83 protein-coding genes, 2 tRNA genes and 1 pseudogene (1 of these 86 running past the window's edge) are annotated in these 115,343 nt (G+C 56.4%); 49 read left to right on the top strand and 37 right to left on the bottom strand.

The features are described from left to right. A protein-coding gene (gene pdxH / locus RE6C_RS05865) for a pyridoxamine 5'-phosphate oxidase (protein WP_008654735.1) crosses the window boundary here: on the top strand, window positions 1–504 show its 3' portion. It extends 168 nt beyond the left edge of the window; only the last 504 of its 672 coding nucleotides appear in the window; its start codon lies off the left edge, out of view; it ends in the stop codon at window positions 502–504. A gap of 58 nt (window positions 505–562) precedes the next feature. On the opposite strand, the gene RE6C_RS05860 is transcribed toward pdxH, so the two are convergent. Genes RE6C_RS05860 through RE6C_RS05850 form a run of 3 tightly spaced genes read right to left on the bottom strand, consistent with a single transcriptional unit; the run spans window position 563 to window position 2,971 of the window. Next, window positions 563–796 carry a hypothetical protein gene (locus RE6C_RS05860; protein WP_007333010.1) on the bottom strand — a complete coding sequence of 78 codons (234 nt, stop codon included), beginning with the start codon at window positions 794–796 and terminating at the stop codon, window positions 563–565. Further along, complete coding sequence (locus tag RE6C_RS05855; protein ID WP_008654732.1) at window positions 793–1,872, bottom strand: D-2-hydroxyacid dehydrogenase; 1,080 nt, start codon at window positions 1,870–1,872, stop codon at window positions 793–795. Before RE6C_RS05855 ends, RE6C_RS05860 begins: the two co-directional genes overlap by 4 nt. Next, a complete protein-coding gene (locus tag RE6C_RS05850; protein WP_008654731.1) occupies window positions 1,856–2,971 on the bottom strand; it encodes a glucose 1-dehydrogenase in 1,116 nt (371 codons plus the stop codon). The genes RE6C_RS05855 and RE6C_RS05850 overlap by 17 nt, the downstream gene beginning before the upstream one ends. Window positions 2,972–3,153: 182 nt before the next feature. Here RE6C_RS05850 and RE6C_RS05845 point away from each other — a divergent pair, with 182 nt between their 5' ends. From RE6C_RS05845 to RE6C_RS05815, 7 genes are all read left to right on the top strand, one after another. Beyond that, window positions 3,154–3,999 carry a helix-turn-helix transcriptional regulator gene (locus RE6C_RS05845; RefSeq protein ID WP_008654730.1) on the top strand — a complete coding sequence of 282 codons (846 nt, stop codon included), beginning with the start codon at window positions 3,154–3,156 and terminating at the stop codon, window positions 3,997–3,999. A gap of 63 nt (window positions 4,000–4,062) precedes the next feature. Beyond that, window positions 4,063–4,878, top strand: a complete 816-nt coding sequence (gene sufC / locus RE6C_RS05840) for a Fe-S cluster assembly ATPase SufC (protein ID WP_008654728.1) — start codon at window positions 4,063–4,065, stop codon at window positions 4,876–4,878. A 58-nt stretch (window positions 4,879–4,936) separates the two neighbouring features. Then, window positions 4,937–6,343, top strand: coding sequence for a Fe-S cluster assembly protein SufB (gene sufB / locus RE6C_RS05835; RefSeq protein WP_008654727.1), 1,407 nt, complete (start codon window positions 4,937–4,939; stop codon window positions 6,341–6,343). A 280-nt stretch (window positions 6,344–6,623) separates the two neighbouring features. Next, the gene (gene sufD / locus RE6C_RS05830) at window positions 6,624–7,934 is read left to right on the top strand and encodes a Fe-S cluster assembly protein SufD (protein WP_008654725.1); all 1,311 of its coding nucleotides are present in this window, start codon (window positions 6,624–6,626) and stop codon (window positions 7,932–7,934) included. A 195-nt stretch (window positions 7,935–8,129) separates the two neighbouring features. Continuing rightward, the gene (locus tag RE6C_RS05825) at window positions 8,130–9,038 is read left to right on the top strand and encodes a hypothetical protein (RefSeq protein WP_236617973.1); all 909 of its coding nucleotides are present in this window, start codon (window positions 8,130–8,132) and stop codon (window positions 9,036–9,038) included. Window positions 9,039–9,157: 119 nt separating this feature from the next. Beyond that, window positions 9,158–9,394 carry a hypothetical protein gene (locus RE6C_RS05820; protein ID WP_008654723.1) on the top strand — a complete coding sequence of 79 codons (237 nt, stop codon included), beginning with the start codon at window positions 9,158–9,160 and terminating at the stop codon, window positions 9,392–9,394. 196 nt (window positions 9,395–9,590) lie between these two features. Continuing rightward, a complete protein-coding gene (locus RE6C_RS05815) occupies window positions 9,591–10,571 on the top strand; it encodes a type I phosphomannose isomerase catalytic subunit (protein WP_008654721.1) in 981 nt (326 codons plus the stop codon). A 127-nt stretch (window positions 10,572–10,698) separates the two neighbouring features. Here the strand turns inward: RE6C_RS05815 and RE6C_RS05810 are convergent, their stop codons facing one another. The 3 genes from RE6C_RS05810 to RE6C_RS05800 all read right to left on the bottom strand — a co-directional run bounded on the left by RE6C_RS05810 (window position 10,699) and on the right by RE6C_RS05800 (window position 15,581). Beyond that, window positions 10,699–11,880, bottom strand: a complete 1,182-nt coding sequence (locus tag RE6C_RS05810) for a Gfo/Idh/MocA family protein (protein ID WP_008654719.1) — start codon at window positions 11,878–11,880, stop codon at window positions 10,699–10,701. Between the two features lie 234 nt (window positions 11,881–12,114). Next, entirely contained in the window at window positions 12,115–14,022 is a 1,908-nt protein-coding gene (locus RE6C_RS05805) for a MutS family DNA mismatch repair protein (protein WP_008654718.1), read from the bottom strand. A 5-nt stretch (window positions 14,023–14,027) separates the two neighbouring features. After that, window positions 14,028–15,581: a hypothetical protein gene (locus tag RE6C_RS05800; RefSeq protein ID WP_052034922.1), complete on the bottom strand. Its 1,554-nt coding sequence runs from the start codon at window positions 15,579–15,581 to the stop codon at window positions 14,028–14,030. A gap of 269 nt (window positions 15,582–15,850) precedes the next feature. Between RE6C_RS05800 and RE6C_RS05795 the strand changes: the two genes are divergently transcribed. Next, window positions 15,851–17,386 (top strand): polysaccharide lyase family protein 10, encoded by a 1,536-nt coding sequence (locus tag RE6C_RS05795; protein WP_008654713.1) that lies wholly within the window; start codon window positions 15,851–15,853, stop codon window positions 17,384–17,386. Here the strand turns inward: RE6C_RS05795 and RE6C_RS05790 are convergent. Continuing rightward, window positions 17,383–18,753, bottom strand: coding sequence for a Gfo/Idh/MocA family protein (locus RE6C_RS05790; protein ID WP_008654712.1), 1,371 nt, complete (start codon window positions 18,751–18,753; stop codon window positions 17,383–17,385). The genes RE6C_RS05795 and RE6C_RS05790 overlap by 4 nt on opposite strands. 421 nt (window positions 18,754–19,174) lie before the next feature. On the opposite strand from RE6C_RS05790, the gene RE6C_RS05785 reads away from it, so the two are divergent. After that, complete coding sequence (locus tag RE6C_RS05785; protein WP_008654710.1) at window positions 19,175–20,449, top strand: radical SAM/SPASM domain-containing protein; 1,275 nt, start codon at window positions 19,175–19,177, stop codon at window positions 20,447–20,449. A gap of 3 nt (window positions 20,450–20,452) precedes the next feature. After that, complete coding sequence (locus RE6C_RS05780; RefSeq protein ID WP_008654709.1) at window positions 20,453–21,430, top strand: hypothetical protein; 978 nt, start codon at window positions 20,453–20,455, stop codon at window positions 21,428–21,430. A 61-nt stretch (window positions 21,431–21,491) separates the two neighbouring features. Here the strand turns inward: RE6C_RS05780 and RE6C_RS05775 are convergent, their stop codons facing one another. After that, a complete protein-coding gene (locus RE6C_RS05775) occupies window positions 21,492–22,472 on the bottom strand; it encodes a TIGR03009 domain-containing protein (RefSeq protein ID WP_008654708.1) in 981 nt (326 codons plus the stop codon). A gap of 339 nt (window positions 22,473–22,811) precedes the next feature. Between RE6C_RS05775 and RE6C_RS05770 the strand changes: the two genes are divergently transcribed. From RE6C_RS05770 to RE6C_RS05745, 6 genes are all read left to right on the top strand, one after another. Beyond that, window positions 22,812–25,301: a PA14 domain-containing protein gene (locus RE6C_RS05770; protein ID WP_236617972.1), complete on the top strand. Its 2,490-nt coding sequence runs from the start codon at window positions 22,812–22,814 to the stop codon at window positions 25,299–25,301. A gap of 7 nt (window positions 25,302–25,308) precedes the next feature. Then, window positions 25,309–26,661: a DUF1552 domain-containing protein gene (locus RE6C_RS05765; protein ID WP_008654706.1), complete on the top strand. Its 1,353-nt coding sequence runs from the start codon at window positions 25,309–25,311 to the stop codon at window positions 26,659–26,661. A 133-nt stretch (window positions 26,662–26,794) separates the two neighbouring features. Beyond that, window positions 26,795–28,423: a protein adenylyltransferase SelO gene (locus RE6C_RS05760; protein WP_008654705.1), complete on the top strand. Its 1,629-nt coding sequence runs from the start codon at window positions 26,795–26,797 to the stop codon at window positions 28,421–28,423. A 51-nt stretch (window positions 28,424–28,474) separates the two neighbouring features. Next, on the top strand, window positions 28,475–29,236 hold the full coding sequence (gene surE, locus RE6C_RS05755) for a 5'/3'-nucleotidase SurE (RefSeq protein ID WP_008654704.1): 762 nt from the start codon (window positions 28,475–28,477) through the stop codon (window positions 29,234–29,236). A gap of 112 nt (window positions 29,237–29,348) precedes the next feature. Further along, window positions 29,349–31,550 (top strand): dockerin type I domain-containing protein, encoded by a 2,202-nt coding sequence (locus RE6C_RS05750; protein WP_008654701.1) that lies wholly within the window; start codon window positions 29,349–29,351, stop codon window positions 31,548–31,550. A gap of 125 nt (window positions 31,551–31,675) precedes the next feature. Beyond that, a complete protein-coding gene (locus RE6C_RS05745) occupies window positions 31,676–32,167 on the top strand; it encodes a DinB family protein (protein WP_236617971.1) in 492 nt (163 codons plus the stop codon). A gap of 254 nt (window positions 32,168–32,421) precedes the next feature. On the opposite strand, the gene RE6C_RS05740 is transcribed toward RE6C_RS05745, so the two are convergent. Both RE6C_RS05740 and RE6C_RS05735 read right to left on the bottom strand, forming a co-directional pair. After that, a complete protein-coding gene (locus RE6C_RS05740) occupies window positions 32,422–33,375 on the bottom strand; it encodes a ThuA domain-containing protein (RefSeq protein WP_008654698.1) in 954 nt (317 codons plus the stop codon). A gap of 87 nt (window positions 33,376–33,462) precedes the next feature. Continuing rightward, window positions 33,463–34,767, bottom strand: a complete 1,305-nt coding sequence (locus tag RE6C_RS05735; protein ID WP_008654697.1) for a NupC/NupG family nucleoside CNT transporter — start codon at window positions 34,765–34,767, stop codon at window positions 33,463–33,465. 137 nt (window positions 34,768–34,904) lie between these two features. Between RE6C_RS05735 and RE6C_RS05730 the strand changes: the two genes are divergently transcribed. Beyond that, a complete protein-coding gene (locus RE6C_RS05730; protein ID WP_236617970.1) occupies window positions 34,905–36,407 on the top strand; it encodes a methyltransferase regulatory domain-containing protein in 1,503 nt (500 codons plus the stop codon). A 55-nt stretch (window positions 36,408–36,462) separates the two neighbouring features. Here RE6C_RS05730 and RE6C_RS05725 read toward each other — a convergent pair whose 3' ends face one another. Then, on the bottom strand, window positions 36,463–37,971 hold the full coding sequence (locus tag RE6C_RS05725) for an MFS transporter (RefSeq protein ID WP_008654695.1): 1,509 nt from the start codon (window positions 37,969–37,971) through the stop codon (window positions 36,463–36,465). A 225-nt stretch (window positions 37,972–38,196) separates the two neighbouring features. On the opposite strand from RE6C_RS05725, the gene RE6C_RS05715 reads away from it, so the two are divergent. From RE6C_RS05715 to RE6C_RS05655, 11 genes are all read left to right on the top strand, one after another. Next, window positions 38,197–39,147: a sugar phosphate isomerase/epimerase family protein gene (locus tag RE6C_RS05715; RefSeq protein ID WP_039961281.1), complete on the top strand. Its 951-nt coding sequence runs from the start codon at window positions 38,197–38,199 to the stop codon at window positions 39,145–39,147. Between the two features lie 936 nt (window positions 39,148–40,083). Next, complete coding sequence (clpX, locus tag RE6C_RS05700) at window positions 40,084–41,367, top strand: ATP-dependent Clp protease ATP-binding subunit ClpX (protein WP_007324828.1); 1,284 nt, start codon at window positions 40,084–40,086, stop codon at window positions 41,365–41,367. Window positions 41,368–41,385: 18 nt separating this feature from the next. Continuing rightward, window positions 41,386–42,369 carry a hypothetical protein gene (locus RE6C_RS05695; RefSeq protein ID WP_008654683.1) on the top strand — a complete coding sequence of 328 codons (984 nt, stop codon included), beginning with the start codon at window positions 41,386–41,388 and terminating at the stop codon, window positions 42,367–42,369. Window positions 42,370–42,567: 198 nt separating this feature from the next. Continuing rightward, entirely contained in the window at window positions 42,568–43,185 is a 618-nt protein-coding gene (locus RE6C_RS05690; RefSeq protein ID WP_008654681.1) for a 50S ribosomal protein L25, read from the top strand. After that, entirely contained in the window at window positions 43,182–43,754 is a 573-nt protein-coding gene (gene pth / locus RE6C_RS05685) for an aminoacyl-tRNA hydrolase (RefSeq protein ID WP_008669448.1), read from the top strand. The genes RE6C_RS05690 and pth overlap by 4 nt, the downstream gene beginning before the upstream one ends. A gap of 41 nt (window positions 43,755–43,795) precedes the next feature. Then, a complete protein-coding gene (gene rpsF, locus RE6C_RS05680; RefSeq protein ID WP_008654678.1) occupies window positions 43,796–44,218 on the top strand; it encodes a 30S ribosomal protein S6 in 423 nt (140 codons plus the stop codon). A gap of 34 nt (window positions 44,219–44,252) precedes the next feature. Continuing rightward, window positions 44,253–44,756 carry a single-stranded DNA-binding protein gene (locus RE6C_RS05675; protein WP_008654676.1) on the top strand — a complete coding sequence of 168 codons (504 nt, stop codon included), beginning with the start codon at window positions 44,253–44,255 and terminating at the stop codon, window positions 44,754–44,756. 78 nt (window positions 44,757–44,834) lie between these two features. Further along, window positions 44,835–45,368 (top strand): 50S ribosomal protein L9, encoded by a 534-nt coding sequence (rplI, locus tag RE6C_RS05670; protein ID WP_007324822.1) that lies wholly within the window; start codon window positions 44,835–44,837, stop codon window positions 45,366–45,368. A 146-nt stretch (window positions 45,369–45,514) separates the two neighbouring features. Next, window positions 45,515–45,596 (top strand) — tRNA-Leu (locus RE6C_RS05665). A gap of 25 nt (window positions 45,597–45,621) precedes the next feature. Next, window positions 45,622–46,638, top strand: coding sequence for a DUF6268 family outer membrane beta-barrel protein (locus RE6C_RS05660; protein WP_037252794.1), 1,017 nt, complete (start codon window positions 45,622–45,624; stop codon window positions 46,636–46,638). 105 nt (window positions 46,639–46,743) lie between these two features. Further along, window positions 46,744–48,462: an endo-1,4-beta-xylanase gene (locus tag RE6C_RS05655; RefSeq protein ID WP_008654668.1), complete on the top strand. Its 1,719-nt coding sequence runs from the start codon at window positions 46,744–46,746 to the stop codon at window positions 48,460–48,462. A gap of 174 nt (window positions 48,463–48,636) precedes the next feature. Here the strand turns inward: RE6C_RS05655 and RE6C_RS05650 are convergent, their stop codons facing one another. Beyond that, window positions 48,637–49,263, bottom strand: a complete 627-nt coding sequence (locus RE6C_RS05650) for a DJ-1/PfpI family protein (RefSeq protein ID WP_008654666.1) — start codon at window positions 49,261–49,263, stop codon at window positions 48,637–48,639. A 400-nt stretch (window positions 49,264–49,663) separates the two neighbouring features. Between RE6C_RS05650 and RE6C_RS05645 the strand changes: the two genes are divergently transcribed. Further along, complete coding sequence (locus tag RE6C_RS05645) at window positions 49,664–52,318, top strand: flagellin hook IN motif-containing protein (protein ID WP_008654664.1); 2,655 nt, start codon at window positions 49,664–49,666, stop codon at window positions 52,316–52,318. A 421-nt stretch (window positions 52,319–52,739) separates the two neighbouring features. Here the strand turns inward: RE6C_RS05645 and RE6C_RS05640 are convergent, their stop codons facing one another. The 3 genes from RE6C_RS05640 to RE6C_RS05630 form a co-directional block, all read right to left on the bottom strand. Next, window positions 52,740–54,173, bottom strand: coding sequence for a DUF1501 domain-containing protein (locus RE6C_RS05640; RefSeq protein WP_008654662.1), 1,434 nt, complete (start codon window positions 54,171–54,173; stop codon window positions 52,740–52,742). Window positions 54,174–54,372: 199 nt separating this feature from the next. Next, window positions 54,373–57,597 (bottom strand): DUF1553 domain-containing protein, encoded by a 3,225-nt coding sequence (locus RE6C_RS05635; RefSeq protein ID WP_008654661.1) that lies wholly within the window; start codon window positions 57,595–57,597, stop codon window positions 54,373–54,375. A gap of 70 nt (window positions 57,598–57,667) precedes the next feature. Further along, entirely contained in the window at window positions 57,668–58,774 is a 1,107-nt protein-coding gene (locus RE6C_RS05630) for a twin-arginine translocation signal domain-containing protein (RefSeq protein ID WP_236617968.1), read from the bottom strand. Window positions 58,775–58,911: 137 nt separating this feature from the next. Here RE6C_RS05630 and RE6C_RS05625 point away from each other — a divergent pair, with 137 nt between their 5' ends. Then, complete coding sequence (locus tag RE6C_RS05625; protein WP_008654659.1) at window positions 58,912–59,649, top strand: AraC family transcriptional regulator; 738 nt, start codon at window positions 58,912–58,914, stop codon at window positions 59,647–59,649. A gap of 198 nt (window positions 59,650–59,847) precedes the next feature. Here RE6C_RS05625 and hemW read toward each other — a convergent pair whose 3' ends face one another. Genes hemW through RE6C_RS05610 form a run of 3 tightly spaced genes read right to left on the bottom strand, consistent with a single transcriptional unit; the run spans window position 59,848 to window position 62,661 of the window. Continuing rightward, complete coding sequence (hemW, locus tag RE6C_RS05620) at window positions 59,848–61,017, bottom strand: radical SAM family heme chaperone HemW (RefSeq protein ID WP_008654651.1); 1,170 nt, start codon at window positions 61,015–61,017, stop codon at window positions 59,848–59,850. 1 nt (window position 61,018) lies between these two features. Then, window positions 61,019–61,858 carry an MBL fold metallo-hydrolase gene (locus tag RE6C_RS05615; RefSeq protein ID WP_008654650.1) on the bottom strand — a complete coding sequence of 280 codons (840 nt, stop codon included), beginning with the start codon at window positions 61,856–61,858 and terminating at the stop codon, window positions 61,019–61,021. Next, window positions 61,858–62,661 carry a segregation and condensation protein A gene (locus RE6C_RS05610; RefSeq protein ID WP_008654649.1) on the bottom strand — a complete coding sequence of 268 codons (804 nt, stop codon included), beginning with the start codon at window positions 62,659–62,661 and terminating at the stop codon, window positions 61,858–61,860. The genes RE6C_RS05615 and RE6C_RS05610 overlap by 1 nt, the downstream gene beginning before the upstream one ends. Before the next feature lie 324 nt (window positions 62,662–62,985). Between RE6C_RS05610 and ilvN the strand changes: the two genes are divergently transcribed. The 3 genes from ilvN (at window position 62,986) to RE6C_RS05595 (ending at window position 65,222) form a co-directional block, all read left to right on the top strand. Beyond that, window positions 62,986–63,525 (top strand): acetolactate synthase small subunit, encoded by a 540-nt coding sequence (gene ilvN, locus RE6C_RS05605; protein ID WP_173401769.1) that lies wholly within the window; start codon window positions 62,986–62,988, stop codon window positions 63,523–63,525. A 61-nt stretch (window positions 63,526–63,586) separates the two neighbouring features. After that, a complete protein-coding gene (gene ilvC / locus RE6C_RS05600; protein WP_007339869.1) occupies window positions 63,587–64,591 on the top strand; it encodes a ketol-acid reductoisomerase in 1,005 nt (334 codons plus the stop codon). A gap of 4 nt (window positions 64,592–64,595) precedes the next feature. Continuing rightward, entirely contained in the window at window positions 64,596–65,222 is a 627-nt protein-coding gene (locus tag RE6C_RS05595; RefSeq protein ID WP_008654642.1) for a DUF4254 domain-containing protein, read from the top strand. A 290-nt stretch (window positions 65,223–65,512) separates the two neighbouring features. Here RE6C_RS05595 and RE6C_RS05590 read toward each other — a convergent pair whose 3' ends face one another. Then, complete coding sequence (locus tag RE6C_RS05590) at window positions 65,513–66,349, bottom strand: amidohydrolase family protein (RefSeq protein ID WP_008654641.1); 837 nt, start codon at window positions 66,347–66,349, stop codon at window positions 65,513–65,515. Window positions 66,350–66,704: 355 nt separating this feature from the next. Between RE6C_RS05590 and metH the strand changes: the two genes are divergently transcribed. Continuing rightward, the gene (metH, locus tag RE6C_RS05580; RefSeq protein ID WP_008654638.1) at window positions 66,705–70,409 is read left to right on the top strand and encodes a methionine synthase; all 3,705 of its coding nucleotides are present in this window, start codon (window positions 66,705–66,707) and stop codon (window positions 70,407–70,409) included. Then, on the top strand, window positions 70,396–71,724 hold the full coding sequence (locus tag RE6C_RS05575; protein ID WP_008654636.1) for an ArnT family glycosyltransferase: 1,329 nt from the start codon (window positions 70,396–70,398) through the stop codon (window positions 71,722–71,724). Before metH ends, RE6C_RS05575 begins: the two co-directional genes overlap by 14 nt. 174 nt (window positions 71,725–71,898) lie before the next feature. Here the strand turns inward: RE6C_RS05575 and RE6C_RS05570 are convergent, their stop codons facing one another. The 6 genes from RE6C_RS05570 to RE6C_RS05545 all read right to left on the bottom strand — a co-directional run bounded on the left by RE6C_RS05570 (window position 71,899) and on the right by RE6C_RS05545 (window position 80,249). Further along, entirely contained in the window at window positions 71,899–73,593 is a 1,695-nt protein-coding gene (locus RE6C_RS05570) for a serine/threonine-protein kinase (protein ID WP_008654634.1), read from the bottom strand. A gap of 7 nt (window positions 73,594–73,600) precedes the next feature. Then, entirely contained in the window at window positions 73,601–74,266 is a 666-nt protein-coding gene (locus RE6C_RS05565; protein WP_008654632.1) for a sigma-70 family RNA polymerase sigma factor, read from the bottom strand. 54 nt (window positions 74,267–74,320) lie between these two features. After that, on the bottom strand, window positions 74,321–75,046 hold the full coding sequence (locus RE6C_RS05560; RefSeq protein ID WP_039961289.1) for a 3-keto-disaccharide hydrolase: 726 nt from the start codon (window positions 75,044–75,046) through the stop codon (window positions 74,321–74,323). 220 nt (window positions 75,047–75,266) lie between these two features. Next, complete coding sequence (gene hemA, locus RE6C_RS05555; RefSeq protein WP_008654630.1) at window positions 75,267–76,547, bottom strand: glutamyl-tRNA reductase; 1,281 nt, start codon at window positions 76,545–76,547, stop codon at window positions 75,267–75,269. Further along, entirely contained in the window at window positions 76,544–77,482 is a 939-nt protein-coding gene (ccsA, locus tag RE6C_RS05550) for a cytochrome c biogenesis protein CcsA (RefSeq protein ID WP_008654629.1), read from the bottom strand. The genes hemA and ccsA overlap by 4 nt, the downstream gene beginning before the upstream one ends. Before the next feature lie 49 nt (window positions 77,483–77,531). Continuing rightward, the gene (locus RE6C_RS05545; protein ID WP_008654627.1) at window positions 77,532–80,249 is read right to left on the bottom strand and encodes a ComEC/Rec2 family competence protein; all 2,718 of its coding nucleotides are present in this window, start codon (window positions 80,247–80,249) and stop codon (window positions 77,532–77,534) included. Between the two features lie 201 nt (window positions 80,250–80,450). Here RE6C_RS05545 and RE6C_RS05535 point away from each other — a divergent pair, with 201 nt between their 5' ends. Beyond that, on the top strand, window positions 80,451–80,879 hold the full coding sequence (locus RE6C_RS05535; RefSeq protein ID WP_008654623.1) for a hypothetical protein: 429 nt from the start codon (window positions 80,451–80,453) through the stop codon (window positions 80,877–80,879). 44 nt (window positions 80,880–80,923) lie between these two features. Here the strand turns inward: RE6C_RS05535 and RE6C_RS05530 are convergent, their stop codons facing one another. From RE6C_RS05530 to RE6C_RS05520, 3 genes are read right to left on the bottom strand one after another with little or no spacing between them, the layout of a single operon-like run. Next, window positions 80,924–81,715 (bottom strand): formylmethanofuran dehydrogenase subunit C, encoded by a 792-nt coding sequence (locus RE6C_RS05530; RefSeq protein WP_008654622.1) that lies wholly within the window; start codon window positions 81,713–81,715, stop codon window positions 80,924–80,926. Then, window positions 81,712–82,716: a formylmethanofuran--tetrahydromethanopterin N-formyltransferase gene (gene fhcD, locus RE6C_RS05525; protein WP_008654621.1), complete on the bottom strand. Its 1,005-nt coding sequence runs from the start codon at window positions 82,714–82,716 to the stop codon at window positions 81,712–81,714. The genes RE6C_RS05530 and fhcD overlap by 4 nt, the downstream gene beginning before the upstream one ends. Beyond that, window positions 82,709–84,403, bottom strand: a complete 1,695-nt coding sequence (locus tag RE6C_RS05520; protein ID WP_008654619.1) for a formylmethanofuran dehydrogenase subunit A — start codon at window positions 84,401–84,403, stop codon at window positions 82,709–82,711. Before RE6C_RS05520 ends, fhcD begins: the two co-directional genes overlap by 8 nt. A gap of 222 nt (window positions 84,404–84,625) precedes the next feature. Here RE6C_RS05520 and glmM point away from each other — a divergent pair, with 222 nt between their 5' ends. Beyond that, entirely contained in the window at window positions 84,626–85,969 is a 1,344-nt protein-coding gene (gene glmM, locus RE6C_RS05515) for a phosphoglucosamine mutase (protein ID WP_008654618.1), read from the top strand. Window position 85,970: 1 nt separating this feature from the next. Here the strand turns inward: glmM and RE6C_RS33450 are convergent, their stop codons facing one another. Then, on the bottom strand, window positions 85,971–86,159 hold the full coding sequence (locus RE6C_RS33450; protein WP_144054668.1) for a DUF1589 domain-containing protein: 189 nt from the start codon (window positions 86,157–86,159) through the stop codon (window positions 85,971–85,973). 54 nt (window positions 86,160–86,213) lie between these two features. After that, window positions 86,214–87,791 carry an Nramp family divalent metal transporter gene (locus RE6C_RS05510; RefSeq protein WP_236617967.1) on the bottom strand — a complete coding sequence of 526 codons (1,578 nt, stop codon included), beginning with the start codon at window positions 87,789–87,791 and terminating at the stop codon, window positions 86,214–86,216. Window positions 87,792–87,856: 65 nt separating this feature from the next. Here RE6C_RS05510 and RE6C_RS05505 point away from each other — a divergent pair, with 65 nt between their 5' ends. The 5 genes from RE6C_RS05505 (at window position 87,857) to RE6C_RS32740 (ending at window position 94,480) form a co-directional block, all read left to right on the top strand. Continuing rightward, window positions 87,857–88,780, top strand: coding sequence for an RDD family protein (locus RE6C_RS05505; RefSeq protein WP_008654616.1), 924 nt, complete (start codon window positions 87,857–87,859; stop codon window positions 88,778–88,780). A gap of 146 nt (window positions 88,781–88,926) precedes the next feature. After that, complete coding sequence (locus RE6C_RS05500) at window positions 88,927–90,093, top strand: KpsF/GutQ family sugar-phosphate isomerase (RefSeq protein ID WP_008654612.1); 1,167 nt, start codon at window positions 88,927–88,929, stop codon at window positions 90,091–90,093. 19 nt (window positions 90,094–90,112) lie between these two features. Then, window positions 90,113–90,637 (top strand): KdsC family phosphatase, encoded by a 525-nt coding sequence (locus tag RE6C_RS05495; protein ID WP_008654610.1) that lies wholly within the window; start codon window positions 90,113–90,115, stop codon window positions 90,635–90,637. Continuing rightward, window positions 90,631–94,029, top strand: coding sequence for a hypothetical protein (locus RE6C_RS05490; RefSeq protein ID WP_008654609.1), 3,399 nt, complete (start codon window positions 90,631–90,633; stop codon window positions 94,027–94,029). Before RE6C_RS05495 ends, RE6C_RS05490 begins: the two co-directional genes overlap by 7 nt. 184 nt (window positions 94,030–94,213) lie before the next feature. Then, entirely contained in the window at window positions 94,214–94,480 is a 267-nt protein-coding gene (locus RE6C_RS32740) for a hypothetical protein (RefSeq protein ID WP_236617965.1), read from the top strand. A gap of 200 nt (window positions 94,481–94,680) precedes the next feature. Here the strand turns inward: RE6C_RS32740 and RE6C_RS05475 are convergent, their stop codons facing one another. From RE6C_RS05475 to RE6C_RS05465, 3 genes are all read right to left on the bottom strand, one after another. After that, window positions 94,681–99,495 carry a dockerin type I domain-containing protein gene (locus RE6C_RS05475; RefSeq protein WP_008654605.1) on the bottom strand — a complete coding sequence of 1,605 codons (4,815 nt, stop codon included), beginning with the start codon at window positions 99,493–99,495 and terminating at the stop codon, window positions 94,681–94,683. A gap of 237 nt (window positions 99,496–99,732) precedes the next feature. Further along, complete coding sequence (locus RE6C_RS05470) at window positions 99,733–101,274, bottom strand: YifB family Mg chelatase-like AAA ATPase (protein WP_008654604.1); 1,542 nt, start codon at window positions 101,272–101,274, stop codon at window positions 99,733–99,735. Between the two features lie 179 nt (window positions 101,275–101,453). Beyond that, window positions 101,454–105,008, bottom strand: a complete 3,555-nt coding sequence (locus tag RE6C_RS05465) for a hypothetical protein (RefSeq protein ID WP_008654603.1) — start codon at window positions 105,006–105,008, stop codon at window positions 101,454–101,456. 633 nt (window positions 105,009–105,641) lie between these two features. On the opposite strand from RE6C_RS05465, the gene RE6C_RS05455 reads away from it, so the two are divergent. The 3 genes from RE6C_RS05455 (at window position 105,642) to RE6C_RS05440 (ending at window position 108,534) form a co-directional block, all read left to right on the top strand. After that, window positions 105,642–106,784 (top strand): helix-turn-helix domain-containing protein, encoded by a 1,143-nt coding sequence (locus RE6C_RS05455; protein WP_008654601.1) that lies wholly within the window; start codon window positions 105,642–105,644, stop codon window positions 106,782–106,784. 381 nt (window positions 106,785–107,165) lie between these two features. After that, window positions 107,166–108,185, top strand: coding sequence for an aspartate-semialdehyde dehydrogenase (locus RE6C_RS05445; protein WP_008654598.1), 1,020 nt, complete (start codon window positions 107,166–107,168; stop codon window positions 108,183–108,185). Between the two features lie 31 nt (window positions 108,186–108,216). Continuing rightward, entirely contained in the window at window positions 108,217–108,534 is a 318-nt protein-coding gene (locus tag RE6C_RS05440) for a P-II family nitrogen regulator (RefSeq protein WP_008654597.1), read from the top strand. A 219-nt stretch (window positions 108,535–108,753) separates the two neighbouring features. Here the strand turns inward: RE6C_RS05440 and radC are convergent, their stop codons facing one another. Beyond that, on the bottom strand, window positions 108,754–109,698 hold the full coding sequence (gene radC, locus RE6C_RS05435; protein WP_008654596.1) for a RadC family protein: 945 nt from the start codon (window positions 109,696–109,698) through the stop codon (window positions 108,754–108,756). A 122-nt stretch (window positions 109,699–109,820) separates the two neighbouring features. Here radC and RE6C_RS05430 point away from each other — a divergent pair, with 122 nt between their 5' ends. Further along, the gene (locus RE6C_RS05430; protein WP_008654595.1) at window positions 109,821–110,159 is read left to right on the top strand and encodes a histidine triad nucleotide-binding protein; all 339 of its coding nucleotides are present in this window, start codon (window positions 109,821–109,823) and stop codon (window positions 110,157–110,159) included. 500 nt (window positions 110,160–110,659) lie between these two features. Next, entirely contained in the window at window positions 110,660–111,325 is a 666-nt protein-coding gene (locus RE6C_RS05425; RefSeq protein ID WP_039961274.1) for a hypothetical protein, read from the top strand. On the opposite strand, the gene RE6C_RS05420 is transcribed toward RE6C_RS05425, so the two are convergent. Continuing rightward, a complete protein-coding gene (locus RE6C_RS05420; RefSeq protein ID WP_236617963.1) occupies window positions 111,319–112,515 on the bottom strand; it encodes a hypothetical protein in 1,197 nt (398 codons plus the stop codon). The two genes, RE6C_RS05425 and RE6C_RS05420, sit on opposite strands and share 7 nt — an antisense overlap. A gap of 312 nt (window positions 112,516–112,827) precedes the next feature. Here RE6C_RS05420 and RE6C_RS05415 point away from each other — a divergent pair. Then, window positions 112,828–112,900 (top strand) — tRNA-Asn (locus RE6C_RS05415). 190 nt (window positions 112,901–113,090) lie between these two features. On the opposite strand, the pseudogene RE6C_RS33445 reads toward RE6C_RS05415, so the two are convergent. Together RE6C_RS33445 and RE6C_RS05400 are read right to left on the bottom strand one after the other, a co-directional pair. Beyond that, window positions 113,091–113,969, bottom strand: a pseudogene (locus RE6C_RS33445) (tyrosine-type recombinase/integrase); the annotation flags it as partial. 386 nt (window positions 113,970–114,355) lie between these two features. Next, window positions 114,356–114,634 (bottom strand): hypothetical protein, encoded by a 279-nt coding sequence (locus tag RE6C_RS05400; RefSeq protein ID WP_144054667.1) that lies wholly within the window; start codon window positions 114,632–114,634, stop codon window positions 114,356–114,358. Between the last annotated feature and the right edge of the window lie 709 nt (window positions 114,635–115,343).

Below are 115,343 nucleotides of genomic sequence, written 5' to 3'. Positions count from 1 at the left end.
TCGACGAGCGGTCCCAGCGGCGATATCACCAGCCGAATCGTTCTTTTGAAGGGAGTCGAAGAGAAAAAGTTCCTCTTCTATACGAACTACGATTCGACCAAAGGATCGCAGATGCGAGCCAACCCGCGGGTTTCGCTGTGCTTGTTTTGGCCGCATTGCCAACGCCAAGTCCGCATCCAGGGAACGGTGGACAAGGTCTCGCGTGAAATGTCGGAAACGTACTTTCATTCGCGACCTCGTGACAGCCAACTGGGAGCTCACGTCAGTCAGCAGTCTTCGGTCATCGACTCCCGCGAAGCGATGGAGTCATCGCTGGAACAATTGAAAGCTCGCTATCCCGAAGGCACCCAGATCCCATTGCCTGAGAACTGGGGCGGCTATGCGGTGACGCCGATGAGCTTTGAGTTTTGGCAAGGACGACCGAGCCGGTTGCATGATCGTTTGGTTTACAAACGTGACAACGCCGACTCAAGCGAATGGGTGATGCAGCGACTCTCGCCGTGACACAATCGAATTCTGGCGAACCCGGCTACTGGGAAGTCGAATGGCTGCTCCCGTCTGATCATTGCTGGCTCGATTGAGCCTGCTGGATTTGCAAGGTCGACTTCGCATCGGTTGAGTCATCGTTCGGGTCCGGTTTTCGAACCGTGATCGACAGATTGATGGACCGATAGGTGCGATTGAATTCTTCAACAAACGATTCCTGATGCGTCGGCGGCATCAGCAAGGGACCCTCCGCGTGGTCGCCTTGGAACAGGATCGCATCGCCAGGAAGAGTCTCTCGCCAACTGCTCATGATCTTGATTGAACCCAGGCTGCGTGCGAATCGTTCGGGTGAGGGAATCCGAGTGTCTTGTCGACTCGGTTGATGATCGTTTCACCGTGGAAGTAACGTCGAAGATTGACGCACGCCAAATCGTTTGAGTCATCGACTCGGCGAGCGGATTGTGCGCCGACGTGCGGTGTGATCAACACATTGGGATCGTCCCACAGCGGGCTGTCTTCGGGCAACGGTTCGGTGTACGTCACATCGACGCCGGCGCCCGCCAAGTGACCGCTTTGCAAAGCATCGACCAAGGCTTCTTCGTCGAGCACCTGTCCGCGAGCGACGTTGATCAAGTAGCCGCCCGGTTTCATCGCGGCGATCTGTTCGGGGCCGATCCACTTGCGAGTCGATGAGTTCAACGGCAGCGTCAGGATCACAATGTCGCTGGCCGCGAACAGATCGTTGACGCGATCGGCTGGCCAAAGCGATTCGACTTCAGGCGGGCAGTCTTCCGGATAAAAATCCGTCGCGATGAGACGAACATCCCATGGTGCCAGCTTGGCCGCGATGGCTCGCCCGTTGCCGCCCAGACCGACAATGCCGACGGTCTTTCCGCGGAGATCGTCGGTGGGAAGACGAACGAATTCACGTCTGGGACGGGCTCGTTCAAACAGCCCAATGCGTCGCAAAACGCCGAACAATAACGCGAATGTTTGCTCGGCGACTTGAGGTGCAAACAGTCCCGAGGCACTGCTGACCATGATGTCCGGATTCGCGATCACGCCGGGAACGAGGCAGTGATCCAGCCCAGCGGCGCTGGATTGGATCCAACCCAAACGTCCGGCCGCCAAGACGCGATCCCAGTCGACGGGAACCTTCGCGTGCCCGATGAAAATGTCTGCCGTGGGAAGCAATTCGTCGATGCGTTCCTGACCCGCATCCACGACTTCGACGTTGTGGTTGAGTTGGCAGTTCGGGTCCGCTTTCAATTCCGCGAGCGTTGTTTCGAGTTGTTCGATGTGTCGCGGCAGGGCGGGGTAGCACAAGACGACTCGGCGAACCGAGTCGATCTCACTGAGCGGCAATCGTTCACGCGGTTGCGACATTGACGAACACCTTCAAGGCATCTTTGTCTTCGACCAACAAACGCATCATCTCTTTGTAGTTGTCGAGGCCATCAACCGGGTTGGTCAGGATTTTTTCCAGCACACCGGGGAACATCATGTCACCGAGTGCGAGGTCACGGATTCCCATCTCGAAGTGGCCGCGGTTGGCGTTGACGCTGCCGAGCAAGAGCTTGTTGCCGAGCACCCATTCCAAGTTGATCTTGTCCGAAGGAACTTCGGTCTTGCGTTCGCCACCGGTGATGCCGGTCCAAACCACGACGCCGTTGTGACCGATGTGTTCCATCGCTTCGAATGCCAGCGGGCTGAAGCCGGTTGCATCGACAATCAAATCAGGGCGACCGGTCTTGGCGACCAATTCCGTCATCGAAGTTTGCGAGGTGCTGACGTAGGTCGATTCCATTCCTTCAACGATTTCAGCTTTCAGGTTGGGAGCTTCACCGCGTGCGAGCGTGAAGACCTCGAGTCCGCGAAGCTTCAACACCAACGTGGTCAACAAACCGATTTGTCCGGCACCCAAGACGTAAGCAACCTTAGGATTCCAAACCTTCATCCGGCGTTGAGCTTGGTAGGCTTGGTGAACCGCTTTGGCCGCGCAGCTCATTGGTTCTTGCAACACGTGCAGGTGTTGCAAACCTTGTGGCACGCGAACGATGTATTCTTCTTCGTCGACGAAGTACTCGGTCAAGAAACCGTGACGCAGGTTGATGCCGCGTTCGTAGTAGGTTTCTTCGCTGGTCATGTCGTTGGTGCCGATCAAGTCATAGATCGAGCTACCAGGACGGCGGACGGTGGCGGTCACGTAGTCGCCGGGTTTGACTCGTTTGACGTTCTCTCCGACGGCTTCGACGATGCCAAAGCATTCGTGGCCGATGACCAAATAATCGTCTCCGTCAGGAGCGTTGCCATACAATGCGTCGTTGATTTCGCGGTCGGTCGCGTCGACGCCAACCTTCAAGACTTTGACCAGCACACCCAGGCCGTCGGCGACTTGGTCAACCGACGGACGAGCGATCTCTTGCATGTGAACACTGTTGGGAGTTCCCGGCTTGACCGCGACGGCTTTCATCAAAAAATCCACTCATCTGGGGGTGTCGAAGAAAAATTGGAGGCCGCTTTCGGCCCCACCAATCGGTTCGGAAGACAGAATTGCCCACAAACCGCCCAGATCCTAGCGAGACGGCGAATTTCCCGTGAGGGGGTTCTCTATGTATTTTTGACAAGAACGGTTGTCAAAAATCAAAGGATTGGAATACTGGAGGTATGGCAACATCTCCTTCCACTTCTGAATCGACCACCAACACGTCGACCGAAGGCCCCATTTCGGTGGTTACTTCGCGATCGCAACCGGCGGTGATTGCAGCAGCGGTTCGGAGCGTGGATCGCGAGTTGTTGCTTTGTCTTCGCAGTGGAAAGCCGAAGTCGATTGGTGATTTGACGGAACAATTGGGCGTGACCGCGACGGCGGTTCGGCAGCGTGTCGAACGGTTGCTCGAGGTTGGGTTGATCGCTCGAGAGAAAGTCGTCGCTGGTCGTGGTCGGCCGACTTACCACTACGTTTTGACGCCCGCGGGGTATCGCCGCGCGGGTGCGGACGCGACCGAATTGGCTGAGGCCATGTGGGCGGAGATCGTCGCGATGGCTGACGGTGATGTTCGCGAACAATTGATTACCGCGATCGCGTCTCGACTGGGGCGTCAATTTGCCGCGGCGTTGCGAGGCGATGCTGATGGCGTTGCGGTTCACGACGAAAAGAAGCCGCCGTGTTCGTGTCAGCAGATTGGTGCGGACCAAGATTCGTTCCAAGAACGGATGCAGCGATTGACGGCAATGCTGCAAACGAAGGAGATTTCGGCCTCGCTGATCGAGCCGGCTTCTCAACAAGACGGTGTCCTGCCGGTTTTGGACATCGAGGCATGTCCTTATCCAAGTTTGACCGCCGCGGCGGGCGACCGGTCGATGTGCCGACTCGAAGAACAAATGTTGTCTGAAGCCTTGGGCGAAGACGTCCATCTGAGCAGCTGCCGGATGGACGGCGACTCGTGTTGCCAGTTTTCAACCAAATCCGACAACGAACCCAATTCACCCTCCAATTCCGAATCGGGCTGAGAGAACCAGACTCACCGATTTCGCTATACGACCAACTGTTATCTCTTGAAGGCTTGTCTTGCCATGAATCACATCCTGAAAATCGAAAATCTGCACGTTTCCGTCGGCGACAAACCGATTCTGCGTGGGGTCAACCTGACGATCAAACACGGCGAAACACACGCCCTGATGGGACCCAACGGAAGCGGCAAAAGCACGCTCGGTTTGGCGATCATGGGTCACCCCGGCTATACGGTCACCGAAGGCAGCATCACGTTGGACGGCGAAGACGTCCTTGCGATGGCACCCGATGAACGTGCTCGCACCGGAATCTTCATGGCGTTCCAACGTCCGATGGCAATTCCCGGCGTGAAGATGGCCGACTTCCTTCGTCACGCAACGACCAACGTTCGCAACCCGGATCGCAAAGAAGGCGAAGAGCTGATTCCGATGCGGGAATTCCGCAAGGAACTGAAAGAGAAGATGGCTCACCTGCGTATGGATGTTGAGTTCGCACGCCGCTACGTCAACGACGGTTTCTCCGGCGGTGAAATGAAGCGAGCTGAGATCCTTCAACTCGCCATGCTGCAACCTAAATTCGCGGTTCTCGATGAGACCGACTCTGGGTTGGACGCCGACGCTGTGCGTTTGGCCAGCGAATCGATCGCTGACATCGGCCGCGAAAAAATGGGTCTGTTGATCATCACGCACCACGACAAATTGTTGGTGCACAACCCGCCCGAGTTCACACACGTGATGCTCGGTGGCCGTTTGGTTGAAACCGGCGGCAAAGAATTGGCCGTGGAATTGCACGAGCATGGTTATGACCGAATCCGCAAGTCGTACCCCGAGGCCGAAGCTGCTAACCAAGAAATGTTGGCTGAAGAAACCGCCGTCTGATCGACAGCGACGATTCCTACCGAAACAGACTCCACACCACGCCTACTGAGCTTTACCTATGGCGACCGACGTCACTGAAAACGACCAAATCGGCGAAATCAATAAGTACAACTTCCGCACCGAAACCACCGGTGTCTTCAAAGCCCAAAAGGGCCTGACTGCGGAGGTCGTCAATCAAATTTCAGACATCAAGAACGAGCCAGACTGGATGCGGGAATTCCGCTTGAAGTCACTGGCCGAGTTTGAATCGCGACCGATGCCCAAATGGGGTGGCGCGCTGGATTTGGATTTCCAAGACATCTACTACTACCTCAAACCAACCGGCCAGTCCGAGAAGTCTTGGGACGATGTTCCTCAAGAAATCAAAGACACGTTCGACAAGCTGGGCATTCCCGAAGCCGAGAAGAAATTCTTGGCCGGCGTGAAGGCTCAATTCGAAAGCGAAGTGGTCTACGGATCGCTGCAGGAAGACCTCGCCAAGCAAGGCGTGTTGTTCACCGACACCGACACCGCGGTTCGCGAACACCCTGAATTGCTACGTGAGTACTTCGGCAAAGTCATCCCGCCGACTGACAATAAATTCGCGGCTCTCAACAGCGCGGTTTGGTCCGGCGGTTCGTTCATCTATGTGCCACCCGGCGTGCAGATCGAATTCCCATTGCAGGCGTACTTCCGTATCAACGCGGAGAGCATGGGCCAGTTCGAACGAACGTTGATTATCGTCGACGAAGGTGCCAGCATTCACTACGTCGAGGGCTGCACCGCTCCGATGTACACAACCGAATCGCTGCACAGTGCGGTCGTGGAAGTGATCGTCAAGAAGGACGCTCGTTGTCGTTACACGACGATCCAAAACTGGGCCAACAACATCTACAACCTGGTGACAAAGCGTGCCTACGCCTATCAGGATGCGACGATGGAGTGGGTCGACGGGAACCTCGGCAGCAAGCTGACGATGAAGTACCCCGCCGTTCACATGATGGAACCCGGTGCTCGTGGCGAGATCCTTTCGATCGCGTTCTCGTCCGCTGGTCAACACCAAGATGCTGGTGCGAAGCTGGTGCACGCGGCTCCGAACACAACGGGCCAAATCATCAGCAAGTCGATCAGCAAAAACGGCGGTCGCAGCAGCTACCGTGGTTTGGTTCGCGTTGAACCGGGGGCTCACAACAGCAAGAACAATGTTGTCTGTGATGCGTTGATCCTGGACCCCGAAAGCCGCAGCGACACGTACCCCTACATCGAGATCGCGGAACAAGACGTCCAGATCGGTCACGAAGCCAGCGTTTCGCGAATCGGCGAAGAGCAAATGTTCTATCTGCTCAGCCGTGGTCTGACCGAATCAGAAGCCAGCACGATGATCGTCAACGGTTTCATCGAACCGCTCGTCAAAGAGTTGCCGATGGAATACGCCGTCGAAATGAACCGATTGATCCAACTGCAAATGGAAGGCAGCGTCGGCTAATTCATCCCCGACCTGCAAACACTCGCCGCTCGCGACTCTACTTGGTCGCACTTGAAAACGGCGCATTGATAGCGGAAAGGCGCGAGCCCTCCGGTGACGCACCGGGCGACTTGCGCCGCTCCGCCAAGACGATCTGTTGCCCACCACAACATGTAGCTCGGCGGTCCCCGCCGAGTTCGCAAAGAACGAGGTTGATTGACACCAGAGTCTTTCTCAACGGCTTTTCCGAGCGACCTTCCATTCACTAAACACCGCAAAACACCCTTTTCATTTTTTCTCCATGACCACCACCTCAACCCTCACGTTCGATGCCGCTGGCTTCGAAGCCTTTCTCGCATCGCGGAAAGATGAACCACAATGGTTGACCGACCTGCGACGGGAATCCTTCTCGCATGCCGATGCGATGGACTGGCCCGCTCGTCGTAGCGAAGAATGGATTCGCACGGACATTCGAACCTTCCAAATCAAAAAGTTCGCTCCGCCCGTCGAAGCGACCGCAGGCGATGTCCCCGCCGTTCACCAACTTCGTGATGGGGTGGAACCCGGCGGAGTTTTGGAAACTTACGACAGCCAAGTGATTTCCGAATCGCTGGACGAAGAACTCGCCGCCAAAGGTGTGATCTTCGGCAGCTTGGAACGTCTGTGCCGCGAACAACCGGACAAGGTTCGCCCGTTCCTCTACACGGTCGTGGATCCTGACTACGACAAGTTCGCCGCACTGCATGCTGCGTTCTGGTCCGGTGGTCAATTTCTGTACGTGCCCCGTGGCGTCGTGATCGAAAAACCGATCTACCTCGGTTCGACGCTGAGCGACGGCGGAACCGACACGGCTCACACATTGATCGTGTTGGAAGACGGAGCGGAAGCGACCGTTCTTCACGAGTGCAACAGTGCCAATCCAGAAGCGGCCGGTTTGCACATGGGTGCGGTCGAGCTGATCCAAAAACCCGGTTCGCATCTGCGGTACGTCAACGTCCAAGAATGGGGGCACAAGACGTATCACTTCGCGCACCAACAAGCCACGATCGATCGCGATTCGCAGCTTCAGTGGACCATCGCCGCGATGGGGTCGGGCCTGTCCAAGGTCAACCAATCGGTCGACATGGTGGGCGAGGGTGCCAATTGCCAAGTCAACGGTGTGATGTTCACGGAAGGCCGTCAGCATCTGGCTTATCACACCCAGCAGTACCACCGGGCGCCGAACTGCCACAGCGACTTCTTGTACAAGTCCGCTCAACAGGACAAGAGCCGCACCGTGTGGCGTGGGATGATCAAGGTCGACAAAGTCGCTCAAAAGACCGACGGTTACCAACGCAACGACAACTTGGTGCTGTCCAATCATTCGCGAGCCGACTCGATTCCTGGACTGGAAATCGAAGCCGATGACGTGCGTTGCACCCACGGCAGCACAACGGCGAAGGTCGACGAAGAGCAAATCTTCTACGCCCGTTGCCGAGGCTTCACTCAGAAGGAAGCCACTCGCATGATCGTCAGTGGATTCTTCCAGCAGATCTTTGACCGGATCACGATCGAAAGCGTCCGCGACGCACTGGCCGCCGCGATCGCACGCCAAGTCCGCGAATACGAGTGATCTCGAGTTCCGTTTATCTTAGCGGAGTGGCGCGAGCCGCCCGGTGAGAATCCGGAGGGCCCTCATCCGCATTCCTGTAGCACGGTGGTCCCCACCGTGACTTCTGCCAGAGCGTGATTCCAAGCGGAAACGGTCAAGCAGCAGGTGAATGAACCCTGGCTTATAATGGTCAGGATCACTCACCCCGAGGACCAAATGACGCCAACCCAACGTATTACTCGATTGCAGTGGGTGTGCTGGGTTGTAATCGCGATTGGTACAGTCGTTCAATCATACAATCATAGTAGCGGGCCCGATTTGGTCTCGCTGCTGCTGATGTCCGCGGGCCTGGCTTGGTTTGTGACTTGGTCGGCGATTCAATGCGTGCTTTGCCCCGGGCAGATTTGGCGGAATGTCCTGCGGACTTTTGCTACGGCGTTTGGGTGCGCAATGGTGTTGATCATTGTGCACAATTTGTTCGAGTGGCTTGTTGACGGGACCTCACCGTTGGACGCTTGGGAGAACGATTATGCGGTCGTCTCAGGCACTTTGTTCGCGGTCTCCCTTTCCCTGATCGCCACTATGTTCTGGGTCGGCATCGCAAAATACTTTCGGGTGCGGCTTCGCGATCGTGTTTCCAACGAGCCGATTAGCCCGGCAAGAGTTTCCGTCGCGGATCTCATGCTCTTGACCGCAGCGGTGGCAATTTACATCGCGGTCGCACGCTTGCAGCAGCAGGTGATATTCGTACGAATCGTCGGACTCTTTGGGACGGGGTTTGTCTTCCTGATCATTTTGATGGGTGGGCTCGGCTCCGCGTTTCTTGGCTGGTTCGTGGTGCTGATCCCAACGTGGATGTCGATGGCTCGCCACTGGAGTCTTCTCCGCCGTCGCATCGCTTGGACGGCGTTTTATCTCGCATGGGCGGTGTTGGCAGCGATTGCTTGGATTGGGAACTGGACGGAATCTGATTTCTGGATCACGTTTTCGGTAACGGCGGGTTGGATTGCGTGCAATCTGTTTTTGGTGCGATGGTTGGTCGTCAAACATCCAACTTTCATTGGGCTCGAGTGGTATCGCTTGCCGAAGGCTCGGTCCGAAAAGGTGACTGATCCGCTCCGGTGACATCGTTCAGAACCTCGTGAAACCGGCCGGCTTTTTTTGCGAGCATTCGGGTACAATTGAGTGACGGTTTTTCGGTCACCAGTTCATCTGGTCAAAATCAGTTTTCAATAGCGAAGAGTATGAGTTCTTCCTCACCTTTCGATCCGTTGCGATCCCGCGTGGCTCAGGCGGTCAACACGTCGCGAGAGCAACGCGTGCTAGTGGGATTGGAACATTCGGAACTGGCGATCCGCGTGGTGGAAGACGGCATTCGAGAGCGTGATCCACTTGCCGATGAAGCGACGGTCAAGCGTTTGTTGTTCGAGCGGATCGAGTTGATGCGTCGCATGCAGAATAGGACCTTGTCGGAGCAGTGAATCTTCAACAATCGGTTTCGAGAATCATCGCCGCTCTCAATGAGGCTGGACTGGATTACATGCTATTGGGATCGTTCTCCAGCATGTACTAACGCATGGGCGTTGGCGATCGAGTCAGTGAAATGAACGAAGGCGTAGAAAATAGAATTAGGCTCTTGCTTACGACACACTTTGCCGGAAACAAACGGACATTTTCATGACTTCGACACCACTGCGTTTTTGCCCGCTGCTCAAACAGACGATTTGGGGCGGACGCCGATTGGGCGAAATGCTTCACAAGCCGATCGGTGACGCGGACGACTACGCCGAGAGCTGGGAGATCGTCGATCACGGCGAAGACCAAAGTGTCGTCACCAGTGGCGAACTGGCGGGGCAATCGTTGGGCGAACTGTTTGCCAACCGTCGCCAGTGGTTGATGGGCAATGACTGGGTGGCGGCCAACCCAGATGCAAAGACGTTTCCGTTGCTTCTGAAGTTTCTGGATTGCAACCGTGTGTTGTCGGTGCAAGTTCACCCGGACGATGCCTACGGTGCAACGATGCAACCGCCGGATCTGGGCAAGACCGAGGCTTGGGTGATCCTGCACAGTGAACCTGACAGCGTGATCTATTCAGGATTGAAGGAAGGCGTCGATCGCGAATCCTTGCGAGAGATGATGTTGGCCGGCGAAACCGATCGTGCGCTGCACTCCTATCATCCCGAAGTGGGAGACTGTGTCTTCATTCCCGCGGGAACCGTGCACGCATTGGGCGGTGGGTTGGTCGTCGCTGAGATTCAACAATCCAGCAACACGACGTTTCGGTTGTTTGATTGGAATCGCGTGGATGCATCGGGCAAATCCCGACCGCTGCATATTGAATCGTCACTCGAAGTGTCGGACTACGAACGAGGCCCGGTGGATCCGATTCGAAAACCGATTCACAGCGGCACGGAAACGTTGGTCGAGTGCGACAAGTTCGTTCTGCGACGGGTGCACGACACCGATCAAACGATTGGCGGTGATGACCGTTGTCACTTGTTGACGGTGATTTCCGGCGAAGCGACTCTGTCGAACCAAGATGGCCCAATGAAACTGGCGACCGGCGAGAGCGTGTTGTTGCCCGCGGCGTGTGACTCAGTGGAATTGAATGCCTGTGAATCCACCGTGCTGTGGATGTCACCCCCGACCAGCATTTGATTCGAAAACTGTACCGAAAGAGCATTCTTCTTCTAGCGGAGCGGCGCAAGCCGCCCGGTGCCTCGATACCGGAGGGCTCGCGCCCTTCCGCTACAAAGGGAACCGGGAGGTCGTCTACAACAGCTCTCTAAAAACGTGAAAGTGGGTTGTCGCGGTGCTTCAATGGAAACGGCACCACGGCTCCGTTTTGACGGTGTGATTCGAGAACGGCACAAACCATCTCGACGGTCGTACGTCCTTGGCTGGCATCGCAAAGCGGTTGGCGATCTTCGCGAATCGCGGTGACCAAATCGCGAGCGGGGAAGCCATGGTGTTCGACCATTTGTCGCAGATCCTTTCGCGGTTCGGGTTTGCCGATTCCAGCGGCGGTGATGGGGATCCAGGCAACTGGTTCGGTGGGCGTTCGAAAGGGGTTGCCGGGCAACAGGTACGCCAGCGGACTCTTGTCAATGTGAATCGCGATCGTGCCTTTGCTTCCAATCAGTCGCAACCCGAACCCTGCGTTCTCGGTGCCGTCATTGGCGATGGAATCAAACGTCGCGACGATGCCGCTCTTCATTTGATAGCGAGCATGCACGGCGTTGCCTGCCATCAGCCCTAAACCCTCGCGACCTTCTCTGATGTCAGATGGTTCGACCAAGCGACCGTCTTGCATCAAAGATGCCGAGCAGGACACGGGGTCACCGGCCAAATAATGCGTCAGGTTCAGAACGTGGGTTCCCAAGACCCAGAGGTCTTCGACTCCACCGCGAGGATCACTTTTGCCTCGACCACGAATTTCGAGAAGACGCCCGATTTCACCGCCCTCGATCAGCTCGCGTACAAACGGCAGTGTGGGATGGTATCGGTTCCGATGAGCGATCGCGATTTTCGCGTTGTGTTGTTTGCAGGCCGTGATGAGTGAGTCTGCTTCCGCGGGTGTTGGAACAAATGGTTTCTCGATGTAGATGCCGCGGGCACCGGACTGGATCGCAGCCATTGCCATGTCGTGATGTTGGTCCACGTGTCGCGGGCACACCGCTACGATGTCGGGACGAATTTCATCAAGCATCACGCGGTAGTCGTCATAGCCGCGATCCACCTTGAGCCGCTGTTGGGCTCGTTTCAGTCCTTCCGGGTTGGCATCCGCGATGGCCACCAGTTTGGTGTCGGGCAAGCGTTGCCAGATGCTATCGAGTCCATGACCAAAGTCGCCTCGTCCGGTGTGCCCGATCGCGACCGCTTTGAGTGAGTCTGAGTTCGCTTGGGCGAGAGCGGGTGTTGCGAGGCTGGCCGCTGCGGTGGCGGCGAGAAAGTGTCGTCGTTGCATGATCGATCACTCAGAAGGTGGGGAGTTTTGAGGGAGCCTGGTGGGGGCTCGATCATAACTCGAAATCGAGCTCGCTGTTTGATGGGAGTGCAATGCGCGCCGCTTCCCATGCCCGGCCCTCACCCTCGCGTACGCCTGAACGGCGTCGCTCGACCTAGTATATCGCTCTCCCCAAACTTCGTTTCAGGAGAGGTTCATGTTGCAGCAATCCAACTGAAACTCAGCCCGACAATCTTACTTCTCGCCCAAGCCGACGATCTCGAGCAGTCGCAGGGCGTTGGTGGTGGGTGACACGCCGTCTCGCATTTTGTAGTCGAACGTCATTCGTTCATCGCCGCTGGCGTCGGGCGTGATCGTTTCGCGGAAGTGAACGGTGTGCGCGAGTTTCATCAGTTCAGGATCATCGGCGAGTTCCAAGTCGTGCGTCGTGATGGCACCGATCGCACCGGCGTCGACCAAGAATCGCAGCACGCGGGCAACGGCGATCTGGCGTTCGCGACTGTTGGTTCCTTGAAGGATTTCGTCGAGTAAGAAGAACTGGATTCGGTTGGTAGAGCCGGCGGCGCGTTGTTCGGCCAACTGCCGAGCATGCGTGACAACCGCCGACAAGCGATTCAATTCCGCCATGTAGTATGAGACGCCTTGGCTGAGGTCATCACTGACTCGGATGCTGGTTCCCATTTCGACGGGCGGCAAACTCATGTGCCGGCAACACACCGGTCCGCCGGCCATAGCGAGAGCGACGTTCAGCCCAGCACTTCGCAACATCGTGCTTTTGCCGGACATGTTGCTGCCGGTGACGAGCAACAATGTTCCGGTCGGCCCGATCGTGACGTCGTTGGTGACTCGTGCGTCGTCTTTCAGCAACGGGTGCCCCAACCCTTTGAATGTGATGGTGGATTCATCTTCGAGCCACTCGGGCGACGACCACTCCGGTGAATCATGTTGCAGGGCGGCGATCGACATCAAAGCTTCGAGTTCGCCGAGAGCATCAAACCACTCGGGGATCTGGCTGGAGTAACGCGACTTCCAACCTTCCAGTCGACGCAGCACGCGAACGTCCCACAACCAGAACGCTTGCAGCGGCAGATACAGCAGGAACGTGGACGCGGTTTGTTTCAGCCCACCCATGCGAGCGACCTGGGCCAGTTCGCGCATGCCTGTGGAAGCCGATTGGGAACCCTCGTCGTCTCCGAGCAGAGTCCGGCGGATGTGAGCGGTCGGCCCAGCGGGATCGGCAGGCGATTCCGGCAACCAACTCGCCGCATCGAACAGTTCGGCGTAATCGTTGACGCTGCGTCGCGACGCCATCGCAATTTGAAAGATGGCTGCGACCGGGCCGAGCAAGAACGAACCGATGGCTAGGTTCAGCACCGCGACTCCAATCAACCCGTACATCGCCATTCGTCCCGAATCTTCTTGACCGGTAATCGAGCCAATGATCATGCCGAGAACGAGAAGGATTGCCACCACGGCGGTGAAGTTGCCCCATGGAATCAGCCATCGATGAGGTGGCAACCAGTTGGGTTCTTTGGACCACTGGACGAATGATTCCGGGTCACCGGTGCTGCCACCGATGTCACGGGCGAGGACATAAAACCGCAATCGGTTCTCAGGCTGATCGGCGAGATGTTTGACCGATGCGTGTCGATCTTTCGGGAGCGGCGGATCAACAGGGCTGCACAACCAATTCGCCAAAGTTCGAACGCCGGGCGTGGTGGCGGCCATGGAAGTCAGCTGGAACAGCGACGCATCACCGACCAGATCGAGGTCACCCGCCAATGCTTGTTGTTCAGGCGTGAGTTGGATCTCAGCCGATCGAATACCCACACTGTCGCGAGCGAGCGATTTCCAATCTCGTTGCAATCTGGCCTGCAATCGATGCAAGGTCCGCGAATGGTTGCGAAGCAACTGCATTCGTTCGCGAACGGTTTCGTTACGAACGACGGTCACCAAAAATGCGATCAAAGACCCCGCGGCCACGCAGATCCAAATCGTGTGTTGGGTCGCGAGTGAAAAACCAATTCCCAAAACCAAGCCGACGAAGAACACCATTCGCCAGACGGCAAACCGAGAGTCGGAAGATTCGAGATCCTTCAAATCGTGATCGATGGTCTCGATCTGGGAAGCGTAGTCGGACATCCGTTTCAGGCTGCATCCAATGCGGTGGAGGACCGACGGGTTGGACGCGAACGCCCATCGATGACTTTCGTCGCCACTCGGTCTTGAAGGTTGGGTCGAAAAATGGTCAGCAGCAACAACGGCAGGAACCAGGACATGTAGAGTCCACCGCCGTAGCCGTGCCAGAATTGTGCCGCGACCATCAAAGCGGCTGAGCAACTGATCAGAATGCCCAAGTTCTTTTGTCCGGGCCAAACCGCGAAGAAGAAGCTCAGGATCACGTAGCCGACGATCACTGGCAAACGCCAGATCGGATTCCAACCCAGTTCCCAAATCCCGGTCAGTTCATTGGGACCTTTGTTGGGATTGAGCACCCCGAACATCCGCTGAACATGTGTCAGGAACGGTTCACCTCCGGCGAAGGCGAGCAACGCCATCAACACTGTCAGCGAGACCAGCACGGCGCCCGCGAAACGTCCGACGCCCCGTTGCCAGTAGAAACTGCACCACAGCGGCAACAGAAACAGCGGGTAGTACAACAACCCGGCCGCAGCACCGATGAATAGTCCGGCGATCAGTGGTTTGCGATACATCAGCACCGCCCACAGGATCAGCGCAGCGGGAACCACGTGGTCAACGCGTCCGGTCATTTGAGCTGTGTAAGGCATGAGCAGATACAGCGTCGCACAACCGGCACCGGCGCGGAGGTTTCCGAAGTGTCGGTTGCCGATCAACAAAATGCCAATCAACACGGCGGACTGAGCCAAGATGGCGATGATTTTCGCGATCATCGTTCGGCGTTGTTCCGCGGCGGTCAATTCAGCCATCGTCGGTGGTTCGGCACCGGCGATCGCTTCGCTGATCGGTCGCGTTGGAATGGCTGGCAACATGTTGATCAGCGCGTAACCGGGGCCCAGCTTGGGACCTTGTTCTTGTTGAATCTCAGGCGTGCTGGCAACGACATTGGCCATCATGAAGATGAACAGTGAGATTCCCAAAAAGTTCAATCCGCCGGTCGTGAGATTGGGATCCAGCAGCGGTCGCCGAACCATCAACGGATCGAGCAACATTCGCACAAGCACCAGGAACTGGATGCCAAACAAGGTAATGAACCCGGTTCGTTGCAACCCGGCCGCTCGGCGGTAGGGTTCGGACTCTTGAAGCCGAGTCAATTCTTCCGCGGTCAGTTCACGCGGTGCCGGAGGTGATTCGGGTTCGGCGGGTGCTTCCGTCGCCATTGGCGGCTCATCGGGAATTGCTGCGGATTCGGAGGTCGCTTCATCGGTGGGAGACAACTCGGCTGGCGCAGCCTCCTCGGGGGCCACTTCCGCTTCGACGGGATTGGTATTCGCGGCGGCACTGATTTCCGCGGACGCTAATCGAGCCAGACGCGTTTGCCGACGGTATCCCTCGTTGACCATCAACAACCCGGGTGCCAGCAAGATCAACAGCACGATGTCGAGGTTGCGGATGCTCCAAAAACGACGGAAGACGAAGAACAGGCCAATCGTCAAAAACGACGACATGTAAACCCACGTCGTCGGGTCGGGGCGTCGGTAATAGAGGAGGAATTCGCTCATGGTCGTAGGATAAACGCCTGAACCTACGGGGGATATAGCGGGCGAAACAGATCGATACCCTGAAACGAAGGCATTTGGTCAATCGCGACCGCCCCGGCTCGATGCCGATCGAACCACTCAATGCGAATCCCGGTGAGGTAGAATGGCTGTTTCCCACCATCATTTGCCTCGGTCCCTGCCATGGGCCTCGGTCCCGCCGTGGCCTCGGTGCCTACCCAAGGGCGCCAGTGCCTCCGCAGGGATCTCTGTACCTACCCAAGGATTCGCCAATGCGTTGTTTCAGCAGACGAAGTTGTCTTTCAATCGCGGCGGCGATGGGTTGGCTGATTCTCCTACCGATCGGGATGCGGAAGATCGACGCCCAGGATTCGCCCTCGCAGACGGAGGTTCGGCAATCTCTCGCAAAGGCGACCAAGTACATGTCCACGACCATCGCCGATCATGGCGGCTATGCTTGGGTCAGCAGCGTTGATGGTGAACTCAGCAACGGTGAAGGTGCGTGCAACAACGACCGAGTCTGGGTTCAACCGCCCGGCACGCCATCGGTCGGGGACGCGTTTCTGAGAGCGTATTTGCTGACGGGCGATTCGGTGCATTTCCAGGCGGCAAACGATGTTGCGAAGTCGTTGATCCAAGGGCAACTCGCTTCGGGTGGATGGTATTACTCCATCGAATTTGATCCGGAACTGCGCGCCAAGATTCCCTATCGAGTCGGAGTGGGTGCCAGAGTTGGCAAAATGGCCCACACGCCCGAACCCGGAGGCTGGGAGATTTGGCGGCAGCGGAAGTTCAAAACCAACATCACGGTTTTGGACGACAACACGACGTCCGCGGCACTGTCTTTCCTGCTGAATCTTCAAGCGGCGATGAAAGCGTCCAACCAGCCCAATTCACCAACGCTGGATCAAACCATCGAAGTTGCATTGCAGTCGACTCGTTTGGCTCAGTTCCCGATTGGTGCTTGGTGTCACAACTACGATCGCATGCCTGTTCAACAGCCAAGCGTCTCGCATTATCCAATCATCGACGCCAGCTACCCGGAGGATTGGTCTCGCACTTGGACGAAGAAATACGCGGGTTGCTATCTGTTAAATGACAGCATCACCCAAGACATGATCGGCATGATGTTGTTGGCCTGGAAAACGACCGGCGACGATCGCTATCGAGATAGCGCGATTCGTGGTGGCGAGTTTTTACTGCGTGCTCAAATGCCTGAACCACAGCCGGCGTGGGCCCAGCAATACGATCGACACATGCACCCGGTTTGGGATCGAAAGTTCGAACCGCCCGCCATCGCAGGTTACGAATCGCAAACCGCGATCGAAACGTTGATGGATTTGTATGAAGCAACTCAGGACGCAAGGTTTCTGAAGCCGATTGAACCCGCGATCGCGTATTTGAAATCTTGCTTGCGACCCGACGGTGGGTTGCCGCGGTATACAGAACTAAAGACCAACAAGCCGTTGTATTTCAATTCGAAGTACGAGATGACCCATGATGATTCGGAGATGCCCGATCACTATCAGTTCGTCGGTGAATCCCGATTGGATTCAATCGAGCTTCGCTACCGCCGTCTACGTGATGGCAAAACAGAAAAAGCCGCCAAGATTTCCGCGAATCGAATCGCAGAAATTTTGGCGGCTCAGCACGTTGATGGTGGTTGGCGAGAACCAGGGTTTGTTCGTGATCCCGAGGGCCGCAAAGTGACGCCAAAGGAAGGTGTCATTCAATCCGCGACGTTTGTGAAAAACATGCGGCTGCTTTGCGACTACTTAGAATCCAAAACCGGTTCGTCTTCGCCTTAGCCCATTTCGATTTCGTAGCCTTCGCGGTACGGACGAGCCAACATCGAGTTGGCTTGGTCGTCACCCACGATTTGCTCGCTGTCGTTGTCCCACTTCAAATCGCGGCCCAATCGAGCCGAGATGCCGGCCAAGTGACAGACGTTGAGCATTTCCATGTGCGTGTGCACGTCGGAGATGGGCTCGAGTCCTTCGCGATGGCAGTGCAAAAAATTAAACCAGTGCGCGGGACGTCCGTTGTCTTCCATTGGCAAACCCTTGTAGACCTTCGAAATCGCGTCTTCGGGAAGTGGGTTGTCCGCCAAGTCTTCGACTGGTTTGCCCGAGAGGTTGCCGCGACTGACAAAGATGCGACCTTTGTCGCCTTCGATCAGCACGCCGTTGCGGGTGTCGTTGCGAATGATCATTTCAGTGCCGCCAGGATAAGCGACGTTGAATTGAAACGCGGTCGCTGTGTTGTAGCGATCGATCTGGACCGGTTTGCCATCTTTGTATTCGACGGGGTGTTGAGCTGAGCCACCGATCGAAACAGGGCCTTCGGTTTGACCGTTCAGCTTCAATGCCCAGTTACAGATGTCGACGTGGTGAGCACCCCAGTCGGTCAGCTTGCCGCCGGAGTATTCGTACCACCAACGGAATTCGTAGTGACCGTTGGACTTCTTGCCATTTTCCGAACGGCGATAGTCCACCTTCGGTGCTGGGCCAAGCCACAGGTCCCAATCCAACGCCTCGGGTGGAGACGCGACTGGCAGGGCGTCGCTGGTGGGAGCTCCACCGATGGCCGCTTGCACGCGATGAATCTTGCCGAGACGTCCTTCGTTCACGATCGCCATTGCTTTGACGAACTTGTCGAACGTGCTGCGCTGTTGCGTTCCGACTTGAACGATTCGCCCGGTCTCTTTTTGAACCTTGCGAATCAATTTGCCTTCGTCGATCGTCAATGTCAGCGGCTTTTCGCAGTAGACATCTTTGCCGGCATACAGTGCTTCGATCAAAGGCTTGGTGTGCCAGTGATCCGGTGTTGCGATGTGGACGACTTTGATGTCGTCGCGTTCCAACACCTTTCGATAATCCGAATGCATGGCGGCTTTACCACCACTGAATTGGTCGTTGGCTTGTTGAGCGCGACTGGAATCGGCATCCGCGATAGCGACCAAGTTCAGCCACTGTTTGGCGGAGTTAAGGTTTCCGCGTCCCATGCCGCCCGCACCGATCAAACCGATGTTGATCTTGTCGTCGGCGATTTCATCGGCCAGCGAACGAGGCGACCAAGCGAAGTAAGGCGTCATGGCCGCGGCACCCGCGGCCGCTTTCAAAACCGTTCGACGGTTTGTGGTAGCGGTTTCACGTTTGGAAGGATTCTGGTTCAAGGTGGGACCTCAATGGGAGGGAAAGGGCAGGGAAGAAATGCGGGGCCAATCCCGCGAGCGAACGATGAGACACGCCAGACGCGTCCTCAAATGCCGCTTCTTTGAGCAAACAATTGGTGCAGTATACTCGAACGTGTCGATCAAAATCGAGCCAACTGGATTCCGTGGCAATCGATGAAATACCGCGGAAACGGGCCGTTTTGTCGGGTCGAAATGCGGTGAACAACCGATTTCGCGTCCGTGGCGAGAACCTGGATTGCTTCGCCATTAAGATGAGACCGTGTCGGCCGATCCACCGAAATGAGCTGGTTTGCGAGTGGGACTCGGACAATGCGACTGGACTTTTAACAACGAATTTGGTCGCCTGAATGGCACTAAAGATTCAACGCCCCAATTGATTGAGATACCGATGTACCTCCGTATGGCCAAACGATTCGCGATGGAAACCGATAAACGGTTGCTCGCCAAAGCAGTCTGGGCACTCGGTGTGAAAGGATTGAGAAGCGTCCATCGTCACAAACGGCGACTCAAACGCGGCGAGTTCTTCCCGCCGTTTTTGTATTTGTCGGTGATCAACAGTTGCAACCTGCGATGCCAAGGTTGCTGGGTCGACGTCGGCGCAAAGCAACACAAGATCGAATTGGACGCGGCCAATCGAACCATTGAGCAAGCCAAAGCGATGGGCAACAGCTTCTTTGGCATCTTGGGCGGCGAACCCTTCATGCACAAAGATTTGCTGAACTTGTTCGAGGCTCATCCGGACGTTTACTTCCAAGTCTTCACCAACGGCCACTTCATCACCGACGAAGTCGCCGCGAGACTTCGCAAGTGCGGCAACGTCACGCCGCTGATCAGCGTGGAAGGATCCGAGATCATCAGCGACACGCGGCGCGGCCGTGATGGCGTTTTGAATCAAACCATCGCCGGCATCGAAGCCGCGGTTCGAAACAAATTGCTGGTCGGTGTTTGCACCAGCGTTTGCAAATCGAACATCGACGATTTGGTTCGCGACAAGTGGGTCGATCGATTGATCGAGATGGGTGTGATGTACACATGGTTCCACATCTATCGTCCGGTTGGTCCTGAACCCAATCCGCAATTGGCGTTGTCCAGCGAAGAGCAACGACGTGTGCGTCAATTCGTTGTCGACACGCGAGCGACCAAGCCAATCATTGTCATCGATGCTTATCACGATGATGCCGGCAATGCGTTGTGTCCGGCGGTCACCGGGTTCACGCATCACGTGGGACCTTGGGGTGACATTGAACCGTGTCCCGTGATTCAGTTGGCGACGGAATCGATTCATGACAGCAAACCGCTCAAAGAAACCTTCAACGAGTCAGGCTTCCTTCGTGACTTCCGCGAACTAACGGCCCAGAACACTCGCGGGTGTGTGATCATGGAACGGCCTGATCTGTTGCTCGAATTGGCTGACAAGCACGGGGCCCGTGACACGACGGCTCGCGGCAAGGTGATGGAGGAACTTCGCAACGTCGAACCGCGACGCAGTCAGTATCAACCGGGAGATGAGATTCCCGAACGCAGCTTTGTTTATCGTTGGGCAAAGAAGTACGCCTTCAACGACTTCGGCACATACGGCAAACACTATCAAGAAAGCCAGTATCAAGATCCGGATCAGCAACCGCCGAAGTCATCGGCAGGCCAGGCTGATTCGCAGTTGCCAGTGCTGAACTGATCGATGATCGTACCGGAGCACTGGGCGGAGGCGAGCGATCGCATTGATGGGGCAAAAACCAAGCGATTGGTGAAACGCTTTGGTTGGTCCGACGTCAGCGTGGAAGAGGCGCAGCAACACGCGAATCAACGCCTCGCGGAAGCCATTGCCGAAATGAAACGCGGCGAGATGCTGCCGTTCACCGAACCCAAAGTCGCCTACAACGGTGCCGACGGGTTGCCGATCCGTGAGGAGATCATCGATCGACGTGGTGACGCCGTTCTGACTCGCAATGCATACGGCGCGTTGTGCTTGAACACGCCCGAGATCTTGTTCGCGGACGTGGATGTGCCGCAATCGAGTGGCTGCATGACCTACGTGGTCGCGTATGTCGTCAGCGTGGTGGTGCTGTCCCTTGTGGCTTTTCAATTGGACATCACCAACCCCATTTTCTTGGTGCTGTTCTTGTCGATGCTGTCAGCGGCCCTGTTTGGCAGCTTGATCGAAACGGTTCGTCGCCGGGTCAGTGGCACGCCCGAAACGATTGCACACAAACGCATTGCATCCTTCGCGAAATCGCATCCCGATTGGAAGTTACGCCTCTACGAGACTCCCATGGGGTTTCGAGTGCTGGTCACTCATGCCCCGTTTGACCCACGAGGGGCGGAAGCACTGGACTTCTTTGATCGGATCAAAGCCGATCCGGTTTATGTGCGGATGTGCTTCAACCAAAATTGCTTCCGTGCTCGGGTGTCGCCGAAGCCATGGCGAGTTGGGTTGAGCGAACATATGAAACCGCGCCCAGGTGTTTGGCCGATTTCACCGGACAGACTGCCCTCACGTGAGGCGTGGGTGAAGCAATACGATCAGGCTCGCCAGCAACACGCCGCCTGTCGTTATGTGGACTCGTTTGGTAACGGAAGGCCGTGCCGGGAAGCCAACGAAGTCCAACGCTGGCACGACGACCTGTCAGCGGCCAATCAAGATTGGCCGATCGCTTAAAGACGTTGCTGAGATCGCGTCCCTATTTCGTAGCTGGGTTCGCCAGATTCGGTGATCACTACTACTGGCGACGAGCTTCGTTTTCGCCTTCGGCCAATTGTGGTGGGCCGTTGTAGTTGTCGCGGAAGACCTTCCAGTCGGAAGGTGGTTCCTGTTCGATGAAGCTCTGCATGAAGAACTTTTGCAAGCTAGCTTGGATCGAGTTGCGTTTGACGTTGGTGAACTCGTAGTGGTCCCACTTCGGTTGCGTCTTTTGGTTGAAGTTGGGAGCGTACATGATCAAAGCTTGTGGCAAAAACGTTTTTGCATCCAAAGCGATCTGCACGACTTTGTATTGAGCACGGTCGGCTTGGTGTTTCGGGTACGCCGCGATCAAGATCAATTCAGGTTTGGGTGACTGCATCGGTTGGACCCAGTACCGTTGCTTGATTTGTTTGGCATCCGCGTTGAACACAAACGGTAGCGGGCTTTCAATGATGCGTTGTCCCTGCATGTCGGGTGGCAACTGTTGGATCTTGCACTGCTTGGTTGCGTGGTCGAACTCCTTCAGTTCGGTGCCGGTGCAGACCCAATGTTCGCCGTACAGACCTTGCTTGGCCGAGTACTTGGGTTTGCCGTTGTCGTCCATGCCGTCGTAGCTGACGACCGCTTTGACTTGGAACAACCCCTTGTCTGGGTTGGCGTATTTGATGACACCTTCGGCTTTGTTGGCGTAGATGCCAGCGGGTGCGGCAAAGAGATCAAAGTGCCAGCGTTTGAAGTCACACTCAAGTGTCTTGGTGCCTTTGCTTTGCTGTTCCCAAGCTGCCAGGATTTGATCGAGACGTTGTTGCTCGGTCGCACTGAGCGGTGGGAACGGTGCTGCGTTTGGATTGGCGGGAGCGGCGGCTTGCTGTGTTTGCGCAGGTGCGGCGGCGCGGCCTTGTGCCATCACAGGTTGGATGGTGGCGACCATGAAGCCAGCGACACCAGTCAAGACAGCCAGAAACGCTGCACGTGTGGAGAACGGTCGGTGAATCACCGAAAAATTCAAACGCATCATCCTTGACGCTCGTATCAAATGGGGAGGCGGACCATCGGGTCAATCGGATTGGCCGGTCAATTGAACGGGGACCGACTGGATCGGGGGAATCCGATTCGCCGAGCCTATCTGAATGAACCGTGCGGTCGAAAGGCCGAAAAACGGTGTTTTCCACTCCCGTTCACTGCCAAAACGAGCTCTATGGAGACGAATTGGGCGGCTAGACGCTCGAAATGAAGGTTTTCGGGGTGTTTCGTTCGCCTAACTCGCCTAAAATAAAATGCCCTGCCTTGGTGAATCCAACGTCAGTTTTCTGGCACCCGCCTTCGGGTTCACGTCCTTTCCCATCCTGTTGAAAACATGCGACGCATTCCAAATTTGGTACGCGCCTCCACCTTCCTCTGCTCTGGCATTTTTGCCGGCATGGGGATGAGCTTTCGGATCGGTGCGGCCGCATCGTTCGCTTTGCTCGCTTGCATGGCTCAGCCGGTTTCGGCCGCCGAAAGCAGCACGCTCGATTCAGCCATCGCTGAAGATCCTGTTTTGTCGGCGGGACTGAAGATCTATGCCGAGCAATGCTTGCAGTGCCACGGTGAAAAGGGATCCGGAACGGAAGACTACTATCCCGATCCTTTGGTGGGTGATGGGTCGATCGGTGAGCTGACCGAAATCATTGTCGACACGATGCCCGAAGAAGATCCCGATCTTTGTGTTGGCGAAGACGCTGCTGCGGTGGCGGCTTACATCCACCATGCGTTCTACAGCGAAGCGGCACAGATTCGGAATCGTCCTCCTCGTCAATCACTGCAGCGTTTGACCGGAACCCAGTTTCGACAAAGCCTATCCGACTTGTACGCCCATTTCGCGGGACTGCAAGAGACGACGTGGGAAAGTCATCAATCGAAACACGGTCTGTCGGTCTCGATCTACTCCGGCAAAGGTCGGAAAAAAGAGGACCGAAAAATTGAACGAATTGACCCAGTTGTCGATTTCGATTTTGGCAAGGAAGGTCCCGGCGAAGGTGTTCCTTGGGACGAGTTTCGTGCCCACTGGGACGGTGGATTGCGTGTCGAGCAAACCGGCCGTTATGAGATCGTGGTCCACAGCAAAACTTCGTTCACGATGGACTTTGGTCACGATTCAAACCAGCTGATCGACAACCATGTCCAATCAGAAGGCCGCAATGAATTTCGGCGTACGTTGATGCTGACCGGTGGTCGGGTTTATCCGCTTGAGATTGACTTCAACCAACGCAAACGCAAAGGCGAGACGCCGCCGGCAAGCATCTCGCTTTCCTGGGTTCCTCCAGGTGGCATCGAAACGATCATTCCAGCTTCGGCGTTGGTGCCAGGTTGGAATCCACCCGCGTTGCAACTTTCAACGACGATGCCGCCCGACGACAGTTCCTACGGGTTCGAACGAGGAATCTCGGTCGATACGGCTTGGGATTCCGCCGTCACCGACGGTGCGATCGAGTTCGCCAATGCAATGCGAGACCATTTATGGAATGACTATGTTCGGAAGCATCGAAAAGATAAACGTTCGCGAGAGGAGAAGCTGAAAGACTTTCTGTCTGACTTCGTCACGGTTGCCCACCGCGGGAATGCGGAAGTGGTCCAGCCCGAACGAATCGTGGATCCTGCGATCGAAGCATTCGAAGACGAAACCGACATCATCAAATCGGTCGTGTTGATGACGCTGAAGTCACCACGATTCTTGTACCCCAGCCTCGATGCGGATCGAACGGTTTCGCAGCAAGTTGCCAATCGTTTGGCATTGGTGTTGCACGATTCACTGCCGTCGGAGGGTTGGCTGCAGGATCGAATCAAGAAGGATCAAATGCGAGATGAACAATCGATTCGCAGAGCAGCCGAGCGGATGCTCGATGACGCCCGGACTCGAGTGAAGCTGAAGCAAATGCTCTATCACTGGATGGAACTTGGTCCCGAGGACGACCTTCGCAAAGACGATGAGAAGTACCCCGGTTTCAGCGAAGAGTTGATCGCGGATCTGCGGACCTCGCTTGATCGGTTCTTGGACGAAACGGTGTGGAGCGAGACCAGTGATTTCCGACAATTGTTGGCGGCCGATTGGGCGTTCACGAATCAACGTTTGGCGGATTTCTATGGCGACGCTTGGAAGCCAGCCAAATCGGATGACGACAACGCGGACGAGCCGAATGAATCTGGCGAGTGGACTCAATCGGTTCGCGACCCGAACATTCATGTCGGTGTGTTGACGCATCCGTTGGTGATGGCTCGTTTGTCGTACCATTCGGCGACTTCACCTATTCACCGCGGCGTGTTTCTGATTCGCCACGTGATGGGGCGCACCCTTCGACCACCCAACGAAGCGTTCTCGCCACTCAGTCCTGATTTACACCCGGATTTGACAACTCGCGAACGTGTAGCGTTGCAAACAAGTCCTGAAAGCTGCCAAATTTGTCATTCGAGAATCAACCCGCTTGGGTTTGCACTCGAGCACTTTGATGCGGTTGGCAGGTTCCGCGAAAAAGACATGAACAAGAAGGTCGACGCGTCGGGCAGTTACCTGACTCGCGACGACGAACGAATCGAATTCGACGGGGCTCGTGGATTGGCCGAAGTGGCGATCGCGAATCCAGACACACACCGAGCCTTCGTGACTCGGATGTTTCAGTACTTTGTCAAGCAACCGGTGGCCTCCTATGGCGCCCATCGCTTGGACGAATTGACGGAATCATTTCGGCAATCCGACTTCAATATCAAGAAGTTGTTGGTCGACATTGCCGTGATCGCGGCGAGTGACGCGTTGCCTGATTCAGAGCCGAAGAAGAAACAACCTAAGAACAACCAAACGGCGGGAGCTTGAAATGAATATGGAACCCACTGCACCACGCAAACCATCGAAACGTCTTTCGCGTCGTCGGTTCTTGCAACGCACTGGCATCAGTGCCGCTGCGTTGAACTTCACGATGAACCTGCCCAGCTTGGCTTTGGCGGCCGACGCGACGCCACGCCAACGGTTGATCATCGTCTTCAGCCCCAACGGTGTGATCCCGGATCACTTCTGGCCCAAGGGTGACGAAGAGAAGTTGGAATTCAAACGAATCCTGAAGCCTCTGGAACCGTTCGCGGATCAAACGCTGACGATCAAGGGTTTGTGCAATCAAATCCAAGGTGACGGCGACGGGCACATGCGCGGCATGGGATGCTTGCTGACCGGCATCGAGTTGTTCCCCGGTGACATCCAAGGCGGCAGCGATACGCCCGCGGGATGGTCGATGGGCATCAGCATCGATCAATTCCTCAAGAACCAACTGCAAGCCGATCCATCGACGCGAACTCGATTTGGTTCGTTGGAATTTGGCGTGATGGTTCCCGATCGTGCTGACACCTGGACTCGTATGTCATATGCGGGAGCCAACCAACCGGTCGCTCCGATCGACGACCCGTACAAGATGTTTGACAAACTCTATGGCCAAGCCAAGAACCGTGAGTTGCTGGCCAGTGTCTTGGACGATTTGACCGACGACTTCAAGAAGATTGAATCGATGGTCAGCATGGAAGATCGGCACTTGTTGCAGCAGCATGTCGAGTTGGTTCGCAAGGTCGAGAAGGACCTGAAGATTGAACTGGAAGCCAGTACCAAATCGGTCGGCCACGCGGTTCCTGAATTGACGCCCAACGTCGAAGTGCAAAACGACAACATGCCCGAGATCACTCGGATGCAAATGGAGTTGTTGGTCAGTTCGATGGCGGCCGATTTCGCTCGCGTGGCAACGTTCCAAATTACCAACAGTGTTGGCCAGCCTCGCATGCGTTGGTTGGACATCGACGAAGGACACCACGGTTTGTCGCACGAGCCTGATTCGAACGAAGACGCTTACGAGAAACTGATTCGAATCAACACCTGGTACTGCGAGCAAATCGCTCACCTGGCCAAGCGTTTGCAGGACACGCCCGAGCCCGGTGGCAGCGGATCGATGTTGGACAACACCACGATCATCTGGACCAATGAGCTGGGCAAAGGCAACTCGCACACCCGAAACGACATCCCGTTTGTGTGTGTCGGTGGCGGTTTGGGCCTGCGAACCGGCCGAGCGAAGGATTACGGCAAGGTCTCTCACAACCGATTCCTGATGACCATCGCTGAGCAAATGGGCTTCGCTCAGAAGAGCTTTGGGAACCCAGATTTCTGCGGCGATGGGTCACTGACCGGGCTCGTGTGATTTCGCGAGCTGGTGATTTCGCGGTCCGTGGTGGCACGGGATTGGCAGCAGCGGTGGCGTGGGCTGGATCGATTGGTAGAGTTTCCATGATCCAGTCGCTATCCTTCGCGCCATTTGCCCTTGAGATTTTCGCGTGACATTTGATCTGACGTTCGACAATCGGTTCACGCGAGATTTGCCCGCGGATCCGGAGTCGCGAAATTTCACTCGCCAAGTCCACCAAGCAGGTTTTTCGCGAGTGAAACCGACGCCGGTTTCGGCTCCGAAATGGGTGGCTGGGTCCAAAGAGGTCGCCGAGCTGATCGGTTTGGATTCGAAGTGGTTGGGATCGGCTGAGCTGACCGAAGTGTTGGCCGGCAACGCTCTGGCCGATGGCATGGATCCCTTCGCGATGTGCTACGGCGGTCACCAGTTTGGAAACTGGGCCGGGCAACTGGGTGACGGTCGTGCGATCAATCTTGGCGAAGTGGTCACCGCGGATGAGAAGCACTGGACGTTGCAGCTCAAAGGGGCCGGACTGACGCCGTACTCTCGGACCGCGGATGGTTTGGCGGTTCTGCGATCGAGCGTTCGCGAATTTCTTTGCAGCGAAGCGATGCATCACTTGGGCGTTCCGACCACGCGCGCTCTCAGTTTGGTGCTGACCGGTGAGAAGGTGCTTCGCGACATGTTTTACGACGGGCACCCCGAACATGAACTTGGTGCTGTGGTGTGCCGAGTCGCACCGTCGTTCATCCGGTTTGGCAACTTTGAGATCTTCGCGTCGCGGGAAGACACCGAGACGTTGCAAACGTTGGTGGAACACACGATTCGATCGGAGTTCCCGCACTTGCTGTCCGGGGCTGGGCCAGATGCCGAGGTTGGCCCCGACGTGATTGCGGCGATGTTCGAGGAAGTTTGCCGGACGACCGCGGAGATGGTGGTGCACTGGATGCGAGTCGGCTTTGTCCACGGTGTGATGAACACCGACAACATGTCGATTCTTGGGCTGACGATTGACTACGGACCGTACGGTTGGCTGGAGGATTACGATCCCGATTGGACGCCGAACACCACCGACGCTCAAGGGCGAAGGTATCGTTACGCGCATCAGCCTCAGATCGCCCAGTGGAACTTGGTGGCTTTGGCCAACGCTTTGGTTCCGTTGGTCAAGGAAGCCGAACCGTTGCAGCGTGGGATCGCGGTTTATGTCGAGGAGTTTCAAAAGAGTTGGCACTCGATGATGGCTGGCAAGCTTGGGCTTTCAAAGTATGAGAGCGAGACCGATGACGAGTTGGTTGACTCGTTGTTGACGCTGTTGCAATTGGCCGAGACCGACATGACGATTTTCTATCGCCGGTTGGCGGACATTGAACTTGGGACGCAAGAGCAACCGGTCGCTTTGGAACTGGCGGCTGTGCTAAATCATCTTTCCGAGGCTCACTACGTTGCCGACGAGGTCACGGAGGAGTATCAGCAGGCTTTGATGGATTGGATGCGTTCCTATCAATCGCGCGTTTTGGCGGATGATGGTTTTCCTGCGAATGATTCGCAGCGGCGGCAGCGGATGAACGCGGTGAATCCGAAGTACGTTTTGCGGAACTACTTGGCTCAGTTGGCAATCGATGCGTGCGACAAAGGCGATGATTCGATGGTGTCTGAGTTGCTGGACGTGCTTCGACGTCCATACGAGGATCAACCGGGGAAAGAACGCTTTGCCGAAAAGCGACCCGAGTGGGCGCGACACCGTCCGGGTTGTTCGATGTTGTCATGCAGTTCATAACCTATCTTCGGATTGGTTCGAGCCGCGCACATCGATGGACATACACTTCTCATGCGAATTCTGTTAACGAATGATGATGGCGTTCATGCCCCGGGTTTGGCGGCACTTCGTCAGCAACTGCGTCACTTGGGCGAAGTCATCACCGTGGCTCCGGCGACGGAGCAGAGCGGTGTTGGCCATTCGATCACTTATTTGACGCCGTTGGTTCCAAAATCCATTCACCGTGATGGCGTTCATTGGGCGTGGGCGGTCGAAGGTTCGCCGGCAGATTGTGTGAAGCTTTCCTTGGCCGAGCTGTTCGTTGATGAACCCATCGATTTGGTCGTCAGCGGGATCAACAACGGGTTGAACGCGGGGATCAACGTGCTGTATTCCGGCACCGTTGCGGCGGCGATTGAAGGCGCGTTTTTTGGTGTCACCAGCGTCGCTGTGTCGCTGGAAAATTCGGACGACAATGACTTCGACGCGGCTGCGGTGATCGCTCGAAACGTCATCGGTGAAATCGTTCGTCATGATGAGTCTCGAGGTGGGTTGTTCAATTTGAACGTGCCCACGGCTGCGACAGAATCTGCAAGTGAAGTCAAAGTCGTGCCGATGGGATTGGCGCAGTACGGACGACGTTATGAAAAACGTCAGGATCCCGGTGGGCGTGATTACTATTGGGCGTTGTGGACACAACCCGACAAGCCGCCTGCGGAAATGACTGACGTGACCCAACTACGCGAGGGGTGTGTGACCTTAACCCCCCTGCATTTCAACTTGACGCGAGATGATCTTCTAAGCGAGATGAAGGAGTGGAACTTGCGTCCGTGATTCCGCTCAATTCGTTTTGCGCGTCTCGATTCGAGTTGGCCGGCCCGTAGAATGTTTTCGCGTGGCGGGATGAATGAGACCGACACGCTGCTTTTCTATTTGAGCCGGATGCATGCAGAACTCTTCCCGACGCCTTCGCGTTGAAAACTTAGAACATCGACGCTTGTTGGCTGCCGATTCGATGATCGGTCCGCAATACCCTGAGGGCTGGGGCGAGGTTTCGGCGCAGTCCGCTGTGGCGGCTGCGGAAGATGTGATCTCGCGTGAGAGTTCTGGACGCGAAGCAGAAGGCGAAAGTGTCCTCAAAGTCCGATTGGATTTCTCACTGGACAGCAGCAATTTTTTCACGACTCGGTACCCGCAGGCCAAAGCGGTGATGCAGGAAGTCGTGAACGAAGTGGTCGATCGATTCAACGACACGTTGGCCGCGGTCAATCCGCCGAGTCGATCGGAGATTCAGTGGCAGCCCGCGGTGCTCGATCCGCGAACGGGTGCACTGACATCGCTGCCGCAATCGTTTCGAGCGGCGGCCAATGAAATCGTCGTTTACGTTCGTGGGAACAACCTGACCGGGCTGACTCGCGGTTTGGGCGGCTACAACTCATTTGGTGTGGGATACAACTGTCCCGACCAAGCCTGCGTCAATCAGGCCAACGCGTTCATCAGCAACTTAACCACCCGGGGCGAGACTGGGGCGGCAGCATCGACTCCCAGCGACTTTGCACCGGTCGTTGGTGCAATCACGATCGATACGCGAACCGACGTGGATTGGAATTTCGGAGCTGTTGATACCGGCGAACCAGGCCAGTCGGACTTTCGTGCGGTGGTGGCCCACGAGTTTGCTCACGTTTTGGGATTTGGGACGGCTCCGTCGTTCAGCCGGTATGTTGCCGGCGGCCGATTCGCGGGCCCGAAGGCCAATGCGGTCTTTCCCGGTTCTGCGAATATTCCGATGAATGGCGGAAGCCACTTGGCCAGCTCGGTTCGCGATGTCGTGCCCACGACGATGACCGGCAACTTTGATGGCATGTTGAGCGAACTGGACTACGCGATCTTGGATGACATTGGTTGGGAAGTGACACCGGACATCAGGCCAACGGTTCAGATCACCACAATGGAACAAATTGTTCCGGAATCGGCAGGCTCGGTCACGGTCAGCGCGACTTTGTCAGCCGCACCTTCCCAGAGCATTTTGGTGCCCGTGGTGATCTCGGGAACGGCATCGGCGAATTCGGATTACACCGTCACGCCGGAAACATTCAATTTCGCGTCCGGTCAACGCACCGCGACGATGACGGTGAACGTGGTCGACAACGGTACGAACGAAGGTCTTGAGTCGTTGACAATTCGGTTGGTCGATTCGAATGTCGCCAAGTTGGGAGCGAACACGGAAGCGTTGGTCACCATCTTGGATGACGACGGTTCGCCGGTTGGACAAACGCAATTGAATTCGCCTGAGTTCAGTAGCACCGCCATCACGGTTCCGGGAAACAATCTACCAGTCGCGTACTTGTTTCGAGCTTCCGCGAATACAACTTTGAACGTGACCAAGGTCGGCGCAACTGGTCCGACGGAAGCGTTCTTCGTACTGAACGAGGATCTCGAGCCAATCGGTCAGTACAACGGTGCCGGCGAGTTGTCCGTGACGTTGTCCGCCAACCAGAACTATGTGTTGCGTTTCGAAGCTCGTGGGACCACCGAACAATTTCAAATTGCATCGACGGCTGGTTTCCAAGCCATCAACAACGACAGCCCTACCAACCTTCTGCAACCATCCGATGTGACCGGGGACGGTGAAGTGTCCGCATTGGATGCGTTGCGTGTGATCAACGTGTTGAACGCAGCGGGTGCTTCTGAAGTCAACATCGGTAACGAAGCATTGGAAGAGGGGAACTACTACGACGTCACCGGTGACGACAAAGTGACTTCACTGGACGCGTTGCGAGTCATCAACACGTTGTCCGGTCCGTCCTCTGGAAACTCGGAGGGAGCGACAGCGAGTCCTTCGGCAATCGCATTCACGCCACCGGTTGCAGATTCCAGTGAGACGCTCGCCGACGAGATGGGCCCGCACAAATCCGATGAGATACAACTCGATGGCTTTGTCCCCGCGGTGGTTTCCGTTCGTCTGGCTGACCATGATCATGCTGACCACGGCCACGAGCATGACGATGACCACGGCGATGAGCATGACGAAGAAACAGGGCACGATCACATGCACGACAAAGAATTCTCCCAATCTTCATCTGCCGCGTTTGCACCAGCCTTGGTTGATTCGGTCTTCGTAGAATTTGGTGCCAGTTGCCTCGCCTGAGCCTCGGTTTCGAGACGCGTTTGATGCGTTAGACTCACCCGGTCGGCTCGCTGGATTTCTTTTCGATTCAATCCAGCCTCGTCCAGTTCGGAGAGCCAACTCCCATTCAAACGAGGGTGTTTGCGGTGCAAGTCAAAGATGCGATTCGGTCGACAATGAACCTGAGCGACATGGTCTTTCGCGGCTATCTCGGTGACCTGGAAGATGCGGAGCTGATGCGTCGACCCGGCAAGGGTTGCAACCATCTGGCATGGCAAATCGGGCACTTGGTGGTCGCAGAAGTGATGATGCTGGGCGGGATGTTTCCGGAGTTCAAAACGGAATTGCCCGAAGGCTTTGAAGAAGCCCATCACAAAGACAACGTGGATTGCGAAGACCCATCAAAGTTCAACACGTTGGCGGAATACTTGGAACTGATGACCAAGGTTCGTGCGAACACGTTGGCGGCACTCGAAGCGATGGATGAGTCCAAACTCGATGATCCAGCTCCGGAGCAGATGCGAGCTTTCTGCCCGACCGTTGGCGACATGATGATTCTGATCGGGACTCACCCGATGATGCACGCCGGTCAAATCGTTCCCGTTCGCCGGGAATGTGGCAAACCCGTGATGTTCTGAGTGCTGGTTCGAACGCTACGACAACTCAGCAGGAAGTGCTCCAGGCACAAAAAAAGCCGGAACAGCTTGATGGCTGCTCCGGCTGAATCGTGTTGTCCATCGCTTATCGGACTGTTGATTCAATGAGCCGTACCGCGGTAGCGGCGGTTAATCAGACGCCAACCGGGGCTAATGCCCTTCGGCTAATTGATGTCATTCGATATACGATTAAATCAACAGGCTGTTATGCGAAGGACGTCGTTTGGATTGGCGTTCTATTTCTTCTTGCGAGGTTTTTTGGGGTCCAGGTTTTGGTCCAATTGTTCCTCGCTGACGGTGGATTGAATGCCGTCTTCAGGAACGTTGCCTTTGGCTGTCCAAACCAACGCGTTGAGCACGACTTTGCGATAGTCCTCGATTCCCCAGTTGTCGTGGAAGTGACCACCGGTGAATCCAAATCCGCGACCGCCATCGGGACGTTCGACCACCCACATCATTGCCTCGGCGCGACCCGCCGATGCTTGGATGTGATCGTAAGGGCCTCGTGGGTAAACGTAGGGTCCATCGCGAACATCGTCGGATGGTTTGGCCAACAGGATTGGCTGGAATTGAACGCCGTCGATTTCTTTGGCTTCGTTGCCAGCCATTCCTGACAAGAATCGCATGTTGAAGTACCACTCGTCGTTGGCTTGGAACGGTTGGACACCGCTGGTGACGGGATGATCGGGGAAGACCGCGAAAGTGGGTTCCCAAATTGGGTTGCATGAAAACTGGTGTTCATAGTGGCCACCGATCCAGCGTTTCATTTCTTCGCCGGCTTGATCGGTCAAGACTTCCACGCCGTAGTGCATGAAGCCCAGGCCGACTCCGTTTTTGGCCCACTCGTCAATCATTTTCAGGCGACGGCCTTCTTCCTGAACGATTTCGTGGCGTCCGCCACCGTCCATGTAAAACACGACCGCATCAGCGTTTTCGAAAACGGCTTCGTCTTTGGGCCATCCGTTTAGAACCACTTCGACGTCCAAATCCTCGACGTCTTTCAACGAGTTCGCCAGCAACTGCACGCCCGCGTTGAACTCGTGCATTCGAGGCGGGTGGGAAGGTTTGCCGGCGACCAAAACAAGCTTTTGAGTTTCTGCTTGGCTGGTTTGGGGAACAATCGCTGCGGCGATGAACAGCAAAAACAGGGCGGGGACGAGGTGCAAACGACGGACGTTCAAGGTGTTCACTCGGAGTGCGGGAGGGTTGGAAGGTAGGAACCCGCAGTATAGCTCACCGTCCGTTTCTGCGTCGTCGGACCTGATGCCTCGGTTGGTTCAGAGCATCATGCCGGCGATGGCTCCGGTCATGCAGCACGCCAGCAATCCGCCGAACATCGCTCGCAAACCCAAAGAAGCGAGGTCGGATTTTCGTTCGGGAACCAGCCCGCCGATGCCGCCGACCTGGATTCCGATTGCTGCGAAATTGCTGAATCCGGCTAGGGCATACGTCAGCACCGTGGCGGTGCGGGCGCTGATCGTGGGCTCTTCCGCCTGAACGATTTGTCCCAATTGTTGGTAGGCGATGAATTCATTGGCGACGGTTTTGAGCCCAATCAGTTCGCCCGCGGCGCGACATTCCGACGCGGGAATTCCCAGCAGCCAAGCGAGCGGCCAGCACGCATAGCCCAGGATCACGCCGAGAGTGATCGATGGATCTCCACTGGAGTCGACCCAGTCGAACGTCGTGCACATGCCACCAAGCAGCAAATCGATCAGTGCAATCATCGCCAGGAATGCGATCAACATCGCACCCACGTTGAGTGCCAATTTCAATCCATCGCTGGCACCTTCGACCGCGGCTGCGATGACGTTCACATGCGTTCGCTCGATCTTCAGCGTCATCGCCTCGTCGGCGGCTTTCGCACTGCCCGAACGTTCGGTACTCAATTCCTCTGGCGTGTCCGGTACCATGACTTTCGCGATCAAGAGTGCTGCGGGCGCACTGATGATTGATGCGGTCAGTAGGTGGCTGATGTCCACACCCATCTTTGCATATGCACCCAGCAGACCTCCCGTCACAGTAGCAAACCCGCCGGTCATCATCGCGCACAGTTCGCTGCGACTCATCTTGGCCAGGTACGGACGGACGACCAAAGGAGCCTCGGTGTGACCGACGAAGACATTGGCCGCAGCTGCCAACGTTTCCGGCCCGCTGGTTTTGAGGGAGAATTTCATCACCCAAGCCATCACCCAAACGATTCGCTGCATCACGCCGAGGTGATAAAGAACGCTCATCAAGGACGAAAAGAAGATCACGGTCGGCAACACGCCAAACGCGAAAGTTGCGAGCAATGAATCACCCAATGGATTGTCAGGACCGGTGGCAAACAGAAAACCCGATCCGGCATCGACGGTGCTCATCAACTTTTGAAAGCCGGCACCGATATGTTTGAATGTTCGTTGCCCCAGCTCGGTTTGCAGAACCAGCACGGCCAGGGTGAACTGCAGCAACAGACCGCCGATCACGATCCGCCAGGGAAATTGCCGGCGATTGGTGCTGATCGACCAAGCCAGCGTCACGAACACAACGATGCCAAGGCCGCACACCAATCGTGGGAAGATCTCGTTCAACTGTGGCACCTGAATCAAGAAGCATGGTCTGCGATCAACATCGACCGTGATAAACTTTGTCGCCGATCATATCATCCGGAAACACGTTCCAAGGATGCGAAAGATTCAGTGTCCCGCCCAATCACTCCCCATCCATCGCGAAGTTGATGAGCAACTACGACAAAGTCCCGTATCCCGATTTCATTCATCCGGCGACTCATCCTGGCAACATGGCCGCGATCGGTCGGCTGCACGGCGTGAATGCACCGCCGCCGGAATCGTGTCGCGTTTTGGAATTGGCGTGCGGTCCGGGCGGCAATTTGATCTCGTTGGCAACTCTCTTGCCGAGCAGTCACTTCGAGGGAATCGATTTGGCCGCCGGCCATGTGAAAACGGGCAACGCGATGATCGGCAAGCTCGGTCTTTCCAACATTCAGTTGCACCAGGGTCGGATCGAAGATTGGGTCACGGAAGCGGAAAGCGATGAGGAACGGTTCGACTATATCATTGTGCACGGTGCTTATTCCTGGGTGCCCGAAGAAGCACGGCAAGCGATCCTGGCGATTTGCCAGTTGCGGTTGTCTGACAATGGAGTCGCGCTGATTAGCTACAACACTTATCCAGGCTGGCATCAACGACAAATGGCTCGCGACATCATGCGCTTTCACGCTGATGGCATTGAGGATCCGCCGACACGTCTGCGTCATGGCAAAGCGTTGCTGAGTTCAGTCGCACAAAATGTTCCGCAAGGATCAGCGTACCGAGTGGCTTTGGAGGAAGAGCTCCAAGCACTCGATCGAGCCAACGAAGCTTACCTCTTTCACGAGCAATTCGAAGACACCAACCGGCCTTGTTACTTTCACGAATTCGCGACCGAAGCCGCCTCGCATTGTTTGCAAACCATCGCCGAGGCGGACTGGGGTGATTCAACCTACGAACAGGTTCGTCCCGATGTCGCGTCGGCACTCGCTTCGCTGCCGAAAATTCGCCGAGCCCAAACGCTGGATTTCTTTCGCCGTCGAACGTTTCGACAAACACTACTGTGTCGCGACTCGGTTGCCGTCAGTGAGCAACTTCAATCCTCCGCGATGGAGTCGATGCACTTTGTGACCTCGTCGAAGCTGGAAGGGGATCAGATCACCGGGGCGAATGGGTTGAGCGGAACCGTCGATCATCCCATGACCCAGGCTGCCATTGGTCGCTTGGTCGATCAGTACCCGTCATCGATCAGTTTCGAAGAACTTTGCTCGACTGCTGATTCGCAAGAGCCTGATTCGCTCGCGACTTTGAAAGCGGATTTGTTCAATTTGGTTTGTGTCGGGTTGGTGACAGTTAGCGCGTCACCGACGGAAGCGTTCCGCGAAGTTTCTTCCCACCCGCGTGCCACGGCGCTCTCTCGAGAACAAGTCTTGTTGGGCGATACCGTGACCAATCTGCGTCATCAACCCATTCGGCTGGACGATACAACGGCTCACTTGGTCCGGTGCTGCGATGGTCAGTCGGACCACGCGAGTTTGATCGAGAGCATGATCGCTTATGCGATGGCCAACGGTGGCTTAATCGAAGGCGACCAAGTCGTTACCGGCGAAGAGAACTTGCGACCGTTGGTGAATTCAAAGATGAAGTCCAACCTGCAACGACTCGCGGCAATGGCGTTGTTGGTGGGGTGAAAAGAGATGCTGCCTTTTGTGCGGAGCACCTTATCCAACCAAGCAACCAGCCGGATCAGTTGGCTGGAGTGACCGATGTTGCGGCTGGCGAAACCGTTCGATCGAGCGATGGCCGATAGAAGATTGCCACAGGAAGGAACAACACCGCCATCGCGCCGAACACGGTGCTTCGTGGCAGATCGGCGGAGGTCAGAATCGTGTTGAGGATTTGGTACAGAACACCTGACATCACGATCGCGAAAAAGTTGGCTTGGTTCATGACCGCGATCATGCGGCCTTTGAGTTCCTCGGGCGGACGGGCTTGCAGGAACACTTGAATCGGAATCGCGAAAAATGCGGCCGAGGCACCGAGCAGCATCAGCACGGGAATCGAACCGCCAAAGCCCAGCAGGTGCCGGCCGCCGGGCAACGAGATCGCGAGCACGGCGCAGAATGCGACGACGCCCCACATGCCAATTTGAATGACGACCCGGTCGGACAGCTTGCGGCTCAAAGCACCTGCGGCGGCGCCACCGGCGGCGATTCCGACGCTGATGAGGGACACCATCAAGCTGGTTTTCGTGTCAGAAATCTCAAGCTGGGTTTTGCCGAGCGAGTTGACGGCTTGGATTGTTAGGCCAGCGATCAACCAAAACACGCAGGACGCCAACAATGCGATCAACAACGGCGTGTCTTTTTTCAAAAGTGTCCGCATCGCTTTCGGGACAGCCAAGTATTCAGCTTTGAGTTTCAGGGTTGGATCCGCGGCGGGCAGACGGATGATCAAAAGGCTGGTGATCGTTCCCACGATGGCGATGCCAACGCACACCAACGAACCGATCCACAAACCGGAGGCGGCTTCCATTTGTGGGACTCCGGCCGGCACGATCGAATCCTTCAGTGGACCGGCGACCGCGGTGCCGATGATGATCGCGATGAATGTGGTCATCAGAACCAAACCGTTGCCGCGGTTGAGTTGGTTGCCTGACAACATCTCCGGCATGATGCCGTACTTGCCAGGCCCAAAGAACGTGCTTTGCAGGCCCATCAAGAACAGCACAATCCAAAGTCCCGCGAATCCGATCATGGGCGTGGCCAAGAACGCGAGCAGACCGAGTCCCATGACGACGATCTCGGCGACTTTGCTGGTCACGATGATCGTACGTTTGCTGTAGCGATCGGCCAGGTACCCGGCCAAGCCACCGAAGACAACGAATGGCAACCCGAACACCACCGTCGCGATCCCTTGCAAGTCGCCTCCGCCGGATGGCTTTGCGGCCGGAGCACCAGCGAGGTCCTCGGAGACTTCGACGGCAACGGCTCCATCGACCAGGTTGGTTTCCGTGACCGTCGCCGCAACGGCGGTGGGAATGGCCAGCAACAGCAACAACTGTTTGAACAGGTTGTCGTTGAAAGCACCGAAGAACTGGGTCGCGATGAAGCCAATGAACGAAGGATGGCTGAGCGAGTCGATCGGACCGTCTTTGGGCTGCACGCCGGCGGGATCCGATTCGGTGGGCACTGCTGCGTCACCGATTGCGTACGGGGTGTCGGCGGCGGTGGACGCGGTGGGAGAATCTGACATGGAGATTCAGTTACAGTGGAAAGCGAGTTGAGCGAAGACAGGGCGGAAACGGCAGCAGAGTTTTGAGCGGTGCTGCTCGGAAGAGGGATTGCCGTCTACCGAGCAAAGTGCCCGTTGGACGCTGAGCCGTTTGCGCATTCTTCGAGGTTTGTCTGTTCACTTCCAGATGAATCCGTTTGGGAGCCACCGAAAGGGAGCGATGATTCGAGACGCAAGGTTACCATCATGCCGATGACGCCGGGTTACCACACAGGCGGGTTGTTATTGCACGACCCGGTCTCGACGATCGAACCCCTGGTGTCGATGGGATATCGCTGCGTCGCGGTTCGGCCAAGAAGAGGAATTTTGGCCTGGGAGAACGGTTTGGCGGCGGATGGGGCCTTGTCCAGCCAAGCTCGCGGCCCTGAAACCGACTCCTGGGATCGTTTTCTGGATGAGGCACGATTGCATCGTTGCCGGGTGGTGATCGATACCGAATCCTCGTTTGTCCTGGATCGCGAAAAAGCCGCGATGCCTTCTCTGGCGGATTCGAATGCCGATAGCAGTCAGGCCGCCTTGGATTGGTGTCAGCACTGGATTCGGATGGCCGAGCGGTTGCCGGGCACCGTTTTGACCCTGGGATCGGGAGTCTGGCCGAGGGACGAGTTTTCGCCGGGATTGAGCGAGGCGGATTTGGAGCGACTAGCGTCGCGGCTGGAATCGCTGGCCTCGTTTGCTCAGCAGCGGGGCGTTTCGATCGCGCTCCGGCCGGCGACGGGACACGCGATCTCGAGCGTCGCCGAGTTTGAGCGGATGTGTCAGTGGCTTCCCGACGGAGTGGATTTGGGTTTGGCGGCTGATTTGGGCGAAATGGTTTCGGCGGGCGAGATGCCGCTGGGGGCTCGTTTGCAGCGGAACGCTGAGCGGCTGAAGCTGGTGTATTTGTGCGATCACCGTTGGCCGGGGCAACCGCCTCGTGATTTGCCGCTGGGGACGGTCGGACGCGATGACACGCCGATCGGCACCGGAGAGCTGACGCTTCGCCGTGTTACCGAGACATTGGGGAAAATGGGATTCGACGGTCCCTTGATCGCTCGGGTCGAAGGGCATTGCGAACAAGGGTTGCGAATCCCGCGTCTAGGAATGCAGCATTTGATGCAGTGCCGATGGTGGCGCCAGGCTTGTGAGCAGGCGTGAAACGAACTTGTGAAACCCAAAAGCCTCGTTTTTTGCGACAATTGCAAGTGGACCGGCCAACCGGGACACTCCTATGATCAAAGAGCACCGGCAAGGACTCTTGCGAGAGTTGGCGGCGGTGCCGAACTTCCAAATCAGCAGCAATGAACGAAGTCTCGGTTGTGACAGATGTGATTGCAAAACCGGCCGTGCAGGCTGGCATTGCTCTAGTGGTTCTAGCCATCTTGATTGCACTCGCATTTTGGGTGTTGGCAAGGTTGCGCGACTACAACACTGACGACCAGCTAGGCACCTCAGAAGTGTTTGCAAACCTGGAAGAAATGCGACGCAAAGGTGACATAAGCGAAGAGGAATTCCGAACTATACAAGCAGCAAGGCGGTCAACTTCCGCTTCGACGACTGATCCTCCGGTTCCCTCCGCCTCCCAGGCCGATTCCGGTCGCGATCCTTCCCCTCCTCCTCGTCTTGACGAAGAGGGCGAGAATGAATCGCGAACCTGAACGAACAAGGCACCGGAGAAACGGTGAGTCGCCGATGACAACCGACCGCGTTGCTACCCAATAACCGTCGATGGTTCGCCCTCCCAATTCTCGGGCATACCAATCATCGACAAACGATGAAACCCATTACCAAACCACGAGTGGCTCGAGCTTCGAGGACAAGGATGTTCCTTCGGCGCGGGTTGATTCGGATGCAAATCCGGGTCGCTAGGTGTTGAAAAGCATTCGAGTCGTGGCCGATCCGTTCGATGTGTCGAGTTCTTTTGCGAGAACGCGCCTTCAATGTTCGGTGGATGCGAGGAATCGCGTACAATAAAGCGTGAACGCCGAATACGGTGTTGGCGCTCGATTGCTCGCGAAAACCTCATTGATCGTCATCCGCCGACGCCGAGGGACGAGCCCGCAATGTTGGACTCATAAAAGTAAGGAGTCGTGTATGCCCACCAAGGAAACTTCGAACTCTCGCCGCGGCAGCGCAGCGACGAAGAAGAATGCGTTTTGCAGCTTCTGTCGTAAGAGTTACCGTGACGTCGGTCCCCTCGTCGAAGGCCCCGGAGACGTTTACATCTGTGCCGAGTGCATTGACCTGTGTCAATCCATTCTGGACCAGGAACAACGTCGTCGCGGTCCGTCCAAGTCATTGTTCAGCGATATCCCGTCGCCGCGGTCGATCGTTGAGCACCTGGACAACTATGTCATCGGTCAAGGTTCAGCCAAACGCGTTTTGGCGGTGGCTGTTCACAACCACTACAAACGACTCAGCAATGGTGCCGATGGCAGCAACGGCGAAGTCGAGATCGAGAAGAGCAACATTCTGTTGGCCGGGCCAACGGGAAGCGGCAAAACATTGCTGGCTCGCTCACTCGCTCGCATGTTGAACGTGCCCTTCGCCATCGGCGATGCGACCACATTGACCGAGGCGGGTTACGTTGGCGAAGACGTCGAGAACCTGTTGCTGAAGTTGTTGCACGCAGCCGACTTCGATGTCGAAGCCGCTCAGCGTGGGATTTTGTACATCGACGAAGTGGACAAGATCGGCAGCACGAACGGCAATGTCTCGATCACTCGTGACGTGTCGGGCGAAGGCGTTCAGCAAAGCTTGCTGAAAATGCTGGAAGGCACCGTTGCCAATGTTCCACCGCAAGGCGGACGCAAGCATCCCGAGCAACAGTACATCCAGTTGGACACGAGCAACATTCTGTTCATCTGCGGCGGAACGTTCGTCGGAATTGAAGAGATCATTCGCCGTCGTCTCGGCCATCGTACGCTCGGATTTGGCGAAGGTGCCAATGTCCGCAACGAGCAAACTCCGGGCGAATTGGTTGCTCAAGTCCAAACCGAGGACATCCTGAAGTTCGGCTTGATTCCTGAGCTCGTTGGTCGGATGCCGGTCATCAGTTACCTGCAGCCGCTCGACTTGGAAGGTCTGATTCAAGTTCTGACCGAACCAAAGAACTCATTGGTCAAGCAGTACCAAGCGTTGTTCGCGATGGAAAATTGCGAACTTGAGTTCACCGAAGAAGCCTTGCATGCGATCGCGAAGAAAGCGGTCGACAAGGGCGTCGGGGCTCGTGGTTTGCGAGGCATCATGGAAGACGTGATGCTGGACATCATGTATGACCTGCCGGAACAAGAAGCCGGCAAGGTTTACACGATTGACGAAGCGATCGTGACCGGCAAGCAAGACTTGTTCAAAATGCCAACGACCAAGAGTGCCTAGGCACCTTTGAATCATCTGATGATACGAATCCATTCGTTGAAGTCTGACTCGCATCGCCAAGCCCGCCTGTCTCAGGTTGGCTTGGCGTTTGCCGTTTGGTGCGCCCTGATTGCCGGGACGTTGGTCCTGGCATCGATCACTGGTTCGAATTTCGCGTCTGCGCAACCGCCAATTGCCAAAGCGGCGTGGGGCGTGGATTCGGGTGTTGTTCGGTTGCCGGCTGGTTTGGTCGCCCAATCGATGCCACGCGATCGATTCAATCAGTTGTTGTTTCTGGGCACACCCAAGCTGACCCACGGTGATGTCGATGACGTGATCGAAGTGGTTCGCCAAAACAGCAGCCTGTTTGGATTGGCGATCATGGCCACGGTTGTTCAGCAGGACGGCAAGTACCAGCTTCGCGAAGTCGGGCTGGGGCATTCCTACAAGATTGGCAAGCGTCCGACGGTCGTCACGTCAGAGAAAGCGGAGTCGCTCGGTGCTGATCTGGGAATGATCGCCACTCGCGTGTTGGCCAAGAACGAAGCGATGATGGATCCGCCGATTGTGGTGATCCAGACCACGTCGTTGATTGTCTTCGATGTCACCGCTGTGATGGCGATCAATGGTCAGCATGTTGATCGCCGGATGCGGCATCTGATTTGGACGCACCCGACGACCGGGCGAACGGCGACGGCGGTTTGGTTGTTGAACGAAGAAATCACTCCTCCGGGGGCAAAACAGTGGGCGATCGAGTCCGCAATGCCGATTCATCTGATTCCGGCTGACACCGTCGAGGATCGGGCCATTCATGTCGATGGCGACGAAATCTCCTGGACGATACCCAGTGACCGGGCATTTGCACTGCAGCGATTGCCTGGCAAGACGCAGGTTTCATGGACTCCCGCTTTGCGAGAGCATTTGGGAAATCGAACGTTTGACAATGCGTCGCTGGGTGGAATGCTGGAAGCGATCAACGATGCGATTGCCAGTGCGACTGGATCGGAGACGCAAAACAGGTAGTTTTGGCCTTGCAGGCAGGCCGGAAATCGGCATACTGCCGTGCTTCGAAAAATTGCTCCGCCAGGAATCCCGCGCCCCGTGTTCGGAATCGCACTTCTCAAAGTGCCGTTTTTGATTCAACGATGATGGCTGCGAACACGATTTCAAAGCGGTTTTCCCCTTCCATATCCACTTTCATTGCCCAGGTCGGTCCCCGTTATGACGGACGTCATTCAAGTCACCAAACGTGAATCCACCGGCACGGCCGCCACTCGCCGTTTGCGTCGCGACGGTCATGTTCCTGCCGTCCTGTACGGTCACGGCGAAGCCAACGAACACTTGGCTGTTCCTTCGGCACAAGTCAAAGGTCTGCTTCGTCACCACAGCAAAACTGTTCAACTGTCCGGCGATGTCGATGAGACCGCCCTGGTCAGCGACATGCAGTGGGATCCATTGGGCATCGAAGTCCTGCACATGGACCTGATTCGAGTCAACCTGAAGGAAAAAGTCGAATTGGGCGTGCCAATCGTGCTTCATGGCGAAGCCGTTGGCGTTCGCGAAGGCGGGATGTTGCTGGAAAACGTCCACGAAGTCGAAATTCGTTGCTCAGCCGGATCGATTCCTGACCACTTGATTCTGGAAGTCTCCGAGTTGGGTGTTGGCGAGCACAAAACCGCCGGTGATCTGACGCTTCCTGAAGGCGTTGAACTGATCACCGACGGTGATGTCGTCATCACACACATCGAAGCTCGACGCGACGAAGAAATCGCCGAAGCTGGTGACTCCTTGGCGGAACCTGAGGTGATCAGCAAAGGCTCCGGCGAAGCAGAAGAGTGAAGTTAGTCGTCGGCTTGGGTAACCCTGGTCGCAAATACGACCAAACCCGCCACAACATTGGATTCATGGTCGCCGACGCCCTCGTGCGTCGGTATGTCGGTTCTCCCCCGACGACCAAATTTGAGGGAGAGATCAGCGAGTGTCGCATCGAAAACGAAAAGGTTTTGGTGCTTTGCCCGCACACATACATGAACGCCAGTGGGCAAAGTGTCCGCAAGGCAATGGATTTTTACAAACTTTCCCCGGAAGACATCCTCGTCATTTGTGATGACTTGAACCTCGAAACCGGTCGCGTTCGATTGCGACGATCTGGTTCCGCTGGTGGTCAAAAAGGCCTGGTCGACATCATTCGTCACCTCGGCAGCGAACAATGGGCGAGACTAAAGATCGGAATTGGGCGTCCGCCAGCGAAATGGCAGGTGTCTGATTATGTTTTGGGCAAGTTTGACAAAACCGAACTAGAAGAAATGGAACATGCCATCGTGCATTCCTGTGACGCCACCGCTTGCTGGGTGGCCAACGGAGTGACGGAAGCCATGAACCGTTACAATGCCGCCAGCGGCACTTAGTCAATTTTTTTCCCGTACCCGCACCTCCCGCGATCTTTCCCGTGGCAAAAGTCAACACTTACGAAACGCTGTTCATCCTCGATAGCAATCACTACGCACGCGATCCCGGTGGCGTCGCCAAACAGCTCGAAGAGCTGATCGCCGAGAACGGTGGTGAAGTGCAAGTCAGTCGGATGTGGATGGAGCAAAAGCTTGCTTATCCAATCGACAAGCACCAAAAGGGCACCTACTACCTGATCTATTTCAGCATGGAAGGCCCGAACTTGACTCAATTGGCTCGCGCTTTCGCATTGGCTGAGCCCGTCATTCGTGAACTGACCATCAAGTTGGATCCACGCTTGGTCGAGCCAATCCTCGCCAACGCTCGTGGTGAACACTTCACCGGACCAGCTGGTGCGGAAGGTTCCGACGATGAGTCGACCGAAAGCACTGGCGAAGCGGTTGCTGAAACCGCCGATGCTTAATCGCGATTGACTCGAATTCCGGGAGGACACAACCATGGCAAGTTTTAACCGCGTGATGTTGATGGGTAATTTGACCCGCGACATCGAACTGCGTTACTTGCCCAGCGGAATGGCCGTCGCGGAGTTTTCGATCGCAGTCAACGAAAAACGCAAGGCGTCCGATGGACAGTGGGTTGAAGATGTTTCGTTCTTCGAGATCACGCTGTTTGGACGCACCGCAGAAGTTGCCAGTGAATACCTTTCCAAAGGTTCACCGATCTTCGTCGAAGGCCGTCTGAAACAGGACACGTGGGAAAAAGACGGTCAGAAGCGCTCTAAGGTCAAAGTGATCGGCGAACGCATGCAAATGATCGGCGGCCGAGGTGATTCCGGTGGCGGTGGTGGAGGCGGAAGACCCGCTGCTTCGCGACCGAATTCCGGTGGGGCTCCTGCCGAATCGCAACGTTCCAATTACGTCAATTCCAATACTCCTTCCTCGCATGATTCACAACCGACCGGAGACGGCCCTGGTTACGACGAACCGGACATCCCGTTCTAGCATCCAACCCGCCAAGTGACGTTTTCGATCATCTCCGATCATCCCGAATCAGAACCCTTTATCCTTCGACCCTGAACCATGTCAAAATCAGCGACTAGCCACTTCAAGCGGCTTCCAAAAGGCCAGAATGGCGGTATCGAACTGCTGTTGATCCACAACGTTGAACACCTCGGACGCCAAGGTGACTTGGTCGAAGTCAAACCTGGTTACGCGTTGAACTACTTGTTGCCGCAAGGTTTGGCAACGATCGCAACCGACCACCACAAACGGATGGTCGAGAAGCACCGCGAAAAATTGCGTGCGATCGAATTGGAAAAGCTGAAAAGCTACCGCGAACAAGCCGACGAATTGGCCAAGCAGTCGATCACGATCGAAGCCAACGCCAACGACGAAGGTCACTTGTACGGCAGCGTTGGACCTCACGAGATCGTCGACGCTCTCAAGGCCAGTGGCATCACCTTGGCTCAGGACCAAATCCGTTTGGAAGGTCCTTTGAAAGAGTTGGGGCTGTACACGGTGAAGATTCACCTGCACAGCGAAGTCGATGCCAGCCTGAAGGTTTGGGTCGTGCCAACGGTTGCGGCAGAAGGCGGCGAACCAGGCGCCAGCTGATTTGGACTGCGACATTTTTGGCGTTGCAATCAGCGACGCAAAACGGCAGAAGAGATTTACGCAACCGTGCACCGATGTTCGACTTTCGTGTCGAACGCTCGCACGGGTTGCACTGAGACACGACCAGGCCGGAGTCTGGTTGCCACGGGGCTGTGGCGGAACTGGCAGACGCGCTAGATTTAGGATCTAGTTCCTTCGGGAGTGCAGGTTCGATTCCTGTCAGCCCTATTTCCATCTGAACGAGTGAAACCTCATGGATGAGGCCACACGGTATCGATGTCGCATGGTGTATTGCGTGCGATCGTTTGTTTTGGGTGGTTTCTTGTTGTGGTTCACCGCTGGAACCGCATACGCTCAAACGCCGCCAATGCAAGTGTTGTCGGCTCAACCGGCGGCCATCCAGCACGCCCCCAGTCGATGGCTCGTTCGCGAGTCTCCGGAAATTGAGCTTGAGAACTTTCGTCGTGGCGTGTTCCAAGGCGGCGAATTGTTGGGTGGGTTCCTCGCGGATGGCAGTGGTGCTCCCGTCGGTCCAGGCACCACAGGTGGGCTTGATGAAACGTTCTGGGAAGTCCGGCTGAGCACTGGTATTCCTCTGGGAAGCCTCGACAACTTGCTCGGAGTGCGTCCATTCTTTAGGGCGGATCATCTGAGCGGTTTGTCGGGCATCGATGCCCCAGAGACGCTCTACAGCACCGGTGTCACGTTGTTCCATCGCAAGAAGTGGAACGAGCGAATTTCAACCATGGTCATTGCAACTCCATCGGTGCGGAGTGACTTCACAACGAGCGACAATGCGTTTCGCTTGTTTGGCTTGGGGCTGGTCAATTGGCAGTGCCGCGACGATCTCAGTCTGTCTTTGGGCGCCGTCTACTTCGATCGCAGCGACCTGGGCGTGTTGCCGGCGGTTGGTTTGAGCTGGACTCCCACGCCGGAATGGAAGATCGATTTGATGATGCCTCGTCCGCAAATCAATCGACGATTGTGGGTCGATCCGGGCCAGGCGGAAGGCTGGGTATTTGTCGGCGGTTCAATCGGTGGCAACACGTGGGCGGTGACCCGTGAAGGCGGCGTCAGAGACGGTCAAAGCGATGAATTGACCGTGAATGGCCTTCGGGTCTTCGGCGGCTACGAAACGCTCGTGACGGGCAATCGTGGCTGGGGAGTGGAGGTCGGTTACGTCTTCAACCGGTCGATTGAGTATGAGCGGCAAGCGATCGAATTTGATTTGCACGATGCCGTGTTCGTCGAAGCCAGCTGGAAATTTTGAGCGTTGGTGAATTCCGAGAATTCCTGATCGGCTCGGTCTACAATCTGTGCGAAGGCGAGGTCCAGTGGATCTCCTTTTCCCGATGATTCCAGTGGCCGTCGCATCATGTTCTCTTCAAAAAGTCTGTCGTCCTTCGCTTCGTGCTTGGTTCTGTTTTCGCTATCAGCGGGGATCCATCGGCAGGCGTCGGCACAAGATGGATTTCCTGGCGATCGTTTGAAAGAGTTGGCTCCACCCAACTTCGCCATTGGCGGAGTGATGGGCGGGTACGACACCGAGTCGCTCAACACCCCGGTCCTTGATCTGGCTCGATCGGAGTTCAATGCGGTGACGGCAAAGGCGTTCATGCCGTTTGGTCCTTGGGCCGACCCCAACCAGCCGATCGACACGTCGGGGCTCACACAGAACGTTGCTTGGGCCGTTCAGAATGGCATGCAGGTGCACGCTCACGTGCTGGTCTATCCGACTGAGAATGTTCGACTGCCTTGGTTTCAGAACTTGCCGAACGAAGACGTCGAGCAGGTGCTTCAGCAGTACACATCGACGATGGCGGGCAGTGTGTCCGGCGGTGTTTGGGTGTGGGACGTTGTCAACGAAGTCATTGGCGACAACGGCGATGTGATGGATTCCGATGGACTTCGGATGGGGCTTGGTACAGGTGAAAACTATGTGCCCTACAAAGAGTACGCGGCGATGGGGCCAGACTACATCGCGAAAGCGTTTCAGTGGGCTCACGAAGCCGATCCAAACGCGTTGCTGATTCTCAACGAGTACTCCGCCGAAACGGTGAACGACAAATCCGATCGTTTGCTGGCGTTGTGCAAACGACTGCGAGACCAAGGTGTTCCCATCGACGGAGTTGGTTTCCAAAACCACTGGCTCGACCTTCGCTACGAACCCAACTACGACAGCATTCGCGAAAATTTTCAACGGTTTGCCAACGAGGGTTTTCAAGCCTTCATCACCGAGTGTGACGTGGCGGCGGTTCAAACGCAGGATCCAGCGGGCAGTCCGCCGTCGCAGGAACAGCTTCAGCGACAAGCTCGCGTCTTCTCAAACCTGTTGCAGATCGCATTGGAACAACCTGCGTGCAAGTCATTCTTGATGTGGGACTACACCGATGAGACCTCGTGGTTGCAGGACACGGACTTCACGTTGACCTTGGCTGACCGGCGACCAGGATTTTCAGATACGGTAGTGCCGCCGGGAACGTCAATGTTCGCAACACCGATTTCAGGAGGGGATGGTGTGGTTCCGATTGCGCCGAAGTTGGCATACCTGCAGATGCAGGCGGTGCTGCTGAATCGACCTTTCGACACCTATCGAGTGACGAGTGGTTGGGATTGGCAAACGTCCTACTTGGCCCGCTTTGGGCAACCCAATTTGGATGGTCAGTTCGTTCCGGGGTCAGGGGTTTATGTGGAACGCTTGGACGATCAGTCCGAGAGCTGGTCCAGCTTGAAGTGGGAACTGGAGCGGATTGATGCGAGTGCTTATCGCATTCGCAACCTGTGGGGCGATGGGGCGGACTATCTGACTCGGCAGCCTGCCTCCAATGACGATCCTAATCAAATTCTGCCTGGTGGTACCGTCGGAATGCAGACGCTCAATGAAGCTTGGACAAGCCAGCAATGGTTTTTCATTCCGGCCGGCAACGGTGGCTTTCGATTGGTCAACGGATGGGCACCCGAAGACGGCGTTCTGACCCGCGAGGCTCAGGGCCAGAACACAGCCGGCGACTATGTACCAGGCCCTGAGGTTCGTTTACATCCACCGGCGGATTGGTCCAGCCAAGTGTGGTACTTCCACCGCATCGGCCAATGACCTGAAAGAAACCATTCGCCCGAACTAGCAAAAAGGGGACGGAGGGCAATTTGCCAGGCGTTGCACCTGGGAGTCGCGGTCGTGTGGTGCCCAAGAGGATTTTGGCTCTCTTCGGTGGACGCTTCATCGGCTGAGCATGAAGCGTGCTAAGGACGGTAAGTCACCCGCGACTGCTTAGCCTTTGGAATCGCGAGCTGCTTCGAGCTGCTTGATCCAGGGCGCGATGTAGAAACCGTTGTCTCGGTAGGTGCGTCCGCTGACGAGGTTGCCGTCAATCACACAGGGTTCATCGACGAAGATCCCGCCGCAGACTTCTAAGTCGAATTGGCACTTGGCAACCGTGGCCATTCGGCGACCACGCACGCGATCGGCGTAGGCAGGAATCTCGACCCCGTGACAAACGCTGGCGATGGGTTTGTTGGTGTCAAAGAAGTGTTGGGTGATCCGCACCAAGTCCTCGTCGTAGCGGATGTATTCCGGTGCTCGGCCGCCGGAGAAGAAGATGCCGGCGTAGTCTTCTTCCTTCACCTCGGCAAAGGGCACGTCGCAATCGAGCGTGTAGCCTTCCCATTCTTTGGTGATCGTCCAGCCGGGTTTCACCTCGTGCAGGACCAGTTGGTAGAGACGCTTTTCAGGAGCGGTCACGACCGGTTGGAATCCAGCTTCTTGCAGCCGGTAATACGGATACATCGTGTCCAGCAACTCGGTGGCATCGCCGATGACGATCAGCACTTTTTCCATGACGAAATCTTGTGGTTTGGTGGTGGGGCTGGTCGTGTGGCAACCGTTCGTCTGAGCCACAACGACGTGGGAGGTCGGTACTTTAACCTGTCACGGGACGCCGCCCCAACAGGTTGAGCTCGGCGGCCAAAACGAGACCCAGCCCCCTACGAAGCAGTGAAAACAGCTTCGGATGTGCGTTTGTTGATCGACGAGGGTGGAAAATAACGCATGTTTTTGCCGCTTCAGGTCCATTCTTGACCTAGAGTTTAGGTGCTGGCGTATTGAATGCCAGTTTTGGAGCCGGGGGGTTCCTTCTTAGGAGACATGGGCAGTTTGCTGTTCCAATCCAAGTACCCCTACGATGACAATCAGCTCCAGTACATCAACGAGTTTCGCGAGTCGGCCTCTCCTCGTCGAGAACTTTCAACTGAGCGCCCGAGCGCCCAGTCAGTCCGAACCCGAAACGCTTCTGCGTCGCGTGGACACCACGTCTGACCGGATCAACTCACTGGTTGCTGGCATCGGTGAAAAGCTGTTGGATGCCGCTCGTGCCGGAAGTTCTTTCTCGAATCTACAAGGCAGCATCGACACCGCACTGACTGAGATCAGTGAGCTCCTCGGGCAATCATTGACGTTAGGCGGATCCGAGAATTCCGTTGTTCGCGGCCTCGATTCCAGTCAGATCAAAGACCTAGAAATCTTGTCGTTGCCGCCCAATGGATCGGCACGATTTTCCGGTGGGATCACGCAACAAGCCGGCAATGCGAAGGTTTTGATCACCGATGCCGGACGTCTGCAGGGCGGCGGTTCACTCGACCTGAAGATCGGCGACTCGGAGCGTCGGATCCAGTTTCAACCCGGGCGTTCCATTGCGGGCATGGCTCAGCAAATCAATTCGAAGAACGTTGGCGTCAAGGCGATCGAGCTGGATGGGAAATTACGTTTGACTTCGCGGACTTTTCAATCGCTGGAAGCGACCGTGCGTCCCGTTCGAGTGGGACGAAACTATGGCGACAATCAACTGTTTGGAGTCAACGCGTCACAGATCGATCGTGTTGACCTAAGCCGTTTGCCTGAAGGTGTATCTGAAACGGTACAAGGACAAGTCGATTCTGTGGCTGCCGTTGCTCGGCTGACTTACCAAGGCAATGCCAGTGGATTGGTCACCGGGTCGGCAAGCTTTGATCTGAGCGGAGATCTTGGCACCGCGAATGTGGAAACCACTCGTGGTGAATCGTTGCTTTCATTTGCTGAGAAAATCAACAACGTTTCGGCATTCACTGGTGTCAAGGCAGAAGTCAACGGGAATGAGCTTCGGCTCGTATCTCAGATGAGAGGTGACGATGCGGAAGTGCGATTGTCCAACGTCGTTCGACAATTTCGTCCGACGATTGAAGGGGTGAATGCGGCGCAGATTCCACGTTTCGATTTGCAAAGCATCGCGGATGGAGCCGTGGTCGAATTATCCGGCACCGTCACCACCGCTGCGGACACTGCGAAGTTGCAATACCAGGGTAGTGGCGGCAGCGTAGCCGACACCGCCTTGTTCACACTTTCGGGCAACCTGGGCAGCGAACAAATTGCCATCGTCCAAGGTGAATCGCTAAGCGATGTCCGTGATCGAATCAATGCGGAGACAGAGTCCACGGGAGTGGTCGCCACGGTCGACGGCGACACGCTTCAGTTCAGCGGTCAAACGATTGGATCGTCCGAAAGCATTCAGGTGACGTTGGATGACATCACTCAATACGTCGATGTCGAAGGCGTCAACGCGGGGCAGATTCAAGGGTTCACGGTGAATTCGTCCGAGCCCCGGTCGACCAACACTTTGAGCGGAACCGTCGACCAAACGGCAACCAAAGGCCAGCTGACCTACGATGGTATCTTGGGCTCTGTCGGTGGTATTGCGACGTTCAATCTGACAGGTGAGTTGGGGACGGCTGAAATCGATGTTTCCGCTTTTCAATCGCTCAGTTCTCTTCGCGACGACATCAACGACCGAACGGGTGACACGGGCGTGGTGGCGACGCTGTCCGGCAGTAGGCTGACGCTGGAAAGCCAAGGTGAGGGCTCGGATGGTATTGTCGAAGTAGACGTTGTTTCGGGCTCCTTCGACACCGATGGCGGGGATGGAAACGGGAACGCCGCTGGCACGGATGCCCAATTGACCATCAATGGTGAATCCGTCGTGGCCGATGGGAACCATGTGGACTATGCCGATTCACTCGGATCGTATTCTTTTGACGTGCAGTCCGGGTTCACAGGCACGTTCGACTCGATTGAAGTGACCACATCAGACGGTACCTTTGACCTTTCCGGAGGTGATGAAACCGGTACGGCTTACGGAGTCGATGCAGAGGCCACTATCAATGGTCAATCGTTCGTCGCGGATGGCGATGAATTTGGTGTCACCATCGATTCCGCTGTGATGACATTTGATATCGAAACTGGATTTCTGGGAGCGATTGACCCCATCACTTTGCGATCTGATGAAGATGAGTTTTCTATCACGGGTGGAGATGGAAACGGCAACGCTTATGGGCAAGACGGCCAAGCAACCATCAACGGCCAAACCTACACTTCATCCACCAACACGTTCGAGGTGTCCCTCGGCGAGAGTTCGATCGACTTGGAGTTTGTTGACGGGTTTGTAGGAGCCCTGGACACATTTGAAATCGATTCCGAGGTCACTGTGCAACGTCGCACTGGTGCTCCCAGTACCTACCGATCATCAGCGACTCGCGAACAGTTCATAATGAACGGTCAAGAAGTGACCAAGGTCGACGGACGATACGAATTCGAGCAGGATGGCGTGCGGATCGGTTTCCAACTCGCCGAAGGTTTTCGTGGCAGTTTTGACAACTTCACGATCAACGCCAATGGGTCCGCATCGGAGTCCTATCGCAGTTCTAAAATGGAGGCGTTGACTGGTACAACGCTGGAAGCAACCCAGACCGCGCTGGCGGATCTGTTTCAACTGGCATCGGGTGGAAAGTACGACAGCGAAAACGTGGACGCGCTGGATGCCTACAACGTGACGAAAGACGCTTTGGCCAATTTGCAATCGATGTTTGGTGTTTCCTCCCGGCAAGGTCGTTCACTCAACGGATTGCTGTTCGATCAAAGCGCGTGAGTGTTGTCGCAATGCAGCTTTCGTGTGTGATGCGGTAGGACGGGGCAATCGCGGATTGCATGAAGTCCAGAAAGATCGCGAGCTAAAAGGATGAGTCTAGGGCCGGGCTTATTATGGCTGTGGAAAAGTAATTTTAGACTGGTTTGCCAAGTTGTATCGCAAATGAAATGTTCAACGCAGCCATCGTGTTGAGAAAGGGGACGCCCCAAAATCGAAATGGAAATCGATCCACGCAGCAATGACAACGTTCTAAAGAAGTACGCAATCGGACCATTTTGTGCGGTGCAAGCAAAGGCACGTTCGAGTAAACGCTTTCATATAGATGACGTTATTGTGTTCTTCGATTCACGATGCAAATTCATATGCGTTGCCAACGAACCTGGTGCGTTGAAGTACCGGACGCAAATTGGTTGTGGGGAAATCAATCAAGAATGTCGCGAACGACGCGACCGTGAACATCGGTCAATCGAAACCGGCGGCCTTGGTACTTGTAGGTCAGTCGCTCGTGATCGATTCCCATTAAATTCAAGATGGTCGCGTTGAAGTCGTGCACGTGGACACCATTTTCTGCCACGTTGTAGCTGAACTCGTCCGTCGTTCCGTAACTCATTCCAGGACGGGCTCCGCCGCCGGCCATCCAGGTCGTGAAGCAACGCGGATGGTGATCGCGGCCATAGTTGCCTGGGGTCAACGTGCCTTGTGAGTACGACGTGCGTCCAAATTCACCGCCCCAGATGACCAAGGTGTCATCCAACATTCCCAGACGCTTGAGATCCTTCACCAGTCCGGCGGACGCTTGGTCGGTTTCCTTGGCTTGGCCAGTGATTCCCTTGGGCAGGTTGGAGTGCTGGTCCCATCCTTGATGGTAGAGCTGAATGAAGCGAACGTCGCGCTGAGCCAATCGACGAGCCAGCAAGCAGTTGGCGGCGAAGGTTCCCGGTTGCTTGGCGTCTTCACCGTACAACTCGAATGTGGACTCCGGTTCGTCGGAGAAATCCGTGGCGTCAGGCACGCTGGTTTGCATCTTGAACGCCATCTCGTACTGAGCGATCCGCGATTGGATCTCCGGATCAAATTCGCGTTGATACTGGTGCGAATTCAAGCGGTTGATCGAGTCGAGCTGTTGACGGCGATGATCACGAGAAATTCCGTCTGGGTTGGACAAATACAACACGGGATCTTCACCACCGCGGAACTGGACACCTTGATACTTGGAATCCAAAAATCCGTTGCCCCACAAACGTGAGTAGAGCGGTTGGCCGCCTTGGCCTTTGGTGACCAGCACCACAAAGGCGGGAAGGTCATCGTTTTCGCTGCCCAGCCCGTAGGAGATCCAGGAACCTAGCGATGGCCGGCCAGCGATCTGCGACCCGGTTTGAAAGAACGTGATCGCGGGGTCATGGTTGATCGCTTCGGTGTGCATCGATTTGATGAAGCACACATCGTCAACGATGTCGCGGTGATACGGCAGCAGTTCGCTCAACCAAGCACCGGATTGACCATGTTGAGCAAACTTGAACTTGGAAGCCGCGACCGGCAGCGAGCTTTGGTTCACCGACATGCCGGTCAAGCGTTGCTCGCCACGAACCTGGGGAGGCAATTCGCGTCCGTGCATTTGTTCGAGCATCGGCTTGTGATCGAACAAGTCTTGCTGGGCGGGACCGCCGGATTGAAACAAGTAGATGATCCGTTTTGCTTTGGGAGCAAAGTGCATCCCGCCAAGATCGGCAGTGGGTGTCGCAGCCGAGGCCATGTCTCGTCCGAGCAAGTGCGCGAGTGCGGCGGCACCGACGGTGGAGGTGGCTTGTTTGAGGAAGACACGGCGTTTGGATTGCAGTGAGAAATCAGGAGTCATGATGGGTTCCCTCGCATGAAAGATGGCGAGACAGGTGGTGGCTTGGAAGTTCGATAAAACGATTCGGGGAAGGGCGGCCCTAGCGGGCCGTTGATTGAATGAGCCGCACCGCGTTAGCGGCGGTTGGTCAGACGCCAACCGGGGCTAACGCCCATCGGCTAATTGTTGCCATTCGGTATGCGACTAAATCAACAATCGGCTAGCGTTTCCAAATCGTCGCGTCCAAGTTCAGGATGACTTGGCACAGTGAAGTCGTGGCAGCGAGTTCGGCGAGGGAAACGTCGCTGGGTAATTCGCGTTCACCGATCGACAGGTAGCTTTTGGCTGCCTCGATGTCTTTCTCGAAGAACGTTTGCTCTTGTTGATAGAGCGTGACGAGCTCTTCCAGTTCGGTTGCATCGGGACGTCGTCCTGACAATTGCAAGAAAGCGTTCTCGATTCGTTGTTCGGGTGCTTCGTTGCTCATCAATGTGGTCGCTAGTACCCGAGCGGCTTCGATGAATTGCTCATCGTTGAGCAGCACGAGTGCTTGCAATGGCGTGTTGGTTCGCGATCGTTTGACCGTGCAGACTTCACGCGACGATGCGTCGAAGACCATCATGTTGGGAAGCGGAGCGGTGCGTTTCCAAACGGAATACAGCGACCGGCGGTACAGCGATTTACCAACCGATTGTTGATACGGTGGCGACATCCCGTTGGATTCTCGCCAAAGGTCTTGGCCCGGTTGATAAGGCGACACAGGAGGTCCGCCCATTTCTGGGTTCAGCAATCCGGAAGCGGCCAAGGCGAGGTCGCGAATTTGTTCGGCCGCGAGTCGATAGGACGGGCCGCGGGCAAGCAATCGATTGGTCGGGTCGCTGTTGAACTGTTCCTGCGTGCAGCGAGAATCTTGACGATAGGTCGCGGAGAGCACGATGTTGCGGCACAGGCGTTGGATGTCCCAGTCGTGATCAACAAAATCGCGAGCCAACCAATCGAGAAGCTTGGGATGAGTTGGCAGGTCGCCTTGCAAACCAAAGTTCTCGGGCGTGCGGACCAACGGATCGGCGAAGAAATTGCCCCACAGTCGGTTGACGGCAACGCGAGCAGTCAGCGGGTGCTCGGGATGCGTGATCCATTGAGCCAACCCCAAGCGATCCTTCGGAGCGTCCTCAGGGAATGGAATCGGGATGGCTTTTAAAACCGTTCGTTCGACCCGTGTGGTTTCGTCGGTCTCGGCATCGTATTCCCCGCGGAGCAACAGGTGCGTTTCGCGAGGTTCGTCCATCTCACGCATGATCGGGATCTCTTGGATGACTTCTTCGGCCATCACGAATTCATGTCGAGCCTGGCGAAGTTGAGCAAACGCGTCGCGAGCGTCTTGATCCAATGCGGACGCGAACGTTGCTGCGTCAGCGGGCCGAGCTTCACCCGTCGCCAAAACTTGCAGTTCAAGCGAAGTCAGGTTGCGTTCGTAAAGTCGGACGTCGTCGATCAATCCGCCGGCGAACCCGCGGGCTCGGAAGCGTTGGCCGATCACGAATTCACCACCGTGATCCACTACGACGTTGCATGATTTTTTCAGCTCGTCACGAAGTGTCACCGTTTCCAGTTCGCGACCGTCGAGGAAAAGCTTCAGCCCTGATGCCTGGGACGATCCGTCATAGGTTGCCGCGACTTGATGCCACTGTTTGGCTGGGATTGGTTCCACCGTGCGAACGCTGATGGCATTTCCTGGCCAAACCCGAGCCATGCGTGATTCGAGGTGGCCGTCTTGGATCGTCAGGTCGTATCCGTTGTAGCCGCAGTCCGTTCCGCGAGTGTGATGGACGATCAGGCTGCGTTCGGGCGATCGTTCAGGATCGTTGAGCGTGACAACGACGGTGAAGGGCGTCCAGCGATCGAGCGGTTCGATGTCATGTGTGGTCACACCGCGTTCGCCATCCAGATGCAATGCCATCCGTTTGGTCGGGGTATCCGGTTGATCTGATGTCGCTTCTTTGGAATCGTCTTTAGCAGCCGAGCGGGCTTTCTCGTCATCGGCAAGCGTGGGATTCAGACGAGCGATCTCACAGTCTTCGACGGGCACCAAGTCACACATCTTCGCCCAAGATCGATCGGACTCGGACGGGTGATAAATCGGTTTGACGGCGTTGTCGAAACCTTGATCAAACGTCAACGCGAGTCGCAGGTCGGGAATGTCGTCGGCGGTGATGGAGGTTGCTTCGCTGGTATGAAAACGCTTCTTGGCATCCGCGGAAACGGACTTGTATTCGCGTTCGGATATGGCCAATTTGGTGCGAGCCAGCTCAAGTGCAGCGGATTCTTCTTCGGTGGGAAGCAGCATCGACGGGCACGGGACTTTCTCGGTGCGGTCGTACACGCCGCTTTCGTCAATCGAATTGAAGAACGCCGACAGCGAATAGAAATCGCGAGCGGTGATCGGGTCGTACTTGTGATCGTGGCAGCGGGCACATTCCAACGTCAGTCCCATCACCGCGGTGCTGAAGGTGTGAACGCGATCGGCCGCGTTTTCGATTCGCCACTCTTCAAAGACCGCGCCGCCTTCGTTGTTGAGACGATGGATGCGATTGAACGCGGTCGCCAGTCGCTGGTCTCGCGTGGGGTCTTCCAATAAGTCGCCGGCGATTTGCCAGGTCAAGAAATCGTCGTAAGGAAGGTTCTGATTCAGGGCACGAACGACCCAGTCACGGTAGGGCCACTGCGTGTTGAGTTTGTCGCTTTGGTAGCCATAGGAATCGGCGTAGCGAGCGACGTCGAGCCAAGCGATCGACATGTGTTCGCCGAACGCGGATGATTGCAGAAGTTGATCGACCGCATCGGTGTACGCTTTTTCGCGATCGGTTTGGACGGCTTGCTCGAAGTTTCGGATCGTTTCCGCCGATGGTGGCAATCCGGTCAGGTCCAAGGTGACCCGTCGCAACCATCGCAATGGATCCGCTTCCACGTTGGGTTGTTGCCCGGCCGCTTCGATTTTCGCCAATACAAATTGGTCAATGGTTTGCTTGGGCCATTCAGTCTGTTTGACCTGCAGTACTTCCACCGTCCGCGGTAGTTTCTCGAAGGACCAATGGGCTGCATAAGGAGATCCCTCTTCGATCCAACGTTTCAGCAGATCCTTCTGTTCTGCGGTCAATTCCAAATTCGCGTGCGGCGGTGGCATCACGAGGTCTGGATCATCGCTCTGAACACGATCCAGCAGTTCGTCCGATTCCAAAACGTACGCCGCGTCTTCTCGGATATCCAAACGCAGGTCCGCTTCCCGAGTGGCTTCATCGGGACCGTGGCAGAAATAGCAACGGTCCGAAAGAATCGGGCGGATGTCACGGTTGAAATCAATGTCGTCGGCCGCGAAGGCAACGGTGCAACTCACCGTCGGCCAAACGAGAAGCAGAGGTAGGAAAGAACGAATCGAAACGAACATATTGAACTAGCAGCTGTGGGGAAGGTTGCTGGGGTGCAGGACGGTCCGGGCGGGCAGACTCCGGCGCGGACTAAATGCGTTCGAGTTTGATCGGCGGCGTGTGGTTGGCGTTCCACTGGCACACGTACAGGTTCTTGTCTTCGTCGACGCAAACATCGTGACCGTGCATGATCGGCTGGCTCTCGAGTTGGTAAGACTTTTGAAGCACCCCATCGACATACTCGGGTTCGGAACCACCTGGGTTGGAAACGACTTGGTCGCCTTCCAAGATGGTCATGAATCCCGTGTGTCCCGCCCAAGGCGATCCTCCCGAACGCGGTTGAGACCAGCAGACTCCCGCGTACAAGTTTTGGTCGTCGATGACCGGGCGACAGACTCGCATGTTCGGCAGCGAAACCGTCTTCACGTATTGGCCGTCCAGCGTGAAGTACTTGAAGCAACATTCACTGCGTGAGGTGCAGACGATTAAAGGTTGATTCGGGTCGCGGGTGTCGAGTGCGACTCCGTGGGCGTTCTTCAGATTCGTGTTGGGGTCTTCGTTGTTGTGCCCACCCCAGTGGCGAATGTATTCGCCGTTGCTGTTGTACTGGATCACATAGTCTTTGCCGTAGCCATCGGCCACATAGATGTCGCCATTGGGACCGACCGTGGTTTCGGTTGGGCAAAACGGATCGCCGGCGTTGTAGATGCCAATGGTTTGTGGGTGCCCGATGTCAAACAAGATGCGGCCGTCCAGCGACATCTTGGTCACGCGGCCGTTGTTGCGGATCGATTTGCCGTTGCGATCAAGCGTCCATCCGCCATCGGTGATCAGCAGGAATTCTTCGTCACCTTCGTCCATCAAGCTGAGGCCATGACCGCCGGGGAAGATGGTTCCCCAGGCATCCAGCAGTTTGCCGGATTTGTCAAAGACGAGGATGTTGTTGTCGGTGTGGTCGCCGATCATGAACAGCCGACCGCTTTTGTCTTGCACCATTTCGTGACAATTGAGAAGCGGCGTTCGGAGCACGCTGATTTGGGCCCAATCGCGAATCACGCGATAGCGATAATCGCCGTGCCCGATGATCTCGGGCTCATCCTTGGGCGGAGCTGCGGTCAACGTGTGAGTGGCAGCGGTCGCGGCGAGAGCGGTGACAGCTGATTTTTGCAAGAAGTCGCGGCGGGGTGTCTGGGTCAAGATTCAAGATCCAGCAGGAGCGATGGGATGCGAGCGAAGCGTGGCCCCGCACGGGAATGACTGATTCGCAGACCAGTTTCGCTGGGAAAACGCTGGTTGTCTTGCATGAAGCGATTATTCTTGTGTAAAAAAGCAGCATGAAAAAGACACTCAATAGACAAGCGTTTTTCGCTCGTTTGGCTCCCGGACAGGAGATATTGAAGCTGTTCGATTGGATGCCCGATGTGTCGTTTTTCGTCAAAGATCGCGAGGGTAGGTTCATGGCGCTCAATCGCCGCGGCTGTGAGTACTGCGGAGTGTTGTCTGAGTCGGAAGCAATCGGAAAGACCGATCACGACTTCTTTCCAAAGACACGGGCGGACGAATACCGCGAAGACGATTTGCAGGTGATGGAATCGAAGGAAGCGATCATCAACCGAATCGAAAGTGCGCCTGAAGAAGCGGGGTCGCCGCGATTGGTTACGACCAGCAAGATTCCGCTGAAGGATCGTCGTGGACGTGTGATCGGCGTCGCGGGTTTTTCACGTCAAGTCGAGCGGATGCAATCGGGCAGCGCGGACTCGTTGGAAAAAGTGATGCAGTACATCCACGCTCACTATCGAGAAGACATTCCGACGGGGCACTTGGCTGAGATGGCGGGGTTGTCGGCGAGCCATTTTGAGCGGCGATTCCGATTGGCGTTTGGTGCTTCACCACGACAGTATTTGATCCGCGTTCGAGTGGAGAACGCGGCGCGATGGTTGCGAGAAACGGACGAGCGTGTGACCACGATTGCGCAAAGTTGCGGCTTCTATGACCACGCACACTTCAGTCGCAGTTTTCAGCGGATCATGAAGATGTCGCCGACGGAGTATCGCAAACGCAAACAGAGTTGAATGCCGCTCCCTCAGAGTAGAACAATTGGCCCCCATTGTTCGGTCAGGCAGCGTTCTCTTTCAAGCTATTTTCCATATTCAAAGAAACGATCTCACTGAACTTCCAACGCGTGAAGCAAAGACGCTGAAGTTCCACCCATTCACTTCGACCTTTTTCGCGAAGCAACCCAGCGACGCAAGCAGTTGAGGGCAGCGGGTCTACTTTGGCTCAGACAGCAGAGCGGTTGCGACTGTGTCTGCGAACAGGATGCCGCGACGGGTGAGTTGCAAATGGTGATTCTGGTGCGTGACCAGTTCCATCGATTGAAGTTTGGTCAGCGTTTGGGCAAGCAAGGTTTCCAGGTTGATTGAAGTGCGGTCATGAACCGTGGAAAGGTCGATCCCGTCGAGCTGACGGATGCCGAAGGCGGCCAGTTCACGAGCGTACTGTTCCAATGTGATGGTCTCGGTTTCGTCGGTTGCACTTCGGCCCGCTAGCATGCGTTTCAGATAGGTCGTCGTGCTTCGATGATTGACCTCACGTCGACCGTCAACGAAGCGTGCGGCTCCTGGACCAACGGCGTGCCAGCCACGTCCTGCCCAGTAGGCCAGGTTGTGTTGGCATCGGAAGGACTCTCGGGCGAAGCTGCTGATCTCGTACTGCTGCCAACCGTCGCTTGAGAATTGTTGTTGAGCGGCTTCGTACATTTGCAGTTCGAGCGTCTCATCGGTTTGTGCCAAATCACCGCGAGAGCGCCGTGACCAGAAGGAGGTGCCTTTTTCGAATGTCAGGGCATAGGTGGAGACATGCGAGATCGAGGAGGCTGCGGCGATCGACAAATCATTTTGCCAAGTCGCGAGAGTTTCGTTCGGGGCACCAAAGATCAGATCGATCGAGACATTGCCGACTCGTTGGTGAGCGGCTTCGATCGCATCGAGTGCGATGGATTCGTCATGGCCTCGTTCGAGGCATCGCAATTTGTCGGCGTTGAACGATTGAACGCCGAGGCTGATCCGATTGACGCCGATGGCTTGCAAAGCATCCAGGCACTCGGGCGAGATGTCTTCGGGGTTGGCTTCCGCGGTGATCTCAGCATCGTCGGCGATTGGAAACGCCTCCGCGATGGCTCGGTGCAGTCGTTGCAGATGTGCGGCTGACAATCGCGTTGGCGTGCCACCGCCCAAGAAGATTGTTTGCAGCGGCAAATCTCGCGACGAGTTGTCGATGCCTTTGAGTTCTCGCTCGACGGCATCAATGTATTGATCTTGTAGCTCGTCGCGACCAGCGATTACGCTGAAGTTGCAGTAACCGCAACGATGACGACAGAACGGAACGTGCACATACAGCGACTGTGGTTGGGGCCAGCCGCCGGGAGGAATGCACGTCATGTTAGATCCAAAGTTTCAGCCGGTCGTCCAGCATGCCGGGCAATGCTTTTTTGACAAAGCGTCGGATTTGGACGTCGGTGTAACGCGTGCTGGCGTGAGACCCGATGATCAGTTCGTTCTTGAAGTTGTCCGCTCGTTCGCGATAGTCATCCACGTGCATGTGACCATGTTTATGGATTTTCGATCGGCGATGTTCGGGCGCAGCAAACGTGAGTTCACTGATCAGAATCTTGGACTCATAGAACTCGGGATTGTTGTCCAATCCCTTGGGTGATGTGTCGCCGGTGTAAGCGAACACGGGCACGCGTTGCTCGGTCGTGATTTCGGTGCCGGCCATCTTCAGGTCGCGAATTTTTTCGCCGGGCAGGTCCAGGTACTCGGGTTTGAGTTTGTGTCGACGTTGATAGACGATGAACCCGAGTGCATCGATTGTGTGATGCACGTTCATGGATTTCACAACGTACTCACGACCAATTTTGGTTTCGTCGCCATCCAGCAATCCGATCAACTCGCACGGCATCGCGCCACGATCGAGGCTGCGGAAGGTTTGCAACACCTTCCACGCCATGTCGACCGCTGAATCAGGCAGGTAGATGATTGGCGGATCCATCTTCATCATTCGGCGGCGGGACACATACGCGGGGAGAGCCGCGATGTGATCCAGGTGCGCGTGCGAGATGAACATGGTCGGCGTGCCCATGAAGTCCCAGGGTTGGACTCCGACATCAAAGAGCAACTTGAGTTCGTTGACTCGCCAGCAGGTTTGCACGGCGGCACGCGAATAGCCCTCGATCGTCAGTCCATCATGGACATGCGAAAGAATTGGAATGTTGTCGACCATCACCGCATCCGGATCGGCATGTTGCTGTTGTCGATCGAGTCGGTGCCGTAGTTGTCGACTTCGTTGACGTTCAAATTGTCTGAATAGCGTTCGGTCCGCACGACTTCGATTTCACCTTCGTCGTTTTGGTCGACCGCAGCACCGTGGTGCCGAGTCAGTTCCAACATGGCCAGGAACCAACCGATGTAGGCCGATTTGTGTTGCCCGGCGGACACCAAATCAACCAGCGGAACACGGGGGTGGACCGCCAGTTCTTTGTGGATCTTTTGCATATAGACGTGAATGGGGGTGTCGTCGTAGATGACCTCGGTGGCCGGTGGCCCGGCGGATTCACGCATGATCCGTCCAAAGGCACTGACCAAGTCCCAGATCTCCAGCTCGACGATAGGTTGATCGGCCGGATCGTTGCGGCGGGTCGGGAGGTCGTCGGCGACGCGTTCAAATCGGGTTTGCCAACGAGCGGACATTTCGTCCAGCACAGCCGCCGCGTCGCGAATTTCTTTGTATTGCAGGAGGCGTTCGACCAACGCTTCGTGGGTGTCTTCGACGGCTTCTTCTGCGGTTTCGTCTTCAATTTTGGGAAGAACCGCCTGGCTTTTCATTTCCACCAAGGTGGCGGCCAGTTCCAGGAAATCACCAACTTCGCCCAGATCAAGCTCCTGGAGTACGTCCAAGTGAGCGACGTATTGGTCGACCACTTTGGCCAGCGACATCTCCGTCAGCGACAATTCTTGGCGGCGGACCAAGTACAGCAGCAGATCGATTGGCCCTCGATAGACCGGCAAATCGATGCGAAAGCTCATGCAGTGGGTCGCTCAGGAACAGAAAGGGCTGAAAGTTAGGTGAATGAGGGAAAAAAATGGCAGGAACAGGTTCGAGAGGCGAGCTGGTTCCGTAGGAATTGGCTTCCCAAGCGGGGCTGCTTGCGAACATTCGGCGTCTGGAAGTGCTCTGTCCCGGCAGATCGAGCAACGAGTTTGCAGCGATTGGTCCGAAGCCCTTGGCAGCGTCAACCTCCAAAATTATCATGCGTCGCTCTTGATCGCGACCCTTCCGTTGTATTTGTCGCGTCTTCGACGCGATTGGCGATCTTTTTTGCTCTCACATGGCGACTCACAGGCATTTTCATGGCCAGTCCCAACCAACGTCATTTGCTCTCGGCGCTCGTTCAAAACGTGCCCGGAGTGCTTGCACACATTTCCGGAATGCTCGCTTCCCGCGGTTACAACATTGATTCGTTGGCTGTCGGTGAAACCGAGGATCCAACGCTTTCGCGAATGACGTTTGTCGTTGTCGGCGACGACCAAGTCCTCGACCAAGTCCGCAAACAACTCGAGAAAATCGTCACGGTCGTGCGTGTGCTGGATATCAGCTCCAACGATTACGTCGAACGCGATCTCCTGCTGGTCAAAGTCACCGCACCCGCAGGTGGCGTCCGCAGCGAAATTCGCGAATTGGTCGATATCTTCCGCGGTCAAATCGTCGATGTCGGCGAAGGGGAAGTGATGATCGAAATCAGCGGCCGAGCCAACAAGGTCCAGGCTTTCATTGAACGAATCGATCGCTATGGCATCGTCGAACTGGTCCGGACGGGCCGGATCGCGATGGTTCGCAGTGGTTCGCAAATCACCTCGAGTGAGCCCGCTGCCGAAACCGTCCAAGCCTAACACCGATTCTGTACCGATCCCTTCCAAATCATCTTTCCCCACACACCCTGAGTGACTTCTCATGGCAGCCACCATTTACTACGAAAACGACGCCGACCTGTCCCACTTGAAAGGCAAGAAGGTCGCGATCTTGGGTTACGGTTCGCAAGGACACGCCCAAGCTCAAAACCTGCGTGACAGCGGTTGCGAGGTCATCATTGGCCAGCGTCCCGGCAGTGCAAACTACGACTTGGCCGTCTCGCACGGGTTCGAGCCCATGTCGATCGCCGAGGCCACCAAGGCAGCCGACGTCATCAACGTGTTGCTTCCCGATGAAGTTCAAGCGGACATCTATCGCGATTCGATTCGTGACAATTTGTCCGAAGGCAACGTGTTGATGTGCTCGCACGGTTTCAACATTCACTTCGGTCAAATCGATCCTCCCAAGGGCATCGACACTCTGCTCGTCGCTCCCAAGGGCCCCGGCCACTTGGTCCGCAGCGAGTACGAAAAGGGCGGCGGCGTTCCTGCGTTGATCGCACTGGGCGAAGGTGCTTCGGAAACCACCAAGCAAATCGGTTTGGCATACGCCAAGGGCATCGGCGGAACTCGCGGTGGTGTCATCGAAACCACTTTCGCGGAAGAAACCGAAACCGACTTGTTCGGCGAACAAGTTGTCTTGTGCGGTGGTGTCAGCGAATTGGTCAAAGCTGGTTTCGACACGTTGGTCGAAGCTGGTTACCAGCCTGAAATGGCTTACTTCGAGTGCATGCACGAACTGAAGTTGATCGTCGATTTGTTGTACGAAGGTGGCTTGAGCTACATGCGATACAGCATCAGCAACACCGCTGAGTACGGCGATTACGTCACCGGCCCACGCATCATCACCGATGAAACCAAAGCCGAAATGAAGAAGGTTCTCGAAGAGATCCAACAAGGCGAGTTCGCTCGCAAGTGGATCAGCGAAAACCGTGCGGGTGCTCCTTTCTTCAAGGCGACCCGTCGTCGCGAACGTTTGCACGGTGTCGAGCAAATCGGTCTCGGCCTTCGCCGCATGATGAACTGGATCGACGAAAAAGAAGTTTGATCCGGTGAGCGGCCCCGCTGACGATTCAGGCCGCATTCCAAAGGTCACCGGTTCGGTCCAAGACTGGACGCAATTGCAGATCGATTGCGTCCGCCGGTGGCACGATGAACCCATGGCCAACCCGTACTCGGGTTGGCTGGGTTGGGTGTGCCAGCAACACGCTTTCAATTTCAAGTTGTGGCACGAAGAAGACGTCGCACGCAATCCAAACGTGACCGATGCTCGCATCGCGGAAGTCAAACGTTCCATCGATCGGCTGAATCAACAGCGAAACGATTGGATCGAAAAGCTGGACGACGCGATCACGGAATTCATCCAGCAATCGAGCGTGGTGGTTGCTGAAGACGCTCCGATCAACACCGAGACGCCCGGCAGTGCGATTGACCGGTTGTCGATCATGTCGCTGCGTTTGTTTCATTACGCCGAGCAGTTGCAACGGCAGGATGTCGATGCCGGGCACCGATCCAAGGTGGAGGCGAGGTGGTTGCTTTGCCAAGTCCAACACGCGGATCTTTCGGCGTCGTTGCAAACGTTGATCGATGACATTTTCGCTGGCCGCAAACGTCACAAGACGTACCGCCAAATGAAGATGTACAACGACCCCAGCCTCAACCCCGAGATGTCAGGTTGAGGGGTCGGGTTTTGGTGGCCTTGCTAACGCGGCGGGTTATGAAATGAGCGACGCATTGGCGTGCGTTGCTTGCTCGCCTCGCTTTGTTCCAAAGCATCGGTTCGGATGCCATGTGAGACATGGCCTACATGTCTCCGTAGCCGAATTCGCCAAGAATTCGGACGGGCTTGGGCGAGCCATGTCGGCGGGCAACCTGTAGCACGGCGGTCTCCGCCGTGAGCTCCCCTCGGCGGTGGCATCCGGCATTGCATCCATCGTGCTCCGAATTCTTGGCGAATCCGGCTACATCGTTAGGCGTCCAACCCATACGCCTTGATGGCGTTGCCGGCGAAGAAGGCGGCTTGTTCGTCGTCGCTCAATTCCGAGGCCAATTCGCGAACGGTGTCCAGCCATTGTTTGTGGCCGGTTCTGAGCAAGCACACTGGCCAGTCACTGCCGAACATCAGACGCTGCGGCCCGAAGGCTTCCAAAGCAACGTCCCAGTACGGACGAATGGTTTCGATGTTCCATTCGGCGTCGCGAACTTCGGTGGCCACGCCAGAGAACTTGCAGGTCAGATGTTCGCGGCGGGCGAGTTCTTTGAAGTGAGGTTCCCACTGGGGATCCATCTTGCCGCCTGAGATCGGTGGCTTGGCAATGTGGTCGACCACCATCGGCAAACTCGCGTGGCGGTCCGCGAAATCGATCGCGGCGGGAAGCTGTTTGGCGAAGATCAGAATGTCATAGACCAAGTTGTGTTGGCCGAGCAGCGAGACGCCGTGGTTGAACGCTTGGCCATCGAGAAATCGATCGTCCGGTTCGTCTTGGACAACATGTCGCATGCCGACCAACTTGTCGGTACCGGAGACGGATTCCAACTGCGATTCGATGTCGGAATCCGCCAAGCCGATCCAGCCGACCACGCCGTGAATCAAGGGTTCTTCGGAAGCGATTTTCAGCAGGTCCTCGGTTTCTCGCATCGACTGACGAGCCTGAACGCTGACGAAGCCATCGACTCCGCTTTCAGCGGCGATCTCGCGTAATTGTGCGGCGAGGAAGTCCTGGCGAAGGACGCTCATGTCGTCGCTGATCCAGCCGTATTCTTCTGGATCGTAGGCCCAAAGGTGGTGGTGCGAATCGATCAACATGATGGTTTTCTCTATAGAGAAATGTGGTTTGGGGAAGGTGTTCGGCGTGGCAAACCACGCGCGAGCCACATCCTATCTTGCAATGCCAACAAGGGAACCTGAAGGCTGGTCGGTGTGTCCTGCTTGAGCAACAAAATGGTGCCTGACGGGCCGCTGCCGATCCCGCGATCATCCCGGTGGAGGACCACCGAGCGACGGATGCACTCGTCACCCACTTGAAAATTGCGTTCGTCTCTGCCGTTCGGGTTGCTCGTTTGTTGGTAGGCGACGAAGATATCGGTTCAAACGTGCGGGAAAACGGCGTCTTTTCTCACCCTCTTTGATTTTCATCCCTTCGCCTGCTTTTGGGTTATCCATGTTGCAAGCCACGTCGACTGATCAGCTTCTCGCCGAACTCATCCGCGAACGCATTTTGATGCTCGATGGTGCGATGGGGACGATGATCCAGCGGTTGGAATTGGATGAAGCGGCGGTGCGTAGCGACCGGTTCGCTGACCACCACAAAGACCTGAAGAACTTCTCAGACATTTTGTGCCTGACTCATCCTGAGAAGATCACCGAGATCCACTCCAAGTACTACGAAGCCGGCAGCGACATCGTCGAAACGAACTCGTTTGGTGCGTCGCCGATCGGGATGGTCGAGTTTGATCTCCCGTTGGATTTGGTCGACGAGATCAACGTGGCCGCGGTCGCGTGTGCTCGCAAAGCCGCGGATCAGTGGACCGAAAAGACACCCGACAAACCTCGCTTTGTTGCTGGTTCGATTGGGCCGACAACGATGCAGCTCGCCATCAGCACCGACGTCGAGGACGCTGCTTTTCGAGCGACCACGTTCGACAAGCTGGCCGACAGTTACTACGCCCAAGTGAAATCGCTGTGCGAAGCGGGCGTGGATATCCTGCTGCCTGAAACGGCCATCGACACGTTGAACCTGAAGTCGTGTTTGTTCGCGATCCAGCGTTACTTTGACGAAGGCGGTCGGCGAGTTCCTGTGATGGTTTCCGGAACGTTCGACAAAGGTGGACGAACGTTTGTCAGTGGTCAAAGCGTCGAAGCTTTCGTCACCGCACTGTCACACTTCCCCGTGTTGTCGGTCGGGATGAACTGTGCCCTCGGGCCAGACATCATGCGTCCGCACGTGGAGGAAATGTCCAAAGCGACCGGGCTGCCAATCAGCTGTCACCCCAACGCTGGGTTGCCCAATGAGATGGGCGCGTTCGACTTGGACCCCAAGCCGATGGCAGAGATCGTTGGTGAGTACGCCGACAACGGTTGGATCAACATTCTTGGCGGTTGCTGCGGAACGACTCCTGATCACATCCGTGCGATGACGGAACGGGTCAAGAATTGCAAACCCAAACAAGAAGACAAGGGCGGTCCGGTTTGGACTCGGTTGTCGGGTCAGTTGCCAATGGTGATGCGGCCCGAGATCCCATTCACGATGGTCGGTGAACGCACCAACGTGACGGGCAGTCGCAAGTTCGCTCGCTTGATTCGCAACGAAGAGTACGACGAAGCGGTCGAGGTTGCGCGCGAACAAGTCGAGAACGGTGCAACGATCATCGATGTGAACTTCGATGACGCTTTGCTCGATGGCGTCGAAGCCATGACGCGATTCTTGCGTTTGATCGCAGGTGACTCCGTCGTGGCCGCGGTACCCGTGATGATCGACAGCAGTCGCTGGGAAGTCATCGAAGCTGGATTGCAAAACGTGCAGGGCAAAGCGATCGTCAACTCGATCTCTCTGAAAGACGGCGAAGAAGAGTTTCTCCGCCGGGCAAGGTTGGTGCGCCAATACGGTGCGGCGACGGTCGTGATGGCGTTCGACGAAGAAGGTCAAGCCGCCGACGAAGACAACAAGGTTCGGATTTGCAAACGAGCGTATGACTTGTTGGTCAACAAGGTCGACTTCCCACCGGAAGACATCATCTTTGACCCCAACATCCTGACGGTTGCGACCGGGATGGAAGAGCACAACAACTACGCAGTTGATTTCGTCAACGCGGTCGAACGGATCAAGAAAGAATGTCCCGGTGCAAAGACCAGCGGCGGTGTCAGCAACATCAGCTTCAGCTTCCGTGGCAACGACCCGGTTCGCGAAGCCATCCACAGCGCGTTTCTGTACCGAGCCGTGAAGGCCGGTTTGGACATGGGGATCGTCAACGCGGGGCAGTTGGAAGTCTACGAAGAGATCCCGAAGGATTTGCTGGAGCATGTCGAGGATGTGCTTTGGAATCGCCGTGACGATGCGACGGATCGAATGTTGGAATTCGCTGAGACGGTCAAAGGCAGCGGCAAGAAAAAGTCTGGCGAAGACTTGGCATGGCGAGAGAACTCGATCGAAGAGCGGATGAAGCATGCTCTGATCAAAGGCATCGACAAATACATTGTTGAAGACACCGAAGAGGCTCGCCAGCACTACGACAAATGCTTGCACATCATCGAAGGTCCGTTGATGGCTGGCATGAGTGTGGTGGGTGATTTGTTTGGTCAAGGCAAGATGTTTTTGCCTCAGGTCGTCAAGTCCGCACGCGTGATGAAGAAGGCGGTCGCCTACCTCGAACCGTTCATGGAACAGGAAAAGGTCGAGGCTGGAACTCAAGATCACAAAGCTCGCGGCAAGTTCTTGATCGCGACGGTCAAAGGCGACGTTCATGACATCGGCAAGAACATTGTCGGTGTGGTGTTGCAGTGCAACAACTACGAAGTGATCGACCTGGGCGTGATGGTTTCCAGCGAAAAGATTTTGGAGGAAGCCGTCAAGCAAGACGCTGACATGATTGGTTTGTCAGGGCTGATCACACCCAGCCTCGATGAGATGGTTCATGTCGCTCGCGAGATGAAACGCATCGGGATGAAGAAGCCATTGTTGGTCGGCGGTGCAACGACGAGTGCCAAGCACACGGCGGTTCGGATTGCACCGGCATACGACGGTCCGGTGTTGCACGTCTTGGACGCCAGTCGCAGTGTTGGCGTCGTGGAAAAGTTGCTCAGTGACGATTCTCGCGATGCATTTTTGGAAGCCAATGTCAGCGAACAAGAGAAGCTGGTCAGCAGCTTCCGCGAACGCAAGCAGACCTTGGTTCCTTATGAACAAGCCCTCGAGAAGCGATTCAAAACGGATTGGGAAACGGTTCGCATTGACCAACCTGAATTCATTGGGACGAAGGTGCTCGATGACTTCCCGCTGGCAACGCTTCGTGACTACATCGATTGGTCGCCGTACTTCATGACTTGGGAGCTGAAGGGCAAGTACCCGAAGATCTTCCAAGACGAAACGGTTGGACCGATTGCCAAAGAGGTGTTCGAGAAAGCGAACAAGATGCTCGACCGAGTTATCGATGAGAAACTGATTCAAGCCAAAGGCGTGTACGGTTTCTGGCCAGCGGCATCGGACGGTGATGACATTATCGTTTACACCGATGAGTCGCGAACGGAAGAACGCACGCGATTCCATTGCTTGCGTCAGCAATGGGAACGTCGCGGGCAGAAGGATTTCCGCTCGCTGGCGGATTACATCGCTCCTGTCGACAGTGGTCGCAAGGACTATCTCGGTGGCTTTGCCGTGACCGCTGGATTGGGTGCGGAAGAATTGTCGATGCGATTCAAGAAAGAACTCGACGACGAAAATTCGATCATCGCTTCTGCGGTGGCGGATCGTTGTGCCGAAGCCTTTGCGGAATACTTGCACCAACAAGTTCGCGAGCAGTGGCAGTATGGCAAGGAAGAGAACCTGTCTAACGAGGACATGATCGCGGAGAAGTACCGCGGCATTCGGCCGGCGGCGGGTTATCCTGCGTGTCCCGATCACACCGAAAAGCGAACTCTGTTTGACTTGTTGGAAGCCGAGAAGAACACCGGAATCAATCTGACCGAGAGCTATGCGATGTCGCCGGGAGCCAGCGTCAGTGGTTTGTACTTCTCGCATCCTGATGCCAAGTACTTCACGGTCGATCGGATGACGAAAGACCAAATCGAATCGTATGCGGCTCGCAAGGGCTGGCCGATTTCGGAAGTTGAGCGTTGGTTGTCACCCAACTTGGCGTATGACCCATCCTGATCGTCGGTGGCTGTGGTTGGTCAGCGGGATCACCCTCGCATTTTTAGTGCGAGGTTCGATCGTGCTGGCCAAACTGGATTCGTTGGATGCGGATCCGGATGCCTATCGAGTGATCGCCGAAACGCTGGCCCAAACCGGTACCTTCGGTTTGATGGGTGAAGGTGAGGTGGCGAACCCGACCGCGTTTCGTCCTCCGCTGTATCCGTGGTTGCTTTCATTCTTTGTTGACAACGATGGCCATTTGGCATCCGGTTGGGTGGCCATGTTGCATGTGTGTTTGGGTGTTCTGACGATTGGTTTGACGTGGGACATCGCTCGCCGTTGGTGGTCCGATCGAGTTGCTTGGATCGCAGCGAGCCTGGTGGCCATAGATCCGATGCTATTGTGGCAATCCACACTGGTGATGACGGAAACCATTGCCACTGCATTGACCGCGATGGTTTGGTGGTGGTGGGTCGCGAGGCTGAACCCCAATCCGGGAGCCGTCAAATTGGACGGCGACGAACGAATCAATTCGTGTGATCTGTCACCTTCGCGGCCGATCATCGATGCCGTTGTATTTGGCGGATTGTTGTCGCTCACCGTTTTGTGCCGACCGACGTTCTTGGTTTGGGCGGCGATGTTGATTCCGGCTTTGTTCTTCGTCGGTCCAAGTTGTCGGATACGGCGAGTGGCTCGCGTCGGCGTCGTGGGTTTGATTCTCGTTGCGACTGTTGGTCTTTGGACGTTGCGGAATGTTACGCAACTTGGTCACCCGATTTGGGCAACCACGCATGGTGGCTACACATTGTTGCTGGCGAACAATGAATCGTTTTATGACTCCCTCGATGAACCCTCGGGCAGTTGGTTGCCATGGGAACGTACGCCGTGGGATCCGACCGAGTTCTTCGCTGAGTACGAGGCCCGAGAAAGAGGCGACGACGAGGTGTCGGATGATCGGGTTGCCTATGAAATGGCCAGGTCCACCATCTCGAATCGGCCGGCGATGTTTGCTTGGTCGTGCGTCGTTCGGGCGACGAGTCTTTGGCATCCGTTTCCCGCTCGCACGCCCGATCGATCGATGATGGTGATCCTTTCGATCGGGATTTATCAAAGCGGAATGCTGTTGTTCGCTGTGCTTGGAGTTGGTCGGCACTGGCGTCTGTGGCGACGCCCGAACGCTTGGCCTGTGTTCGCGTTGGTGATCACGCTGACCGCGGTGCACAGTGTGTACTGGAGCAACCCACGAATGCGCTCTCCGGTCATCCCGATGTTGGCCGTTGCGGTGGCGTGCTTGGTGGTTCCAAAGAAGGCGGACCGAACCACAACCACGTAGCCGGACACCGTAGGCTAGGTTCTACCTAGCGACCGTGATTCGCTGGTCCGTCGGAAGCTTGTGATGGATCGTGCTGTTGACGCCTCGCTTTGTTCCAAAGCATCGGTTGGGATTCCAGGTGGAACCTGGACTACGAATAAAATGCGAAGGGAAATTGCAAAGTAGTTTGTTTGTTCAGCGTTGTTCGAGCAGTGCTCGTTGGCGTTCGTACTTGTAGCCGGGCATGAAGAAGCATCCCGCTGCGACGATGCCAAAGATCAAGTGAGCGGCGGATGGGAACACCGCCATCGCCACCGAGGTTGCGAGCAAGAGCACTGTTTGGATGTAAAACGCTCCGCTCAGCATCCCGGCTTTGATCAGGAAGACCATGGCGGTGATCACGCCCAGCATCGGTGCCAATCGCAATGGTTCCAGTCCGATCCACCATTCCAACGGAAACAGCAGAGCGGTCGCAATCAGGCTAGCGCCCCACACATGAGCAACTTGTCGTTCAATGAACGTGACCGGTCCCATGCGTTGACGCAGTTTCCAAAACACGGCGGCCCAGGCACTCAGTCCGATCACCCACACGAAGACGTAAATCCAACGCTCATTGATCCCAGCGAGCGCCATTTGCCAAGTCATCAGACTGGCCACCAACAGCACCAACGAATGCCACATCCAAAGCAGCCCCCACTTTTCAAGCACGGCCGCATGATGCGTTTCGCGAAAGACTCTTGCAAGGACTTGGTTGAAACGGCCGCTGCGAGCGGAGACGCGTTCATCGGCGAGGTAGGCTTCGATGTCGCTAGCGAGTGCTTCCGCGGTCGGGTATCTCAGGTCGGCTGGTTTTTGCAAACAACGAATCGTGATCATCTCAAGATCACGATCCAAACTTGGACGTAGCGCTCGCGGCGGCGTCGGATCTTGTTCCGTGACCAACATCACCAGTTCCATCGGTGATTCGGCGACGAAGGGGGCTCGTCCGGTCAAAGCGAAATACAGAACGCAGCCGAGCGAATAAACATCGCTGGCGGGACCGATGTCGCCGCGACGACCGCCGGCTTGTTCGGGTGACATGTACGCGGGGGTGCCGACCAACATGCCGGTTCGGGTCAGGTCCATCTTGGCACCGACCTGTTTGGCCAATCCAAAATCCGTGATCATCGGTCGCCCGTCTTTGGCGATCAGGATGTTGCCCGGTTTGATGTCGCGGTGCAGGATGCCAGCTTGATGAGCCACCGCCACGGCGCGAGCGATTTGGGCGACCATTCGTGCCGCCTCGCGAGGTGCCATGGGACCGCACGCAACTCTTTGGGACAGGGTTTGTCCTTCGATGAATTGCATGCTGAAGAATGGCCGGCCTTCGATGTCACCGACTTCGTACACTGGCACAATGCTGGGGTGATCCAGAGATGCAGTTGCCGCGGCTTCGGCCATGAAGCGTTGCAGATCCGCGTCGCTGGCCAAACGGCCCCGAAGGATCATCTTGATCGCGACTTCTCGGTCGAGCGATCGTTGGCGGGCACGAAAGACCACGCCCATGCCGCCTCGGCCAACTTCTTCCAGCAAATCAAAGTCGCCGATGGTTGTCGGCAATCGAAGGCTACGCCAACGAGCCGACGAGTCTTCTGAAACGTCGGGGACATCCGGAACCATCGGGGCTTCATCGTAGGCGGTGCCAGCGGTGTCGGTGACCAATACGGCGCCCCACAACTGCTGCAAATCATCTGCAAGTGTTGGGTGTTGTTCGCAAATAGCGTGGAAGTCGACGGCTTCGCCCTGGCAGACTTTGTCTGTGATCTCCGCTAGCACATCGGCAAGGTACTGATCATGCGACCGAGCTTCGTCGGATGAGGCGGTGTGCAACGGGTCTGGCGAAGAGGCCATCGAAGCCTCAACCCTGCGAGTCGTTGTCGACGCCGAAGTTTTCCTTGTCTTCTTCTAGCACCGCTTTCAACCGACGAACCGCACGCAGGTAGCGCATGCTGGCGGCGGGTGGATTCAGGTTGAGAACTTCAGCGATTTCGAGGTTCGAAAGGTGCTCGTAGTGACGCATCAGGATGACTTCGCGGTCGCCTTCGTCTAGCTTCTGAATGGCCGCTTCGACTTGCGTCGCGATCTCACGCTGGGTCGCGACCGCGGCAGGAGTCATCGCGGGGTCGCACAATTGAATCGCGAGATCGACGGATGACTCATCCACACGGCCGCCGCCGGCGATCGGTTGTTCGCGGTCCATGTTGCGTTTGGCACTGACACGGTGGCGGCGGTAGGTGTCAATGATGTGGTCCCAGGCGATTTGCCGGAGCCATAAATGGAACGCCATCACAGGGTCGTCGAGGTACTTTTGGAGACGTCCGCTGGCTTCGACCAAAACTTCTTGGACGACGTCACTGACGTCCACGCGTCGCTGGACTTTTCGGTCCAAACGGACCTCCACCAATCGACGGATCGGGCCGCGGTGTCGGTCTAGCAGTTGATTGACGGCTTCGGGGTCGCCCTGGCGTGCTGCTTGAATCAGCACTTCCGTGTTGTCGCCCGATGGCCATAAGGATTTGGTCATATTCACGCTCCGGTTACATGGTAGCGTGTTGGAAATAGGGCAAACGTCCCTGGCTCACTTCCATTCGCGAATTTGAATGTTCTTGAACCAAACTTTCATGGCTGGGCCTTGGTGCAATTGCAACGCGATGACTCCCGAGTCGGCTTTTTTGCCGGGTTGTTGGTCGACCAAACGGATCATCAGCGTTTCGTTGATGAATTGTTCCAGGTGGTTATCACGCACCAAAATGCGGTAGTCGTTCCATTCGCCCAGATGGATGCTGTTGGCGAGTTCTTCGGCGGTCGCGAATTGTTCGGTCGTCTTTTCGCCGGTCGCCCAAATCGTGGTTTGTTGTCCGCGGGTGGCCAAAATTCCGCGGCCTTTTTCTTCGTACAGGATCCCTGCGAAACGATTGGTCGCATCGATGTCGGCTTGGTAGCCACCGACGATGAATTTCTCTTCGTCGAGGACTTTGCTGCGGTACTGGATGCCCGAGTTGCCACCAATCATCTTGAACTGCAGAGTCAGCTCGAAGCTGCCTTTGACCGGGCGATCGAGGATCAAGAACGTGTTTTGCTTGATCGGTTCCTCATCGGTCGTTTGACCGTGAATCGCACCGTCGTCGACCGACCAAAGGTCCTCACGCCCACGCCATCCGTCGAGGGTTTTGCCATCGAACAAGGTGACGGTTTTGGCACCTTTCATTGTTTTGGCCAGAACAGCCTTGTCGCTGTCTTGGGCGTTGGCGGGGGAAGCCGCGAAGGTGGCGGCAAGAGTCAGGAAGCAAAGTACGCGGTTCACGGTTGAGCTCATGAGGTGGGGCCGGGAAGGTGTGTTTCGGGCAAGAGAATGCCGGGAGGGGCAGTTTAACCGGAGGAATCTATGGATGGGGCTCGGACGGCAAAATCCTGTTGTGACAAACGTCCCACCGCTGATACGGACAAGCCACCCGTTGCGCCACTGCGGGGGCCAAGGAATCCTACGGTTGCCCGTCGATCGGAGCGATTTCTGGGGCGTTTGACTAAGAGTCTTCGCCCAGGTTGAACAGATGCCGCAACGCCTCCAGCAGTCCTCGCGAGTGCCCGTCCGCCGCGTCATCTCGCAGCGAGGCCATCGGCGGATGCAGCAGTTTGTTGGTCAGTCGATCGAAAGATTTTTCGATCTCCTTCTGCATGGCCGTGTCGGTGGAACCATTGAGCTTTCCAAACAGACGCTGCAGTTCTTCCGCTTTGACTTTGTCAGCCCGTTCACGAAGCCGGCGAATGACCGGTCCGGTCGCTCGTTGTTGCAGTGATTGGAAGAAGCCATCGACTTCCTCATCGATGATCTTCTTCGCTTTCGGCCACTGCTTTTCGCGTTCGCGGCGGTTTCGATTGCAGGCAGCCTGCAGGTCATCGATCTGGTACAGGTACACACCGGCTTCGTCGCCGATGATCGGATCGAAGTCTCGCGGAACGGCCAAGTCGAGAACCAACATGATGCGGCCACCTCGTTTGGCATTCAGAGCCGCAAAGGTGGATGCGTCGACGATCGGTTCTTCGGCTGAGGTGGTGCCGATCAGCAGATCCGCTTGCACAATCTGGTCGTGCAGACTGTCCATCGATTCAGCGTCGGCGCCAAATTCTTCGGCCAGCTTCTGTGCTCGATCGAGACTTCGGTTGACGACGCATAAATTGTTCGCACCGCCGTTCTTTAGATATCGAAGCGTTTCTTCGGCCATCTCGCCGGCACCGCACAGCACCACACGTTTGCCCTGCAGCCGATTGAAGACTTCGGGAACAACTTCGCCGATCGCAACACTGGGAACGCTCAACCGGCGACGGTGAATGCTGGTCTCCGTTTGCACTCGCTTGGCAGTTCGGTTGGCGGCTTGGAACACTCCGTGCGTGATTGGGCCGGTGCGATCGGCATCGTTGGCCAAGTCGTAGGACTGTTTGACCTGCGACAGGATTTGGGCTTCGCCGACGACCATGCTGTCCAAACTGGCGGCGACCAAGAACAAGTGTTCGACGGCTTCGCGGCCTTCCCGGATGATCATGTGGTTGGCGACGAAGTCACGCGATTGGTTCAGGCAATCGGCGACCAAATCAATCAAGTCGTCGGATTGCAGGGAAGCCGGATTGTTGCCCGCTCCATACAACTCGACCCGGTTGCAGGTGCTCAGGAGAACCAGTTCGGCATCGGCAAAGCGTTGGCCAAATAGTTCGAAGATGCGATTGATTTCGTTCTCGGTGAACGACAACTGCTCGCGTATTTCAACGGCAGCATCGTGATGGCTGCACCCGATCATCTTCAGGGTCATGACTGGCCTCGTGGCGTTGTCATTTCCGGTGCCACTTTGTTTTCGGGCAACTCGATCTCTGAGTCGATGTTTTGGATTGGCGTTTCCGCGGGGACGTCGGATTGATCGGCACCGTGGGAACTGGACAGCACACCGGTCATGGCGAGCGCCAAGAATCCAAAGCTGGCCAGAGTCAAATAAGCGACTTTGCGGCCGCGGCTGGCGGGAGCGTAGAAGTACTCGACCAATGTGGCTGACACCAACCACAGGAACAGAACGCCGGAGAGGACGATTCCACCATCGGTCCACGGAATCACGCCCAGACGGTTCCAGTTCATGACGACACCGGAGACGAGTCCCACCCCGACGGCCGCGGTGCTGATGATCAAGCAACTTCGGTTAAGGTTTTGAAGGGTTTCCAGGGTTGGCAAACGGAGCGATGAACCAGCTTGCTTGCGTTTCAAACGCCGCGACTGGACCAGATACATCGCTCCGGCCAAAAAGCCGATCAGAACGGCAGCCGAACCCAGCATCATGGATGCACCGTGGACGCCTCGCCAAACCTCGACGGCTTCGCTGCGTTCAAAAGCGGGCATGTGGCTAACCGCTCGCGAAAGTGCGATCATCGCGAGGATTGCCGGCAGAAAGAACAGGCCGATGACCGTGTCCGGCCGTCTCAGATAGAACGCGAAAAAGGCGATTGCCAATCCCAATGCGACCATCAGCGACCAATCGGTCCATGTTGCCAGACGCCCGACGTTGGCTTCGTTAGCAATCGACGCGGCTCGCAGCGTCAGGTAGGTGACGTGGGTGAAAATACCCAGACCCATCATCACGATCACTGCCAGGCCGCGGCCGGGGACGCGCCCGAGAAAACGCAACGCTTCTAACACCAGTACCACGAGGTAGCTGGCCGAGAAACAGGTGACCGAAATTTGACGCAAGAGTTCCATCATGGCTTTATCGTACACCGACCTGGAAAATTGTCAGCCTGGAAGGGATCGCTCACCACGGTTGTTCGGAGAATGCGTGGATTTGAAGTGTTCCTTCGGCATCCATTCGCACTCGGATGGCTCCATCACGCGATGTCACGTGCACGCCGCCTCCCGCCGCGGACAGCATTTCGGTGACCTCGGGTTTGGCAGCCCTCCGGCCACCGCTGACGATCGTTTCCAATGGTCGTGCCCAACGCAGAACCGCCTCGGCGTCCATTTGCAAACTGCCGTGATGCGGTGCCATCATCACCCCGCCGGGTGGCGGCCGAGGTGTGTTGGTCAGCACCGCGGTTCCCGGTGGTTCCAGATCACCCGGCAATAAGAGCACGCGATTTCCCGAATCGATCCTTAGCACCAGCGAATTCGCATTGTCGTTGGCTTCGATTCGTTCTTTGGGCGGGTGCAGCACCGTGACCCGATCCAGCCAACTGGGGCCGGTGTGTCGAACTCGCTCGCCTCGATGAACTTCCAAAACCGGAATCCGGTGTCGGCGGATCGTTTCCGAAGCCTGAGCCAACGCGAAACCGTCGCCATCAAAGAAACCGGGCGGAACAACGATCACTCCGATCGAAAATCGTTTGGCCAACCCCGGCAACGCATTGAAGTGATCGGTGTCGGCATGCGAAAGAAAAATCCCGTCGATGTGCGTGGCTCCCAATGCCCACAACGCATCCTCGATATTCCGACTGGTTGCGTTGGCGTTGCCCATCCAGCCGCAATCATAGAGCCACACTTCACGCTCGTTGGGACGCAGGATTGTCGCAGTTCCGTGTCCCACGTCGACGAAGGTAGCTTCCAACGTTTGATCAGGAAGATCCGCTGAGTTGGTGGCCAACCCGTAGGCGATCCCGATCCAACTGACCAACAAACCGGCTTCGATCATACGACGACGAATGCCCTGGGAGGTCACCATTGGCCGAATCGCAGCCCACGAAATTAAACCGAGGTAGAAGATCACGATCCAAAACGTCGGTGGCGACGGCAACCAAAAGTGACCTCCAGGCAAGCCCGCCGCTGAATCGATCATCCACTGCATGATCGAAAGCAACCTGCCGCAGACTCCGCCGGGAATCCACGCCAGAGATGGCAACCACCAGCCGAGCAAGATCGTCATCACGCCGGCGGACAACGCGAGAGCCATCAATGGTGAAAGCATGACATTGACGATGACGCTTATCGGTGAGACTACATGGAATTGCGACCAAACCAAAGGCAGAGCCATGATGGTGACAGCGCCGCTGTACCACAGCACGCGTCCGGTCCATGAAAGGCAAAACGACAACAACCGTCGCCACGCAGCATGGGATTGTTGGGCCAACTCATCAAAGCGTTCTTCGACACGAATCGTTTCCGCCGCGGGCGTCAGTGCACCGGAGAAAGGACGTCCGCACATCAACAAGGTGGCGACGGCCAAGAAAGACAACTGCACACCGATGCCAAAGATCTCCGCCGGCATCCAAACCATCAGGATGATGGCGGCTAAAGACAACGAGTTGAGCGGGTGATGTGGACGAGCCAGGAGGCGGGCGAGAATGACCGTCGACATCAGGATCGCGGCTCGTGTGACCGGCGGTCGAGCACCGGTGATGGCGACATAAAACAGCATCACGATCACAATCAATGTCACTGATCCGGCGATGGGTAGACGCAACAAACCAGCCACCGCACCAGTCAACAAAACAATGATCCCCAAATGCAGTCCGCTGACCGACAGCAGGTGCGCGGTGCCGGTGACCAGCAACCGTTCGTTCGTTGGACGATCCAGGAAATCTCGTTGGCCGAGCGTCAAAGCCAGCGCGAGTCCGCGTTGCGACGGTTCGATCTGGTTCAAAATCGTGTCACGAGCCGAAGCGGCGCGATCGGCCAACCATCGCTGAAGAGCATTGTCCCACGGCAATGCACCTTTGGTGACTTCGTCGCCTCTCAGCAGTTGAACTTGATCGGCCGAACCCACCCGCATGCGTGCGTGAATGTTTTGCCGACGTGCTGCGATATGCTGATCGGTTTCACCTGGGTTGCTCGGTGGGGGAATCGCAGCGATGCGACCATACAGTTCGACTGGATCACCCGGTCGTAAGTCCTCGCGTTCCGCATCGACCATCACCATCACTCGGCCGGTGAAGGGAACTTGCCGAGTGCCACGCCGCATCGTCAGTACTCGAACGATCAGTCGAGTTTGATACTGCACATCGGATGCAACCGTTTTGTTTCCGCGAGCACCATCGAGCCCGGACGTCCTTGCGACAGTGTTCTCCAGAGCATCTCTTTGCAAACGAACGGGCTCATCGACCACCGCGACCATGACCGTCGGCTCTTCCTCGTAGGTCAGTATTTCGCGGATGGTCGCCGAAGCGTATTGCCATTCATCCAACGCGTGTCTTCCCGCGAAAGCGAACAGAAAAAAACCGAACCAGCACACTGTTCTGAATCGAGATTGCAATCTGATTTGGGATCGCGTGCGGCTACCGGCGGTGTCGGAACGGCCTGGCGTGACAACCAACCAAGCTAAGGCCCAGGCAATCGCCATCGCGATCATCGCCCCGAACCAGACTCGCGGAGATTGAGGGCAAGCATGGTTGAGAGTCAGACCGGCCAGCCCGGTGGCGGCAAACATGGTCAACGGCTGTCGGCTGGGGAGTTCCGTCAGGTGCCGAGTCGAGAGACTGCCTTGCCGCATTCTGAAGTCAAATCCGTAAGAAAAGATGCCGCGGTGAATCGTAGGCCGCATAACCCGCATATCCGGCACGCATTCGCGGCGTTTCAGTTTGCCTGGTCGGTAAACTCGCCGGAATGCTCAGCCCGAACCTAACCCGCGTGCTACTCATTGTACGGCCAAGAACTCTCGGTCACACGCTTCTGGATCTTTGAGGGATCGGACTGAAAGTCCACTTCCCGACTTCGCACTGTTTCTTAATGCACGAGGAAACCCATGCCAACGACTGCCAAATCATCGCCAAAAACTTCCGCCGCCAACCGCTCCAAGAGCAAGAACGTTGGTGACGAAGTGGTGACTATTGATCGCCGTCGTAGCGAACGTCGCGATGGCAACGCCGATGCGAGCGATGCAGGCATGATGGACCAGCCTCGTCGAAAGAAACAACGTCGTCGCCACATTGATCCAACAACGTGCGAACGTGACTACAGCGATCAAGAAGTCGAGTTCATGAAAGCGATGGACGATTACAAACGTGACTCCGGCCGAATGTTCCCAACCTGCAGCGAAGTCTTGGAAGTCTTGCGGTCGCTCAACTATGTGAAGCTGTCCGACGAGCAATTTGAAGAGTTGGGATTGAACGACGCTCCCGAAGGCGAAGAAAGCTGGAGCGATGAAGAAGCCGACGAACTAGCCGAAGTCTGATTCGAACTGGTTCAAACCGATCGTTCGATTGCGGGGGTGTTTATTTAGTTGGACGCCCCTGTTTTCGTAGACTCGGTACCGGATGTTGGCATCCAGATTTCGCCGCGACCATCAATCAGTTGGTCGCCACGGCACACATTCAGCGAATGCAAGAAGTCGGGCGTCAGCCATTTTGCGGCGCTGTTCCGACTCATCAGACCCAAGAAGGCTGAACGCAGAGGGATGGGCGTTGAGAACCGACGTTTGTCGAGTGTCGGAGGCCGGCCAAAGATCAACGTTCCTCGCCGCATTCCGTAGGCAATGGTTGGTCCGCAGTTCCCGGCCACGCCGAACGTACCAGCGACCATCCAAGTCGCGAGACGCTTTCCAACGTTGCTGCCAATCCAGATTTCTCCACGACGCATGCGATGACCTGCGTCATCACCGGCGGATCCTTCGACGATTATTTGGCCACCACTCATGCCAACAGTGCGGGAACCGATTGGCGAACCCAGGTGATCGCCCGCGTCGCCACGCACCACGATGCGTCCGCCAGACATGCAACTGCCCGCGTGATCGCCAACGTTGGACTCGCAAAGGATCTCGCCCAGCTTGTGCTGGAATCCGATTCCCGAAACAGGTTGCATGCAACCATCGAAAACCAGCCGTGGCATCGAGACATCGGATCGCACGGAGACCTCAAAAAGATCGCCGATCGCAATCGGGCCAGATCGAGATTGCAACTGGAATCGTTCAATTTCGAGCGTTGAAAGTTGGACCCATTCATCCAGCCGGATTCGCGATGCATCCAGCGATGATGGGAGCTCGGATCGAAGACGCAGCGTGATTTGACTCATCGTTCGGCCCCTGAATCGGAGGGCGATGATGTGCCGTGGAGCAATTCATGCAGCTTGAAATGATGCCGGCCAAGTTTGCCGCCATAGTTCCCCGCCGAGATGCTCAATAGCCCTTCGGAAGCAGCTGCTTCGCATGCGGCGGTAATGCCGACTCGCATCGATTCGGCGATCTCGTCAAACGACAATCCATCGATCACCACTTCGATTGCCGCGTTGGCGTCGGAAGGCAATTCTGATGACGTGACTTCTCGAAGTGTGGGGCAGAACGCGTCATTGGTCGATGCAAACAATGCGGCGTATTTCGATCCGACTTTGGATCCGCTGCGAGTCGTTCCGCCGGGAAACGGAGTGATGATGCCAGGGAGTTCTCGCATTGCATCAATCGCGGCGCGGCAGGCGATGGTGACGGACTGCATCGTTCGCCCGACCAAGATAAAGTTGCCGCCTCCGATTGCGTCGACTCGACCGACGTCGTGCTGACAAACGAATTCACCGTCCATCACGGGAATTCGCCAGTAACGCACAGGCCGGGACCTTCCATCCGCGTCCAAGTGATGAATCTGCTTGCTGATTTGGTTCCCGTCACCAAAGTATCGCAGTGACTTTCCGATCGGTACTCGCTTGGGATGCACCTCGCGGCCGCCGGGGATGCCACCGTACAAAGCGGTTGTGGGACAAGTCAAAACGCACTGGCCGGCTCGCCGTGGAATTTGCTTTTCTAGGTCTTTGCCCGACATTCCAAAGGCCAATATCGCGACGCCTGGGCGACCATCGGGTGTCTGCTCGGGTGACAGTGTTTGTTCGACCGCGATCTCAAGTCCGCAAGCAATGACGCTGGTTCCGAACCCGCACATTGCTCTGGCGGATTCTTCGCACCAACGACGATCATCCGCGGTCACGATTAATCGTGTGGCCTTCATGTCAAAGGCTTCGGCAAAGGTGTCTTTGATCGAGACACCGGCAATCGACAATGGTTTGGACGCCGCGGTAAAATCAGCCACCTTGATTCTCCGACCGCGGTGTTTCGATCAAACGCGTGCCGATCACATCGTCCATCTCACTTTTGGATATCTGCAATCGGTCCATCGCGAACGTTCCTGTGCGAGCATGCATCTCACGGAACTTGGGGATGTATGCGGGGTCGACTTCAACTGAAGCAGCCAACGTGTTGTCCCGTCGCGCGGACGTTGCAGTCTCTACGTTTTGACCTCGCGAACGAATTTGAACGCCTTGTTTGAATACATCTCGCGGAGTGCGGAACATGGTTTCGACGTCGGTGCTTTCTTCGTACACGACCACGTCGGCCACGCATCCCGGTTGCAATCGGCCTCGATCAGACAGACCCAAAATCGATGCGGGTGCGGACCGAGTCATCACGGCGATATCGTCAAGCGAATATTCGCGATCGATGCCAGCCAGTGAGCTGGCCGCTGCGGCGTCGGAATGAATTTCGGAAAGTGCCGTTTCGCGAAGCGATTTGTTGGTCAGCAAGGCGATCAGGTGCGGATACGCCGTGAACGGTCCGCCGTTGGGATGGTCGGTCGTCAGGAAAACTCGTGAGGGGTCGTCGACCATCAAGAACAACTCCAATCCGATCGCCCATTGCAAACTGTGCACAAATTCGCGGCGAGCGTATCGGAAGGGAACGACTCCGCAGCCGGCTTCACATTCGATGTCCAGCAATACTGACTTGCGTGGTTTCGCCAGATTGCGATTGTCGTATTGATGCATCGCGTCCGCACTGATCGTGACTGTTTGGCCAAACTGAATTTGTCCGACGTCCAGCGTCACATTGGGGTTGGCTTTCAGTGCGTCCGCCAACTTCGCCGCGGACGATGAAAATTTGTAGGGACCTTCCGTTCCATAGCTGTGGAATTGAGCGTGGGTCAAATGAATGGGATAGCCATCGGCGGCTCGGATCGTTGCCAGCGTTGAATCGATGTTGCCGGGTACACCCAAGTTGCTGCAATGAACATGCAGCGGATGTCCCAAACCGATTTCCGAAACCGCTCTGCACAGCACACGAATGATTTGACCGGGAGTGATTCCGTATTTCGGATGTTGGGTGTCGACATCCATTTCGCGTTCGTTGAATTTGAACGCGTTGATGCCGCCTGGGTTCACGACTTTTACGGCGATGCAGCGAGTCGCTTGAACAATCCAAGCGACATAAGCGTTGATGACTTCTTGTGGTTCATCGTCCGCGATCAGTCGAAGCAACACGTCGTCGTTGCCGAGCAAACAGTACCCGCCGGTGTCGAGCCCGCGAACGTCGGCCATCTCCGCGTGCGCAGATCGTGCGTTGCATGGAATCACCGCAGGCTCAAAGCACGTTGTGTAACCCATGTCCAAGTATCGCGACGCAGTCACCGATGCCGCCGGAAGGAACTCGCACGAGGCCGCGTCTTCGCCGTTGATGCGTGTGGCTTCACGCCAGGGTGGCATTTGGTCGCCCAGCAGCATGCGAGCCAAGGTGACTTTGCCTCCGCCGATGTGCGTGTGCAAATCGATGCCACCCGCCATCGTGACACATCCACTGCCATCGATGGTTTGATCTGCGAGGGTTCCTTTTTCAGGAGCCTCGATGAGATGACCGTCTCGCCACCAAAGATCCGCGATCTCGCCGCCCGGTTTGGCTCCAGGGGCCGACGGATCGATCAGCCGGCTTCCTTGAAGAACAGTGAGCATGGTGAAAAACAAACGCGGGAAGTGGCGAGCGAATGGCGAAGGCTGCCAGAAATGAATGTTCGGCGGGGAATATACGCGAATTCCGATGTCCCTGGTACGATGCTGCCCCTGAGCCTCGTGAACCATGTCTCGCCACGCAGCGGTCCATTGCGATCACGATTGGTCATCATCGACTTTCATTCTCGTCCTCTCCCTCCTCGATCCAGTCTACTTGCGTGTCCCATGAGTGAATTGATTATCAGCGTCAGCGGTCTTCGCGGCATCTTGGGTGAAACCCTGACACCCGAAGTCGCCGTGCGTTTCGCAGCCGCGTTTTCAGCAGCAATGCCTGAAGGCAAAATTGTGATCGGACGCGACGGACGCACCACGGGACCGATGCTTCGCAGTGCCATCGTTTCTGCATTGTCCGCTTCGGGACGCGATGTGATCGACGCAGACGTTGCCGCCACTCCCACCATTGGTGTGCTGGTTCGCGAGTTGGGTGCCGTCGGTGCCATTGCGATCTCGGCCAGCCACAATCCACCGGAATACAACGGCATCAAATTGTTCGGCGGCGATGGCCGCGTCCTCGACGCCGAATCGGGAGCCAAAATTCGCGACGCATACTTTGCCGGAACGAACCAATGGGCGACGTACGACAAAATTGGTGAGGTCAGCTCCGTCGACGACCCTCACGCGGCCCATCTCGAAAAAGTCTTGGCAACAGTCGACGTCGATGCGATCAAAGCCAAACAATTTCGAGTGCTGATCGACAGCAACCACGGCGCAGGTGGATTGCTCGGCGTGCGGTTGCTGAAAGCGTTGGGATGCACCGTCGAGGCGATGGGGCACGAACCGACGGGGAAATTCGCTCACACGCCCGAGCCCACTGCCGAGAACCTGCAGGGCATTTCTGCGGACGTGACCGGTCGCGAGTGCGTCGTTGGTTTCTGCCAAGACCCTGATGCCGATCGGTTGGCGTTAATCGACGAAACGGGACGCTACATTGGCGAAGAATGCACGTTGGCTTTGTGCGTCAGGCAGGCGATGGAAACCGGTCGAACATCGGGCCCGATCGTGATCAACGGAGCGACCAGTTCGATGAGCACTTTGATCGCGAAGCAGCACGGCGTTGAAACATTTCGCAGTGCGGTGGGCGAAGCCAACGTGTGCGATTTGATGATTGACAAGAAGGCGTCCTATGGTGGTGAAGGCAACGGCGGACCAATCGATCCGACGGTGGGCTATGTTCGCGACAGCTTTGTTGGGATGGCCCAAACGTTGGCACTCTTGGCACGAACCGGGAAACCTCTTAGCGAGTTGGCCGATGAATTGCCGCAGCTCAGCATCCAAAAAAGCAAAGCGGGTGTTTCAGCCGAACGATTGCCGGAAGTCTTTGACAAATTGGAAGCCAAGTTCACCGACGCGGAAGCGACACGTGGTGACGGGATGCGGTTGCAATGGTCGGATCGTTGGTTGTTGGTTCGTGGCAGCAACACCGAACCGATCGTCCGGATGATCGCCGAAGCACCCACGGCCGACGAGGCCGCTTCTTTGTGCGACCAAGCCGCCGAGTTGTTGGGTTAACTCACCGTAGGCCAGGTCCTACCTGGCGATGCTGGCGGGCCGTTACCTGATCGAACTCGCGAGGGTTGGTTTGATTGACGCCTCGCTTTGTTCCAAAGCATCGGCTGGGATGCCATGTGAGACATGGCCTACGGGTTCGCAACCTGTAGCACGGCGGTCTCCGCCGTGAGTTCAAACTTGGCAATGGCATCCATCTCGCTCCGAATTCTTGGCGAATCCGGCTACGTTCAGATTGACGTTGCACTCATGTCACGGTGGCGATGATGGTCCACACACCGGTGATCAACATCGCGATGCCGGATAACCACAGCATGGCGTCCCAAAGCTTGCCGGGACGCAGTCCATCGACGGAGCGTTTGTAGCGAAACCAAATCGCGGCTCCGGCGATCATCGGCAACACGACACCTTGTGTAACGCCGCTGATCAAAACCAATTTCGCCGGCGAAGGAAACGCAAGGTAAAAGAACAAGCTCATGATCGGGAAAAAAGCACCAAGACCACGCACCCATTTGTCTCGCGTCGCTTGGCTGTCATCGATCCATCCGATCACCCGCAGCGCATCGGAGAACACGCGTGCATGCCCGGCACAAGCAACAAAGAAGGTGCTGTACAACACCGCGATCGCGCCAAACAGAAACAGCCCCGCGGCCCAGTTCGAAAACACCGGCACATACATCACGGCCAGCGTCCGCACCAAATCGGATTTCTCCGGGTTCAGTCCGACACGATGCAGCACCGCGGCACCGAGCAAGTAGAACGCGACGGTGGCAAAGGTGTAGACCAGCATCGATCCCCAGGCGTCGACCTGCATCACCCGCATCCATCCGGCTGCCCGCTCACGCCACTGCGGCGTGCCATCGTCTTTGCCGGTGAACTTGGCATAGCCTTTTTCGAGGCACCAATACGGGTAAGCCACCAACTCACCGGCTCCCACGCCGATGATGCCAAACGTTGCCAGTGCGGTCGCGAGCGCTGTGCTGCCGTTGGCCGAGGAGGGCAGGGCACCTTTCAATCCAGAGAAAAATTCTTCCGTTGTGACTCGGTAATCGACCTCGCCCTGCAACAAGAACAAGTTGATCAGCGTGAGCAACGTGAACGACCCGACCAGCACGGTGCTGAACGTTTGGATCAACCCATACCGGCCGACGAACAACAGGATGCTCGTTGCAATGGTAATGATGGTCGCCCACAGTTTGATGTCCGGTGGCTCGCTCTTGCCATGTTCCAGTTCGTGAGCGATCCGCAACGCGACCACCTCGGCTTCTCGTTGATCGAGTTCTTTGAGACGCTCGGAAGTTGGGACGTTGGGTTCATCCGGTGAGGTGCCATCGTCGGAAGAGACGGATTCGGATCGGGCCGCGTATCGTTCAAACGTCAGCAGTTGTTCCGCGTCGGCGACACGATTCTCGGAGACTCCTTGTGCGGTGGCTGGCATCGTGAGTGCCACCGCTTGGCCGACGCTGCCGACAATCCCGCCTTGTTGTCCGATGCTGGCCAGCCACATGACCGCCCAAGCCCAGACCAACCAGTTTCCGTGGCGACCGAGTCTCGGGCCGGGCAGTTCGTTAAAACCTTGCAGCGATGTCTTGCCGCTGGTCAGTGTGTAACGCCCCATTTCGACTTGGGTGAACACTTTGACCACGCAACCCAGCAGGATCAGCCAAAGCAGTGTGAATCCGGCTTCGGCACCGGTTTTGGTCGTTGCGATCAATTCGCCGCTGCCCACGATTGATCCGGCGATGATCAGTCCAGGCCCGATGTTAGTCAGGATTCGCCACCAATGCGTCGGCGGATCTCGGCGTCCAGATTCGGATGATTTCAAAACGTGCTCGCGATCAACAACAGAGGTGGGATGAAGTGGCGAAAGCTTGATATAGTAGCACCACCATGCCACGCGATGAAAACCAACTCGATGCTGAAAACCAGCGAGCGCTCGACACCACCATTGGTGTTGTGACGCCGGAGAACATTGCGTTTGAGTATCAGTTGGCAGGGCCATTTCGGCGGTTGCCGGCTTACATCATCGATGTGCTGGTGCGAGTCGCGGTGATTGGCGCAATCATCTTGTTCTTGCTGTTGTTCATCGGTTTGTCCGGTTTGCAAGAACTCGGTGCATTCGCGGTGGCAGCTGGATTCATCAGTTACTTTTTGATCAGTTGGTTCTACGGGGCTGCCTTGGAAGCCTGGTTCAACGGTCGGACCGTTGGGAAATGGGCCTGCGGCATTCGAGTGATCGATGTCGATGGGTGTCCGATCAATGGCAAACGTGCCGTGCTGCGAAATTTGCTTCGGATCGCGGATCTGGCTCCCGTCGCGGCACTGAGCAGTATCGACGAGAACATTCCTCCGATGTTTTTGATTCCGACCGGGATGGTGGGGTTGATCTGCGTGATCAGCACGCGGCGAATGCAGCGACTCGGCGACATCGCCAGTGGCACGATGGTCATCATCGATGAAAAGACATGGCAGTTGCCCGTCGCCAAGATCGATGACCCGCGTGTCGCTCCGCTGGCCACGTTCATCCCCGGCGACTACGCGATTTCGCGAAGCATGGCGAGAACGTTGGCCGTTTATGCCGAGCGTCGGCACTACCTGACGCCAGCCCGACGTCGAGAAATCGCTCGGCACCTGACGCTGCCGCTGATCGATCGGTTCGAATTTCGGCCCGATATCGACGCGGACTTGCTGATGATCGCGTTGTACTACAAGACGTTCTTGGCCGAACGAAACGCGGAGCCCGCCGATTTAGGGCCGCTGGCCGGTTACAGTCCGTTGGTTCGCGACATGGCCGCTCAGTCGGCTGGTGCGTGAGGTCGGGTGCTAAGGTCGGGCGTCTGAGGTTGGACACCTGAAAAAGCGAATAACCGTCGAGTTTCACGCGGCGGAGGGTTCACCTTGCGATGCCGGCGATATTTTCGGTATCGTCGCGCGTTGATAATGCCACCGAAACCGCATTCGTGGCACCGACGACCCGCGACAAGAGCAAGGACGCGATTGTGGCTCCACAACCTCAACTGAATCACGGCACGTCGGTTCCGACGTTGACCCCGCTATCGCCGCTGGACCAAATCCGTCTGGTCCGCGAAACGATGCTGCGAGAAGCCGAAGCCATTCAAAAGGCAGCCGCGATCGCATCCTCCGATGCGGCGGAAGCCGCCGCCTGGATCAGTCGCTGCGAAGGTTCGATCGTTTTGACCGGGGTCGGCAAAGCCGGTTTGATCGCTCAAAAGTTGGTCGCGACGTTGGCCAGCACCGGATCGCCGGCCCATTTTCTGCATCCGATCGAGGCCGTTCACGGCGATCTCGGACGTGTTCAATCCAAAGATTTGGTCATCGCTTTCTCCAATTCCGGCCGCAGCGAAGAAGTCGTTCGCGTGGTCGAGTACTTGAAACACCAAGCGTGCGGCATCATTGCCGTGACCGCCGACCGAGAAAATCCGCTGGCCGACTTGGCGGATCATGTCGTGCCGATCGGCCGTCATCGCGAAGCCTGTCCCGACGGTTTGGCTCCGACCAGTTCCACGTCGGTGATGTTGGCTGTTGGAGATGCCATTGCCGTTCTGGCATCGCGTTTGTGCGGGTTCACGCCGAATGACTTCGCTCGATTCCATCCCGGTGGAGCACTCGGAAGAAAGCTGACCGACGTGCGGCAAACGATGCGTCCGCTGGCAGAATGCCGCGTCGCACCCCAAACGATTTCGATTCGCGAAGCGATGATGATCGGCGGCGCGGGTCGTCGAAGCGGTGCGATCTTGTTGCTCGATGAAAACGAACGACTGGCCGGCATTTTCACCGACAGTGATCTCGCTCGGTTGCTGCAACACCGTCAAGAAACCAGCTTGGATGAACCGATCGAATTGTTCATGACCAAGCAACCGATTTGCATTGCCGACGACGAGCGTTTGCCGCGAGCGGTCGACATTTTATCGCAACGAAAGATCAGCGAACTGCCCGTCGTCGATTCCGATCATCGTCCCGTCGGAATGATCGACATCACGGACTTGGTGGCAACCGGCGACGTTCGCCAGACAGTGTCATCCAACCACGGTTCCATTCAATCCAACCCAGACGACTCATCCGGTGAAGATGGGCCTCGTTGCATACCCATCACCTCTGGAGACTGATTTGTCCTCTCGCCATCCCATGATTTCGGATCGTGACATCGCCGGCAAAATCAAATGCATTTTGACGGACGTCGATGGCGTCTTGAGTGACGGGAAACTGTACTACGATTCCACCGGCGCCGAGACGAAGACGTTTCATGTTCGCGACGGGTATGGCATCAAAGCATGGATGAACGCGGGAATGCACTTTGGGATCATCACGGCCCGGCACAGCGATGCGTTGACTCGTCGAGCCAAGGAATTGGGCATCGAGCACGTTGTGCAGAACTCCGCCGACAAGTGGCAATCAGCGACCGAGATGATGTCGGCAATGAAGGTCACCCCAGACGAGGTTTGCTACATCGGCGATGACGTGCCGGATATCACGGTGATGTGCCGAGTTGGATTGGCTGCGGCCCCGGATGACGCGTCGATTGATGCACGCGAAGCCGCGCACTGGATCACACGTTTGCCAGGTGGAACGGGTGCGGTGCGTGAATTGATCGAGCGTCTGATGCGTGCCGGAAACACGTGGCCGCCCGTTTCGAAAGACGCTCCATGCTGACGCAGCTGCGCGACTACTTGGTCGGCCTGTGTGTGTTGGTTGCCTCGGCCGGTCTCTACCAAGTCACCGTGGCAAAGTGGTTGACGCCGCCCGACATTGTCGCTGCGCCCGTTGCTCCACCAAAGGTCAGTACCGGCGATGCCAATCTGGACGACTTGTTCGCGGACACGGATTGGCAACGCGGACCAACGATTCGTTTGAAGACCGACGACGGGATGCTGTTGTGCAAAGAATGCACGCAGGTCGACGGTCAAACATGGACATTGAAACCGATCACGATCGTCATCGGGCGTGGCTTGAACGAAGACGGTTCCAAAGAACCCATTTTGATCTCCGCATCAGAGGGCGCGTCGATCAAGTTCGATGCGCCGTTGGATGTGATGAGTGGTGAAGCTCCATCGATCGAACGTGGTCAACTGCGGGGCGACGTGGTGATCCAGCGATCGAGCCAACCCACCTCCAACGCGGTCGGACTCGACGCATCGGCCTATCAAGTGCGTGGGATCTCCGCCGAGCCGCCTGATCCAAAGGACACGACGGATTCTGTTCTGCACATACGCACATCCAACGTCGGCATCGATCGTCGAACGATTTGGACGAATGATCCGATTCACATGCAAGTTGGACGAGCCACCATGATCGGGCGAGTGCTGACGTTGCACTTGGCCGCTTCGGCATCTTCCGCGGGAAAGTCCAGCGACGTGACCGACACCTTGGACCGGATGGAATTGGTCTATTTGCAAAAGCTATCGCTGCCGCTGGACGACCCGAACGATCCATCGCAGGATGATCCCAAAGGCGTCGTCGAAGTCCGCTGCGGCAACATGATTCAGTACGATTTTGCGCTGGATCAGTTGAGTATGAATCAAGACGTGGAGCTGATGCGTTTGCCAGCCTCTGCAGCCGCTACCACCAATCAAATCTCGCCGCCGCGGGAAGATTGGATCGATCGCTTTCGTTGTGATTCGTTGGTCATGACCCTTCGCGATCCGTTGAATTCCAAACTGCGTCGCGATGACGCGATGGACTGGATCGATCGCGTCGAAGCAACCGGATCGCCCGTCCAAATGGACATCCGGTCTCAGGCCTTCGGAATGACGGCCGGACGAATCTTGTTTGATCCGGTCGAAGGTTGGCTGATCGCGGACCCGGTCTCTGCCGCTGACGTCGCGGGAGCGATGCAGCCAAACAAAGCGTCGGCGAATGATCCCAACCGAGACTATGTGCGATTGCAACGTGGTGATCTGGAGGCGTTCCTGTCGCAGATCCGCTACCGGTTCAATCCTGCCGAACCGAAACAATTGGGAACGATCACCGTCGAAGGTAGCGGGCGTGTCTTTCACCACGCTGCGGATTCCGCGATGCGGTCATTCGCTTGGCAGAACGGTTTGCAGATCGAACCACAAGGCATCGCGACGCCCGATCAATTGCAGGTTGATTTTTCCGTTTGGTGCGAAGGGCAGTTGCACGCAATGCTGGCCGATGGCGGCTCCTTTTTGGCCGATCGAGTCGAAGGCATTTTGCGACCGGAGCCCAACAACAAACCAAAACGCATTGGCCGTTCGAACGATTCCGATGGTTCGTTGAACCAGAAATGGTTGCCCGAAAGTCTGGCCGCGATTGGCAACGTTCAAATCAATTCGTCGACGTTGCAAGCACGCACGAACCGAATGCATCTTTTCTTTCAACACGTGAAAGAAGCGGCTGCAACGAAAGCGGGCGATGGCGGTGATGACCCGATCCGAAACTGGGTGCGTCAACCCAATGCGAGTGAGTCCGCGGTCGGCGACAATCCAAACCCGATCGCATCGCAGCCCGCAACGATTCGTGGCGATATGGTGGCTGCAACTTTGACGATGGGCGACGGGGAATTGACCGCGACTGACCTCAGTGTCACCGGTGGCGTGGAAGTCACACATCCGATGAAAACTCGTGTCGCGAAAGCCGCTGCGTCGGGACGCTCGAATCAAGTGCCCGCGGTCATGTTGGCAACTTTGACCGGCGAGAAGCTGCGTTTTCGTGATGGTGGTGCGGGCGACGTGATGGAAGTGACCGGTACGGCCGGCGTTCCCGCACGTCTTCAGATGGGCGACGGCTACTTCATCGGTCCTCAAATTCAAGTTCGTCCGGAAGACAACTTTGTCTGGGTCAATGATGCGGGACAATTCGTGTTGCCGTCGCATATGCTCCCGTCGCTTTCGGTCGCCTCACGCAATCCATCGCAGTCCACCGCGCGTTGGTCCAGACCGCCGCGTTGTCGCTTTGGTGGTTCAATGACTTTCGATGGCAAAGTCGCGACGCTGGCGGGCGGAGTTGTATTGGACACGGTCATCACGCAAAACGAATCGACCAATGAGATTCAAATGCGAGGCGATCAACTGAAGTGGACGCTGACTGATGCAGTCCATTTGCGAACACCTGATAGCTTTAAGAAAACCGGCATTGCCGAGATCGCACTCGTGCAAACGGGACCGCAACCGGTGGAATTGACCGTGGACCAATTCGCTCGCGATGGAGTCCACGAATCTCGACACCACTTGCAAACGTCTCGTTTGGCGTGGGTGCCGGGCGTCGAGCCAAACCCAGCGGTTCAAAACGTGGCTGGTGCGGCTCCTGTTTCGAGCAGCAACGGCGCGTCGGGGATGATCATTGCACCGGGGCCGGGTTCTTACCGAGCTTGGTTGCGGAACGCCAAAGGCGGCAATTTGTTGACCACGAACTTGTCGGCTGGTTCAAATCCAAGTGACCAGCGGTCGGCCGCATCGGATTCGCGATCTTCCGTTTGGAATCCAGAGATGATCGAGGACCAGAACACATCTGGAGCCGCCGGCGATGCTCAGGAGCCGACCATCATGGGAGTTCACCTGATCTTCCAGGAATCGATGCAGGGTGATTTGCTGGCCAAGACCCTGACGTTCCGGCGCGGCGTTCGTGTTGCTCAGCAAACCCTGCCCGACTTCGAAACTCAGATGGACGCCAGCCGAATGGATTTGTTGTCGGAAGGCGAATCCACCATCGATTGTGACATGCTGAGGATGGCGATCGACCCCAGTGTGCCTTTCCGCCAACGCACCATGGGCGTGACCACCACAGCCTGGGAAATTGAAGCCTCTGGTGGCGTGTTGTTCCGGACTCGCACCGACAAATCGGCCGTCACTGTTACGGCGGACCGTTGCGGGTATGCCGCAGCAAAGGACTTGTTCACTGTGTTTGGTGCTCCGACGCGTCCTGCTCGATTGCTGCAGACAACGGCACTTGGCCAGCCGGGGCTGAATCTGGAAGTCGGCCATGCGACGATTCGACTGAAGACGATGGAGATCCTGTCAATGCCGACTTTCAAGGTGTTGCCGGGCGATATCTCTTCGCTCAACAATCAACCGACGCAGCGATAGTCGCCGGATAAACGACACAACTGGCACGAAGATTGCGTTGTTAACTGTCATTCGCCGCAATCAATCGATTCGAGGATCGCTTGTCCGTCGCGGACGCGAATTGAACCGCAGAGTTGTAAAGTCGATTTTGAACGGGTCGATTCACCGCGTTCTCCAAGCCATCCCATCCGAGGGAAACGAAGTCATGAGCCAATTGTTGGAAGCAACCCAAGCTGAGTGTCAGGTCAGTCGGACGTTGCAACGCATCGAAAGTGTGTTGGTAGAACACGAGGCATTGAGCCCTTATGCAAGCGACGTCGATGTCTCGGTGTACGAGTCGACCATCGTTCTGGAAGGCACCTTGCCAACGGCAGAGTTGCAGAAACAGTTGATCCCCTCCATCCGCCAAGCCGGAGTGCTCTGGAGGATCAAGAACAATGTCGCCGTAGAAGCGACCGCAACCAAGGTTTAGTCAGCTGACTCTGCCGGACATTTGTGTTGTGAGCAGGCCAAAAGTCAATCGCCGACTCGTGCGAACTGTAATCTCCGGGCCTGTAATCGCTGGGCCACTGGCAAGCTGTTCCTTCGCTGAGGACGCAGCTCGAAATGACTTTCGGCCGACAGCTTCCCACCGGGAATAGCATGGAAGTTCATCATCAAAGCAACCGATGATCATGATAAATCGGTGGTTGAAATCATGATGGCAGCACTCGTTCCACCTCGGCTGTCAACGAAAGCGGATAGTGGTTGGTCGAAGTTGCGCAAAGAAGCAAACCGCGGGTCGGAAATCGAAAGTATCAAGGCACCCTGTCGCACTTCATCTTCCGTCAGAGGAAAGATTTTGTCTTCAATAATCAATCGGGAACTGTCGTCGACACCACGCAAGTCGATTCGAATTGACTGCGAGCGGTTGATGGGTCGCGCCGACAGAAAGGGAACCACCTGAAGATAAAAAGGATCGCCGCCCAGCCCGTAGCGAACCCATCCGCTCTGAAGTTGGTCAGGCATTTCCAGCAAACGATACTCCATCGGAAACGCAAGCCACCGGGTTTGCTGAGCTGGCTGGCTTTCCTCTGTTGGCGAATTGGGATCCTGGTAGAAGAGACCTGCGAAAATGGTGTTCTCGTCAAGAATGCGATCGCCAGGCCCAAAATGAATGCTTGGCAGGTTTGGGTCTCTTGGGGTACCTGCCCCGGTATTGATTGCAGCAATTACCGCAGCCAGCTCCTGGGGATCGGGAGCCGGAACTTCCGAATTTCCCCAATGATTCCCAACCAAGATGGGCGCCTCGATGTCCCAGGGACGCTCTTCTGGAATGAACGATAACATCGTCTTCCAGTTTCCCGGCAGTCGGTTCGAGTTTGAACTCGTCGAGCTCGCGATGAATGTGACGGACTCTGCGTCGTTGGTCGGGCTCAGTGTCCGAACGTGCTGCGTGACGCCGGACGGGAGCGTCACTTTCTTCCAAACGAGATTGTCCCGATCAAGTGTCCAGGATTGACCGCCCCAGCGAATCGAGAGATCAGAAAATTCAGACGTCAGAAAACTGATTTGAGGGATCACAAGGCCGGACGATTGTTCCTGAACCTTGACGCCCCCAGCAAAGGACTGACTCACTCGCGGCAATATCGGGATCAAATGAAGAATGGCATCCGACGAGCTACCGAAGATACCCTCGAAAAGGTTGAACACGTGTGGTTCGTATGACGCGATTGTTCGTCCATCATCCGTTTGGTCTCCAGCGGCTTCAAAGAAATCGGCTCGCCAAACTTCGGAATCGCGTATGAATCGAAACGGATGTTCGCTCGTTGATCCATTCGATTGAAACGCGAAATCAAAGGCCTGATCATCGTTGATCGAGGGAAGGTCACTGAAATTTGGGTTGCCTTGGTTCGCGACTGGCATCGCGTCATCGATCCACCATGGATCCAGGCGTTCCAAAGATGCAGCCAGTGTTGCGGCACGAAACGTGATTCGACCATGATCAACTCCGGCGGGAACTTCGATTTGATAAGTGCTCATGGATGTCGCGGAGGTCAGCTGATTTTTCTCAACGGGAACACCATCGATCGAAAACTCAACCTCTGAGAGATTTGCACCATGAAAAAGCAAATTTGATCCTGGGAGATCCGAGTCGCCTGTGGCAGCAATCACTGTGGGGACGATTTCGATTCGCAATCCCAAATCGTCGGCGGCTTCTTGAGAGACAGGAAGAGTTCCCCTGGGGACGATCCATCCGCCTGCGTAATCAAAGGGCAAGCACAGGCGATATTCCCCGTCGTTGACATGATCTGCACGTATCGTGCGAAAGTGTTGCAACTGCGTGTCATGAAAAGGCAGCAACAGATCCACCCACACCGAGGGAGGCCAAGGGTTATCGCCTGTTGATGGCGAGTCGTCATGGGCGACGGTAAAGATGACCTCGCTGCCGGCCAGGTATTGATCGGACTTCATTCCTTCATACGAAAAGGCATGTCCTAGTACTGGCGTCACGTTGATCACTTGGTCCATCTGCAGGTCAGCCGATCCTTGCGTTGGCTTGTACTCGATCCGGTCTCGACCGCCCAAAGTGACCAGTTCCAATGACCGCGAGATCTCTACCGCGGTATTGGCATGAACGAAGTCGTTGCACGTCTCACTCAGCAAAACGTCTCGGCATCCCCAGGCGAACTTCTCATCAACCCAGACTTGAAAAGCACGCGAAGCAACATTCGAGAAGCCGTAATGGCGAACAGACGATCGATCACGTGATCCGGAGGTGATTTCATCCGGCAACGCGATTTGGGGAACAATTTGCAGCGGCAACGTTTGTTCGGAATCAGTCAACCGAACCGGCGCCGTCACGGCATATTCGGGAACTTGAAAGCGAGCCTTGGTTCGATCTTCGCTCACCCAAATTGGCGTCACTCTTTGCGTGAAGGGTGACTCTCGGAGAGTTTGCTTATAAATGGTGGATCCGTCTGTTGTGAATTCTAATTCCGTGAATTCACTGAACCCTGTCCCCATCACCTCAATGGTCTGGCCTGGATTCGCGGAAGAGATTGTTGGCTGGGCAGGTTCGCCAAACGTCGCTTGGGAAAGGATTGCAGTCAAAGTGCTTTCGACTGGCTGTGGCACGTCGCTCGGCCGAATCGGAGTGGGGGGAGTGTTCGCGAACAACCGCTCGCTCAACGCCATGATGTGACGAACGTCACCCCGCACATCCGGGGTCAGTGATCTGACGAAGGGTGCAAACTCGTCGGGACCTTCGCTTTCTCGAAAGACTCTCGCGTCGAAGTCGAACGCGGAGGTGACCACCGTTGAAAACGACTCTCCGAATGGAACCCCAATCGAGGTCAACAAAACTTGTTGGTTGACCGGGTCCCAGTCCAATCTTTGCTGTTCGTTTTGCCAATCTCCCGGCAGTGTGTGGAGTACCGGGATCCCTGCGTCACCTCCACTGTCCGTCACGGTAGCATCGACGGCTGAAATTTGTTCCCACTGGCTCAGGTCACGTTTCAATCGAAACCAAACTTGCCGCGTCGTTTCGAAGACCGGAGCAAAGTACAACTCACGATCGATCGCATCGAAGAGAGCTTCATTGATGATGCCGATCGTCTTGCCTGTTTCTGGATCGATGACCCAACCCGGAGTGGGACTTGATTCGTTTGACATCCAGGCAATGAGGTAGATCCCGTCAGGATTCAGCGATGATTCTGACGTTCGTTCCATTACGGCGGTCAAATCGCTGCCTGGCACCTCTTGTAGTGACTCAACTACAAACGCCTTATTGAGCACCGGCTGTGCTGATGAAAGGTCCGCCAGCAAATTGCTTCGCAGAACGCCGCCCTGTACTTCGGATGTCTGGACGTCGGATCGGATGATTTGTCCCGGACTCGCGAGCCAGAACGATTGAAAATCGTCGGTGTAAGTCAATGCATTGATCTTGCCCAATTGAGGCAGCGAAGATTGCAAAGGTTGAGGGTCGGAAACGCCGTCTGGGCCAGCGACTTGGATGAACTGAAATCCAAGGCGAGGAGCAGGGGCCAAATGGACGAGTGGCGACCACTGCGAAACGTCAGATGGCGTGATCGAATCACTCAGGTCGCGTTGTTCCCACTGCACAACCTCGTCTTCGGTGAGCAAGCGGTAAAAGTAGTGATGGCTCGAGTCGGAGTAGGCACCACCCAATGAACGGAGCACCCAGCTTTGATTGAGTCTCACGGGATCCGTTGAAATGAATCCGCGACCAATTTGCACGCTGCCATTCGGATCGGGAACGAGATGCAGATCCAACAGATGGTCCCCGTCCGACCCCAGCAATGGACCTGAAATTGCATTCCACGGAACTTGTACCGTCGCGGTTCCCGCAAGACGATCGATGTCGTGCAAGTAAGCTTGTTGGCGTTTCAATTCCGGCGGATCGTCAGTCTTGTCATTCGGTTCAAGGACGGGAAATGTAATCCGACTTCCGCCGCCAATTGGCAACGGTACTGTGATGACTTGTCCTGGATTGGCCGTCGCCACATCATCGCGAAACGCTTGCCCCCGCGCTGCGACCACACTGGTGGGATCAAACGCGTCTGATCCGCCAGGCGATTGCGTCTGCCCTTGTCGAAGCAAAAGGTCACCAGAATATTCCAAGCGATTGCCCGCCAGATCGTCCAAGTAACCATCGAGCCGCAAAGAAAGAATTTCGTTTGGGCCTAAGCTTAAGCTTTCGAGCGAGATATCAATCAGATCTCGGTTCCGATCAGCTTGTCGTTCGATCTCGAAATCCAAGGAACTCGTGTGCGAAGGATCGTCGCCCATCGCGGCGAAGGTCAGGGTCGTCAAACTGCCCGCTGTGACACCTGATGCGTCATTCACGACCAAGGACAACGAATCGGCCTCACGCCCTACATAGCTTGGCAGCGAGAGACTGGGGGAACGTTGGTCATAGAACACCTCCAAGCTCGGACGCGGCGACGACAGAGGTATGTCATCCACTTCAATGTTCAAATGGATAACGAAGGTGTCTCCCACCGAAGGTCCGTAGCTTGCAAAGACGCTCATTGCATGGTCAGGAACCCGAAAGAAATCTCCGGTTGTGTACCTGCTCAACTCGATCTCTTCATAGTGCCCGAAATTGTCTTTGCCGCTTAAAAACGCTCGGCGGCTTTCAGAAGAAGAGATTTCGGGCCAATTCAAATGTCCTTCGATCGTGAAGTCAGAGGTGATTTGATCGTCGTTCGTGGTTCCCCCGGGGGCCGTGTCATTCGCAAGACGCATCGAGTAGAGATCAGGCTGTCGATTCAGTACATTGACAACTTTAAGTGCATCCAGCGCCGACACACGACCGTCGCCACTGACATCGGGGAAAATGAGCGACCCAGAGTCACTTTCACTCACGGGATTCGCCGCGTCCTGCTGCAGTTGATTGATGACGAGCAATGCGTCGAGAGCTGAGACGCGCAGATCGCCGTTGACATCCGCGGGCAGGTAGGCATTCTGCAAATCGCCCGCCATGAGCACTCGAGCCCCAAGCCATTCAAATCGCGGTTTGCGAGATCGTTTCCGACGGCGTCGGCGTTTTGGGTTTAAGAAAAGGTCAATGACTGGAGTTCCTCAACAACACCTTCGGCGGATCGCAACTGGCAAACTTAGCTTAGTCAACAAGGAAGTGACTGTCAGCCGTTCCGGAACGCTTCGTTTTCCGACGAAGCGGCACTCCGTCTTACCGGATGGTAGCGACGTTTTCCGTCGCTACACCCAAAGATCAGCGTCGAGGTTTCGGTAGCCGATGGCTTCGGCGAGGTGCTCTTCGCTGATGTCAGGATCTCCGGCGAGATCAGCGATCGTTCTTGCCACACGTAAGATTTTGTCGTGGGCCCGAGCGGATAGGCCCAGCGATTCCACCCCGGCTTTGAGCAACGTCTTGCTGGCCGCGCTCAGTTCACAGTGCTGCCGTGTTTGTCGGCTGCTCATTTGAGCGTTGTAGCGAATCGGACTGCCATCGAATCGTTCGGCTTGCACGTCGCGAGCACGCATGACGGATTCACGCATCATCGCACTGGTCTCGCTCGACGCATCGCGCGACGACAACTCTTCAAACGGTACCGCGGGAACCTCGATGTGAATGTCGACGCGATCGAGTAGTGGCCCGGAAATCTTTCCCATGTACCGTTCAATTTGGGGCGGCGTGCAGTTACAGCTTCTTCGAGGATCTGACCTGTACCCACAAGGGCACGGGTTGGCTGCAGCTATGAGCATGAAGTCTGCGGGGAAGGTTGTGCTTCGAAGGGCTCTTGAGATGGTGACGACGCCGTCTTCGAGCGGTTGTCGCATGACTTCGAGAGTCTTGCGATTGAACTCCGGGAGCTCATCCAAGAACAAGATGCCGTTGTGAGCCTTGCTGATTTCACCCGGTGCCGGCGGACTGCCTCCGCCAACCAAGCCCGCATCACTGATCGTGTGGTGAGGGCTGCGGAACGGCCGGCGTGCCAGTAACGGTTGTTTGGCTGGAAGCTGCCCCACGGCGCTGTAAATACGAGTGGTCTCGATCGATTCCGCGGGGACAAGCGGAGGCAGGATCGTCGGCATGCGTTTGGCCAACATGGTTTTCCCGCTGCCCGGTGGACCAATCATCAGCAAATTGTGGCGTCCCGCCGCCGCGATGGTCATCGCTCGTTTGGCGGATTCTTGGCCGCGCACATCAGCGAAGTCGACTTCGTATTCGCTGAAGGCTTCAAAGATTTCTTCGACACCGCTGGGGACCGGCGGGACATCAATTTCACCGGCGAAGAATGCGACGCACTGAGACAGACTGTCGACCGCGATCACTTCGAGGTCTTCGACCACGGCGGCTTCGGCAGCCGATTCGGATGGCACGACCAATCCCTTCAGCGATTTGTCTTTGGCTGCTTCGATTGCGATGGACAGTGCACCTTTGACCGGTCGGGTAATGCCTTCGAGTGCCAGTTCACCGACAACGGCGTAGTCTTCCAGGCGATCGAGCACCAATTGACCGCTGCCCGCCAACACTCCCAAGGCAACCGGCAAATCGAACGAGGGCGCTTGTTTGGGCAGGTCACCGGGAGCCAGGTTGATGACCACGCGATCTTGCGGGCGGATGAAGCCGCTGTTGACGATCGCTCGTTCGACGCGGTGGGTGGATTCTTTGACCGCCGCTTCTGGCAAACCGACCAAGATCGTCTTGGGCATCGCGGCTGGAGAAATATCGACTTCGACATCGACCGGCATCGCTTCGATACCGAGCAACGTGAATGTTTTAAGACGTGCGAGCATGCAGACTATCTCATTCGAATCGCGGGCCTTGGCCGAAAAGTTCCATCCAAGGTCAAGGTAGCGGGCGTGTGGCAACCCACCAATCGTGACGGTGCACCGATGTCGCCGCAACTAGGTATGCGACATTCGCTTGGGAGGCCCGCATCGCGAAATCGTCTGCGAATGTTGGGGAACGGGCTTCAGCCAGAGGATCTCCAACCACGGCGGAATGCTTCGAAGGCATCGCGGACAGCGGCGGGAGCTTGGCGGCGGTTGCCGCTGTCTTGCAATCCTCTCTGCCCATCTTGTTCACCTGGTTTGGATTCAGAACGCATGCCCTTGGGAGCTCGCATCCCCAAACTACGCAGCGCCTCTTCGACGTCGGATCGGTCCAAGTTGGGATCCGCATCCGGTTGGTCGATCGGTTTGACGTTTTGCCAACGCTCTCGGAATCGTTGCAAGTCTTCCGGCGTCCACTTCAGTCGATCAAGCAAATTTTGATCAGGGTCCTGACGAGTTTCATCGAGGTAGTCGAGCACCATGTCGGTGGCTCGTTTGGTGTATTCCAAGTCAGCTGGATCGGCCTTGGGCAGTTCGGCTTCGCCTTCGCCTGAACCATTCAAGTTTCCGCTGGCCGTTGAGTCACCGGTGAAGTTGGATGATTCACTCCCGTTGGAATTGGATTGCGACGGAGTTCCATCCTTGTTGGTGCCCGCTTTTTCTGAGCCGCCCTGTTCTGGATTGCCTGGGTCTGAATTGCCCTGGTCTGAATCTCTCGGGGAAGCGTCCGACGAAGCATCTTGATTCGATGAGCTTTGATCACCAGCTTGATCGCTGGAGGTTCCCTGTTCGGAGGCATTGCGATCGGAGGCGTCTTGATTGCCCGGGTTGTCTTGCTGGTCAGAGTTCTGCGTGCCGGCTTCGGACGAGCCGTCTTGCGAACCATCACCATTTTCCGATGAGGACGATCCATCCTGCGTTTGCCCAGGTTCGCCCGATTGTCGTTCTGAGTCTCCCGGGGTTTGTCCCGGGTCTCCTGTTTGAGCGTCAGCGGATTCTGAGCCGGATTCGCCCGACCCGTTTTCCGATGCCTCTTCGCCGGTCGAGCCTTCGTCCATGCCGTTGTCGTTGGATGAGTTGCCGCTGGACTGTTCCGAACCGTTCTGTTCGGCACCTGGGTTGTTTGCGTCACTGGATTGTGACTCTGAGCCGGCTCCTCGTTTGTGGCCTTCTTGCGAATTCCCGTCTTGCGAAGTGCCTTTTTGAGGGTTCGGGCTGTTCGAGTCGTTTCCAGCCGGATTGTCACCGGACTGATTCTCGCCGGATGGTTGTTGGCCGCCCTCGCGTTCTTGCTGTTCTTTCAAGTAGTCATTGATGCGTTCGAACGCTTCCGCGTCATCCTGCGGTGCGGATTGTGGTTGGCGTGAACCGCCGGATTCTTGAGAGCCTTCCGACTTTCCTGAAGTGCCGTTCGATCCGTCTTGATTGCTTCCCGACTCAGACGTTTCCGACGAGCCTTGTTCACCCGCTTCACCGCTTTGCTGGTTGGTGTTTCTTTGGCCGCCTTCGGGTGCACCATCGGCCGACTGTTGTGCATTGTTGGGTTGGCCCGCTTCGTTCTCTCCGGCTTCACCACCGGTTGAGTTGTCTTGGCCTTCTGACATGGCGTTCGGGTCGCTCGAACCTTCACCGGGATTTCCCGCAGAAGATTCACCTGGTTCGGACCCATCGTTGTTGTTTGAACCAGAGGCACCGTCACCGCCGTTTGATTCAGATGGATCGTTTGGATCGGAGTCACTTTCCGATGATTCGCCGCCCGATGAATTGCCATCGGAATCGCCGCCGCTGCCGTTTTCGTTTTTCCCGGTTTGCTCGGAATTGGATTCGCCGGAGCCACTTTGGCCTTCACCCCCCTGGCCACCTTGCTCGGATTGTCCGCTCTCGCCGCTGCCACCGCCGCCTCCTGATTGACCGTCTTCGCCAGCGCCAGAACCATTGGGCGAGCCACCATCGTCGGGCGTTTGGCCGTCGTTGTCGTCCTGGTCTTCCGGGGTTTGTTCTTCTGGATCGCGGCCGGCAACGATCTGCAACCGAACGGGTTCTGTTCGCGTGATGCCAGGTTGAATGTTTGGATTGTTGGCGTCGCGTCGATTGTCCGTCGCGACTGCCACCACTTCAACTTCATCACCGACCATCAATCGTGATGCGCGCGAACCACGACGACCGGCATTGGACAAAATCATGCGTGATGGGCGGAAGCGATACTCAGCGATCTGGTTGCCCTTCTCACCAGACTCGCTCTTCCACAACGACGCACGAGCGATCAAGTCGATCCCGCGACGGATCTCGATTTCGATTTCGGACAATCCAAAGTCCACATCCGCTGCGTGAATCTCAAACAGTTGTTGAGCGTCCAGTGGAACGGGTTTGGGAGATCGTCGAGGGACCACGATGGTGATCTCTGGCGGTAGATCACGAATCACTTCGATCGGATAAACGATCGGGTCGGAATTGGTTTGTTCAGCTTGGTCCCAAACACGAATGCGATAGCTTTCCAGTTCAACCGCACGCGTCGCGACTTCTCCACTGCGAAGATCAAACGGCAACTCCAGCGACCTGCCATCGTCGCTCAGCGTCATCTCACGGACGCCCGCCGTCGCGCGAACTTCTTGGCCCATTGGTTTAGGATTGAATTCGACCACCGCACGAGCCACCGGGCGATTGACTCGGGCTCTCAAGATCACTCGTGTTCCATCGACGCCTCGAATCGAACCGCTGCGTCGAATGCGAGATGATTCTCCGGTGTACGCTGGTGGTTGATATTGAACTTCGGTGACACTGACGACGGGTGTGTCGCGGATTGTCCACTCAAACGGTCCCGCGACCGCGTCGCCTGCCACGATCTCGTAACGTTGGACTCCACTGGCTTGATGGGAGACTTCAATGGATGCGGCGTAGGCGGTGGTCGACGTGGTGCTGGTCGACTCGTCCATTTGCATCTCAGTGGATCGGCCGTTGGACGTCTCGTTGCTTGAAGAGCTGGACGATTCTTTCGCGTTCGAATTCAGCCAACGGAACTCGACGGATTCTTCTTCTCGCAAGCCACGGATGTTTGCGGAAACCACCACCGTCCGCCCAGCCAAAATCTCCGCATCGCCCGGTTGAACGTCAGTGATCTGGACTCGATTAGCAGGTCGAATGTCGGCCGCGGGAGCCATCAACCGCGCGGCTGATTGCAATGTGTTCTTGGGAGACGCGATCGCGTAGATCATCAGAACCGACATCAAAGCGATCGTCGCGATCCACCATCGCAGCAACCCGGTGGCTTCTTCGGGCAAGGCATCAATCGATCGCAACTTCGCAGCGGTGGTCGCACCGATCGACTGGACGACTCGTTTGGACAGGTGACCTTTGGAAGTCGCGTCGCCGGAGTCCTGAGCGGTCAACGTGATGTAGCTGGAAAGGGCATGTCCCAATTCCGGATGGTCTCGCTCAAGGGCTCGCGCGGCGTAGTCGGCACGAACCGATGAACGCATCACCGGCCAAACCGAACGGACGATGTGAACGGTCGCTGCAACGATCGCGATCGTTGCAAAGACCAACCGGCCGATGGTTCCCGGTGACCAAATCCATTGGTCCATCACGACCCAGGCCAGCATTGCGGCCATCGCCACCAGAACCCCGCGAAGCATTTGACGTGTCAGTTCGGCTCGCCACAGCGCGGACCGAGCCGCATCGATCCGGGTTTGGATCAAAGTGTCGTAGGCCGGTTTCGCTTCGCCCGAAGGTGACCGAGATTCGGTGCCGGTCGGCGATGTTTGCGAAGCGGGCTTGCGGGGGGACGAGGCGACGGACAAGCGGTCTATCCAAAAACGAATCGATCAAACGCCAGAACCTGCCGATGGCGACCACAACATTCCTGGCGAGACAACGTTGCAATTCTATTCGATCGGCGATCCCGTCGCCTTGGAAGCATCTTCTGTATCAATCAAAACATTTGTTCTGTCGGGTGCTGTATGTTATTCGCACGAAGAAAGTTCAGGTCACCAGCCTTGGTTGGGTGACTTGAATCGCTCCAAACGGGGTGGCTTCGTTCGTTTACAACGATTTCGCGGGCATCAGTGTGGATACAAACGACCGATTCGCTAAAGAGTTGTTACCGGTGAATCCTCGCTGTGAACATATTGGGGGACTTATCAGAGACGCGGATCGACGGGCGGTTTTCCGGCCGAAGATCTTTAGATTTGCTACCGGCTGCTTTTAGTCGACTTTCCGATTCTGCCGCGTTGGGGCAAGATACAGACGGCGATTCGTGAGATTGACACCGTTTTCAGTCTGACGCGGCACGGATTTCAACCTCAACCTTTTCCACCTATTCCAAATCGGCCATGAGATACGCTTTTCGGCTCGCAGAACTGCTTGGGCACACCCCTGATCGGCGCAAACGCCCCGGTACGATCAAAGCGATCGTCGAACACACCGGATTGGATCGACACCAGGTTGCTTCGCTGCTCAAAAACGAAGCCAAGTACATCCCGTTGGATGCCCTGTCGCGTTTGTGCGATTACCTGATCGATCAAGGGCACGCGACGGCGGATCAATTGCCCGGTGCCTTGTTTGCTGTCAACGCAGAAAACTTCTGGGAGCAGTTGGCTCGCCGAAGCGACATCGAAATCGTTGTCGGTGTTCGACAAGGCGAAGGCAACAACTCACCCGAAAACGCCATGGTCGTTGCCAGCGACTCGGTGTTGGTTGGCGAATTGCTCAACGGCATCTCGACCTTGGGCGGTGTGGCCAAACACATCGGCGAAGGCCCCGAGTCAAACGCGACGACTTCGGTGCCCATGCCCGATCGCATTCAGCAATCGTTGGTGTGGAGTCCCGGCCAAGTCACGTTGGAAGACGCTCGAGCTCGTGCGACGGAAGTCTTCGAAGGATTCACCGAAGCCCAAGGCGACCGCGGAATGGTTTGCATCGGCAGCGTGAAGAGCAACCCGGCCGTCGAGCTGTTGTTCTCCGATGCGTTCGGATGCACTCCGTTTGTGACCGAAGACGACGTTGACGACGTATCAGCTCGCAGTTGCCCGTTCTTCCTTCGGTATCGTGACAGCGACCCAAAACCGGGTGCCGCTTCGGCTGGCATGCGTCTGAGCAAGAACATGGACGCACCGGAACCCGGCTTCTACTACGAAAAAGACGACGGCACTTGGGAGTACGCTGGCGGACAAGGCAAAGACACCGCGTTGGTGTTCTACCTGTTCCACGAAGCCCTCGGTCGCCTGGACATGGTGCTCAGCGGATTCTCCGGCCGAGCCACTCGCTTGCTGGCCAAGACGCTGGCAATCCGCGGCGAAGAATTTTGGCCACCTGTCTATCACGAAGCGGGCGTCCAAGTCGGTGCGTTCTTGGTTCAGTACGACGACGCGGAATCCAAACCCAGCCGCGACGATTTGCTCTACAACACTGGCGGAGCCGCCAAGATCATGCCTCTGTCCCGCGAAGCGATCGCACGCCGAATGGCTCGCCGCTAGGATGAACCGAACCCGTACGATGGACTTCCAAGTCCGTCGTGCTGGCGTCTTCGACGGGCTAGGAAGCCCGTCGTACGGATTTTGACGCCCGTCGAGGGGTGTGCTTCGTCCAAGGAAACGATCGGCCGCGAACCTGAAAGCGGGTGCGGGTGTCTCCGGGGCGACTCGGGCTTTTTTAGCTCACCAGCTTTTTCAACTTGCCGGGTGCTGTTTCCCGTTGCGTTTGCGTCTGGAAAGACCAAACTGGTGGCATGAAAACCGCTGCCGGGAACTCACGTTCCGTCCGATCGCGAATCGAACGCGTTTCGGGACGTGATGAATCGCTGGCGGCTGAAGACTCGTTTCCCTCCCCACTTTGTTTCTCCGTCTCCTGATCCACTCATGTTTGATTGCGTTGCACTCGTCGGTGCCACCGGTGCCGTTGGCCGAATCGTTCTGGACCAGCTCCACGCTCGCAAGTTCCCCATGCGGAAACTGCGTTTGCTCGCCTCGGCTCGCAGCGCCGGCACCCAAGTTCGTTACGGCGACGAAATGCTGACCGTCGAGCTGATGGAACCGTCGGCCTTTGAAGGCGTCGATCTGGTCATCGCCAGCACACCCGATGAGGTCTCCGCTGAGTTCACGCCTTGGGCGGTCAAAGCCGGCGCGATCGTGGTCGACGAGAGTGCGTATTGGCGGATGGACCCAACCGTCCCGTTGATCGTTCCCGAAGTGAACCCCGAAGCGGTCGATGGCCACCAAGGTGTCATCGCCAGCCCCAACTGCAGCACGACTCAGATGGTCGTTGCACTCGCTCCGCTGCACAAAGCCGTTGGTATTCGCCGGGTCATCGTCAGCACTTACCAAGCGACCAGTGGAGCTGGCTTGGCCGGCAACGTCGAACTCGAGTCCAGCACGCGAGCCAGCCTCGACGGGCAAGCCCATTCGCCAGAAACATTTCAACACCCAATCGGATTCAACCTGATTCCGCAGATCGGATCGGAAAAGCATCTCGGCTACACCAGCGAAGAGATGAAGATGGTGCACGAGACTCAAAAGATTCTCGGCGATGATTCCATCCAAGTCTGCCCGACCGCCGTTCGTGTGCCTGTCGCGATCGGACACAGCGAATCGATCTTGGTCGAAACCCGTGAGCCGATCACTGCCGCAAAAGCTCGCGAGCTTTGGGAAGCCGCTGATGGAATCACCGTGGTGGATGACTTGGATTCCAAGTCCTATCCCATGCCGCGTGATTGCGACGGCAAGGACGATGTCTTCATCGGTCGAATCCGCCAAGACATCAGCTCCGAAAACGGAATCGCGTTCTGGTGCGTCAGCGACAACCTTCGCAAAGGTGCCGCGACCAACGCCGTTCAAATTGCCGAGTTGTTGGCCAACAAACATCAACCCGCCGCCGGATGATGAGCTGAGCTATCGTGTCATACCCTTCTGAATGCCGGATGCGATCATGAAACAAGTCGTCACCGTCGTTTCACCGCATCTGGCCGAGAACGTTCTCGCAGCCCTTCGTCGGGCTCCGCTGGAAGGGTTGAGTGTGATGGAGGTCAAAGGCTACGGCCGCCAAAAAAGCTACCTCGATCAGTACCAAGACACCGAGTACTCGGAAGCCTTTGTGCCCAAGGTCGAGATCACTCTCTGGGTCGATGACCTGCGTCTCGAAGAGGTCCTCGACAAGATTGTCGAAGTCACTCGCACCGGCCGCATCGGCGACGGCAAGATCCTGGTCATGCCGGTCGCGTCGTTCATTTGAACCTGCCAGCCGTTCGCCATCTCGTCGCAACCCGCCGCGCTATTAAGCCGTTTAGGCGTTCGCCTCGGTTCCACCATCACAGAACCGGGCCTAACGGCCGCCGGCTGATTGGTGCCGTGATCCTCCGTCGCCCGTAGCTGGAATCGCCAGATTTCAGATCCCCGCTATGCCTTCGTAACCCGCCGCGTGAGCAAGGCCGCACGCAGAGCCCCGCGACTATCAGCATTCTCGCAAGCTCAGGCATCGCTCCTTCGCGACAACAATATGGTCCAGCACTGAGATGCCGATCAGCTTGCCGGCCTCCGTCAATCGCTCCGTCACCGCATGATCTTCGCGGCTGGGCGTTGGGTCGCCTGACGGATGGTTGTGCACCAACAACACCGCGGCGGCCGCGTCTCGGATCGCCGGCCGGAACACTTCGCGAGGATGCACCAGCGAACTGTCCAGCGTTCCCACTGTGATGCGATGCGTTCGGATTGGTTTGTGCTTGGTGTCCAGCGTCACGATGTGGAACTCTTCCTGCACCGCATCGCCAGCCAAGTAAGCGAACTTCTGCGCGCAGTACTCGGTCGCTTCCGTGGTGCTTGTGATTTTGACAATCTGCACCGGACGTTCGCGAGCCGCTTCGGTTGCTCGCCGGCCCAGTTCGATCCCCGCCATGATTTGGCAGTAACTGGCTTTCGTCACCGCTTTGGTGATGTGTCGCAATTCCGAAACGCTTTGTTCGCGAATCGCATCCAGTTCCTCATCGAAGTGATTGGCCAGCTTTGTGCCTCCCGTCGTGGCCGATTCACCGACCACGCCGACGCGAATCAGGATCGCCAGCAGGTCCGCGTTGGACAGCGACGCCGCACCATCACGCAACAAACGTTCTCGCGGTCGTTCTTCTTCCGGTCGCTCTTTGACTTGATCACCATGGATCTGATCTTGGATCCATCGGTCAATCAATTGGATTGGATCCGAGGAGGCCCATGTGTAGTGAAGTTCATCGTCGGAATGAACGCGTTCGAGCACACCGGCTCGCACCACTGCGTTGATGGTTCGTGTGACAAAGCCCGCTTGGGTTTCCTCCACCAATTCAGTGAGTTCGCTTTGGCGAAACTGAGAGTGATAGGCCAACGGGTAAAGGATGGCTTGCAAACGTTGACGTCGGGTTTCGCTCATCGGGCAACTCTTCGACCTCGAACATCTAGGAATTCGAACACAGCGAAGATAACCTAAATTCACTCCACGCCTTTTGTTGGGCATCAATTTGACGCGCCCGCGACCTCCGTTTGTATCGCAATATGACATCCATCTTCTCGAAAATCATCGCCAAAGAAATTCCGGCTGACATCGTCTACGAAGACGACCTGTGTCTGGCGTTTCGTGACATCGCCCCCAAAGCTCCCACGCACATCTTGGTCATTCCCAAACGCGAGATCGTGTCGCTCGCGGATTTGACGGACGAGGACCAGGAGGCCATGGGCCGCTGCGTCGTCGTCGCATCCAAAGTCGCGGCCGAGGAAGGTTTGGGCGACGGATATCGGTTGGTCGTCAACACGGGCTCCGACGGCGGCCAAGAAGTCCCGCACGTCCACTTTCACCTGCTCGGCGGCCGCAAAATGACCTGGCCACCAGGCTGAGTCCCGCCCGTCCGCAGGCCGCACGACCACACGCCAACGTAGCCGGATTCGCCAAGAATTCGGACCGCACAAGAACCGGGCCTAACGGCCATCGGCTAATCAATTCAATGACCCGCTATCGTCGTTCGTCATAACCCGCCGCGTTAGCAAGGCGTCTTTACCGCGCGATCAGAGTAGAACATTTGTCTCAAATGTTCCGTCGAGCCCCGATTCCATCCATGCCCCGTTGTTCTCCCTTCACCACGCGATCCCCGACGCCCACAGATCGTAGCCGAATTCGCCAGAATTCGGACGGCACAAGCTTCCCCACCCGCCGCGTCAGCAAGGCAACTCCCGCCAACTTGACCCTTTTTCCAGCCACTTCTCAATTCTTCCCTCGCTCACATTCAATTTGGGTGGAGTTTGCCGGCTGAGGTGCCGATGACGAAACAAGGCGATTCATTCAAGTCGAATGCGTCGTTCATTTGTCCCTCCACCTGTTCGAGACACGGATCGTCCCGATGAAATCCTCCTGTGCTGTCGTGTTGACGCTGGTCTGTTTGCTGATGTCGACCGGATGTGTCGGTCCCATGTGGAACGCTTGCGGCCCCTGTGGTCCTGGAGTCGGTTGCGACAGCGGCGTCTGCGGTGATTCCTGCGGCGGTTGCGATTCCTGCGACGGATGCGGCGAACTGTACATCGACCCGTGGATCAACGAACCCGCCGATTGCTACGACCCGTGTGACTCGTGCGGGAACTACAACGGCCAATCTTGCGGCAAGTGCCGAGCCGTCTTCACCGGCATCAAAAGCATCTGGGGATACAAACGCGACGGCTGCGGAACCGCCTGTGACACCTGTGCCGGAGGCCGGCCACTGTTCCCGCCTGCCGACCTCGGCGGATGCGATGGCTGTGGCGGATGCGACTCGTGCTCGACCGGTTGTGATTCGTGCTCCGGTGGCTGTGATTCGTGCTCCGGTGGCTGTGACTCTTGCTCCGGAGGATCGTATGGTCATTCGTCCGAGGGTGTGATCCTTCACGAAGGCGAAACGATCATCAGCGACAGCGGTCACGGGCAAACCTCGACCGTGGCGGCTCGCACCGCCCAGAACCGTCGCAACTCGCCGGCTCGCCAGATCTACCGCACGCGAACCGTCAACGGGCAACAGCCAACCTTGGCCTACTGAGCGGAAGGTTGAAGCCACGGCTCGGTATGGCAAACCGGCCAGCCTCGATGGTTCACTTCGGCAATGACTTGTGCGTCCGCCTCGTTGGGAACGAACAGACAAACGTCGTTGGCATCGAGGGAATCCAAGTCAACATCGCCGAGTGCCCGCCATTCTTTTTCCGCGGTCCAATCCTGGTCGCGACCTTCGGCTTGATAGAGATAGCGTTCGTCGGCGGGCAAGTCATCTCGGACCGACGCTGGGCCGTAGACGACCGGTCGCACTCCAATCGCTGTCGCGGCCGATCGCCGAATCGCGATTCCAAACGGTTCGTAGTCCCACCGCGAGATGTGGGACCGAAACGTTCGCCGGCGCAGCAATTCTGGCAGCGGCACGGCGGACAGACAAACCACGCGGTGTTCACTCTTGGATGTGGTCGCTCCCGCAATCAAACGCCGCATCCGCACGATGCGTCGCAGTGAGTCCAGCGTTTCTCGCGAGGCCGCTTCGTCAGACCCCAGCAGCATCTCGTCGTAGTACTGAGGCCACGACTGGCCTGGCCAAGGCCCATCGCAACGACGCGTGCAGTGAACCAACCATTCGTCTTGTTCCAGCACGTTTGACTCACGCGACTTATCGGCGGCACTGGGTTGGCTTCGTTCTGCCTGATGGTCCAAGGTCGCATGACATGACCGTGGCAGGAACCTTCCCAACGCTCCGGCTTCCAACAACCTTTCGGCTGCCCTGGGATCATCCATGCCAACCCGCACTCCAAACGGATCGACTTCTAAGCGTCGCAAAACCGCTTGTTCGATCTTTCCGCCACGGCGAGAGTGCAACACATCGATGCGGTCGGCCACCGCGACGACCCATTCATCTCGATCGATGGTGAATCGCGGTTTGCAAGAAGAGGACTTTGCTGGAGAGGGCAACTGGCGAGCGGTCCAGCGAACCAGCGGCACGTCGAACGTTTTGGCGGCTTGAGCGACCCAGGGATCCGCCGCCGACTTCTCTACGGTTATCACGTGCATATGTCGCTCGCGAGCGTCCAGCATCGAAGCGGCCAGTTGCCGGGCCATTTCACGATGTCGGACCGGGCTGTGCCCCAGCCGACTGGAGACCGGTGCCAGAGCTGGTTGGGCGGGCAAACCGAGATCGCGGCAGAGAGAGTGGAATGACGCCGGCGTCAGTTGCCGAGCCAGATCCGGCATCAGATGCTCAAGCCGCCGCCACCGCCTGCCAGCCCGTTTTTCAGCGTCCGAGGAGGTGCTGGAGCCACGTGAGTGATCTGGGTTGGATGGAGCGTCAGGACGCATGGCCGAGCCGTGGGAAGCGGGAGCGAACCGTTGGGAGGGCAAGTTCGGAAGCAAACGTTTGTCCACGTTAGCAGTTTTGCGGGTCCGGATAGGCAGGCGGCGTCAAAACGAATCCCTCCGGAATGAAAATCCAGAGAAAACCCGCCTTGAATCGCCACCGATCAGTAGCTAACATTCGCCCCACGACGAGTCGGAACCGGCTCGTGATCCCCTGTAGCTCAGTTGGTAGAGCAGGCGGCTGTTAACCGCCTTGTCACAGGTTCGAGTCCTGTCGGGGGAGCTGAGGCAACATTACCTGGGCATTTTGCGTCGTACTGACCAAGATATCCCAGGTTTTTTTGTGCCTCGTTGGCTGTAGATGGCTGAGTACGAGCAGGAATGGGACCGCCAATGGGACCGCGGTCCCGTTCGCAGCTGAGGCCAGTCTCAGTTGTCGCCCCTTCTTCCCAGTGGGCAGGCGTCACTTGCAGATAGCTCTTCTCGGCCACGCGTGCCGAATGTCCCATCCACGAATTGACGACGTGGTTGGCAAAGCGTTCTTCCAACTCCGTCCGACGGGAAGCTCGCAGGTTTTGAAAGGTCTTCTCCCACGGCTCCAGACCTGCTCGCTCGATAATGCGATTCATCTGGGTGCCAAGATTGGAAGAACGGCTGTACCGCGTGACGCAGCGGAGATCGCCGTCTTCGGCCAAGTAGAACGCCTCTTCCAAGATTGGGCGGAGCTCAGGAAAGATCGGAGCGAAGCGAAGTCCTGTTTTGGGCGAATCGATGCGAAGCCTAGCTTGGTCCCACTGAACGTCGGACCATTTCAAAGCCGTGATCTCGCAACGTCGCAGTCCACCGTAGCGAGCCAGTGCGAAGATCAGACGCCACTGAATGCCAGGGCAGGCATCGAGAACCTGCTTTGCGGATTGCCGGTCGACAAAGTGATCGCGGCTGCGGTTGACCTCTTCACCGCCTTTGATGGCGTCCATGGGGTTCGAAGGGATCAGTTCGGCATCGACAGCCTCTGCAAACATCGTCTTCGCGCGTTTGACGTGCTTGGATGCGGTGGACGGTGCCATCGTTCGGACGACCTTTCCGTCTTTGTCGATACGAGCCGGTTGTTCCATCAACCAGCGCTGCCAAGCCTTCGCATCAGCTTTGGTGATCGTATCCAACTGGTGATCGGCTCCAAACTTGCCAACCAGAAAACGTTTGGTATGCCCGTACTTTTCCCGGGTCGCTGCGGACACATCAGTCCTTCCTGCGATGTATTGATCCAGGAAAGGCCCCAATGTCTTTTCAACGCTCGTGGCTGACTTGGTCAGCGGTTGAATCAGCTTCCAATTTTCCAAGGTCTCACGCATCCGGCCCTCGAGTCCATTAGCCCACCGAACCGTTTCTGCATCGGGTTTGGTGTTGGACTCGATCGCATGAACCAGCTCTTCGATGTGTCGCTTGACCGTCTCAGCGTTCCGTTTGCTGATCTTGCCAAGATAAAGCGATTTGCGTTTTCGGTTCAGGTAGAAGCGAAGTCGCAGCCCCTGCCGACCGCGGTCGGATTCTTTCGTCAAACTTGCCATTGTTGCGTCACCTACTCGCATTCACCAAAGAAAGAGAGCAGCGGCGGCCGGGTGGTGAAGCCCGGTTTTCGGATGTACGGTCCTAGCCGCTGCAGTTGAAACATAGATGCTCACCGGTTCAAAGGAAAGGTTTGCACCGGCGTTTGTCCGGTCGACAACAAGCCGTTTGCTCATTCGATCAGCACCTCTTCCCGCTTTGCATATGCAAACGAAGAGAGCGGAATTTCTGGGCGAGGACCGGGCAGTCGGGCAACTTTGATCGAGTTAGCAGTCCCGAAAAGGTTGCTTCCCGATTTGTCTTTTCCATCGAAGAAGCCTGCCTTATCCAAGTCCGGCACAAGAACGACATTCACATCCTTGAAGAGCCGAGCATGTTTCGCAGGCACGTGGTTTCCGGGAGTGCCACAGGCCAGATATCCCAGTTCTGTGAGGGCGGCAGCGTCCTTCAAGCCCTCAACGATGTACCAAGTTTCACCCGGCTGAGGAAGTCGACCCGGGAAAAACATCCCGGACGAACCCTCACCTGGAGCGTTCAGCCCCTTTCCGTAGTCGGTCATGTCAAAGTACGAGTGAACGTCCCCGTAGCAGTTATAAGCATCAACGCGAATAACAGGTTTTCCGTTGCGGGTTTCCTCCCTCATGCCAAACTTACGAAGAGCCTCACGAGGAATCTTCTTCGCCCTGCAGATTCGCTTGGTCAGGTCACCTGATGCAATTGGAACGCTTGGCACGTTACGACAGGGCAGACCCAGGTATTCAGCGATAGCCGCAGCTGCCTCTTCCTGTGGTTTTTCGCGGGATGGTTGGCTCCGCCACCTTGCCACCGTAGGCGTTCTTATTGGCCGGACACACTGCCATTTCTACACCCAGGATGTACCAGTCGAATTCCGCCAAGCCGAGCTTCTTAACCAGCCAGGTCGACTGATTTCCTTTTCAGGTCGCGATGATCTCGTTTCTGAGGCTTGGCACTCGCTCGAAACTATCGGCCAATCTTCTGCGGAAAAATTTATTTGCGAGACGATTGAATTCAAGGTCCTGCAGGAAAGCCAATGTTTTCCGCATCAAAACCATCTAACAATCTCTAACGACGAATGAGTGTTAGAGGTAGCTAGAGTCATCTAAAGTGTTTTTAAGTTGCTCCCGAACGCAATGTGATGG

Origin of the sequence: Rhodopirellula europaea 6C (genome assembly GCF_000338295.1) — a bacterium.
In the GTDB taxonomy this organism is placed as follows: Bacteria; Planctomycetota; Planctomycetia; order Pirellulales; family Pirellulaceae; genus Rhodopirellula; species Rhodopirellula europaea.
This window is presented reverse-complemented; position numbering and strand designations above follow the sequence as displayed.

Bases quoted from the DNA above. Each gene is read 5' to 3' on its own strand.
- ccsA (WP_008654629.1), bottom strand. From the start codon at position 77,482: ATGATGGAACTCTTGCGTCAAATTTCGGTCACCTGTTTCTCGGCCAGC.
- RE6C_RS05765 (WP_008654706.1), top strand. From the start codon at position 25,309: ATGGAACCCACTGCACCACGCAAACCATCGAAACGTCTTTCGCGTCGT.
- RE6C_RS05610 (WP_008654649.1), bottom strand. From the start codon at position 62,661: ATGAGCTTTCGCATCGATTTGCCGGTCTATCGAGGGCCAATCGATCTG.
- RE6C_RS05505 (WP_008654616.1), top strand. From the start codon at position 87,857: ATGCCACGCGATGAAAACCAACTCGATGCTGAAAACCAGCGAGCGCTC.
- ilvC (WP_007339869.1), top strand. From the start codon at position 63,587: ATGGCAGCCACCATTTACTACGAAAACGACGCCGACCTGTCCCACTTG.
- RE6C_RS05570 (WP_008654634.1), bottom strand. From the start codon at position 73,593: ATGGCCTCTTCGCCAGACCCGTTGCACACCGCCTCATCCGACGAAGCT.
- RE6C_RS05730 (WP_236617970.1), top strand. From the start codon at position 34,905: ATGAGCAACTACGACAAAGTCCCGTATCCCGATTTCATTCATCCGGCG.
- rplI (WP_007324822.1), top strand. From the start codon at position 44,835: ATGTCAAAATCAGCGACTAGCCACTTCAAGCGGCTTCCAAAAGGCCAG.
- RE6C_RS05440 (WP_008654597.1), top strand. From the start codon at position 108,217: ATGCCGGATGCGATCATGAAACAAGTCGTCACCGTCGTTTCACCGCAT.
- hemW (WP_008654651.1), bottom strand. From the start codon at position 61,017: ATGACGTGCATTCCTCCCGGCGGCTGGCCCCAACCACAGTCGCTGTAT.
- sufB (WP_008654727.1), top strand. From the start codon at position 4,937: ATGGCGACCGACGTCACTGAAAACGACCAAATCGGCGAAATCAATAAG.
- RE6C_RS05535 (WP_008654623.1), top strand. From the start codon at position 80,451: ATGCCAACGACTGCCAAATCATCGCCAAAAACTTCCGCCGCCAACCGC.
- sufD (WP_008654725.1), top strand. From the start codon at position 6,624: ATGACCACCACCTCAACCCTCACGTTCGATGCCGCTGGCTTCGAAGCC.
- RE6C_RS05625 (WP_008654659.1), top strand. From the start codon at position 58,912: ATGAAAAAGACACTCAATAGACAAGCGTTTTTCGCTCGTTTGGCTCCC.
- clpX (WP_007324828.1), top strand. From the start codon at position 40,084: ATGCCCACCAAGGAAACTTCGAACTCTCGCCGCGGCAGCGCAGCGACG.
- RE6C_RS05495 (WP_008654610.1), top strand. From the start codon at position 90,113: ATGATTTCGGATCGTGACATCGCCGGCAAAATCAAATGCATTTTGACG.
- RE6C_RS32740 (WP_236617965.1), top strand. From the start codon at position 94,214: ATGAGCCAATTGTTGGAAGCAACCCAAGCTGAGTGTCAGGTCAGTCGG.
- RE6C_RS05715 (WP_039961281.1), top strand. From the start codon at position 38,197: ATGCCGATGACGCCGGGTTACCACACAGGCGGGTTGTTATTGCACGAC.
- ilvN (WP_173401769.1), top strand. From the start codon at position 62,986: ATGGCCAGTCCCAACCAACGTCATTTGCTCTCGGCGCTCGTTCAAAAC.
- RE6C_RS05860 (WP_007333010.1), bottom strand. From the start codon at position 796: ATGAGCAGTTGGCGAGAGACTCTTCCTGGCGATGCGATCCTGTTCCAA.
- RE6C_RS05455 (WP_008654601.1), top strand. From the start codon at position 105,642: ATGAGATACGCTTTTCGGCTCGCAGAACTGCTTGGGCACACCCCTGAT.
- RE6C_RS05695 (WP_008654683.1), top strand. From the start codon at position 41,386: ATGATACGAATCCATTCGTTGAAGTCTGACTCGCATCGCCAAGCCCGC.
- RE6C_RS05425 (WP_039961274.1), top strand. From the start codon at position 110,660: ATGAAATCCTCCTGTGCTGTCGTGTTGACGCTGGTCTGTTTGCTGATG.
- RE6C_RS05820 (WP_008654723.1), top strand. From the start codon at position 9,158: ATGAGTTCTTCCTCACCTTTCGATCCGTTGCGATCCCGCGTGGCTCAG.
- glmM (WP_008654618.1), top strand. From the start codon at position 84,626: ATGAGTGAATTGATTATCAGCGTCAGCGGTCTTCGCGGCATCTTGGGT.
- RE6C_RS05800 (WP_052034922.1), bottom strand. From the start codon at position 15,581: ATGAGCGAATTCCTCCTCTATTACCGACGCCCCGACCCGACGACGTGG.
- radC (WP_008654596.1), bottom strand. From the start codon at position 109,698: ATGAGCGAAACCCGACGTCAACGTTTGCAAGCCATCCTTTACCCGTTG.
- RE6C_RS05810 (WP_008654719.1), bottom strand. From the start codon at position 11,880: ATGCAACGACGACACTTTCTCGCCGCCACCGCAGCGGCCAGCCTCGCA.
- RE6C_RS05805 (WP_008654718.1), bottom strand. From the start codon at position 14,022: ATGTCCGACTACGCTTCCCAGATCGAGACCATCGATCACGATTTGAAG.
- RE6C_RS05675 (WP_008654676.1), top strand. From the start codon at position 44,253: ATGGCAAGTTTTAACCGCGTGATGTTGATGGGTAATTTGACCCGCGAC.
- sufC (WP_008654728.1), top strand. From the start codon at position 4,063: ATGAATCACATCCTGAAAATCGAAAATCTGCACGTTTCCGTCGGCGAC.
- RE6C_RS05855 (WP_008654732.1), bottom strand. From the start codon at position 1,872: ATGTCGCAACCGCGTGAACGATTGCCGCTCAGTGAGATCGACTCGGTT.
- RE6C_RS05420 (WP_236617963.1), bottom strand. From the start codon at position 112,515: ATGCCGGATCTGGCTCGGCAACTGACGCCGGCGTCATTCCACTCTCTC.
- RE6C_RS05825 (WP_236617973.1), top strand. From the start codon at position 8,130: ATGACGCCAACCCAACGTATTACTCGATTGCAGTGGGTGTGCTGGGTT.
- RE6C_RS05520 (WP_008654619.1), bottom strand. From the start codon at position 84,403: ATGCTCACTGTTCTTCAAGGAAGCCGGCTGATCGATCCGTCGGCCCCT.
- RE6C_RS05615 (WP_008654650.1), bottom strand. From the start codon at position 61,858: ATGGTCGACAACATTCCAATTCTTTCGCATGTCCATGATGGACTGACG.
- RE6C_RS05430 (WP_008654595.1), top strand. From the start codon at position 109,821: ATGACATCCATCTTCTCGAAAATCATCGCCAAAGAAATTCCGGCTGAC.
- RE6C_RS05815 (WP_008654721.1), top strand. From the start codon at position 9,591: ATGACTTCGACACCACTGCGTTTTTGCCCGCTGCTCAAACAGACGATT.
- RE6C_RS05640 (WP_008654662.1), bottom strand. From the start codon at position 54,173: ATGACTCCTGATTTCTCACTGCAATCCAAACGCCGTGTCTTCCTCAAA.
- RE6C_RS05785 (WP_008654710.1), top strand. From the start codon at position 19,175: ATGGCCAAACGATTCGCGATGGAAACCGATAAACGGTTGCTCGCCAAA.
- RE6C_RS05655 (WP_008654668.1), top strand. From the start codon at position 46,744: ATGTTCTCTTCAAAAAGTCTGTCGTCCTTCGCTTCGTGCTTGGTTCTG.
- RE6C_RS05490 (WP_008654609.1), top strand. From the start codon at position 90,631: ATGCTGACGCAGCTGCGCGACTACTTGGTCGGCCTGTGTGTGTTGGTT.
- RE6C_RS05770 (WP_236617972.1), top strand. From the start codon at position 22,812: ATGCGACGCATTCCAAATTTGGTACGCGCCTCCACCTTCCTCTGCTCT.
- RE6C_RS05725 (WP_008654695.1), bottom strand. From the start codon at position 37,971: ATGTCAGATTCTCCCACCGCGTCCACCGCCGCCGACACCCCGTACGCA.
- RE6C_RS05470 (WP_008654604.1), bottom strand. From the start codon at position 101,274: ATGCTCGCACGTCTTAAAACATTCACGTTGCTCGGTATCGAAGCGATG.
- RE6C_RS05775 (WP_008654708.1), bottom strand. From the start codon at position 22,472: ATGATGCGTTTGAATTTTTCGGTGATTCACCGACCGTTCTCCACACGT.
- surE (WP_008654704.1), top strand. From the start codon at position 28,475: ATGCGAATTCTGTTAACGAATGATGATGGCGTTCATGCCCCGGGTTTG.
- RE6C_RS05845 (WP_008654730.1), top strand. From the start codon at position 3,154: ATGGCAACATCTCCTTCCACTTCTGAATCGACCACCAACACGTCGACC.
- RE6C_RS05530 (WP_008654622.1), bottom strand. From the start codon at position 81,715: ATGAGTCAAATCACGCTGCGTCTTCGATCCGAGCTCCCATCATCGCTG.
- RE6C_RS05445 (WP_008654598.1), top strand. From the start codon at position 107,166: ATGTTTGATTGCGTTGCACTCGTCGGTGCCACCGGTGCCGTTGGCCGA.
- RE6C_RS33450 (WP_144054668.1), bottom strand. From the start codon at position 86,159: ATGCCATTGCCAAGTTTGAACTCACGGCGGAGACCGCCGTGCTACAGG.
- RE6C_RS05545 (WP_008654627.1), bottom strand. From the start codon at position 80,249: ATGCGGCCTACGATTCACCGCGGCATCTTTTCTTACGGATTTGACTTC.
- RE6C_RS05795 (WP_008654713.1), top strand. From the start codon at position 15,851: ATGCGTTGTTTCAGCAGACGAAGTTGTCTTTCAATCGCGGCGGCGATG.
- RE6C_RS05750 (WP_008654701.1), top strand. From the start codon at position 29,349: ATGCAGAACTCTTCCCGACGCCTTCGCGTTGAAAACTTAGAACATCGA.
- hemA (WP_008654630.1), bottom strand. From the start codon at position 76,547: ATGACCCTGAAGATGATCGGGTGCAGCCATCACGATGCTGCCGTTGAA.
- RE6C_RS05575 (WP_008654636.1), top strand. From the start codon at position 70,396: ATGACCCATCCTGATCGTCGGTGGCTGTGGTTGGTCAGCGGGATCACC.
- RE6C_RS05660 (WP_037252794.1), top strand. From the start codon at position 45,622: ATGGATGAGGCCACACGGTATCGATGTCGCATGGTGTATTGCGTGCGA.
- RE6C_RS05590 (WP_008654641.1), bottom strand. From the start codon at position 66,349: ATGTTGATCGATTCGCACCACCACCTTTGGGCCTACGATCCAGAAGAA.
- RE6C_RS05475 (WP_008654605.1), bottom strand. From the start codon at position 99,495: ATGGCGGGCGATTTGCAGAATGCCTACCTGCCCGCGGATGTCAACGGC.
- RE6C_RS05565 (WP_008654632.1), bottom strand. From the start codon at position 74,266: ATGACCAAATCCTTATGGCCATCGGGCGACAACACGGAAGTGCTGATT.
- RE6C_RS05690 (WP_008654681.1), top strand. From the start codon at position 42,568: ATGACGGACGTCATTCAAGTCACCAAACGTGAATCCACCGGCACGGCC.
- RE6C_RS05780 (WP_008654709.1), top strand. From the start codon at position 20,453: ATGATCGTACCGGAGCACTGGGCGGAGGCGAGCGATCGCATTGATGGG.
- RE6C_RS05635 (WP_008654661.1), bottom strand. From the start codon at position 57,597: ATGTTCGTTTCGATTCGTTCTTTCCTACCTCTGCTTCTCGTTTGGCCG.
- metH (WP_008654638.1), top strand. From the start codon at position 66,705: ATGTTGCAAGCCACGTCGACTGATCAGCTTCTCGCCGAACTCATCCGC.